At 48.5% G+C, this 92,446-nt stretch carries 85 protein-coding genes; 57 read left to right on the top strand and 28 right to left on the bottom strand.

Annotation, left to right across the window (positions count from 1 at the left end; all coding sequences use genetic code 11):
* The first annotated feature begins 600 nt into the window (after window positions 1-600).
* From AC6R0L_RS09105 to AC6R0L_RS09025, 17 genes are all read left to right on the top strand, one after another.
* The gene (locus AC6R0L_RS09105) at window positions 601-948 is read left to right on the top strand and encodes a DUF3024 domain-containing protein (protein WP_500628931.1); all 348 of its coding nucleotides are present in this window, start codon (window positions 601-603) and stop codon (window positions 946-948) included.
* Between the two features lie 153 nt (window positions 949-1,101).
* Window positions 1,102-1,626: a hypothetical protein gene (locus tag AC6R0L_RS09100; protein ID WP_308384792.1), complete on the top strand. Its 525-nt coding sequence runs from the start codon at window positions 1,102-1,104 to the stop codon at window positions 1,624-1,626.
* Between the two features lie 136 nt (window positions 1,627-1,762).
* Window positions 1,763-2,536, top strand: a complete 774-nt coding sequence (locus tag AC6R0L_RS09095; RefSeq protein WP_500628930.1) for an NERD domain-containing protein — start codon at window positions 1,763-1,765, stop codon at window positions 2,534-2,536.
* Between the two features lie 134 nt (window positions 2,537-2,670).
* Window positions 2,671-3,126 (top strand): hypothetical protein, encoded by a 456-nt coding sequence (locus AC6R0L_RS09090; RefSeq protein ID WP_500628929.1) that lies wholly within the window; start codon window positions 2,671-2,673, stop codon window positions 3,124-3,126.
* Between the two features lie 238 nt (window positions 3,127-3,364).
* Window positions 3,365-3,763 (top strand): hypothetical protein, encoded by a 399-nt coding sequence (locus tag AC6R0L_RS09085; protein ID WP_500628928.1) that lies wholly within the window; start codon window positions 3,365-3,367, stop codon window positions 3,761-3,763.
* A 241-nt stretch (window positions 3,764-4,004) separates the two neighbouring features.
* Complete coding sequence (locus AC6R0L_RS09080) at window positions 4,005-4,337, top strand: type II toxin-antitoxin system RelE/ParE family toxin (protein ID WP_012600340.1); 333 nt, start codon at window positions 4,005-4,007, stop codon at window positions 4,335-4,337.
* On the top strand, window positions 4,324-4,638 hold the full coding sequence (locus tag AC6R0L_RS09075; RefSeq protein WP_500628924.1) for a helix-turn-helix domain-containing protein: 315 nt from the start codon (window positions 4,324-4,326) through the stop codon (window positions 4,636-4,638). Before AC6R0L_RS09080 ends, AC6R0L_RS09075 begins: the two co-directional genes overlap by 14 nt.
* 134 nt (window positions 4,639-4,772) lie before the next feature.
* Window positions 4,773-5,159: a hypothetical protein gene (locus tag AC6R0L_RS09070; protein ID WP_500628927.1), complete on the top strand. Its 387-nt coding sequence runs from the start codon at window positions 4,773-4,775 to the stop codon at window positions 5,157-5,159.
* 647 nt (window positions 5,160-5,806) lie between these two features.
* Window positions 5,807-6,439, top strand: a complete 633-nt coding sequence (locus tag AC6R0L_RS09065; protein ID WP_038883037.1) for a hypothetical protein — start codon at window positions 5,807-5,809, stop codon at window positions 6,437-6,439.
* Between the two features lie 135 nt (window positions 6,440-6,574).
* Window positions 6,575-7,375 (top strand): HNH endonuclease, encoded by an 801-nt coding sequence (locus AC6R0L_RS09060; RefSeq protein WP_500628926.1) that lies wholly within the window; start codon window positions 6,575-6,577, stop codon window positions 7,373-7,375.
* A 1,251-nt stretch (window positions 7,376-8,626) separates the two neighbouring features.
* Window positions 8,627-8,959 carry a type II toxin-antitoxin system RelE/ParE family toxin gene (locus tag AC6R0L_RS09055; protein WP_500628925.1) on the top strand — a complete coding sequence of 111 codons (333 nt, stop codon included), beginning with the start codon at window positions 8,627-8,629 and terminating at the stop codon, window positions 8,957-8,959.
* The gene (locus tag AC6R0L_RS09050) at window positions 8,946-9,260 is read left to right on the top strand and encodes a helix-turn-helix domain-containing protein (RefSeq protein ID WP_500628924.1); all 315 of its coding nucleotides are present in this window, start codon (window positions 8,946-8,948) and stop codon (window positions 9,258-9,260) included. The genes AC6R0L_RS09055 and AC6R0L_RS09050 overlap by 14 nt, the downstream gene beginning before the upstream one ends.
* A gap of 136 nt (window positions 9,261-9,396) precedes the next feature.
* Complete coding sequence (locus AC6R0L_RS09045; protein WP_500628923.1) at window positions 9,397-9,702, top strand: HNH endonuclease; 306 nt, start codon at window positions 9,397-9,399, stop codon at window positions 9,700-9,702.
* 140 nt (window positions 9,703-9,842) lie between these two features.
* Window positions 9,843-10,187, top strand: coding sequence for a hypothetical protein (locus AC6R0L_RS09040; protein ID WP_500628922.1), 345 nt, complete (start codon window positions 9,843-9,845; stop codon window positions 10,185-10,187).
* A gap of 122 nt (window positions 10,188-10,309) precedes the next feature.
* Window positions 10,310-10,915 carry a hypothetical protein gene (locus AC6R0L_RS09035; RefSeq protein ID WP_500628921.1) on the top strand — a complete coding sequence of 202 codons (606 nt, stop codon included), beginning with the start codon at window positions 10,310-10,312 and terminating at the stop codon, window positions 10,913-10,915.
* A gap of 144 nt (window positions 10,916-11,059) precedes the next feature.
* Window positions 11,060-11,548 (top strand): P-loop nucleotide/nucleoside kinase family protein, encoded by a 489-nt coding sequence (locus AC6R0L_RS09030; RefSeq protein WP_500628920.1) that lies wholly within the window; start codon window positions 11,060-11,062, stop codon window positions 11,546-11,548.
* A 162-nt stretch (window positions 11,549-11,710) separates the two neighbouring features.
* Entirely contained in the window at window positions 11,711-12,592 is an 882-nt protein-coding gene (locus AC6R0L_RS09025) for an NAD-dependent epimerase/dehydratase family protein (protein ID WP_500620103.1), read from the top strand.
* A gap of 917 nt (window positions 12,593-13,509) precedes the next feature.
* Here AC6R0L_RS09025 and AC6R0L_RS09020 read toward each other — a convergent pair.
* Window positions 13,510-14,585, bottom strand: a protein-coding gene (locus tag AC6R0L_RS09020; protein WP_500628919.1) for an IS3 family transposase whose coding sequence is annotated in 2 segments (ribosomal slippage) — window positions 13,510-14,336 and window positions 14,336-14,585 — 1,077 coding nt in all. Because the reading frame shifts where the segments join, the coding sequence is not laid out codon by codon here.
* A 227-nt stretch (window positions 14,586-14,812) separates the two neighbouring features.
* Between AC6R0L_RS09020 and AC6R0L_RS09015 the strand changes: the two genes are divergently transcribed.
* Window positions 14,813-15,145, top strand: a complete 333-nt coding sequence (locus AC6R0L_RS09015) for a zinc ribbon domain-containing protein YjdM (RefSeq protein WP_487903822.1) — start codon at window positions 14,813-14,815, stop codon at window positions 15,143-15,145.
* Between the two features lie 68 nt (window positions 15,146-15,213).
* On the opposite strand, the gene AC6R0L_RS09010 is transcribed toward AC6R0L_RS09015, so the two are convergent.
* Genes AC6R0L_RS09010 through AC6R0L_RS09000 form a run of 3 tightly spaced genes read right to left on the bottom strand, consistent with a single transcriptional unit; the run spans window position 15,214 to window position 18,520 of the window.
* Window positions 15,214-16,131, bottom strand: coding sequence for a siderophore ABC transporter substrate-binding protein (locus tag AC6R0L_RS09010; protein ID WP_500628918.1), 918 nt, complete (start codon window positions 16,129-16,131; stop codon window positions 15,214-15,216).
* A 5-nt stretch (window positions 16,132-16,136) separates the two neighbouring features.
* Window positions 16,137-16,463 carry a DUF2218 domain-containing protein gene (locus AC6R0L_RS09005; protein WP_500628917.1) on the bottom strand — a complete coding sequence of 109 codons (327 nt, stop codon included), beginning with the start codon at window positions 16,461-16,463 and terminating at the stop codon, window positions 16,137-16,139.
* A 47-nt stretch (window positions 16,464-16,510) separates the two neighbouring features.
* Window positions 16,511-18,520, bottom strand: a complete 2,010-nt coding sequence (locus tag AC6R0L_RS09000; protein WP_500628916.1) for a TonB-dependent siderophore receptor — start codon at window positions 18,518-18,520, stop codon at window positions 16,511-16,513.
* Between the two features lie 117 nt (window positions 18,521-18,637).
* Between AC6R0L_RS09000 and AC6R0L_RS08995 the strand changes: the two genes are divergently transcribed.
* The gene (locus tag AC6R0L_RS08995; RefSeq protein ID WP_500628915.1) at window positions 18,638-19,564 is read left to right on the top strand and encodes an AraC family transcriptional regulator; all 927 of its coding nucleotides are present in this window, start codon (window positions 18,638-18,640) and stop codon (window positions 19,562-19,564) included.
* A 33-nt stretch (window positions 19,565-19,597) separates the two neighbouring features.
* On the opposite strand, the gene AC6R0L_RS08990 is transcribed toward AC6R0L_RS08995, so the two are convergent.
* From AC6R0L_RS08990 to AC6R0L_RS08980, 3 genes are all read right to left on the bottom strand, one after another.
* A complete protein-coding gene (locus tag AC6R0L_RS08990) occupies window positions 19,598-21,553 on the bottom strand; it encodes a tripartite tricarboxylate transporter permease (protein ID WP_500628914.1) in 1,956 nt (651 codons plus the stop codon).
* A 9-nt stretch (window positions 21,554-21,562) separates the two neighbouring features.
* A complete protein-coding gene (locus tag AC6R0L_RS08985) occupies window positions 21,563-22,540 on the bottom strand; it encodes a Bug family tripartite tricarboxylate transporter substrate binding protein (RefSeq protein ID WP_500628913.1) in 978 nt (325 codons plus the stop codon).
* Between the two features lie 118 nt (window positions 22,541-22,658).
* Entirely contained in the window at window positions 22,659-23,726 is a 1,068-nt protein-coding gene (locus tag AC6R0L_RS08980; RefSeq protein WP_500628912.1) for a tartrate dehydrogenase, read from the bottom strand.
* A gap of 102 nt (window positions 23,727-23,828) precedes the next feature.
* On the opposite strand from AC6R0L_RS08980, the gene AC6R0L_RS08975 reads away from it, so the two are divergent.
* From AC6R0L_RS08975 to AC6R0L_RS08965, 3 genes are all read left to right on the top strand, one after another.
* On the top strand, window positions 23,829-24,728 hold the full coding sequence (locus tag AC6R0L_RS08975; protein WP_500628911.1) for a LysR family transcriptional regulator: 900 nt from the start codon (window positions 23,829-23,831) through the stop codon (window positions 24,726-24,728).
* Between the two features lie 197 nt (window positions 24,729-24,925).
* Complete coding sequence (locus AC6R0L_RS08970; RefSeq protein ID WP_500628910.1) at window positions 24,926-26,764, top strand: CHASE domain-containing protein; 1,839 nt, start codon at window positions 24,926-24,928, stop codon at window positions 26,762-26,764.
* Window positions 26,765-26,780: 16 nt separating this feature from the next.
* A complete protein-coding gene (locus AC6R0L_RS08965; protein WP_500628909.1) occupies window positions 26,781-28,478 on the top strand; it encodes an EAL domain-containing protein in 1,698 nt (565 codons plus the stop codon).
* 44 nt (window positions 28,479-28,522) lie between these two features.
* Here AC6R0L_RS08965 and AC6R0L_RS08960 read toward each other — a convergent pair whose 3' ends face one another.
* Entirely contained in the window at window positions 28,523-29,275 is a 753-nt protein-coding gene (locus tag AC6R0L_RS08960) for an SDR family NAD(P)-dependent oxidoreductase (RefSeq protein ID WP_487903052.1), read from the bottom strand.
* Between the two features lie 389 nt (window positions 29,276-29,664).
* Between AC6R0L_RS08960 and urtA the strand changes: the two genes are divergently transcribed.
* From urtA to AC6R0L_RS08890, 14 genes are all read left to right on the top strand, one after another.
* On the top strand, window positions 29,665-30,948 hold the full coding sequence (gene urtA, locus AC6R0L_RS08955) for an urea ABC transporter substrate-binding protein (protein ID WP_334552934.1): 1,284 nt from the start codon (window positions 29,665-29,667) through the stop codon (window positions 30,946-30,948).
* Between the two features lie 125 nt (window positions 30,949-31,073).
* Entirely contained in the window at window positions 31,074-32,657 is a 1,584-nt protein-coding gene (urtB, locus tag AC6R0L_RS08950) for an urea ABC transporter permease subunit UrtB (RefSeq protein WP_500628934.1), read from the top strand.
* 21 nt (window positions 32,658-32,678) lie between these two features.
* The gene (gene urtC / locus AC6R0L_RS08945) at window positions 32,679-33,842 is read left to right on the top strand and encodes an urea ABC transporter permease subunit UrtC (protein ID WP_500628933.1); all 1,164 of its coding nucleotides are present in this window, start codon (window positions 32,679-32,681) and stop codon (window positions 33,840-33,842) included.
* A 2-nt stretch (window positions 33,843-33,844) separates the two neighbouring features.
* Window positions 33,845-34,684, top strand: coding sequence for an urea ABC transporter ATP-binding protein UrtD (gene urtD / locus AC6R0L_RS08940; RefSeq protein ID WP_334553423.1), 840 nt, complete (start codon window positions 33,845-33,847; stop codon window positions 34,682-34,684).
* Between the two features lies 1 nt (window position 34,685).
* The gene (gene urtE, locus AC6R0L_RS08935; protein ID WP_500628908.1) at window positions 34,686-35,381 is read left to right on the top strand and encodes an urea ABC transporter ATP-binding subunit UrtE; all 696 of its coding nucleotides are present in this window, start codon (window positions 34,686-34,688) and stop codon (window positions 35,379-35,381) included.
* The gene (locus AC6R0L_RS08930; protein WP_500628907.1) at window positions 35,378-36,298 is read left to right on the top strand and encodes an urease accessory protein UreD; all 921 of its coding nucleotides are present in this window, start codon (window positions 35,378-35,380) and stop codon (window positions 36,296-36,298) included. The genes urtE and AC6R0L_RS08930 overlap by 4 nt, the downstream gene beginning before the upstream one ends.
* A gap of 112 nt (window positions 36,299-36,410) precedes the next feature.
* Window positions 36,411-36,713: an urease subunit gamma gene (gene ureA / locus AC6R0L_RS08925; protein WP_500628906.1), complete on the top strand. Its 303-nt coding sequence runs from the start codon at window positions 36,411-36,413 to the stop codon at window positions 36,711-36,713.
* A 46-nt stretch (window positions 36,714-36,759) separates the two neighbouring features.
* Window positions 36,760-37,092 carry an urease subunit beta gene (locus AC6R0L_RS08920; protein WP_500628905.1) on the top strand — a complete coding sequence of 111 codons (333 nt, stop codon included), beginning with the start codon at window positions 36,760-36,762 and terminating at the stop codon, window positions 37,090-37,092.
* 94 nt (window positions 37,093-37,186) lie between these two features.
* Window positions 37,187-38,890, top strand: a complete 1,704-nt coding sequence (gene ureC / locus AC6R0L_RS08915; RefSeq protein WP_500628904.1) for an urease subunit alpha — start codon at window positions 37,187-37,189, stop codon at window positions 38,888-38,890.
* A 10-nt stretch (window positions 38,891-38,900) separates the two neighbouring features.
* A complete protein-coding gene (gene ureE / locus AC6R0L_RS08910; protein ID WP_334552921.1) occupies window positions 38,901-39,356 on the top strand; it encodes an urease accessory protein UreE in 456 nt (151 codons plus the stop codon).
* 103 nt (window positions 39,357-39,459) lie between these two features.
* Window positions 39,460-40,029, top strand: a complete 570-nt coding sequence (locus AC6R0L_RS08905; protein ID WP_500626230.1) for a HupE/UreJ family protein — start codon at window positions 39,460-39,462, stop codon at window positions 40,027-40,029.
* A gap of 12 nt (window positions 40,030-40,041) precedes the next feature.
* Window positions 40,042-40,719, top strand: coding sequence for an urease accessory protein UreF (locus AC6R0L_RS08900; protein WP_500628903.1), 678 nt, complete (start codon window positions 40,042-40,044; stop codon window positions 40,717-40,719).
* 41 nt (window positions 40,720-40,760) lie between these two features.
* Window positions 40,761-41,393 (top strand): urease accessory protein UreG, encoded by a 633-nt coding sequence (gene ureG / locus AC6R0L_RS08895; protein ID WP_500628902.1) that lies wholly within the window; start codon window positions 40,761-40,763, stop codon window positions 41,391-41,393.
* Between the two features lie 98 nt (window positions 41,394-41,491).
* Window positions 41,492-42,226, top strand: a complete 735-nt coding sequence (locus AC6R0L_RS08890; RefSeq protein ID WP_500626227.1) for a TrmH family RNA methyltransferase — start codon at window positions 41,492-41,494, stop codon at window positions 42,224-42,226.
* 13 nt (window positions 42,227-42,239) lie between these two features.
* Here AC6R0L_RS08890 and fdxA read toward each other — a convergent pair whose 3' ends face one another.
* Entirely contained in the window at window positions 42,240-42,563 is a 324-nt protein-coding gene (gene fdxA, locus AC6R0L_RS08885; protein ID WP_334553421.1) for a ferredoxin FdxA, read from the bottom strand.
* Between the two features lie 190 nt (window positions 42,564-42,753).
* On the opposite strand from fdxA, the gene AC6R0L_RS08880 reads away from it, so the two are divergent.
* Window positions 42,754-44,367 carry an NAD(P)/FAD-dependent oxidoreductase gene (locus AC6R0L_RS08880; RefSeq protein WP_500628901.1) on the top strand — a complete coding sequence of 538 codons (1,614 nt, stop codon included), beginning with the start codon at window positions 42,754-42,756 and terminating at the stop codon, window positions 44,365-44,367.
* An 82-nt stretch (window positions 44,368-44,449) separates the two neighbouring features.
* Here the strand turns inward: AC6R0L_RS08880 and AC6R0L_RS08875 are convergent, their stop codons facing one another.
* Complete coding sequence (locus AC6R0L_RS08875) at window positions 44,450-46,111, bottom strand: methyl-accepting chemotaxis protein (protein WP_500628900.1); 1,662 nt, start codon at window positions 46,109-46,111, stop codon at window positions 44,450-44,452.
* 370 nt (window positions 46,112-46,481) lie between these two features.
* On the opposite strand from AC6R0L_RS08875, the gene AC6R0L_RS08870 reads away from it, so the two are divergent.
* Window positions 46,482-46,838 (top strand): YibL family ribosome-associated protein, encoded by a 357-nt coding sequence (locus AC6R0L_RS08870; RefSeq protein WP_334552909.1) that lies wholly within the window; start codon window positions 46,482-46,484, stop codon window positions 46,836-46,838.
* 120 nt (window positions 46,839-46,958) lie between these two features.
* On the opposite strand, the gene malT is transcribed toward AC6R0L_RS08870, so the two are convergent.
* On the bottom strand, window positions 46,959-49,667 hold the full coding sequence (malT, locus tag AC6R0L_RS08865; protein ID WP_500628899.1) for an HTH-type transcriptional regulator MalT: 2,709 nt from the start codon (window positions 49,665-49,667) through the stop codon (window positions 46,959-46,961).
* Between the two features lie 557 nt (window positions 49,668-50,224).
* On the opposite strand from malT, the gene AC6R0L_RS08860 reads away from it, so the two are divergent.
* The 3 genes from AC6R0L_RS08860 to glgB all read left to right on the top strand — a co-directional run bounded on the left by AC6R0L_RS08860 (window position 50,225) and on the right by glgB (window position 57,342).
* Window positions 50,225-52,678, top strand: a complete 2,454-nt coding sequence (locus tag AC6R0L_RS08860) for a glycogen/starch/alpha-glucan phosphorylase (RefSeq protein ID WP_500628898.1) — start codon at window positions 50,225-50,227, stop codon at window positions 52,676-52,678.
* 100 nt (window positions 52,679-52,778) lie between these two features.
* Window positions 52,779-54,959: a 4-alpha-glucanotransferase gene (malQ, locus tag AC6R0L_RS08855; protein ID WP_500628897.1), complete on the top strand. Its 2,181-nt coding sequence runs from the start codon at window positions 52,779-52,781 to the stop codon at window positions 54,957-54,959.
* A 199-nt stretch (window positions 54,960-55,158) separates the two neighbouring features.
* Window positions 55,159-57,342: a 1,4-alpha-glucan branching protein GlgB gene (glgB, locus tag AC6R0L_RS08850; protein WP_500628896.1), complete on the top strand. Its 2,184-nt coding sequence runs from the start codon at window positions 55,159-55,161 to the stop codon at window positions 57,340-57,342.
* Between the two features lie 81 nt (window positions 57,343-57,423).
* On the opposite strand, the gene AC6R0L_RS08845 is transcribed toward glgB, so the two are convergent.
* On the bottom strand, window positions 57,424-57,864 hold the full coding sequence (locus tag AC6R0L_RS08845; protein ID WP_500626221.1) for an acyl-CoA thioesterase: 441 nt from the start codon (window positions 57,862-57,864) through the stop codon (window positions 57,424-57,426).
* Window positions 57,865-58,037: 173 nt separating this feature from the next.
* Here AC6R0L_RS08845 and AC6R0L_RS08840 point away from each other — a divergent pair, with 173 nt between their 5' ends.
* Window positions 58,038-58,802: a ferredoxin--NADP reductase gene (locus AC6R0L_RS08840; protein WP_500628895.1), complete on the top strand. Its 765-nt coding sequence runs from the start codon at window positions 58,038-58,040 to the stop codon at window positions 58,800-58,802.
* A gap of 99 nt (window positions 58,803-58,901) precedes the next feature.
* On the opposite strand, the gene AC6R0L_RS08835 is transcribed toward AC6R0L_RS08840, so the two are convergent.
* Complete coding sequence (locus tag AC6R0L_RS08835; protein ID WP_500628894.1) at window positions 58,902-60,335, bottom strand: methyl-accepting chemotaxis protein; 1,434 nt, start codon at window positions 60,333-60,335, stop codon at window positions 58,902-58,904.
* 346 nt (window positions 60,336-60,681) lie between these two features.
* Between AC6R0L_RS08835 and AC6R0L_RS08830 the strand changes: the two genes are divergently transcribed.
* Window positions 60,682-61,137 (top strand): GNAT family N-acetyltransferase, encoded by a 456-nt coding sequence (locus AC6R0L_RS08830; RefSeq protein WP_500628893.1) that lies wholly within the window; start codon window positions 60,682-60,684, stop codon window positions 61,135-61,137.
* 45 nt (window positions 61,138-61,182) lie between these two features.
* Here the strand turns inward: AC6R0L_RS08830 and AC6R0L_RS08825 are convergent, their stop codons facing one another.
* A complete protein-coding gene (locus tag AC6R0L_RS08825; protein WP_500628892.1) occupies window positions 61,183-62,088 on the bottom strand; it encodes a DMT family transporter in 906 nt (301 codons plus the stop codon).
* Between the two features lie 183 nt (window positions 62,089-62,271).
* On the opposite strand from AC6R0L_RS08825, the gene AC6R0L_RS08820 reads away from it, so the two are divergent.
* Entirely contained in the window at window positions 62,272-62,628 is a 357-nt protein-coding gene (locus AC6R0L_RS08820) for an acyl-CoA synthetase (RefSeq protein ID WP_334552893.1), read from the top strand.
* Window positions 62,629-62,707: 79 nt separating this feature from the next.
* On the opposite strand, the gene AC6R0L_RS08815 is transcribed toward AC6R0L_RS08820, so the two are convergent.
* From AC6R0L_RS08815 to deoD, 6 genes are all read right to left on the bottom strand, one after another.
* Window positions 62,708-63,838 (bottom strand): HlyD family secretion protein, encoded by a 1,131-nt coding sequence (locus AC6R0L_RS08815; RefSeq protein WP_334552891.1) that lies wholly within the window; start codon window positions 63,836-63,838, stop codon window positions 62,708-62,710.
* Window positions 63,838-64,212: a DUF3302 domain-containing protein gene (locus AC6R0L_RS08810; protein WP_500628891.1), complete on the bottom strand. Its 375-nt coding sequence runs from the start codon at window positions 64,210-64,212 to the stop codon at window positions 63,838-63,840. The genes AC6R0L_RS08815 and AC6R0L_RS08810 overlap by 1 nt, the downstream gene beginning before the upstream one ends.
* Window positions 64,213-64,417: 205 nt before the next feature.
* Window positions 64,418-65,998, bottom strand: coding sequence for a diguanylate cyclase (locus AC6R0L_RS08805; RefSeq protein WP_500628890.1), 1,581 nt, complete (start codon window positions 65,996-65,998; stop codon window positions 64,418-64,420).
* A gap of 12 nt (window positions 65,999-66,010) precedes the next feature.
* Complete coding sequence (locus AC6R0L_RS08800; protein WP_500628889.1) at window positions 66,011-67,465, bottom strand: hypothetical protein; 1,455 nt, start codon at window positions 67,463-67,465, stop codon at window positions 66,011-66,013.
* A 139-nt stretch (window positions 67,466-67,604) separates the two neighbouring features.
* Window positions 67,605-69,074, bottom strand: coding sequence for a transposase (locus tag AC6R0L_RS08795; protein WP_500628888.1), 1,470 nt, complete (start codon window positions 69,072-69,074; stop codon window positions 67,605-67,607).
* Window positions 69,075-69,129: 55 nt separating this feature from the next.
* On the bottom strand, window positions 69,130-69,840 hold the full coding sequence (deoD, locus tag AC6R0L_RS08790) for a purine-nucleoside phosphorylase (RefSeq protein ID WP_334552881.1): 711 nt from the start codon (window positions 69,838-69,840) through the stop codon (window positions 69,130-69,132).
* 355 nt (window positions 69,841-70,195) lie between these two features.
* On the opposite strand from deoD, the gene AC6R0L_RS08785 reads away from it, so the two are divergent.
* Genes AC6R0L_RS08785 through AC6R0L_RS08770 form a run of 4 tightly spaced genes read left to right on the top strand, consistent with a single transcriptional unit; the run spans window position 70,196 to window position 74,245 of the window.
* Window positions 70,196-71,146, top strand: a complete 951-nt coding sequence (locus AC6R0L_RS08785) for a YbgA family protein (RefSeq protein ID WP_487903027.1) — start codon at window positions 70,196-70,198, stop codon at window positions 71,144-71,146.
* Window positions 71,136-71,927, top strand: coding sequence for a MerR family transcriptional regulator (locus AC6R0L_RS08780; RefSeq protein WP_500628887.1), 792 nt, complete (start codon window positions 71,136-71,138; stop codon window positions 71,925-71,927). The genes AC6R0L_RS08785 and AC6R0L_RS08780 overlap by 11 nt, the downstream gene beginning before the upstream one ends.
* Window positions 71,924-73,339 carry a deoxyribodipyrimidine photo-lyase gene (gene phrB, locus AC6R0L_RS08775; RefSeq protein WP_500628886.1) on the top strand — a complete coding sequence of 472 codons (1,416 nt, stop codon included), beginning with the start codon at window positions 71,924-71,926 and terminating at the stop codon, window positions 73,337-73,339. The genes AC6R0L_RS08780 and phrB overlap by 4 nt, the downstream gene beginning before the upstream one ends.
* The gene (locus AC6R0L_RS08770; protein WP_500628885.1) at window positions 73,340-74,245 is read left to right on the top strand and encodes a L,D-transpeptidase family protein; all 906 of its coding nucleotides are present in this window, start codon (window positions 73,340-73,342) and stop codon (window positions 74,243-74,245) included.
* A 140-nt stretch (window positions 74,246-74,385) separates the two neighbouring features.
* Here AC6R0L_RS08770 and AC6R0L_RS08765 read toward each other — a convergent pair whose 3' ends face one another.
* Window positions 74,386-74,634, bottom strand: a complete 249-nt coding sequence (locus AC6R0L_RS08765) for an Lpp/OprI family alanine-zipper lipoprotein (protein ID WP_334552872.1) — start codon at window positions 74,632-74,634, stop codon at window positions 74,386-74,388.
* 394 nt (window positions 74,635-75,028) lie between these two features.
* Between AC6R0L_RS08765 and AC6R0L_RS08760 the strand changes: the two genes are divergently transcribed.
* On the top strand, window positions 75,029-76,372 hold the full coding sequence (locus tag AC6R0L_RS08760) for a DEAD/DEAH box helicase (protein WP_487903023.1): 1,344 nt from the start codon (window positions 75,029-75,031) through the stop codon (window positions 76,370-76,372).
* A 64-nt stretch (window positions 76,373-76,436) separates the two neighbouring features.
* Here AC6R0L_RS08760 and AC6R0L_RS08755 read toward each other — a convergent pair whose 3' ends face one another.
* Window positions 76,437-78,080, bottom strand: coding sequence for a methyl-accepting chemotaxis protein (locus tag AC6R0L_RS08755; RefSeq protein WP_500628884.1), 1,644 nt, complete (start codon window positions 78,078-78,080; stop codon window positions 76,437-76,439).
* 375 nt (window positions 78,081-78,455) lie between these two features.
* On the opposite strand from AC6R0L_RS08755, the gene AC6R0L_RS08750 reads away from it, so the two are divergent.
* The 4 genes from AC6R0L_RS08750 to pstB all read left to right on the top strand — a co-directional run bounded on the left by AC6R0L_RS08750 (window position 78,456) and on the right by pstB (window position 81,965).
* Window positions 78,456-79,277, top strand: a complete 822-nt coding sequence (locus tag AC6R0L_RS08750; protein WP_487902909.1) for a phosphate ABC transporter substrate-binding protein — start codon at window positions 78,456-78,458, stop codon at window positions 79,275-79,277.
* A 92-nt stretch (window positions 79,278-79,369) separates the two neighbouring features.
* Window positions 79,370-80,302 carry a phosphate ABC transporter permease subunit PstC gene (gene pstC, locus AC6R0L_RS08745; protein ID WP_487902910.1) on the top strand — a complete coding sequence of 311 codons (933 nt, stop codon included), beginning with the start codon at window positions 79,370-79,372 and terminating at the stop codon, window positions 80,300-80,302.
* Between the two features lie 16 nt (window positions 80,303-80,318).
* The gene (gene pstA / locus AC6R0L_RS08740; RefSeq protein WP_487902911.1) at window positions 80,319-81,182 is read left to right on the top strand and encodes a phosphate ABC transporter permease PstA; all 864 of its coding nucleotides are present in this window, start codon (window positions 80,319-80,321) and stop codon (window positions 81,180-81,182) included.
* 33 nt (window positions 81,183-81,215) lie between these two features.
* On the top strand, window positions 81,216-81,965 hold the full coding sequence (gene pstB / locus AC6R0L_RS08735) for a phosphate ABC transporter ATP-binding protein PstB (protein ID WP_334552864.1): 750 nt from the start codon (window positions 81,216-81,218) through the stop codon (window positions 81,963-81,965).
* 515 nt (window positions 81,966-82,480) lie between these two features.
* On the opposite strand, the gene AC6R0L_RS08730 is transcribed toward pstB, so the two are convergent.
* Complete coding sequence (locus AC6R0L_RS08730) at window positions 82,481-83,239, bottom strand: hypothetical protein (RefSeq protein WP_500628883.1); 759 nt, start codon at window positions 83,237-83,239, stop codon at window positions 82,481-82,483.
* A gap of 54 nt (window positions 83,240-83,293) precedes the next feature.
* Window positions 83,294-83,911, bottom strand: coding sequence for a curlin subunit CsgB (locus tag AC6R0L_RS08725; RefSeq protein ID WP_500628882.1), 618 nt, complete (start codon window positions 83,909-83,911; stop codon window positions 83,294-83,296).
* 409 nt (window positions 83,912-84,320) lie between these two features.
* Here AC6R0L_RS08725 and AC6R0L_RS08720 point away from each other — a divergent pair, with 409 nt between their 5' ends.
* Genes AC6R0L_RS08720 through AC6R0L_RS08710 form a run of 3 tightly spaced genes read left to right on the top strand, consistent with a single transcriptional unit; the run spans window position 84,321 to window position 86,064 of the window.
* On the top strand, window positions 84,321-84,785 hold the full coding sequence (locus AC6R0L_RS08720) for a curli production assembly/transport protein CsgE (RefSeq protein ID WP_500626205.1): 465 nt from the start codon (window positions 84,321-84,323) through the stop codon (window positions 84,783-84,785).
* A gap of 23 nt (window positions 84,786-84,808) precedes the next feature.
* Window positions 84,809-85,213: a curli assembly protein CsgF gene (locus AC6R0L_RS08715; protein ID WP_500628932.1), complete on the top strand. Its 405-nt coding sequence runs from the start codon at window positions 84,809-84,811 to the stop codon at window positions 85,211-85,213.
* 14 nt (window positions 85,214-85,227) lie between these two features.
* Window positions 85,228-86,064, top strand: a complete 837-nt coding sequence (locus tag AC6R0L_RS08710) for a CsgG/HfaB family protein (protein ID WP_500628881.1) — start codon at window positions 85,228-85,230, stop codon at window positions 86,062-86,064.
* A 132-nt stretch (window positions 86,065-86,196) separates the two neighbouring features.
* Here AC6R0L_RS08710 and AC6R0L_RS08705 read toward each other — a convergent pair whose 3' ends face one another.
* The 4 genes from AC6R0L_RS08705 to AC6R0L_RS08690 all read right to left on the bottom strand — a co-directional run bounded on the left by AC6R0L_RS08705 (window position 86,197) and on the right by AC6R0L_RS08690 (window position 91,328).
* Window positions 86,197-87,429: a quaternary amine ABC transporter ATP-binding protein gene (locus AC6R0L_RS08705; RefSeq protein ID WP_500628880.1), complete on the bottom strand. Its 1,233-nt coding sequence runs from the start codon at window positions 87,427-87,429 to the stop codon at window positions 86,197-86,199.
* Entirely contained in the window at window positions 87,422-88,321 is a 900-nt protein-coding gene (locus tag AC6R0L_RS08700) for an ABC transporter permease (protein ID WP_500628879.1), read from the bottom strand. The genes AC6R0L_RS08705 and AC6R0L_RS08700 overlap by 8 nt, the downstream gene beginning before the upstream one ends.
* Window positions 88,322-88,400: 79 nt before the next feature.
* Window positions 88,401-89,390 (bottom strand): ABC transporter substrate-binding protein, encoded by a 990-nt coding sequence (locus tag AC6R0L_RS08695; protein WP_500628878.1) that lies wholly within the window; start codon window positions 89,388-89,390, stop codon window positions 88,401-88,403.
* 192 nt (window positions 89,391-89,582) lie between these two features.
* Window positions 89,583-91,328, bottom strand: a complete 1,746-nt coding sequence (locus AC6R0L_RS08690; protein WP_500628877.1) for an SgrR family transcriptional regulator — start codon at window positions 91,326-91,328, stop codon at window positions 89,583-89,585.
* Between the two features lie 536 nt (window positions 91,329-91,864).
* On the opposite strand from AC6R0L_RS08690, the gene AC6R0L_RS08685 reads away from it, so the two are divergent.
* Window positions 91,865-92,446: tetratricopeptide repeat protein (locus AC6R0L_RS08685; RefSeq protein WP_500628876.1), on the top strand; the 582-nt coding region annotated here is incomplete at its 3' end.

Genomic DNA, 92,446 nt, shown 5'->3' with positions numbered 1-92,446 from the left:
TTAGTTGGCGGGTGATTTTTTAGGGCTAGTTCAGCGTCATCTCTGGCCATTCGTCTGGTGTTATCGGCAATTTGGCATTGTCGGTATCAGTTCTTGAATCACTCGAACCAAGTGCTTTTTAATGTTCGAGGGTTTGCCTTATTTTGGTTTCGTGCAGGTTGGTGGTTAGAATCGTGGTCGTAAAGTTGCGTTGAGTTTTGGTGTTTCAGATGCAGGTTTACGTGTTGTTCATTTGCTCGTCAGTACTGCCGCTTCAATAGTTCCAACTGGTGTTTTGTGTCCGCTTTCTTTGTCGGAGTGTAGTGGCTCACATTACTTTGCGTAAATCGTGGGTAACTTTGGGTGTGATGTTGTGCGCTTGGGTTCGGTAGTTTACTTTTTCGTACGGTGGCGTTTCTGGCAGAGCAACGAACTAGCCAACTAACCAGTTACTCAAGTGGACGCCAAACGCTCGGCGGTTTTGGCTTGGAGTTCAGTGGGTTTTGCGGGTTCATCGCTGGCGCCACTTAGTAAGGCGTTATGCGCTTTCATGAAAGTTGAACTAGCCAGTTTCGAGAATGAGTCGTAAACTTAGCCTAAACATAAGCTTAGGTGATATAAATGGCATTTTCTGAAATTGAGCACAAACGGTACGAAAAGGCAGTCGAGAAATACCTCGATTCTTGTCGACCACCTGTAGAAATTCGTAATGAACTTGATTTTGGCTTTCGTATCCAAGATCAAGCAATCGAAATTTTTGAAATTAGGCCTAAATGGAATGACCCATCCGACAAAATAGAAAGCTCGGTAGTTAAGGCTAAATACTATAAGTCTCGAGATGAATGGAAAGTTTACTGGATGAAATCAGACCTAAAGTGGCACTCTTACGAACCAGTGCCTGAGGTTAAGACTCTAGAAGTACTCTTTGAAGTCTTAGAAGCTGATGCATATGGTTGTTTTTGGGGTTAAACCCAACCACGCGCATAACAAACTGTTTAAGAGTGATTCGCAACGCGTGGCATTTTTACTATGCGTTAGGTTTAGTGGTTAAGGTGGTATGCGGGAGCTTCAGTATTGCGTTGCTCACACCTTAACAGGGCGTTAAATGTATCAGAGGTGGCTATGGTAATTATTGGTTCATATGACAATCCATATGCTCGGGCAAGTAGGTATCTCGAGCGTGTAAAAATGATTTATGAAGGGGTTGATTGCTATTTTCCTTCGACAGAATATTTTCACGATGATGTTTACTCATTTTTTATCTTCTGCTTCCATATTAAAGATTGGCTTAAGTCTGACACCAGACTAAACATCTCAAGCTCGGATGTTGAAGCTTACATAAAGGACCATATTGAACTTCAGTTGTGTGCAGACATTTGTAATGGAACTAAACACTTTATCCAAACGCCTGGGCGCGTAAGGACTGGTGAGCAACCGACGGTGTATAGATCTAATGCCACAATTACAACCTATCCTTTGGGTAGTGGAATTACACCTTCTGGTGCAGTTTTTAAGTCATCGTTTGGTATAAATACCAGCGGCGAAGTTGTTGATGTCTTAGCGTTGGGCAATAAATGTATGGAACTTTGGAGCTTTTTCTTAGAAGAGTACGGTGTTGTTGTCGGTAGCCGTGAGTCATACATTTAACAAACTGTTTAAGAGTGATTCGCAACGCGTGGCATTTTTACTATGCGCTGGTTTAAGTGATTAAGGTGGTATGCGGCGGCTTCTGTATAGCGTTGCTCACACCTTAACAGGGCGTTAGTTGAACAAGGAGAGTTCAGTGGATATTTTCGGAATATTAATAGGTGCATTAGCTCAAGTTTGGTACATCATACCTTTGTTGATTGTCGTCTCAATATTCAAGAGTCGGTGGTTTAAAGGTGTATTTGGCGAGTTTTTGGTAAACAAACTATTATCTCAGTTGTCTGATTCCGATTACACATTGGTGAGGAATGTAACTCTACCTACAGATGATGGTACAACTCAAATCGACCATATTGTTGTCTCAAGATTTGGTATTTTCGTTGTGGAAACCAAAAACATGAAAGGTTGGATCTTTGGCTCTAAAAGCCAAAAGCAATGGACTCAGAAAATCTATCGCCACTCATCAAAATTTCAGAATCCACTTCACCAAAATTACAAACATGTTAAGACCCTTGAGTCTTTGCTGGCTGTAGACAGTGAAAAACTACACTCAGTAGTTGTTTTCATTGGTGATAGTACCTTTAAAACCGATATGCCCGAAAATGTGACTTATGCTCGTGGTTGCTTGGAATACATCAAAAAGTTTGAGCAACCAGTGTTCTCCGAATCAGAATATAGCCATTTTGTGCACTCGATAAACGAAGTTAAGCTCAAACAGGGCATTGTTACAGATATTAAGCATCGTCAACATGTGAAAGAAATCGTAGAAGCGAAAGAAGCTATAAAGCAGTGTTCACGTTGTGGTTCAGAAATGGTTATTCGCGAATCTAAGCGTGGTGAAAATAAAGGTAAGCAGTTCTGGGGATGTTCGGCATTTCCTAAATGTAGGTCGGTCGAACAGTTCAACTAACAAAGCGTTTAAGACGGATTCCCAACGCTCGGCATTTTCGGTTTGCTTCAGGTTAAGCGTTTACGGCACAATGGTTTAGGTAGGGTGGTAGCGTTGCTCACCACTTAACGCGGCGTTAAATGCACGAGGAAGTTATGGATAAACCGTTTCAGAGAATAGGCTCAAAATCTAATTCTCATGTAGGTCGTGAGTTCGAATCTGCGGCATCAAAATTTTTTCTGAGCCAAGGCATAGAACTTGTTCCCAATTTGAAAGTTGAAGTCGGCATTTCAAACTTGAAGAAACAACATGCGTTCGATCTCGGTTGTATTGATCAAAAGATCATTGTCGAGTGTAAGGCTCATAAATGGACAACAGGTGGTAACGTTCCTAGTGCGAAATTGACTGTTTGGAATGAAGCAATGTATTACTTTTATACAGCTCCAGTCGGTTTCAGAAAAATTATGTTTGTCCTTCATGATTTCAGTACAAAGAGGAACGAGACTTTAGCTCAATATTATGTCCGTACTTATAAGCACTTAATCCCAAATGATGTCGAGCTTTGGGAGTACGATGAGAACACTGAAAGTGCATCGAAACTGTGCATTTAACAAAGCGTTTAAGACGGATTCCCAACGCTTGGCATTTTCGGTTTGAATCGGCTTTAGTGTTTACGGCACAATAGGTTAGGTCTGATGGTAGCGTTGCTCACCACTTAACGCGGCGTTATGTGAAAAACCAAATCACTTCAAGTGATTAACGTCGTTTGTTATTGGTCATATACTATCGAGATTCTCTAATAGATAGACATTTTCAGTAAAATTTAGTGCAAGTGTGAGAACTAAAACTATGAAAAAATTTAACACAGTTTCAGCTTTTTTGGCCGAAATCGGCTTTCAATGTAAAGGCAGACAAGGGCAGTATTCATATGTTGACCATGACAAGAAACAAGTGTTTTTCGGAATAGATACCCACAATCCAAACCACGATAAAGGACTGATTCTGTCTAGTGACTGGGAATATGACGACTCACGTAAAACAAAAAGTGGCAGAAGTTACAAACGAGGTAACTATACGACTAGTTTAAACAACATTCGCCTCATCCAAGATAGTGGTTATGAACTCATAGCATGCAAGATCAAAACAGAGCAAACGGATGGTAAAGTGACTAAGTCCAAGTTGCTCGATATTGAAAACTTACGTTCATACTCGTTGAACTATGATAATGGTGACTATTTCGCGGTTTGATTTATGAATCTTGTGCAAAATTTCACATAACAAAGCATTTAAGAGTGATTCTCAACGCTTGGCATTTTTCATTCCATCGTTGGGTTTCGTGTTTACGGTGGTATGGTTAAGTTTTGTGGTAGCGTTGCTCACACCTTAATGCGGCGTTATAGCTTAGGTCAGATTTACTGCTCCAAAAATTATAGCTACGTTAATCACGTATAGTTTTGCTATCTGTACGTTACTTGCGTATACTTTGCGTATAAAAAGTGTATTTGTCGAATCAACCATATTTGAAAAGTACCGTAATGAATATCTCAGCGATGATGAGTTTAGGCTTTTTCAAGCTGAGTTAATGTCTAACCCGAAGCAGGGTGACGTGATTCAAGGTACAGGTGGTTTGCGAAAGATTCGAGTTGCAAGTAAAGGTAAGGGCAAGCGTGGTGGTTCTCGCGTTATCTATTACTTCCTCGATGAAAAACGTCGTTTCTACTTGCTGACGATTTACGGCAAGAATGAAATGTCCGACTTAACCGCAGACCAAAAGAAACAACTAAAGGCTTTTATGGAGGCATGGCGTAATGAGCAATCGTGATCTATTTGCGGAGTTAAGTTCAGCACTTGTTGAGGCTAAAGAACATTCAGAGGGCAAGCTTACCCTTAAAACTCATCAAGTTAACTACATCAGTGAGTTAAATATCTCACCTGATGAAATCGTGAGTATTCGAGAGCAGTTTAATATGTCTCGTGGTGTTTTTGCTCGTTTGTTGCACACATCATCCCGTACGTTAGAAAACTGGGAGCAAGGGCGTAGCGCACCAAATGGACAAGCTGTAACTCTTCTAAAGTTGGTTCAGCGTCACCCAGAAACCCTGTCGCACATCGCTGAGCTATAACAAACGCTTCAAGACGGATTCGCAACGCGTGGCATTTTTACCATGCTTTATTTTTGGTGATTTAGGTGGTATGTGGAAGCATCGTATTGCGTTGCTCACCGCTTAAGCGAGCGTTATATGCTTAGAGGAAATAAATGAAAACTCATAAAGGTGACATAGCTCTTGATATGCTTGAAGATGCTATAGATCTATATAAATCTGGTCGGTTTTCTTCGAGTTTACATCTTGCAGCAGCGGCGTCAGAGTTGCTTTCGGGCTTGTGCGAAATTAATGGGCTAGAGAGTGCTCATGGTAATTTGAAGCAAATGCTTAAAGATTTTTATGACTCAAACCCAAGCTTTTTTGCAAAGCCAAAAGATGCACTCAAGAGGTTCAATTATTCGAAGAATACCATCAAGCATATTAATGGTGAAAATGACCAGTTCGCTTATGTTTCTCTAGATATGCATGCAGAAATGTACATTAAGCAATGCCAGAGAATGCTGGAAAGCTTCGGAATGTGCCTGATAAAACGCATATAACAAACAATTTAAGCTGATTCGCAACGCTCGGCGCTTTCGGTTTCAATTGGTTTAGTGATTACGGTGAAGTATTTCAGTGCGGTGGCAGCATTGCTCACAACTTAATTGGGCGTTAGTTGGCGGGTGAATTTTTGGGGCTAGTTCAACGTAATCTCTGGCCATTCGTCTGGTGTTATCGGCAATTTGGCATTGTTGGTATCAGTTCTTGAATCACTCGAACCAGGCGCTTTTCAATGTTCGTGGATTTGCCTCATTTTGGTTTTGAGCAGGTTGGTGGCTAGCATCGTGGGCGTAAAGTTGTGTTGAGTTTTGGTGTTTCAGGTGCAGGTTTATGCGCTGTTCATCTGCTCGTCAGAATTGCGCCTCAATAACTTCAACGGGTATTTTGTGTCCGCTTTCTTTGTCGGAGTGTAGTGGCTCACATTCCTTTGAGTAAATCGTGGGTAACTTTAGTTTCGGTGTTGTGCGCTTAGTTGCGTTGGTTTACTTTTTCGTACGGTGGCGTTTCTGGCGCAGCAACGAACTAGCCAACTAACCAGTTACTCAAGTGGACGCCAAACGCTCGGCGGTTTTGGCTTAGAGTTCAGTGGGTTTTGTGGGTTTATCGCAGGCGCCACTTAGCAAGGCGTTAGGCATCAGGAGGTAAAATGCAGAAATCCGATCAAGTGTCGTTGTATTTTTTGTCTGACTTAGAGAAATTTAGGATCTTTGTCGAGCTATCAGAACGCCATTGGCATGAAGAATTAACTACGTACAACGAATCTGATATGGAAATGAACGAGTCTGTTTGTTGGGATAGGTACAAGTATCGCAATGATTTAGGTGCGCATTTCCAAGAAGTATTTCCTCAATACCAGAAACAATCGTTTTTGCTCATGTTGGTATCGCTTTTTGAAGATTATCTTAATCAACTGTGCCACAGCTTTCATTTTGAAAAAGGTTTAAATTGTACTTTAAAAGATTGCAGTGGCTCAGGTATTGAGCGAGCAAAAAACTATCTACGTAAAGTCGCCAAAATTGAAGTCCCTACTGGCACTGCCTCTTGGGGTAAAGTCGTCGAAGCAAGAGATATCAGGAACATCATTGCTCACAATGCTGGGCACTTAGACGAGGAGCTGCATAGTAAGCAATTTAGAATTGTTGCCAAAAACCTCAATTTAAATTCGCATCAATTTGCTAGAGTCCACCTTGAAGTTACACAGGTGTATATCTTTGAAATTATTGACGCTATGACTAGTGTCGTTAATGAGCTCTGGCGTGAAACGACGGAAAATGCCTAACAAACAATTTAAGAGTGATTCAGCACGCTTGGCATTTTCGGTTTGGGTCAAGTTTAGTGATTAAGGTGTTTAAATTGAGTTTCGTGGTCGCGTGCTTCACACCTTAATTGGGCGTTATGTTTATCGGTGAAAATTATGATATCTGTGTATAAAAAAGGCGACGAGACGATCTGGATCCCAGTTGCTAAACCATCTAATGCTACTCCACCTAGAGCGTTTCTTCCTATCAATGGATTAACCGCAAAGTATAGGCACGGGTATAAAGCAAGAATTGAAGAAAGCGAGTACTTTTCGGCATTAGCTTCTGTCCAGCAATCTTATATAAACAATGACTATGAAGATTTTTGGGTTGAAGGTGGGGAAAAGCAAGAACGACAGTACAAGTTTAAATGGAGGCATCGAGGGGCACTTATTGGTCCAACATTAGGTTGGGCAGAGATCAACTTCTCGGATCTAGGTACAATCACTTGTGAAGAAGTCGCTGAAAAAATAACACGATCAGGTAGTAGCATAGCGAAAATGACAACAAAAACTGTTAAACCAGTTTTTGTGTCAAGTGAAGAGGAGTTAGATAGCTGCATTGGGGAGCTCTTAGAAAAAATTGGCAGCGATATTCCACAGGGGCAAAGTTCACCAAAGAAAATTGAGTCTTCATCTGCACAATATGTACGAGACGCAATGGTTGTTGCATATGTCCTTAAACAGGCAAATGGTTATTGTGAATGCTGTGGTTCGAGTAGCCCTTTTATAAAGGCTTCAGGGCAACCATATTTAGAAGTTCATCATGTTAAACATTTATCTAATAATGGCTCTGATAAAGTAACCAATACTGTTGCTCTATGTCCAAATTGCCATAGAGAGCTACATCATGGCGTTAACCGAGAGGCATTAGTTGAGTTGTTGTATGGTAAAATTTCTCGCCTCATTCGAGAATAAACATAACAAACTGTTTAAGTGGGATTCGCAACGCGTGGCATTTTTACTATGCGTTGGTTTAAGTGATTAAGGTGGTATGCGACGGCTTCGGTATTGCGTTGCTCACCCCTTAACAGGGCGTTAGTTGGCGGGTGAATTTTTGGGGCTAGTTCATCGTCATCTCCGGCCATTCGTTCGATGCTATCGGCAATTTAATATTGTCGGTATCAGCTCTTGAATTACTCGAACCAAAGCACGTTTCAATGTTCGCGGGTTTACCTCATTTTGGTTTCGTGCAGGTTGGTGGCGAGTTTCGTGGGCGTAAAGTTGTGTGGAGTTTTGGTGTTTCAGGGGCAGGTTTATGCGCTGTTCATCTGCTCGTCAGAATTGCCGCCTCAATAACTTCAACGGGTATTTTGTGTCCGCTTTCTTTGCCGTGTTGTAGTGGGTCACATTACTTTGAGTAAATCGTGGGTAACTTTGGGTGCGGTGTTGTGCGCTTGGCTGTGGTGGTTTACTTTTTCGTACGGTGGCGTTTCTGGTAGAGCAACGCACTAGCCAACTAACAAGTTACTCAAGTGGACGCTAAACGCTCGGCGGTGTTGGCTTGGAGTTCAGTGGGTTTTGCGGGTTCATCGCAGGCGCCACTTAGTAAAGCGTTAGTTGGCGGGTGATTTTTTAAGGCTAGTTCAGCGTCATCTCTGGGCATTCGTCTGGTGTTATCGGCAATTTGGCATTGTCGGTATCAGTTCTTGAATCACTCGAAACAAAGCACGTTTCAATTTTCGTGGGTTTGCCTCATTGTTGTTTTGAGCAGGTTGGTGGCAAGTTTTGTAGGCGTAAAGTCGCGTTGAGTTTTGGTGTTTCAGGGGCAGGTTTATGCGCTTTTCATTTACTCGTCAGCATTACCGTTTCAATAACTCGAACCGGTGTTTTGTGTGCGCTTTCTTTGCCGTATTGCAGTGGCTCACATTACTTTGCGTAAATCGTGGGTAACTTTGGTTGCGGTCTTGTGCGCTTGGGTTCGGTGGTTTACTTTTTCGTACGGTGGCGTTTCTGGCAGAGCAACGAACTAGCCAACTAACAAGTTACTCAAGTGGACGCCAAACGCTCGGCGGTTTTGGTTTGGAGTGCAGTGGGTTTTGCGGGTTGGTCGCAGGCGCCACTTAGCAAGGCGTTATAGCTTAGGTCAGATTTACTGCTCCAAAAATTATAGCTACGTTAATCACGTATAGTTTTGCTATCTGTACGTTACTTGCGTATACTTCGCGTATGAAAAGTGTATTTGTCGAATCAACCATATTTGAAAAGTACCGTAATGAATATCTCAGCGATGATGAGTTTAGGCTTTTTCAAGCTGAGTTAATGTCTAACCCGAAGCAGGGTGACGTGATTCAAGGTACAGGTGGTTTGCGAAAGATTCGAGTTGCAAGTAAAGGTAAGGGCAAGCGTGGTGGTTCTCGCGTTATCTATTGCTTCCTCGATGAAAAACGTCGTTTCTACTTGCTGACGATTTACGGCAAGAATGAAATGTCCGACTTAACCGCAGACCAAAAGAAACAACTAAAGGCTTTTATGGAGGCATGGCGTAATGAGCAATCGTGATCTATTTGCGGAGTTAAGTTCAGCACTTGTTGAGGCTAAAGAACATTCAGAGGGCAAGCTTACCCTTAAAACTCATCAAGTTAACTACATCAGTGAGTTAAATATCTCACCTGATGAAATCGTGAGTATTCGAGAGCAGTTTAATATGTCTCGTGGTGTTTTTGCTCGTTTGTTGCACACATCATCCCGTACGTTAGAAAACTGGGAGCAAGGGCGTAGCGCACCAAATGGACAAGCTGTAACTCTTCTAAAGTTGGTTCAGCGTCACCCAGAAACCCTGTCGCACATCGCTGAGCTATAACAAACGCTTCAAGACGGATTCGCAACGCGTGGCATTTTTACCATGCGTTGATTTTGGTGATTTAGGTGGTATACGGAAGCATCGTATTGCGTTGCTCACCGCTTAAGCGAGCGTTAGGTGTATAAGGAAATAATCTATGAAAAAAGACCCACGTCATCACATATATGTAAGAGACAATTGGACTTGCCAGTATTGTGGCCGAACAGGAGCTTCGGATTTTAACGCTTGGAATGAAGCATGGTTTGCAATTGATCATATCAAGCCTAAAAAGCATGGTGGTAGCGATGATGATTCAAACTTAGTGGTAGCCTGTCATACTTGTAATAGCGTAAAAGCCGCTGATATGTGTAGTTCAATTGAAGAAGGCAAGGCTATTATTGCTCGAAAGAATGAGGGACGGAAAGAGTGGTTCAATAAATTTGTGCTGGGAGTCGGCGAATAACACCTAATAAACAATTCAAGCAGACCCTCAACGCTCGGCGATTTTTGTTTGCGTCGGGTTTGGCGTTGCCGAGCAATGCGGAAAGTGAGCCAGTGCGTTTCGGGCTACTTAATTGGGCGTTATGTTTACGGAGACTAAACATGATTTTACGTAAGTTAATGATAATGTTATTGGTTTTGCTCTCATCGAATGCTTTTGCTGTAGAGCAAAGCTCAGATGTCAGTGAATTGCGCAAGAATGTAGAGATCAAAAAGCAAGAATATGAACGAGCCAAAAAAGCGTACGAGGAAGCGAAAGTTAGTTTAGAAAGCGCTCTCAAATCCGCTGATAAAGATGAAGTTCCATGCACTTGCGTATTTAACAAAAATAGAGCCTGGAATCCTGAAAAAATCATCTGGAGAGATGTTTTTTGGGAGTGTGCTCATTATAGAGATGACGGAACTTGCTCCAAGGTAAGGAAAGTGGAAGGGGCCGTCGTAGAGTAAACATAACAAACAATTCAAGCAGACCCTCAACGCTCGCCGATTTTGGTTTGCGTCGGGTTTTGTGTTGCCGAGGAATGCGGAAGGTTAGCCAGTGCGTTTCGGGCTACTTAATTGGGCGTTAAATGGCAGGGAGTATGATCGAAAATAGAGGTGATATCACCAATGCACTTGTTCATCTTACAAAAGAGAGAACAGGTCGAAGACCGCAAGACGGAAAAGGGCAGGATAAGCAGTATTCTGCTTTAGATGTTCTGTGTGAAATTTTGAGTGATGGTGAGATATTAGGAAGTACAAAATCTGGGTTTATCAAGGGCAACAATCCAGCAGTTTGCTTTTCGGAAACTCCATTATCTGCACTTAAACACTTTGCTTCTAATGATCCAAAGAACAAAGAGTTTCGCTACAGGTATTATGGCGTTGCAATTAGTAAGCATGCAGCTTTTGGTGAGGACGCTAGACCTGTTATTTATCTACCTGATAGCGAAGCTAAATGGATACCAGATTCTGAAAAATGGCGTCATGTTCGCTATGAATATGGTTCAGTGGACTGGACATTTGAACGAGAGTGGAGGAAGAAAGGAAATTTTAACCTTAAAAATTTACCCGGTATTTATGTTATTTGTTGGAATGCAACTGAAGTCGAGCGATTGCAAAATAGCCTGCATAAAGATTTAGTTGGTAAGGTTCGTGGCTTTCTACCAATGCTTCATTTAAACCAGATGCTGTAAGCCATTTAACAAACAATTTAAGAGTGATTCAGCACGCTTGGCATTTTGGGTTTCGGTTTAGTTCAGTGATTATGGTGGTCAAATTAAGTTTAGTGGTAGCGTGCTTCACACCTTAATTGGGCGTTATGCGTAAATGGAGGAAACATGAAAAATCAGGGCAAGCTGTTCTTCTTCTGTGGCAAGATGGGAGCAGGAAAATCGACTAAATCTAAGGTTGTAGCTGCTGAAAATAATGCAGTCCTAATTTCAGAAGACGACTGGTTGTCAGCTCATTATCCTTCACAAATTCAAACGTTTGACGACTACATTAAATACTCAAATCTCATAAAGCCTTTCGTTAAAAGTCATGTTCAACGTTTGTTGAATGTTGGGGCTAACGTTGTCATGGACTTTCCAGCGAATACTATTAAGCAAAGAGCTTGGTTCGTATCACTGTGTGTCGAAGTAGGTAGTGAACATGAGCTTTGGTATTTAGACTTAACAGATGAGCAATGTTTATCCCAAGTTGCTAAGCGCCGAGTAGAACAACCTGAAAGAGCTATGTTTGACACAGAGGCTGTATTTCATCATGTGACCCAGTATTTTGAAGCTCCAGCAGCGAGTGAAAAACTCAGTCTGGTACGTGTGGGATAATACGCATAACAAAGCGTTTAAGACGGATTCCCAACGCTTGGCATTTTCGGTTTGCTTTGAATTTAGTGTTTACGGCACAATGATTTAGGTAGGGTGGTAGCGTTGCTCACCACTTAACGCGGCGTTAGCTGCTTTGAGGTCAATCATTAGTAAGGTGTCATAATGAGAATTTTGGTAACAGGCTCTTCGGGTAGGGTCGGGCGTGCAATCTATATTAAATTAATGCGAACACATGACGTTGTTGGCATTGATAAAACACCTTGCTCAACAGCCGATTACATTGGTGATATCCGTGATAGTGCTCTGATTGATGGGATTCTTGAAAATATTGATGTCATCGTTCATACAGCGGCTCTTCATGCTCCTCATGTTAGTTTAGTACCTGATTCAGAGTTTCAATCTATCAACGTAGACGCGACCGAAAAATTGGCTTTGGCTGGGGTGAAAGCAGGTGTTAAACACTTTATTTTTACCAGTACAACTGCGTTGTACGGCTATGCTTCGACACCTAGAGGTGTTGCTGGTTGGGTTAATGAAGAAGTCACCCCGCAACCCAAGTCGATTTATCATAAAAGTAAAATTGCAGCTGAAGCCAAATTAGAAGAAATTTCAAATCTGTTTCAGCTTCCTGTTACTGTGCTGCAAATGTCGAGATGCTTTCCTGAGCCTGCAGATTTAATGGCAGTATTTCGCCTGACTCGTGGTATTGATGCTCGCGATGTAGCCAATGCTCATTTATGTGCTGTGGAAAAACACTTGAGCGGCTTTAATCGTTTTATAATCTCAGGTGCAACACCTTTTCATTTTTCTGATTGCGAAGCTCTATATTCTGAAGCTGGAGCTGTTATCGAACGTAAGTGTCCAGAAATCGCGCTAGCATTTAAACAAAGAAATTGGCAGTTACCTCAAAGCTTAGATCGTGTATATGATTCATCGTCTGCACGTGAGAAATTAGGTTGGTCGCCTATACATGGTTTTGAAAGTGTTTTAGAAATGCTCGATACTGAAACCGCGGAAGTATTACCAGTTGTGAAACGCAGCTAACAAAGCGTTTAAGACGGATTCCCAACGCTTGGCATTTTGGGTTTTAGTCAGCTTTGGTGCTTACGGCACAATGGTTTAGGTAAGGTGGTAGCGTTGCTCACCACTTAACGTGGCGTTATGTTGCCGAGCAAGGCGTTATGTTGCCGAGCACGCCACGTTTAGTAGATATATTAACCAGTTTTGCTCAGCCGTCTATTTTAGATAGTACTTGTGGTATAATTTTTACTATCGATTTTATGATTTACAGGTTCGTAATGAAAAAAACCATAATCTTTAATATTTTACTGTTACATTCTTTTACTGCCAATGCATTGTCATCAGATTTTTGGTCAGGAAATTCAAGTAGCAGCAGAATTTTATCCACAGACAACAAAACTATAGCGACCTTATTCAGTGGCAATGGAAATCCACACATAGCGTTCAATTCTCAGTTGGAACAGTGTAAGGGGCAAGACGCAGGCTATATAATATCGTCAGAACGTCCCATTTCTATCTTTTATACGAAAACAACGATGGATAAAAGCTCACATCAGCTTGTCAACTTTAAAGTGTCTTGTATGGGGAGTGGGTACGGTAATGGTGCGGAAGCATTTTTTTACCTGCAAGTGAGGCAGGGAGCTCGTTTATAAATTCAGCTTTTCAGACTTCGACTTTTGTTAGCTTTAGTAAATCAGTCTTTTCAACACATAATTTTATGACAGAGTTTAATCGCCTTTCTAAGAACGTTGCGCTGTAGATAAAAACATAACAAACAATTCAAGCAGACCCTCAACGCTCAGCACTTTTGGTTTGCGTCAGGTGTTGTGTCGACGAGCAATGCAGAAAGTTAGCCAGTGCGTTTCGGGCTACTTAATTGGGCGTTAAGTTTTGACCTTTCCCCGAGATTAATACCACCGCCTCGATGAAGTTTCCCATGTTTACGCCACTTGATTGGCATAATCAATTGGCGACATATAATTTAGAGAGCTATGTGGTCGAATATGGTTGTAGTGCTCTCTCCATAGATTTATTTCGTAACGTGCTTCATCCAGAGTGCGGAACCAGTGTTGATTGAGACACTCATTTCTGAACTTGCCATTTAGGCTCTCCACAAAGGCATTTTGAGTCGGTTTACCTGGTTGAATAAAGGCGAGTGTTACCGACGTTGTCTTTGACCAAAAGAACATGGCTTTGCTGGTAAATTCCGTCCCGTTGTCGCAAACAATGTTATCTGGCTTGCTGCGCACCTCGGTTAGTTGAGTTAAAAAACGGGCAACTTGTTGGCCACTGATTGATAGGGACACCAGCTGCCCAATGAGTTCTCGTGAAAAATCGTCAACGACATTGAGCACACGAAAACGTCTACCATTGCTCAATTGGTCAGAGACAAAGTCCATCGACCAGCGTTGATTGGCTCTTGTGGGTGAATTCATAACTAGTCTCGGGCGCTGTAGCTTTTTGCGCTTCTTCGTTCTGACTTGCAGTCCCTCCTCAGTGTAAATACGATACGTGTGCTTCTTATTCACAACTAAGCCCTCTGCTTTTAGTAAACTGTGCAGCACCAGATAGCCATAACGGGAATATTGAACGGCTAACGCTTTTAAACGTTCTCGTAAGGCCCTATCTACAGGGCTTTTAGCTTTGTATCGAAACGCCGTTCGACTCAAACACGCAAGCTTACAGGCCGCTCTTTCACTCAGTCGGTGAGTGTCAATGAGGTATCGAGCAATAAGCTTTCGAGAAGATGGCGTTACCACTTTTTTGACACAACATCCTTCATTGCTTCGACTTCGAGCAACTTCTCCGCGAGGAGCCGCTTAAGCTTATTGTTCTCAGATTCAAGCTCTCTCAGCCTTTTGGCCTCATTCACTTCTAGCCCTGCATACTTGCTGCGCCAGTTATAAAAAGTGCCCGATGATATCCCCATGTCGCGACAGATGTCGTCAACCTTAGCGCCAGCTTCATGCTGTTTAATCGCCTTGATGATTTGCTCTTCCGTGTATCGCTTTTTCATTTTGAGATCTCCATTAGTTCTAGTGTATTAGAAATCTCATCAAAGTCATGGTGTTAATTTAGGGGGAAAGGTCAGGGGTAGCGTCCACACGAAAATACGAACTACAAATAGAATTTCAACACGCTGATGAAACTGGCGTGCAATGGATTTCAGTGGCGAAAACATTGCTTTCGCTCTCAAGACGTTGAACACTATCCGTGTGTTTCCTCGCTAAAAGAATGATGAGTATGTCCTTACCTCCTTGCCCGAATTGTCAATCTGAATACGTTTATCAAGACCAATCCCATTTAGTGTGTCCGGAATGCGCTTATGAGTGGAATCCTGATGAGGTTCAGGGTGAGCCACAAGTCAAAGATGCGAACGGAACGCTGCTCAGTGAGGGCGATAAAGTGACGTTGGCAAAAGATCTTAAGGTGAAAGGCAGTTCGCTAGTATTGAAAATTGGCACTAAAGCGCTCATTCGTCGCATCACAGAAGGTAAAGATCACCAGTTGGACTGCAAAGTCGATGGGGCCGGTGACATGGTGATTACGGCGCAGTTTGTGAAAAAGGTGCAGTAGCACACCCTTTGGCATTGCCATTGAGTGTGCGTTTTACTCGCGTTTCTAATGTGCGTTGCCTAAGTCCACTACTGAGGTGAGCTGTCGAGGCTACTGGCGACATCATCCAGCATGATCTCGGTCGCATGAACGCCTCCATAAGTGAGATACCACGCAACAGGATCGATGTAGACAATGCGCTTCGCTTTGGCTGCGGGAGTGTGCGCGATAAGCGGATTGTCAAAGAGTTGCTGCGCGGCGCCGTGGGCCTTGCCAGTCGCTTGCTCTCGGTCGAGCACAAACAGCGTTGATGGTTTGGCGTCGGCGATGTATTCAAACGAAATCAGTTTACCGTGCGGGCCTGTCTCGCTAGCCACTGTTTGGCTCGATGCGGGCAAAAATCCGAACTCTTCAAAGATGATGGAAAAGCGACTTTGTGGCTCGAAGGTCGAGATTTTTTTGCCACTGCTCATGACCATCATCGCGTCACGTTTCTCAGCGCGAACCGCAGACTGGATTGCGTTAATGCGCTGCTCGGTCTCTTCAATCTTCGGTGCCATTTTATCTTCTTTGCCGACCAACGTCGCGATATCACGCCAGTTCAGTTGGGTATCGTGCCAATATTGTCCATTGGTCGTGGACAGCATGAGCGTCGGTGCGACCTCGTTGAGATCATCATAAATGCGCATCATGCGTTCATCGGCAATGATCAAGTCGGGTTTTAAGGTAAAGAGGGTTTCAAAATCGGGCTCAAACAGAGAGCCAACGTTGGTGACCGTCTCACCGTAGTGGGCCAAGTAGCTCGGCATCAGCATATGCACAGCGCCGACTGGCGTGACTTCGAGGAAGTCGAGCGTGTCGAGGGCGCTATGTGTCAACACGACAACCCGTTGTGCCGGCTTATCGAGTTCGATGTGGCCTTTGATATGCGAGACATCAATTGAGGCCGCATGTGCCGTGCAGGCCATCACGGCCAGCGTGAATTGAAATAATAGACGTGTAAACATGTGCATTACTCCGAAGTAGGTTGAGTCCATTGAATAGCAAACTGATCGCCGCGATAGGCAAACATCTCCAGGTGCGAGGTGAGCACTTGCTTGACGGCGCTGAGCGCCTCGGGGGTTTGTGCTGCGCAGTGAATATCTAAACCGTCGGGTTTGCTGAGGGTGAGTGTGCACACCCCATAGGGAAAATAAGCGACGCCTTGGCGCTCGTTATACTCAACCTCAATCTTGCGACTGAAATGTCGACATAAAGTGGTGAGGTAGCGCGCGCAGTGCTCAGAATGAATCTGAGTATGAACCTGGCAATCGTTAGGGGAGGGTTGGTTGGATTCCATAGCAATGTGCGCCTTAGGCTAAAGGCCCAAGGCGCGTCTCCTTATCATTAGAATTCGTAAGAGGCGGACAGTTTGTAGTTGCGCCCGGGTTCTAGATCATCCAAGGTAGCGCCACGTGCAGCACCAGAGCGTGAGGCGTGCGAGGTGTAGGCTTCATCGAAAATGTTGTCGATACCAAAGGTGACCTGCAAGCGATCCAGTTGGCTAGGGCGCCATTGAGCATAGAGATCGTGCGTGTTATACGCTTCTTTAACCGGCTGATCCTCTTGAACATTATCTTCTTCCAGCACGATGATGGATGTCCAACCGACGGTGGTATCAATCGCTGCAAACTCATAGTCGATACCGAGCGAAATTGAGTCACCGACGTCCATACTGCGTCCGTTCGCTGCAATCAGTGGGCCGCCTGTGGATTGGTTGGTGGTGTCACTGCGAGCGTAGGATGCTCGCGCACTCAGAGCCTGATAGCTGTAGGCTGCGCTGAGCTCAAAGCCTTTGATCTCCGCATCGCCAATGTTCTCAATCAAGTAACTGCCATCATCTTGGTAGGATTCACCGATGTAGTCGTCAATCTCGTTTTGGAACAGCGTTAGGTTCGCACTGATGGCATGCTGGTCAAAGCGTTGGAAGTAGCGAGCGCCCACTTCGCTTGAGAGGCCAGTTTCTGCGTTAATATCGTCAGCGAGATAGGCGACATCTTGATAGGCGATAAAGGTTTCAAGCAGCTCCGGGCCCTTAAATAGAGTGCGAGTGCTGGCAAAGAGCGTCCATTGCTCGGTGATATCCCAATCGGCGCCAAGCGCCCAAGTCCACTCGTTAAATGTGTCCTTACTGGTTTCGGCATCACGGATGTAGTGGTCATAACGCAGGCCCGCTGTCAGTGCGAAACTTGGCGAGAGCTGAATTCTGTCTTCGAGATAGCCCGCGCTGCTTTTCGCATGCTCTTGCATAAATGGCGTACCCCCATAGGCGCTTTCACTGGTTTTATCCATGTATTCAAGCCCATAGGTGAAGCGATGCGCACGCTCAGCCAACATCAAGTCAGATTGGAACTGAGCGGTGGCGCCCAAGTTTTGGTTTTTCGCGGTGTTCTGGGCGTGTCGGTTGGCTGGCCAGCGACCAGTAATTGCTGACTCGTCACGATCGATTTGTGTGGTACTGGAATAGAGCGTGACTTTACCTTGATGATTGTCACCCCGCAGTTCATAGGAGCCCGTAAAGGTGTCGCGGTCATACTGAGTCGGGATTAAGTCTTCACCAGAGAGCTCGGTGTTGGCACTGCCACCCATATCTGGTCTTGGGCTGTAGTCGCCCTCATCACGGTAGAGGTCATAGCTGAGCTGAAAACGATGCAGATAAGAAGGCTCATAACCCAGTTTGAACAGCATATTGCCGACATCGCCGGCTGCGCCATAGGTGGTGTCACCATTGCCGTCTTTAAAGTCATCACGTTCGACGTAGTTCGCGTACACCATCGCATCAACATTATCGTTCAAGAGACCATATGCGGTGACAGAGCCTTGACGACTGTCGTTGCTCGCGACACCACCATACACACGGACGCCAAAGCTTTCGTTGTAACGCAGCAGGTCTCGAGCGTCTTTCGTCTCAAAATAGACCGCACCACCAAGGCCTGATTGGGTGACGGAGTTGTTGCCCACTTGGATGTCGACCGCTTTAAGGATATCTGGGTTGAGTGTGAGGTTGCCGATATGGTGGAACATATTGGCGTGCTGCGATGCGCCATCGAGGCGGATGTCTAAGTCCGTTTCCCCGAGGCTACGAATGGTAATGCGTTGGTTAACGGAATGAGTACCGCCGACATCGACGCCGGGTACACTGCGCAGTAGATCCGACATGTGATCCGCTTGCTTAATGGAGATGTCTTGATCGCCCAAGAACTCAGAGCTGCTCGAAACTTGAGTGCCCCAGACTGTGAGCGTTTCATCGCTCGTGTTGTCGCTTTGGGTCTTGGCATAGGCACCGCCGCTGAGTGTGACCGCAATGGTCAAGGCTAGAGTCGATACCGAAACGATCGGTTGGTGATGTGAGTTCATGAACTCCCTCTTATGTATTGTAAATGATAATTAATATCATTAATGTTATGCTACACCGCTAGTACATGAACAGCTTTTATGATTATGCAAAATCGCCAACTTGTTATGAGGAAAGTTATGCATTCAAAACAGATCACCCCGTCACTGTTTCGCATGGAAATGGCGGACGGGATTAACGTCTTTGGCGGCGGGCAGAGGAGTCAGCAAGAGAGCCTAGTGATCGCCCCTGCGACGCCATCGGTGATCTTTACCGTGCTGTTAGATGGAGATTTAGAGTTTGGTTATGACCAGCTTGAATGTACGCTTAGTGCGCAACCCCAGGCGCAAGTGATGGCCGTCAATCTCGTTCACCCTGCCAGTTTTTGGCGAAGTGTAGAGAAAGATCAGTGGGTCGAGAAAATTCACCTTGTGTTGCCGCGAACTTGGTTTGAAACAAAACCGCTTGAAGGCGGCGCTTTTCGTACTTTTCACTCCGCTCACCTCGCCAGTGCTTGTTTTGATTTGCCGAGTGAGGCCGCTAAGGAAATACAGAGACTGCTTCGCACGCCGCCCCCCGAGACGATTGCCAAACGCATCGAACTGGAAAGCAACATCCATCAGCTGCTTCTCCAATTGATGAACCAGCTGTGTGCGTGCGAGGTGACTCATGCGCCTCATCCTAGCGCGCGCCAAGACGTCGAGATGGCGGAGATTGTTGCCTTTATTGAAACCCATTTAACGCAGGCGCTGACTTTAGAGGCCATCGCTGAGTTTGCGCACATGAGCGTTTCGTCGCTGCAGCGGCTGTTCAAAGATCACATGAACATGACCGCTGCTCACTATGTACGGCGCAGAAAGCTGAATGATGCCAGAGTGAAACTGGCGACCGGTTGCATGACGGTCAGCGAAGCCGCTTACAGTTATGGTTATCGTCACCCCTCCAACTTCTCTCTCGCGTTCAAAAAACAGTTTGGTTACTCACCAAATCGAGTGGGTGAAAACGCAAGTCTTGAGCACAAGGAGCCAAGGGCAAAGCGAGTGTTTACTTCTGAATGCCCAACGTAGCCCATTGTTTGAACGGGCTACGTTGGATCAGTGTTAAAACCATAACCCAGTGGGCAGTCTGAGTAAAAGTACATCGCGCATCAGCAGATAAAACATCACCACGATAACAAATGAAGCGGTGAGGTGTTTACTCATAGAGCAGGTTTCTATTTTATCGAAGTTCGCGATCAACATAATGGCAACAAAAGCGAGTAACGAGGATAGCCCAAAACCAAGCGTGGTCATCAAGAGCGTCCAGAGGGCCATAATGGCAATCAGAGCGCTTTGTCGCATAGTCGGGCTTATATTTAGCGAAGACCAATTGACCGTATCGCTAGCGCGCCATACTTTACCGATGAGTAATACTGCCAAGACCATCATGGCGACCACAATATAAGTGGGAAATACTGCGCCTAGTTTAGACATGCTCTGCGTTTGATTGAGCAGCAGGCTACCTATGACGATGAGCAGTGCACCGATCGCTATGGTCGAGCCTTTGTGATCTCTTGGCGTGTCAGAGGGAGCAAAGTTGTGCTTTTTTGCTGCCCAGAGCGGGAACACAAGCGCAATGATTGCACATATAATGATGCCAATAGAGATGGGGCGAGCAAAAAACATCTCGAAGACTTTACCTTGCGCCGAGCCTATCAAATAGGCCTGAACAAACCCTTGTTCTGCGATCTTTCCTAGCACTAAGCCAAGTACAATTGGCGAAGCACTGAAGCCAAATTTACCTAAGAACCACGCAAACACACCCAGTATGAACATCATAAAGGTGTCATGAGGGTTGCTGTGAATCGCATAACTCCCAATAACGGTTAAGAACGCGACGGTGGGGACCAACAACTGTTTTGGCGTTTTGGCAATCGAACGATAGGCATATTTTCCAAGAATTAAACCGACGGGCAGCATCAATAGCGTTGCGATGATCAAACCGTAGATAAAGGTGTAGACAATGCTGCCTTGTTCAGTGAACAGTGATGGACCGGTCTTAATGCCTTGGACGAGCAAAGCCCCAAGTATGATCGCATCAGGTGGCGTACCAGGAATGCCAAGCACCAATGTCGGGATAAAACCACCGCCAACGGTCGCGTTATTGGCAGATTCGGTCGCGACGATACCATCTGATGCGCCTTCCCCAAATTTTTGATCTTTCTTCGCATTGCGGCGAGCTTCTGTATACGCCACTAATCCCGCAATAGAACCACCTGCACCGGGTAGGATTCCGACGACGGTGCCGATAATGGAGCTTCGCATCAGATTGAATTTACTATTTTTGATCAGAGAAAAGGCGCGTGACAGCGACGATTTCCCTGATACCTCAGCAAAATCTAGATGAGGGGTTTTGCTCGCGACTAGGTCGATGATCACGGGAACACAATACAATCCAATGATTGCAGAGGTAATATCAATTCCGCCGAGCAGTGAGACCTGATCAAAGGTATAGCGGACGTCACCACCGACTACCGCCACGCCAACCGTGGAAAGCAATAAACCGATGCAAGCGCCGATCAAGCCTTTGAGAGTGTTGCCCACCGAAAGAGACGATATGAGTGTCAGACCAAAAACCGCCATCCAGAAATATTCTGATGGACCAAAGGCCAAGGCAACTTGAGCGAGTGGTGGTGCCAGCATCAATAAGGCAAGACCCCCCACGATACCACCTCCTACTGAAGCGAACGTTGCCAGAGAAATGGCAAGGGCCCCTTCACCTTTCTTCGCCATTGGATAGCCATCGAACGTCGTCGCGATGGCAGAAGGGGTGCCTGGAGTATTAACCAAAATTGCTGCAAACGCCCCACCATAGATAGCCCCGGTGTAAATTGCACCGAGGACAATCAAGCCCGAAGCGGGGCCCATCACATAGGTAAAAGGGACGAGAACTGCCACCGCCATGGTGGCAGACAATCCTGGCATTGCTCCGATTACTGTGCCGGCTACGACACCAACCAGTGCGAGTAATAGGTTGATCGGTGTGAGTGCATCAAGTAAATAACTAAGCAATTCCATCGTGAACCCCTATTTCACTAGCCCAAGCAGTTTTGCTACTTCTTGGTTTTCAGCTTTGTTTTTTTCAATAAATGCCTCCATCTCTTGATAAGGGATGTCGGTGAGCACAAATCCGTTGCTCTCCATTTTTTCCACAAAATCAGGATCTTTATTGATATCGCCGATAATTCGAGAGAGCTCCACACGAATGGCCTCCGGGGTCGATTTCGGTACAGCGACGCCGCGGTATGCCCCTCCCACTAGATCGATGCCTAGCTCCTTGAACGTTGGGACATCTGGAAACGCCGCGAGACGCTCTTCTGCGGAGACTGCGAGCATGCGCAGTTTGTCACCAGCATTTGCCCCGGATGTGGCGTAGTTGAAACCTGCGGTCACCTGACTACCCATTAGCGCTGTCATGGCAGGACCAATACCGCTAAATGGAACGTAGGTTGTTTTCACACCCACCTGCTTATCAAACGATACCTGACCAATATGATTGGCTGAGTTGGATCCTGAGCCTGCAAACGTGACCAGTCCTGGATTGGCTTTTGCGTAGTCGATCAGTTCAGGTAGGCTCTTGAATTGACTGTTTGCAGGGACGAAAATCGCGTTCGGAGTGTAATGAAAATAATAAATGGGCGTGAGGTCATCGGTCGTGTAGCCAGACTCCTTAACAATCGGCTGCATGATGGTGTGAGGGATATTTATCCCCATCACGGTATAGCCATCACCTTCCATACTGTTGAGCTGTGACCAAGCTACTGCGCCGCCCGCACCGGGTTGATATTGAATGACGGTTTTCACACCTGCGTGTTTTTCAAACACGGTCTGTTGAAAGCGTGCAGAAAGATCAGATTCGCCACCGGCGTTAAAGGGCAGAATATAATTAATGGGTTTGCTGGGGTAGTCATCGGCTGCAAACAAAGTGCCAGACAGCGATAGAGCACCGGCAGCTAGTGTTGTGAGCAATGGTTTAGTGATATAGCTTAACTTACTTGTTTTCATTGTTTCGTCCTCGTTATTGGTTCACTTAAGCGCGAAGTGGGTGACGATTTTTTATCGTTCTTATTTCGCGCCTTGATATTCTTTGTTCGATGAGCTCCTCTAAATGTGTGACGAGTTTTTAATGGTTTTGGATGTAGTCAATGACCGCATCGGTCACTTGCTTAGTGGTTGCTTTCCCACCAATGTCGGGTGTGCAAATCCCTTCGGAAGACACCGACTCTATGGCACTCATCACTAGGCGAGCGGCTTGATGTTCGCCTAAATGCTCGAGCATTTGGACTGCAGTCCAAAAGGTCGCGATAGGATTGGCAATTCCTTGTCCAGTGATGTCGAACGCAGAGCCATGGATCGGCTCAAACATTGAGGGATAAGGGCTATTTGGTGCGATGTTTGCTGTCGGAGCCACTCCTAAACTGCCTGCTAAGGCACCGGCAAGATCGGAAAGGATATCGGCGTGAAGGTTGGTGGCGACGATAGTATCGAGTGATTCAGGGTTAAGCGTCATTCTTACCGTCATTGCGTCCACTAGCATCTTGTCCCACGTGACATCAGGGAACTCTTTCGACACTTCCTCTGCAATTTCGTCCCACATCACCATCCCGTGGCGTTGAGCATTAGACTTGGTGACCACGGTCAGGAGCTTACGTGGACGTTGCTGCGCAATCTCAAATGCATATCGCATGATTCTGGTTACGCCTGCACGGGTAAAGATCGACACTTCCGTTCCTACTTCTTCTGGAAAACCTTTGTGCGCGCGTCCGCCGTGACCTGAGTATTCGCCTTCCGAGTTCTCTCGGACGATGACCCAATCTAGGTCGCCTTTGGTTCTTCCCTTGAGGGGGGATGGGATTCCTGGGATGATTTTGGTTGGGCGAACATTGGCGTATTGGTCAAAACCTTGGCAAATCTGCAGTCTTAAGCCCCACAAGGTAATGTGATCGGGGATGTCAGGATCGCCCACCGCGCCAAAGTAAATCGCATCGAACCCTTTTAGTGTGTCTAAGCCATCTTTGGGCATCATTTCGCCGTGTTGGCGGTAGTAGTCCGAGCCCCAGTCAAAGTGTTTGAACTCAAATTTGAGCTCCGGGAATCTGTTCGCTAGTGACTTAAGTACTTGAACCCCTGCTGAAATGACCTCCATTCCAATGCCATCAGCCGGAATGGTCGCGATTTTGTATGTTGACATAATGGTTACCTTCTTACTTGTTAGATTTTGATTATGAGATGTAAATAAATTGTTATCACTGGCGTTCTATTATATAAATTAACGATATAATCAGGAGGTAAGATGAAGACGGAACAGCTTAGGTGTTTTATCGCCGCCGCCGACACTCTACATTTTGGGCGCGCTGCACAAAGTTTGAACATGCTACCCGCCGCGTTTGGGCGACAGATTAAGTTGCTCGAACAATCTCTGGGGCTCGTACTGTTTAATCGTTCGACGAGAAGCGTGGAGCTGACGTTGATTGGTCAGCAGTTCTATTTTGATGCGTGTCATCTCATTGATCAGATAGATGCGGTAGAAAATCGGTACAAAAACTTGCGGATTGGTTCGCCTCACACATTGCGCGTCGGGGCAATTGACAGCGCCGCGATTGGGTTGCTGCCGAAATTGATTCTTAAATACAAGCGCTCTCATACGAACGCATCGATTCGTATCATCGAGGATAAAACTAAGCGCCTGATTCCAAAACTACTCTCAGGCGCGATTGATTTGGCGCTCATCCGACCGCCGGACAGTCTGAGTGAACGCATTGAAATCGAGCCTATTTGCCATGAATCACTGCGCTTGGCACTGCCAGACTCTCATCCATTAGCGACGCTCGATCGTGTCACCATCGACTTGATCGCGGATTTTCCGATGATCGTACCGAACCGCAAAGACAGACCTCATAGCTACGACCTGACTTTTAAGTTGTTTCAGGCCGCAGGCTTTCAGCCAAGGATTTCACAAGTGGCCAATGAAAAGCAGACGATTTTGAATTTGGTTGCTCAGGAAATGGGGTTAGCCATTGTGCCTTCTTGGTCAACCGGTGTCGCCCCATCGAATGTGTGTTTTAGGGAGATAGAGGGACACAGCCATATCGGTTTACCTTTGGCCGCAGCTTGGCTTAAAGGGTGCTCCGATTCTGTTAGGCAGGGATTGGTGGAAATGTTGAAACACTCACCAGAGCTGATCGACCAGTAGCGTGTTTCTCTCGCGAAAAGAGCTCTTGATGGCTTATCGCAGTATATTGAACTGTAACTATTGTCGTTTTTAATATTATTGAGACAAATTAGAGCGGGAGTTCACAAATTGACCAGTTAGTGCTTTTGACCGAGTTAGGGCGGAAAAAAATAGACTAGAGTGATTACTAAATACCTCACAAAAATAGGCTAGGTTGAATGCTGAAAAGCTCGTTGTTCCGTTCTGCTGTCCGGGCGCCTCGCGCTCTGCATTGGTATCACTGGGTCGTGATTGTGTTTTCGCTTGCGTTGACGCTGACCGCTTGGCAAGTGACGCTCAAACAGAGTCATCAGAAATCAAAGGTTCAATTTCAACATCAAGCCAAACAATTGGTCGCCTTGGTCCAAGAGCGGATGGAGAAGTATGAGGAAGCGCTATGGGCCGGCGTCTCTGCACTGCACATGCTTGATAGACCGGCGAGCCGCGCGGATTGGAAAGTGTTTGCCGATGAGCTGCGCATCGAATCTCGGTTCCCGGGCATCAACGGGATTGGTGTGATTCATTACGTGCCAGAAGAGAAAGTACCGACGTATTTGTCTTGGCAGCGTGAGACGATGGCGACCTATGCCATGCATCCCACGCGCTCTGGCAAGGAGTATTGGCCTATCACTTACATCGAGCCTCAGCAAGACAATCTCAAAGCGGTGGGTCTAGACATGGCGCATGAAACCAATCGTTACAGTGCGGCTCAGCGGGCAAAATCTAGCGGTCAGGCCAGCATCACCGGGCCGATTGTTTTGGTACAAGATTCTCAGCGCACGCCAGGCTTTCTTTTTTATGCCCCGTGGTATCGCCAAGGTATGGAAAACAATCAATATGGTGAAAGTGGCGGCGATTTTCAGGGTTTAGTCTACGCGCCTTTTGTGGTCTACAAATTGATGGATGGTACGCTCGACAGAAGTACACGTTTAGTGAATTTCAGCATCTATGATGGCGACACGGAGCTCTACAGTGAACTCAATGATAGCAACCGTCATTACGATGCTGATCCGACGTTTTCTGAGCAAATCAGTTTGGATTTGTATGGGCGTACTTGGGTGTTTCATGTTCAGTCCTCGCTGCTATTTAAAGAGCAGCAAAGCCTGAGTCAACCCGCGCTGATCTTAGTGTTTGGTCTATTGGTTGATGTTCTGCTACTGGTCATTTTCTTGATGCTCAGTCGTGAGAAAGAGCGTGCTCAGCAGTACGCGGATCAAGTCACCCATGATTTGCAGCGGCGCACTCAAACCTTAGAGCAAGTGACGGCCGATTTAGAGAAGCGCAACCACGCGCTCGAAGAGGCCAACCACGAACTGGATCAGTTCGCTTACGTCGCCTCCCATGATTTAAAAGCGCCTTTGCGTGGCATATCCCAGTTGGTTACTTGGACCATTGATGACCTGAAACCCCATCTCACTGAGCAAACAGAGCAGTATGCCGCCTTATTGCAAAATCGAGTCAGTCGTTTGGAGCGCTTGCTGGATGATCTGCTGCTTTATTCGCGTGTAGGCAGGAAACAGTGGAGCTTAGATCTGTTTCATGTTGGGAATAAGATTGAAGAGATTTTTGAGCTGCTTAGCCCACCGCCAGGGATCACCTTAGAGTATGACGATCAGTTGGGTGAGATCTCCACCTTAGTCACGCCGCTTGAAATGGTACTGAGAAACCTGATTGGTAATGCGATTAAGCATCATGACAAGGAGAATGGTTTGATTCGCGTGACCGCTACGGAAATTGATGACCGTTATGTGTTTACCGTGCAAGACGACGGGCCAGGCATCCCTGAGGCCTATCAAGAGAAAGTGTTTGAACTTTTCCACACTCTGCAACCAAGAGACAAAGTAGAAGGCAGTGGCCTTGGCCTGTCGATTATTAAGAAAACGCTGGATCTTTATGGTTGCGACTATCGATTAGAAAACAACCTTGAACAGGGCTGCACGTTCCGTTTTAGTTGGCCTAAACAGCCGTACTTTGCCGCGCTAACCATCGAGCGCGCCAATCCAACCGTTACTCCATAAGGATGGGATTTAACTGATGAAAATCTTGATTATTGACGACGATACCATCGATAGAATTGCCGCGATTCGGACTTTGCGCGATACCGATTTACTTATCCAGGTGATCGACGAAGCAACGACGGCCCATGAAGGGCTCAAGATGGCGCTCGCCAATAAATATGATGTGATTTTGCTCGACTATCAGCTTCCACCTTCAAATGGCATTGAAGTGCTGATGCAATTGAGGAGCGTGAGCGATTTTTCTACCTCGATTGTGATGCTCAGCCACAGCAATGATGAGGAGTTGGCGCTGTCGTGCATTGAAGTGGGTGCGCAAGACTTCATCATGAAAAAAGAGATCACCGCGTCGCGATTACGTCGCGCTATCGTGATTGCCACCGAACGCTACTACCTCGAGCAGCAGATTCAAGCCAAACACACCGAGCTCAAACGTATGGCAGAAGAGGACAGTTTGACTGGGCTGAGTAATCGTTACTTTTTTGATGAAACCTTAAAAAAAGCACTATTGATTGCTTCTCGCTCGAAAAAGCCATTAATGCTCCTGTTGATTGATCTCGATAAGTTCAAAGACATCAATGATAGCCTTGGCCACGTTGTCGGTGATGCGGTCCTTAGGCATGTGGCTCAGCGTCTCTCCCATTGCTCACGAAAAAGTGATTACTTGTGCCGCATCGGTGGCGACGAGTTTGCCATTATTATCCAAAACCTTGAGATGAAAAATCACGTCCACTTATTGGTCCAGCGCCTGCTTAAAGCGTTTGAAGAGCCGATCATAGTGGAGAGCCATAGCATTGATATGACCATCAGTATTGGCATCGCTTCCGCGCCAGAGTGTGCCACTAACTCCGTAGAATTAACCAAGTGTGCCGACATCGCCTTGTACCGAGCCAAAGATCAAGGTCGAAATCAAGCGCAGTATTACTCGAAAGCGTTTCACAACTTGATTGAAAAGCGCATACGCATTGAAAACGATCTTAAACGCGCGATTCAAAATGATGAGTTTGAACTCTACTTTCAGCCTCAGTTTGACCGCAACGCCAACTTAGTGGGAGCAGAGGCACTGCTGCGCTGGAATCACAAAAAGCTGGGTATTGTGTCACCTACCGACTTCATTCCGATCGCGGAGGAGTCTCATTTGATGATCGAAATTGGTCATTGGGTATTTCGCGCTGCGTTTGATCAACTCAAAATTTGGAAAGAGCAATTTGCACGCTTTAGCGCCTCGTTTGTTGTGGCCATTAATGTCTCACCCAAGCAGTTGACGGAGCTGAGTTTAAAAACGCAGCTTGAAGAGTACCTTTCATTTTATGAAGTCTCTCCGAGTCAGGTGGAGTTGGAGATCACTGAAAACTGCTTGGTCGCAGAAGGCGCCTCAACTGAGATGCTGCAACAGCTGAGTGGGCTGGGGTTCAAAATAGCGGTGGACGATTTTGGTACTGGCTACTCGTCGCTCTCACATCTCAAAGAGTACCCGATTGACATCATTAAGATCGACAAATCGTTTATGGCGAACGTTGAAGAGAAAAGCGCTCAGCAACTCTTTACGGCCATCTGTCTGTTTGCGACCAGTCTAGAGTACGATACCGTGGCTGAAGGTATAGAAACCGAGTACCAAAGCACCCTTTGTCAGGGAGTCGGGGTGGCGCGTCATCAGGGCTATTTTTACTCGCAGCCATTGCCTGTTGACGAGTTTGAGAAGAAGTATTTTGGCTAGAGCGCAGCGCTGATTAGTTCACCACGCTCTAGTTGAATCATCGCTTAATCGCGGTCAACCGCAAACGGAGACCATGCTTGACGTGTCGGCATCACTTCAAGGCGGTTAATGTTGATGTGATCGGGCAGCGTCGCCACGTAGAACATCTGTTCGGCAATGTCTTGCGCGGTGAGTGGGGTAGTGCTGTTGTAGAGCTTATCGGACGCCGCTTGATCGCCTTTGGTGCGTACCAAAGTGAACTCGGTTTCTGCCATGCCTGGCGCAATGTCAGTCACACGTACACCGGTGCCGAGCAAATCACAGCGCAAGTTGTAGCTAAATTGTTGAACAAACGCCTTGGTTGCCCCATAGACGTGGCTACCTGGGTAGGGCCATTGTCCGGCGATAGATCCCACATTAATGATGGTGCTGCCGGCGCCAGATTGGATCAAAGTCGGCAGTAGTGCGTGCGTCACATTCACCAATCCTGTGACGTTGGTGTCAATCATGGTTTTCCAGTCATCAAGCTCGACGTCTTGCGCCGCTTGCGGAGCCAAGGCCAGACCGGCATTGTTGATGAGCAGTCGCACGGCGGCAAATTCGCTTGGCAGTTCTGCCACGGCTTGTTTCACCGCGTCTGAATCACGAACGTCAAGTTGAATGATGTGCACAGGCACATTGAGTTCGGCTTTCAGTGCCTCTAAACGCTCGAGGCGGCGACCAGAGAGCACCAATGACCAACCCGCTTGTGCAAAACGCTCTGCCGCGGCTCGGCCAAATCCAGATGTCGCACCAGTGATAAACGCCACTTTTTTCATTCTTTATTCCTTTTGATTGCCAGACTGAACTCGGAGCATAGCATGTTTTCGTTACTGAGGATGAATGCACAATCTTATCCTGCTTGCCGTTACGGTTTTGGTCTGGATGGGTGCGTTCGGCTGAACTACCTGACTGATATGCATCAAGTTTTCTTTTTTTGGGGTTAAGGTCAGGCCAAAATGGTGAGAGGAGAGAATCGATTGCACTAATATACAGCGCAAAAAATGACCACTCTTGCACAATTAAGAAGCGGATTATAATAAAATTAATATAATTCAATGAGTTAAAATTAAATTGTTGAACGAGTTTTATTGGCACCCTTTTTGGATTGGTTGGATATAGATACCGACAGGTTGAATAACCATTCATCTATAAGGAGATAGCCACTATGAACATGACGTTCAAACTGAAACTGGCCGCTTTGGGCACCACACTCGCACTGAGCTCGTCTTTGGCATACGCAGAAGAGACGATCAAAGTCGGTGTGCTCCACTCGTTGTCCGGGACGATGGCGATCAGTGAAACCACACTGAAAGATACCGTGCTGATGTTGGTCGATGAGCAGAACAAAAAAGGCGGTTTGCTAGGTAAAAAACTCGAAGCCGTGGTGGTGGACCCTGCGTCCAACTGGCCATTGTTTGCAGAGAAAGCGCGCGAATTGATCGAGAAAGAAAAAGTCGACGTGGTGTTTGGTGGTTGGACGTCGGTATCACGCAAATCCATGTTGCCTGTGTTTGAAGAGCTCAACAGTATCTTGTTCTACCCGGTTCAATATGAAGGGGAAGAGTCGTCGAAAAACGTCTTCTACACTGGCGCTGCGCCAAATCAGCAGGCGATCCCTGCGGTTGATTACCTCATGAATGAACTCGGCGTTGAACGCTGGGTATTGGCGGGCACTGACTACGTCTATCCGCGCACTACCAATAAGATCTTGGAAGCGTACCTCAAAGCCAAAGGGGTGGGTGAGTCTGACATCATGATCAACTACACGCCGTTTGGTCACTCTGACTGGCAGTCAATTGTCTCTGACATCAAGAAATTTGGCGCAGAAGGGAAGAAAACCGCGGTGGTCTCGACCATCAATGGTGATGCGAACGTGCCTTTCTACAAAGAGCTTGGGGCGCAAGGCGTCTCATCGGAAGACATTCCCGTGGTGGCGTTCTCTGTGGGTGAAGAAGAGCTTTCGGGTATGGATACCTCACCACTGGTGGGCCACCTTGCCGCTTGGAACTACTTTATGAGTGTCGATACAGACAGCAACGCAGAGTTTGTCGAAACATGGCAAGCGTTCATCGGCAGTGAAGAGCGTGTCACGAATGACCCAATGGAAGCGCACTACATCGGCTTTAACATGTGGGCGCAAGCGGTGACGAACGCAGGTACGACCGACGCACAAGCCGTTCAAGATGCATTGATTGGTGTCTCTGTACCTAACCTCTCAGGGGGGTACTCGACCATGATGCCTAACCACCACATCACCAAACCGGTTTTAATTGGTGAAATCCAAGATGACGGTCAGTTCGATGTGGTGTGGGAAACAACAGGTTTAGTCGCTGGTGATGCTTGGTCTGACTACCTTCCTGAGTCGGCGAAACTGTTCTCAAGCTGGTCGAAACCTTTCTCTTGCGGCGCGTTTAACGTCGAAACCAAGCAGTGTTCAGGTTCTAATTAATCTCCACGATTGGCGCCCGGCTTTTACGTGGAAGCTGGGCGTCTTTTTTCTGTTGAGACCCTTTCCTTTTCACCCACGCAAGGACAGACATCATGAGGCCAAGGAGTGCGCCGATTATCAAGTTTATGTGGATCAGTCTATTGAGCCTGATCGGGTTGAATCTCGCCAATGCACAAAGTCAGGAAGACTTTGCCAGCATACTCAATGGCAAGAACAATCAAGCGAAAGAGCAAGCCATGACTTGGCTGGTGGAGACGCAACCAGTGGAGGTAGCGAAGCCTATTTTGACCGCCTGGCTAGAAGGCGATCTCTACAGCTTAAAAGCCAACAAGCAAGATCTTTACATCGCGCCTGAGCTCAAAGCACAACAAACCGCCACTCAGGTTTGGACGGGCGAGACACTCATTATTGAAAGTAAACGTCAGTTTAGCAAAGTGCGGGTGAATAACGCGTTGCGTGGTCTGATTCGCGCTGAAATCGCCTCACTGGGCCTAAGTAGTGATGATGAAGCGGTGCGACTTGCGGCGGTGACGGCGCTGGTGGGCAATACAGAGCCCAGCGTGGTAGCTAAGTTTCAAAAGCGTCTGGTGAGCGAAACCTCGCCCGCTGTGATTGAGCAATTGCATCTGGCGTTGGCGGTGGACAGTGCCCTCAATGCGAGTGATCCGGGCCAAGTGGCGGCGATTGCGCTGCTGTCGGATTACAAACAGCCAGTGGTGGTGCAAACCCTCAATGCAGTGTTAAGCCGTGAGCAAGATGAGGAAGTGATTGAGGCGGCGCAAAAGGCCCTCGACCGCTACCAACAGAGCCAGCGTTTGTATTCGGGGGTGGAGACCCTTTTCTTTGGTCTTAGTTTAGGTTCGGTATTGGTGTTGGCCGGCATTGGCTTGGCGATCACCTTTGGTGTGATGGGCGTGATCAACATGGCGCACGGTGAGCTTATCATGCTTGGCGCTTACACCACTTACGTTATGCAGCAATTGATGCCCAATCACATTGGGTTGGCGTTGATACTTTCTATCCCGGCGGCGTTTGTCGTCTCTGGGTTGGTGGGCGTTGCGATTGAACGCAGTGTGATTCGCCATTTGTACGGACGACCGCTGGAAACCTTACTGGCGACGTTTGGTCTCAGCCTGATTCTGCAACAAGCGGTGCGCTCGGTATTTTCGCCGCTTAACCGCTCAGTCAGCACGCCGGATTGGATGTCCGGTGCACTCAGCATCAACCCCATGCTCTCTCTCACCTATAACCGCTTGTACATCATCCTATTTTGCGCATGCGTGTTCATTGGTTTGGTGATGGTCTTGAAAAAAACACCTTTGGGTCTGCAAGTGCGCGCGGTGTCGCAAAATCGAGCGATGGCTCGTGCGATGGGGATCCGCTCAGAGCGTGTCGATGCCATGACGTTCGGCTTAGGTTCCGGGGTTGCCGGTATTGCAGGTGTTGCGCTGTCTCAACTCACCAACGTGGGGCCCAATATGGGACAAGCCTACATCATCGACTCCTTCATGGTGGTGGTATTTGGCGGCGTTGGCAATCTGTGGGGCACCTTAGTGGCGGGGCTCGGCCTTGGGCTGTTTAACAAAATATTGGAGCCTTGGGCTGGCGCGGTACTGGCGAAGATCTTGGTGCTGGTGTTTATCATCCTATTTATTCAAAAACGTCCTCGTGGGCTCTTCCCACAACGTGGCCGAGCGGCAGAAGGTTAAGGAGTTCACATGAGTCAATCTATTCAGTCACGCTCGGTAGTGCTGTCGGCGATGCGAGGCGACAAAGGTGGCCAAGTGACCGTGGCGCTCATTCTGTTGGCGGTGGTGTTAGTGCCCTTGGCCAATACCTTGCTGCCCGTCGGTCATCTCTTTCATGTCGAGACATTCACGCTCTCTCTGATGGGTAAGTATCTCAGCTATGCCATGCTCGCCTTAGCGGTGGATCTGGTGTGGGGCTACCTCGGCATTTTGAGTTTGGGCCACGGCGCCTTTTTTGCTCTTGGCGGCTATGCGATGGGCATGTATTTGATGCGTCAAATTGGCGATCGTGGTGTGTACGGGAATCCGATTCTGCCGGATTTTATGGTGTTTCTAAATTGGCAAGAGCTGCCGTGGTTCTGGCTTGGTTTTGATCAGTTTTGGTTCGCGTGTGTGATGGTGGTGTTAGTGCCGGGGGCGCTGGCTTACCTGTTTGGTTATTTGGCGTTTCGGTCTCGCGTGTCGGGGGTCTATTTGTCGATCATCACCCAAGCGCTGACCTATGCCCTGATGTTGGCATTTTTTCGCAACGAAATGGGCTTTGGCGGCAACAACGGCCTCACGGATTTTAAAGACATACTTGGTTACAGCTTGCAGCAAGACAGCACGCGCATCGTGTTGTTTATGGCCACCGGTCTGATGCTGGCCCTGAGCTACTGGGTGTGCCGCACTGTGGTGGCCAGCCGCCTTGGTCGCGTGGCGTTGGCGATTCGCGACACCGAATCCCGCACTCGATTTATGGGTTATGACGTCGATGGTATCAAGCTGTGGGTGTTTGTCCTTTCTGCGGTGATCGCGGGCATTGCGGGGGCGCTTTATGTCCCGCAAGTGGGCATCATTAATCCCGGGGAATTTGCGCCGCTCAACTCGATTGAAGTGGTGGTCTGGGTAGCGTTAGGCGGCCGCGCTACCTTGTTCGGCGCGATTGTTGGTGCTTTGGTGATCAACTATGCCAAAAGCTGGTTCACCGTTGAGTTCCCAGAGGTGTGGCTCTTCGCCCTCGGGGGCATGTTCGTGCTCTCGACTATGTACTTCCCGAAAGGGTTGATGGGGTTTGTCAGCGACAAGCTCGCGAGGGGCGACACGCCCAAGCGTCGTAGTGCAAGCGATGAGGAAAGAGATAAGAGCAAAGAGGTGACGGCATGAACATGACCCAAACAACATTGACCGATTCGGTCAAGCAACTGACCCGTCGTGATGAAGTTTTTTCGTTTCTCAAGCCCGATACCCACCCGTTGATTGATACGCGGCACAACATTTTGCTCTATGTTGAAGGCGTCAACAAAAGCTTTGACGGCTTTAAAGCCATCAACGACTTGAACTTGTACATCAAAGAGGGCGAGCTACGCTGCATCATCGGCCCCAATGGTGCGGGAAAAACCACCATGATGGACATCATCACGGGCAAAACCAAACCCGACAGTGGGTCGGTGTGGCTTGGCTCTAACATCAACCTCCTGAAGATGAATGAGGCGCAAATTGCCAATGCCGGCATCGGACGTAAGTTCCAAAAGCCGACGGTGATTGAATGCTTAAGCGTGTGGGAGAACCTTGAGCTGGCGATGGCGGGCGTACGCTCTGTGTGGGGTACGTACATCGCGCAGCTATCAGGCGAGCAGAAAGACAAATTGGAGTCAGTGCTCACGCTGATTGATTTGCAAGACAGTGCAAGGCGACTCGCCGGTAACCTGTCGCATGGTCAAAAGCAGTGGCTTGAGATCGGTATGCTCTTGATGCAAAACCCGAAGCTGTTGCTCATCGATGAGCCGGTCGCGGGGATGACGCACCAAGAGATGGATCGCACCTCTGAGCTGCTTAACTCGCTCGCCGGGAAACACTCGGTCGTGGTCGTTGAGCACGATATGGATTTCGTCCGTTCAATTGCCAGCCATGTCACTGTGCTCCACCAGGGGCATGTGCTGGCAGAAGGGACGATGGACCACGTCCAGGCCCATCCGCAAGTCAAACAGGTCTATCTGGGAGAGTAGTATGTTGACCATCAATGGATTGAACCAATTCTATGGCGAAAGCCACACCCTGTGGGACTTGAATATGACGATCCCCAAAGGCAAATGTACCGTACTCATGGGGCGCAATGGGGTGGGGAAAACCACCTTATTGCAGTGCATTATGGGGCTGGTGAAGGTACAAAGTGGCGACATCAAACTGGGTGATCAGTCATTAATTAAACGTGACGCCGAAGACCGCCCGCGACTCGGTATCGGTTATGTGCCGCAAGGACGGCAAATCTTTCCGATGCTCACCGTGCAAGAGAACCTTGAAGTGGGATTGCCGATTCGCGCCAAAGGCGATCGCCAGATCCCAGAATTCATTTTCGAGCTGTTCCCGGTGCTTAAAGAGATGCTTCATCGCCGCGGTGGCGATCTGTCGGGAGGGCAGCAGCAGCAACTGGCGATTGGCCGTGCTCTGGTGGTCAACCCGAGTCTACTGATTTTGGATGAGCCCACGGAAGGCATCCAGCCCAATATAGTGCAAGAGATTGGCGACATCATCCGCATGCTCAATCAGCAATATGGTCTGACGGTATTGCTGGTGGAGCAAAAACTGCCTTTCGCCCGCAAAGTGGGTGATGAGTTTTGCATTTTGGATCGCGGCCGGCCGGTGGCCAATGGCCCCATGGAGGCGCTCAATGACGCGCTGATTAAGGAGTATCTCACCGTATGATGTGTGACCCTGCTGTGGCATTTGCCTTGAAGGATGCCAATGACAACGACAAACCCAGCCTTGAACAAAAACTCGATTCTGATACTCGCTCTGGCTGGAAAGCAAAACTGGCGCTGCTGTTTACCGACCGAGGAGATAAAACGGTGATCAAAGAGCGCCGGCAGCAAGGCCCGCTGGCGATACAGCGCCCGCTTTATCCTGAGGGGCCGGTGTGCCATACCTATTTGTTGCACCCGCCTGGCGGTGTGGTCGGCGGCGACACGTTAGCCATCGAGGCACAGGTGCGAGAGGGGGGGCATGCACTGGTCACGACCCCCGGCGCTACCAAGTTTTATCGTTCATCGGCGCGTTTTGCTCGCCAGACGCAAATACTGCGTGTGGCGTCAAACGCCACCTTAGAGTGGCTACCGCAAGAGAACATCTTTTTCCCCGATGCCCACGCGCGATTAGATACACAGATCCACCTAGAGCGTGATGCACAATTTATGGGCTGGGAGATGCACTGTTTTGGGAGACCCGCACTAAATGAGGGCTTTTCAAGTGGGCATTTGGTAGGAAAAACAGAGATTTACTACCAAGGGAGCAAAATACTCAGCGAAGGGCTCAATATGAAAGGTGGTGATAAAGCTCTGATAAATAAGGGCTTACTTGGTTTTCCAATGATGGGCACTTTTTATATCTCCTCACAGGACGAGGACTTAATCAAGCTGGTACAGAGCTTGCTCTGCTCTATACAAGATGATGTGGGTAAGGCGTCGCTGGTCATTGGTGCCACTCAGCTGGAAAACCTGATAGTCGTCAGGGCATTAGGGCAATGGAGTGAAGTGATTCTGGCCAGTTTTGAGCGTATTTGGCAACAGATCAGGTTGCACTGGTTTGGCGAGAAGCCACAGCCTCCGAGGATCTGGGCTACCTAATAAGGTGGACTGAGAGTGTGGATGCAAGCTGACTTACTCATCTACAGCACACTCAACCATAAGCATGAGAGTGCAGGCGGCGGAACAAAGCGATGAATTGCGAGGGATAGCAATGGAACTCACCCCGAGAGAGAAAGACAAATTACTCATTTTTTGCGCGGGCCTGTTGGCGCAAAGTCGCAAAGATAAAGGGCTAAAACTCAACTACCCAGAGTCGATTGCGCTGATCAGTAGCGCCATTTTAGAAGGCGCTCGGGAAGGAAAAAGCGTCGCCGAATTGATGGATTACGGGCGTACGTTGCTTACGGTAGAGGATGTCATGGAAGGGGTCGCCAGTATGATTCCGGACGTGCAAGTTGAGGCAACGTTCCCAGACGGCACCAAACTCGTCACCGTGCACGAGCCGATTGTGTAGTCAGTGAGGGGTAAAGGCAAAGTCAATAGGACGAGGAGAAACAAGGATGGCAGGGACGACAATCGGTAAGGGTTGGGCGCCGGGTCAAATCGACACCGCCGCCGGTGAGATTGCGCTCAATGTGGGCCGCCGCACCGTCAAAGTGAGCGTTGAGAATGTCGGTGACCGCCCGGTTCAAATCGGATCGCATTACCATTTTTTCGAAGTGAATGAAGCCTTGGTGTTTGACAGAGAGCTGGCGCGCGGGTTTCGACTCAATATCCCCGCCGGTACGGCGACGCGATTTGAACCCGGCCAATCACGCAGCGTTGAGCTAGTGGAATACGCCGGAAAAGGCGAAGTGTACGGATTTCAAGGCAAGGTGATGGGCAAGTTATAGCTCGATAGCGTTACACCACCCAGTTACAGACATGTTTACTGACAAGTTGATAGACGAATGGGTAATGCGCACACGCAACAGACAAGGATAAGTCATGGCAAACATCTCTCGACGGGCATACGCCGAAATGTTTGGGCCAACAGTCGGAGACAGAGTTCGCCTCGCGGATACCGAATTGTGGCTTGAGGTAGAAAAAGATTACACCGTCTACGGTGATGAAGTGAAATTTGGTGGCGGGAAGGTGATTCGCGATGGCATGGGCCAGAGCCAAAGACCAAGCCAAGAAACCCCAGATTTGGTGATCACCAATGCCGTTGTGCTCGACTATTGGGGCATTGTCAAAGCCGACGTGGCGGTCAAAGATGGTCGCATTCACGCGATTGGCAAAGCAGGCAACCCCGATGTTCAGCCCGGTGTCACCATAGTGATTGGCCCGGGTACTGAGGTCTTGGCCGGCGAAGGAGCGATTCTCACGGCCGGCGGCATCGACTCGCACATCCATTTTATCTGCCCACAACAAATTGAAGAGGCGCTCGCCTCGGGTGTTACCACCATGATTGGCGGCGGCACTGGCCCGAACACCGGCACCAATGCGACCACCTGTACGCCAGGCCCGTGGAATATGCATCGCATGCTCGAATCCCTAGATGGCTTTCCAATGAATTTTGGCTTGCTTGGTAAAGGCAATGCCAGCCAACCAGACGCACTGCGAGAGCAAGTTACGGCAGGCGCGGTGGGGTTGAAACTGCATGAAGACTGGGGGACGACCCCAGCTTCTATTGATACCTGCTTGACGGTAGCGGATGAGATGGACGTGCAGGTGGCGATACACACCGATACCCTCAATGAATCCGGCTTTGTCGAATCGACATTGAATGCGATCGGCGATCGCGTCATTCACACCTATCACACCGAAGGGGCAGGGGGCGGTCACGCGCCAGATATTATTCGCGCCGCCGGCGAAGCCAATGTGCTGCCGTCGTCGACCAATCCGACACGCCCGTACACCGTTAACACGGTCGATGAGCATTTGGACATGTTGATGGTGTGCCATCACCTCTCACCATCCATTGCAGAAGATGTGGCGTTTGCGGAGTCTCGCATCCGTCGAGAAACCATCGCCGCCGAGGATATTCTTCACGACTTAGGCGCTTTCTCGATGATCGCTTCCGATTCACAGGCCATGGGGCGAGTGGGTGAAGTGATCACACGCACTTGGCAAACCGCGCACAAAATGAAAGTGCAGCGCGGCAGTTTGAAACAAGATTCTAGCTACAGCGATAATTTTCGTTTGAAGCGTTACATTGCTAAATACACCATCAACCCGGCGATCACTCACGGGATGGCCCATGAAATTGGTTCGATTGAAGTGGGGAAATTGGCGGATTTGGTGTTGTGGAAACCGGCTTTTTTCGGCGTCAAACCGAGCGTGATTTTGAAAGGCGGCATGATAGCCATGGCGCCGATGGGCGATCCGAACGCATCTATTCCGACTCCGCAGCCGGTCCATTACCGTGGCATGTTTGGCAGCTACGGCAAAGCGGCGCAAAAGACCTCGATGCTGTTTGTCTCGCAAGCCGCTCACCAAGCCGGGATTGCCGCTGAACTTGGCTTAGGCAGTCAAATCGGTGTGGTGAGCCACTGCCGTGACATCCGTAAAGCCGATATGAAGTTAAACGACTGGCAGCCGTACATCGAAGTGGACTCGCAAACTTATCAAGTTCGCGCGGATGGCGAGTTGCTGGTGTGTGAACCTGCAGACGTGCTGCCGATGGCGCAGCGCTATTTCTTATTCTAGGAGAACAACCATGATCGAACTGACGGAAATTGCTCAGGAGATAACCATTCAACCCCACACATTTCTCAGTTTGCCGATCGACAGCCGTATCAAAAGCCGCTTGAAGGTCAAATTGGATGATGGCCGTGACGCGGGACTATTTCTTCCTCGCGGACACATTTTACGCGGGGGAGAGCAGCTCAAAAGCCCATGCGGATTGGTGGTTGAGGTGATTGCAGCGCCAGAAAGTGTCTCGACCGTCTACTGCAGTGACCTGCATTTATTGACGCGCGTTGCTTACCACTTAGGAAACCGCCATGTGCCGTTGCAAGTGGCGTTTGGTTGGGTACGTTACCAGCATGATCACGTACTCGATGACATGGTTACAGGGCTCGGCGCGAAAGTGACGGTCGAGCAAGCGGCCTTTGAGCCAGAAAGTGGTGCTTATGGCGGGCGTTCTGCTGGGGGCCATCATCACCATCACTAAATGGCTATTTGATAGGGCGCGCGCGTTGTCAACGTTGACGACAGCGTGGCCAGTTTCTCTTTCAACCTATTTCAACGGATAGATGACTTACAAGGACAGTGTTATGCGAATCTCTTTTATTCCCTCCGTCGGCGCATTTGCCGCCACCACGATGGCAAGCCCAGTATTTGCTCACCCCGGCCATGAGGGCGGATCTTTTTCGGCTGGATTGACGCACCCTGTGACCGGGTTGGATCACCTCGTCATGCTGATTGCGTTCGGCATGCTGACTGCGTGTCTATCGGTCAGTTGGCGCGGCAAAGTAACGCTGATGCTAGCGGCACTCGCGACGTTATTACTGGGGCTGAGCGCAGGCAAAGTGTTTGGCGGATTTGGTGGTGTCGAGCTGGCGATTGGAGCCTCACTGTTTGTGGTCAGCGGCGCCATATGGCAGTCATTCAATCGCTCCAAGCCGCTATTGAATTTGGCGGTTGGCCTCAGCGTTGGGCTGATGTTCTTTCATGGTTACGCGCATGGCGTTGAATCAACGGGCAGTGTTCTTCCCTTTGCCAGTGGCATGTTGACCGCCGCCGCCGGTTTGATGGTGCTGGGCTTACAGTTTGGCCGAGCGTTGTCGAGCCCTTGGCTATCGGTTGGCGTCGCGTCTGCTAGTGCTTTGATTCTGCTGCCGTAACGGATGTAGCCAATGATGAGCGAACCTCGCGCGGTGTATCGACTGTTCCAGCTGATCAGTCCCTCTTTGCCTATCGGCGGGTTCACCTACTCGCAAGGGCTAGAGTGGGCGGTCGAAGCACAATGGGTGACCGACAAAGAGAGCATGCACCAATGGTTGAGCAACATGCTGTTCAATAGCGTGGCGACCTTAGAACTGCCGTTGATTGACAGATACTGCGAGGCGCTGGCGAATGCGGACATCGCGCGCATTCAATCACTCAGTGACACCCTGTACGCCAGCCGTGAAACCAAGGAGTTGCGCGCTGAAGAGTCTCAGAGAGGACTTGCCCTCAAAACGCTTTTGGTGCAACTGGGGGTGGATCACGACGCGTTTCATCACCCTGAGGTGAAAATCAATCAACTGCTCGGTTTGTGTGTCGCCGCCGAGCAGTGGCAGATCGAACCTGAATCACTCAAACAAGGCTATCTTTGGAGCTGGGCGGAAAATCTTATTATGGCTGGGGTGAAATTGGTGCCCCTTGGTCAAACGGATGGCCAGCGAGCGCTGATCGCTCTTAGTGACGAATTTGAGCACGCCATCGCGCACGCTCGGCAGATTGAAGAGTGGATGATGGGCAGCTTTACCCCCAGCGTCTCCATCGCCAGCAGCTTACACGAGACACAATACACGCGACTATTTCGCTCATAACGTCTGTGCAGTTTTGTACATAGAATTGGAGAAGAAGGACAATGGAGAGTTACAAACAGCCATTAAGGGTCGGCATTGGCGGCCCGGTAGGTTCAGGCAAAACCGCGCTATTGGAAGTGCTGTGCAAAGCGATCCGCGATAAGCTCAACATCGCGGTGGTCACCAACGATATCTATACCCAAGAAGACGCGAAGATCCTTACTCGCGCCGAGGCGCTTGAGCCCGATCGCATCATCGGTGTCGAAACCGGCGGCTGTCCTCACACGGCGATCCGCGAAGACGCCTCTATGAACCTCGCCGCAGTGGAAGAGCTGGCCAAACGCCATCAAAATCTCGATGTGGTGTTCATTGAAAGTGGTGGTGACAACCTCAGTGCGACCTTTAGCCCTGAGCTCGCCGACCTGACCATCTACGTCATTGATGTAGCGGAAGGGGAAAAAATACCGCGTAAAGGCGGACCGGGCATCACACGCTCGGACTTACTGGTGATCAACAAAATCGATCTTGCGCCGTATGTTGGAGCGTCTCTTGAAGTGATGGAGTCGGATACCCAGCGCATGCGCCCGACCAAACCGTTTGTGTTTACCAACTTAAAAGAGAGCCAAGGGCTGAGCACCATCATTGATTTCATCGTGACGCAAGGGATGTTGACTATGAAAAGCACGTCAGTTTGACGTGCTTGAAAGGCTAGGTGCCAACACTCGCATCTCGGCGCGGTTTAGGGTTATACTCCCCGAGTTTTTTACTGGGTTAACGCACGTCGGGGCGATGAATGATATCGAAAAACCAACTCAAATTACTGCGCGCATTGGGACAAAAGAAGCAGCGTAAAGCCAATGGACTGTTTTTAGTTCAAGGTGAAAAGAACGTCCTAGAGCTCATCGTGAGTGATCTTGAGGTCAAACAGATTTTCGCCACCCGAGATTTTCTCGACAAGCATCAAGAGGCGCTGAGCGATTACGATTGTGTTGAAGCGAGTTTGGATGAGTTGACGAAAGCCAGCACATTGGTGAGTAATAATTCGGCCATCGCCGTGGTGGCGATCCCTAACTTGCCAGTGCCAAAAGCGCAGGGTTGGCTCATCGCGTTAGATGGCGTCAGCGACCCCGGTAATCTCGGGACCATCATTCGTGTCGCCGACTGGTACGGCATCAAACACATCATCGCCAGTCAAGATTGCGCCGACCCCTATAACCCGAAAACCATCAGTGCGACCATGGGCAGTTTTGGTCGCGTCAGCGTGACGCAGTGCGATCTGCCGGCCTATCTTGCCAGTGCCAATTTACCCGTTTATGGCGCATTTCTAGAGGGCGAGAGTGTGCACACGACGCAGTTTGCACCGCAAGGCATCATCTTGATGGGCAGTGAATCGCACGGTATTCGAGAGCATGCCGCTCAACATGTGAGTGACAAAATCACCATTCCGGCGTTTGGCGGGGCAGAATCACTGAATGTCGCTATGGCAACGGGCATTATTTTGGACAACCTGCGCAGGCAGCATCAGTAGGTCGAGCGTCGGTCTATTTCTCCAGCATGCCGAGCTTATTGGGCACGCCATTCCACTTTTCAGCCTCGTCCATGGCGGGTTTGACTTCAGTGAGATTGGGCCACAGTTCGGCAAGTTCGGCATTCAACTCAATGAAGACTTGCTGATCTTCCGCGAGTTCTTCTTCTTGGAAGATGGCGTTGGCGTCGCATTCAGGTACACACAAGCCGCAGTCAATGCAATCTACAGGGCTTATCACCATGAAGTTCGGGCCTTCATAGAAGGCATCGGCAGGGCAGACCGCGACACAGTCTGTGTATTTGCATTGGATACAGTTATCAGTCACGACAAAGGCCATGGTGTGCACTCATCTTGGTTCATTTTCGAATCGGCGATAATACCCATCCCGCTGCGTTTGAGCAATCCTCCGCCGAGACAAAAAGTGGTTTTCGTATGACAGGCCAATCGAGTTGACGTAAAATGCGCGCCATTGTGAGCGGTGTGGGTAGACTGCGCCGCTAAGACACCATCCTAACTGAGATACTCGTATGATACGTTTAACTGAAATTAAACTTCCTTTGGATCACGAGGAAGGCGCTATTTTCGCGGCGATCGTGAAAAAACTGGCGATTCCCGCTGATCAGATCCTTTCCTTTAATGTCTTTAAACGTGGCTACGATGCTCGCAAAAAAACGCAAATCTTGCTGATTTATACGCTGGATGTTGAAGTGGCGGATCAAGCCGCGGTGCTTGAGGCGTTTGTCAGCGATCCGCACGTCAAAGAAACGCCGGATATGGAATACAAATTTGTCGCCAACGCACCGGCGGATCTGACCGAGCGCCCAGTGGTGATCGGTTTTGGCCCTTGCGGTTTATTTGCGGGTTTGATTCTGGCGCAAATGGGTTTCAAACCTATCATTGTTGAGCGAGGTAAAGAGGTGCGTGAGCGCACCAAAGATACCTTCGGTTTTTGGCGTAAACGCGCGCTGAACCCTGAATCGAACGTGCAGTTTGGTGAGGGCGGCGCAGGCACCTTCTCTGACGGTAAACTCTACAGTCAAATCAAAGATCCCAAACACTATGGTCGCAAAGTGATCAAAGAGTTTGTGGAAGCGGGCGCGCCAGAAGAGATCGCCTACGTGAGTAAGCCGCACATTGGCACGTTTAAGCTAGTAACCATGATTGAAAAGATGCGCGCGAAAATCATCGAACTCGGCGGTGAGATTCGTTTTAGCACGCGCGTTGATGATATCCACATTGATAATGGCCAGATCACCGGGTTAACGCTCTCCAATGGCGAACAAATTCAGTCTCGCTACGTGGTACTGGCCGTTGGTCACAGTGCCCGCGATACGTTTGAAATGCTCTATAAGCGCGGTGTGGAGATGGTGGCGAAACCTTTCTCGGTCGGTTTTCGTATCGAACACAAGCAATCGATGATCGATGAAGCACGTTTTGGTCCAAATGCCGGCAACCCTATTTTAGGCGCGGCAGATTACAAGTTGGTGCACCACTGTAAAAATGGTCGCACCGTTTACAGCTTCTGTATGTGTCCGGGTGGCACGGTGGTGGCCGCGACCTCAGAAGAGGGTCGCGTGGTCACCAACGGCATGAGCCAATATTCTCGTGCAGAGCGCAACGCCAACAGTGCGATTGTGGTAGGGATTACCCCAGAGCAAGACTATCCAGGCCACCCTTTAGCGGGGATTGAGTTCCAGCGTCAATTAGAGTCGGCGGCTTATGAGCTTGGCGGCGCGACCTATGATGCGCCGGCGCAAAAGATCGGTGATTTCCTTAAAGGCCGCGATCCGAGCGCACTGGGTGAGGTAGAACCCTCGTTCACTCCGGGCATTAAATTGACCGACTTGGCCAAAGCGCTACCGGATTTCGCGATTGAAGCGATTCGTGAAGCAATCCCTGCGTTTGACAAGAAAATCAAAGGCTTTGCGACGGAAGATGGGCTACTTACTGGTGTAGAAACTCGAACGTCGTCGCCGGTGTGTATCACACGGGGTAAAGATTACCAAAGTGTGAACCTAAAAGGTTTCTTCCCAGCTGGGGAAGGCGCGGGTTATGCGGGCGGAATTTTGTCTGCGGGCATTGATGGCATTAAGGTTGCGGAAGCGCTCGCCATTGCGATGACGCAGTCAGAGGCTTACTAAGCGCTCATCAAATGTGTCTACCTCACAACGGCATCCAATAAAAACGGCCCATCTTGCGATGGGCCGTTTTTTTGAGGGCAATTTACACCGTAAATCGGCTCACTAGCTGGTACAACTCGTTGGCGCGGCCATTGAGTTCATTACTGCCTTGGCGGTTTTCATTGGCCAGATCCGCAGATTGCGAGCTTTGGTCCGAAATCACCACGATGCGCTGCGATATCTCTTGACCGACAATGCTCTGCTCTTCGGTCGCGGTCGCAATCAGCGAGTTCATGTCCATAATGGTATCGATTGATTCCTGAATTTGGATCAACGCTTTGGTGGCCGCATTGGCTTCCTCAACAGTGGCTGAACCACGTTTTTGGCTCGATTCCATCGCGCGTACGGCGTCATCGGAAGCGGCTTTCAGTTTTTCAATCATACTGTGGATTTCACCGGTGCTGTCTTGGGTACGACTGGCCAGTTTACGTACTTCGTCGGCTACCACGGCGAAGCCTCGACCTTGTTCACCCGCACGCGCAGCCTCGATGGCGGCGTTCAAGGCCAACAAGTTGGTCTGCTCAGCGATGTCTTGAATCACTTCCAGCGATGAAGAGATATTCTGCACGTCGGCTTCTAGACGCGAAATCACCGACGCCGCTTGCATCACCTCTTCAGCCAGCGCTTCCACTGAGTTGGCGGCAGAGTTGACGATTTGACGCGCTTCTTTCGCGTTGTCGTCGGCTTCCTTGGCCGAGTTCGCCGCTTGGCTTGCGTTGTTGGAAATTTCAGACGCGGTTGTGGTCATTTCCGTCATTGCTGTTGCCACTTGTTCGGTCTCTTCACGTTGACCTGAAGCCAGTTCATCGACCTGCGTCGCTCGCTGAGTCATGTTATTGGTTTCAGCCAATACTTGCTGACCGACGTCGCTCACGCTGCGAATGATCTGTTGTAAGCTGGCAACGAACGCATTGAAGTTGGTACTGAGTTTTGCAAACTCAGGTACTTTGAATGCTTCCATACGTGCGGTCAGATCCGCTTCACCGCTGGCAAATGAGCTGATAGAGGCATCAAATTGTTCGATGGGTGACATGATGGTGCGGTTCACTGTGACAGCAAAAATCGCCACCAAAATGGCAATCACCAAGCAGAACAGGGCGATGGCAGACAAGGTGGTTTCAAGTGCTGAGGTGGTCGCCATCTCCATTTCAGCGACAATCGCATCGATGTCATCGGTGTAGAAACCCGTCCCGAGCATCAAATCCCACTGTGGGATAAAAATGGAAAAACTTAACTTCGGCAGTGCGACGGTGCCGCCTGGTTTAGGGAAGTAGTAGGTGGTGTAATCCCCGGTTTTGGCGTTTTTCAGCAAGTCTTGAACCAAGTAGTTGCCTTGCTGATCTTGTAGATTGTAAAAGTTGTCGCCAATGCCTTTATCGCTTTTCCCGACCACAACACGGATACCTTTGGAGTCATAACCAAAGATATAGCCTGAATCACCAAATTCGAGCTGTTTCAAGGTTGGGATCGCTTCTTCAAGCGAAGCGCCTTGGTCAAGAAACGGCTGGATCGCAGATTGCGCCATCTGCACGTAGTTTTTCAGCTCGGCTTTTTTCATGTTCATCATGTTCTCACGAGTAACCTCAATCTGTGTTTGATTGAGTTCTGTGGTTTTGATGTACGTAAAGCTAAGCATGCCCAGTGCTATAACGATAAGGGGTACAAGCGCTAATATGTATAGGCGGCTTTTGATTGTTAGACTCATACAAAACTTCCTGTTTATTATCATGCGGTTATCTAATGTAACCTAGCCGTTGTCATACCTTGGTTGTTATGAAAGTAGTGGTAGTCAACCAAAGGTTTATGAGTTAAGAGTAGCCTATATATCGACAGCACAATGTGACGCTGAATAGTTGTGTTACTGTTTTTTGAACAAATTGTGTGGAATATCACCGATTCTATCGCTGGTAGGAGCAGTTCTATCTTGTTGTAAATGCTTGTGATTTCATATGAAATCACAGTGACAGTACAGAGGTGGTTCGGGGTGAAAAAGTCGTGATTGAACGATAGCACTAGGTCGGGCTGTCTCACTATGCTACACTCGCCGCCCCCAAGTGCCAGCAGAGAACCACACCATGAGCTTAAAGCAAGAGATCCAGCAACTTCACAACCGTTTAGACAGCGCCAATCGTAAACTTGATGCAGCAAAAAGCCGTCAAGACGATGAGATGATCAGTAAATTTACTGATGACGTGGAGTCTTTGACCAAGAAGTTGAACTCTCTAAAAGGTAAGCAGAAGTACGACATGAACAAAGAGCGCAAAAGCTTGCTCGACATGCCGTTTTCTCGTGAAATTACCAAGGCTGAGCAAGCGGATCTCGGTAAGCTGAAAAAATCCGTTCGTGGCTTAGTGGTGGTGCACCCGATGACAAAACTCGGCAAAGAGCTGCGTTTGGAAGTGATGACAGGCTTCGCACCGAAATCATTCTAGCACATGGACAATGCCACAGTGCGCAATCCTGAGCTTCTGTGATATGAGGCTAGGCAGTGACAAGATGAAATGAAAAAGAGGTCGCCAATGTGGGCGACCTCTTTGCATTGGACGATAGGATCAGTAGCCCATCAATTGCAGCAGATTCTCTGCGGTTTTGACCGCTTCTTTGCGGTTGGCAATATTGAGCTTCTGATACAAGTTACGGATGTGGGTTTTGATGGTGGTGCCCGCCACATCGAGTTCTTGTGCAATTTGCTCATTACTAAAGCCCGAATAGATAAGCCCGAGCACTTGCCATTCACGTTGCGTCAATGGACTGGTGCGCACCAATTCAGGAATGTTCGGGTGATTGACCAACTTCTCGACAAACTCCTCATCAAAATGAACTGAACGGCTGCGCTGCGTGGTGGAAATATCTTTCAGCAGTTGCTGCGCGCGGTGACGTTCAAGGTCACCAAGCTCTTGCTTGGTGTTGAGTTTATTAAGGATGTGACCAATTTTGGCGCCATCCACCAAGAAGTTACCCAGCATTCCCGTTTGATTGGTGAGTTTTAGGGCTTCTTTGAGCAATTGACGCGCTTTCTCTTCATCTTGTTTGGAAATCGCCAATACCGCTTGGACAATCAGATTACGGTTGGTGTCGGTCAGTAAGTGCTTGTCTGCCGCTTCTTGCTGAATGAACTCGAGCGTTTGCTGCGCGTCTTCGTATTGCTCCAAATTGATCTGCGCTCGTGCAATATTACGCCATTGCAACTGAGTAAAGTGGTTGCTGGCGGTTTCTGGTCTCACGGCGGTATCGAGCCACTGCTTCATTGAGTCAAGATCGCCGCGTGCTTGCCAAAACAGAATCAACGACAGTGATGCGTTTGCGGTCCAATCGACGTGATAGGTTGATTGTTTGAGTAGATGCAAAATATGGTCGATGTATTTCGCGGCTCGGTCGAGCTCGCCACGGCCAATTGCAATGCGAGCCAACATCGAGTAGCTATGTAAGTGCTTACTTGGGCTCTGTTTGCCCAGTACATCGATGCCTTTGAACGCGCAGTCTTCGGCTTCGTCCAAACGGTTCCAACACCAGAGGATTTGCGCGCGTACTCGCAGCAAAAATTCATGCATCGGCACTTGATGCAGTTGTTGCTCTTCAATCAGTTTGAAGGCGTTGTCTTGCACTTCGTATGCTGCTTGCACATAGCCTTGTGCGATCAAAATCTCGCTTTGTTGTAACATCGCCCACAGCGCCTGATGATAGACCTGATACTGGCGAGCCAGTTTCTCTGTTTGCTGCATCATAGGCAACGCGCGGCTGAGACGGCCAAGGACGTGATTGACCTCGCCGACGACCGAGGTCGCAACAATGCGGCTTCGATAGACCGTGCTGTCAACTTGGCTCAGTGCCAGCTCAGCCAGTTCCAGCGCTTTTTCTGGTTGGTTCTGGTTGATGGCGACTTGCGCGCGCAGGGCGTTGAACTCGCCTTGCTCTTTGCTGCTGAGTACCACGTTGAACTGGCGCATTTGCTCATCGGCTTTGGCAAGCAAGTCACCGACATCGTTGTAGCGGTGCTGACTCTGAGCAAGCCACGCTTGCAACATACACAATTTCGGTTCGCTGTAGAGCTGCTCCGGCGATAACGAATCAATGGCCTGCTCTAGGGCTTTAAGTTCACCACCATTGAACATTTTCCAGCCAAACTGGCTCAAAATATCGGCGATCAGTTGGCTGTCTTTGGCTTCTTGCGCGTGTTTGAGTGCCTCATGGGGCGAGGATTGTTTGAGCCAAGCGCGCGCGGCGACTTGGTGCAGCTCTTGCTCTTTTTGCGGCATACGCGCTGAGCGCTCATGTGCAAGAAACTCGGCAAATAGATTGTGGAAGCGATACCAGTTTTGCTCACCTTCAAGCGGGTGGATAAACAACCCATAGCGGTTGAGCGACTCAATCATACTGAGGGCGTCATCACGCTGAGTCAGCGCCGCCACCATGCTGTCGTTGAAGTGATCCAGCACCGAGCATTGCAGTAAGAACTGACGTGTCTCTTGGTCGAGCAGATCAAACACTTCTTCAACCAAATAATCCCACAGATGCGCGTGATTAAATTGCGAAAAAGACTCAGCCGATTGCGCCAACGTGCGATTTTGACCTTGCGCTTGAAGGGCGATCAACTGCAGGGCCGATGGCCAACCTTCGACGTAGTTGCGCAGGTTGTCTGCCGTGGCATCATCAATGCCATCGGCGATGCGCTGGTTGAAGAAACGGGTGGTCTCTTCCGTATCGAACGCCAGTAACTCGTCACCGATCTCAATCATCAGATCGCGCACACGTAAGTTGGCCGTGCCCAGTGGCGGCGCGGCGCGACTGGTGACGACTAATGTCAGGTTGTCGGGCATGTGCTTGAGGAAAAAGCGCATCGCCTCGTGGATCTCATCGTCAGAAATGAGGTGGTAGTCATCAAGGACCACATAACACTCGTTAAAATACTCGGACATCTCCGCAAATACTTCACTGAACAAGGAGTGAAGTGAGGAAAATTGACGCTTTTCGGCCAATTTTTGTGAATTCGGGCAAGCCTGGTTGGTCGCTTTGTTTAGGGCTTGCAGCAGGTAGTTCATGAAGCGGAACGGGTCATTATCGCTTTCATCGATGCTGTACCAGCCGACATTAGGTTTGTCGGCGAGCCACTGGGCGGCCATGGTGGTTTTGCCGTATCCGGCAGGCGAGCGAAAAAGCACCAGTTTGTAGCAGGGTGCTTGCTGAAGTAAATCAAGAACTCTTGGGCGTACGATGGCGTTGTGTAAACGGCCAGGACGCGTGAGTTTCGAAGGAATCCACATCTTCTCATCCTTATCTTATTGTCAGTGAACGTGTCAGCGAGCACGACGTCAAGATGGGTTGTTTCTTGTTCGATTTTTTGTTGTTGAGTGGGATGTTACTTAAGAGTTGGGGGGATTGTTATGTGAGGAGAGCGACTTTTTCGCATATTTCACATTTTGCGCGTGTCTACGCCCCTATTTTGTGATTTGAGTCACGTTAATCTGTTCGGTAAAACTTGTCTCAACTCATGCTTTGCACGAGAAATCGTGTAATTTGCACTCAGGATGAAAACATTCTGTGATTCACGCTGCATATTTTTCATTTGCCAGTTTTTGATTTCGACGAAGTTTCATACACCTTAGGTAAGGTCGTTTAGGGTCATGGTGTGATCTTAATCAACAGAGTCCAGTTCACTCATCGGTTTATTGCGAGTTGGATCACTGCTTGTTGTGAATTACGCCCTCTACGCCCTGACTCCTCCTCCTAAATCGCTACCGAAGTAGGAGGATGTTTTGCAAGACAGAGCATTGCACGATATGTCTCAGATGGATTGAAACCGATAAGTGAGATTTCTCTAATGAAACCTACTCAACAGAAAAAATTTGATAAAGCCAGCTTTCAAGCTGACGTTAAAATGCACCTTTCTGCGACCTACGCGAAAACCGTAGACACCGCAACTCCGCGTGAATGGTACCTTGCTATGGGTAAAGCCCTGGCAGAGATCACAACGCTGGATCTTTTGAAAACCGAGCAAGACCCACGCATCAAGAACGCGAAAAGCGTCAACTATTTATCTCTTGAATTTCTTATCGGTCGTTTGACCGGTAACAACCTAATCAGCTTAGGTCTCTACGAGCAGATCACAGATGCAATGGCCGAACTGGGCCAAAACCTGACCGACTTGTTGGAAGAAGAGCGCGACCCGTCTCTGGGTAACGGTGGTCTAGGTCGTTTGGCGGCGTGTTTTATGGATTCTTGTGCAGCGCAAGAGTTCCCAACCGTTGGTTACGGTTTGCACTACGAATACGGTCTGTTCAAGCAATCTTTTGTTGACGGACGTCAACAAGAAGCGCCGGATGCTTGGCGTGGTGTCGAAGGCTACCCGTGGGAAGTCGCGCGCCCAGAATTAGCGCAAGAAATTGGCTTCTACGGCAGCGTTGAAGTGAATTACGAGAACGGCAAAGAAGTACGCAAATGGGTACCGGGCATGAGCGTGAAAGCGATGCCTTGGGACTTACCGATTGTCGGTTATGAATCTGACACGGTATACCCGCTGCGTTTGTGGGAATGTCAGGCGATTGCGCCATTCTCATTGGCAAGTTTCAACAACGGCGATTACTTCGAAGCGCAGCACGCGCTGATTGACGCCGGCAACATTACTAAAGTGCTGTACCCGAATGACAACCATGAGAAAGGCAAAACACTGCGTTTGATGCAGCAGTACTTCCACTCAGCAGCATCGGTACGTGACATTTTACGTCGTCACGAAGCAGCGGGTTTTGCACTTGCGGATCTTCCAAAGCAAGAAACGATTCAGCTTAACGATACGCACCCAACGATTGCTATCCCTGAATTGATGCGCATTTTGCTCGATGAAAAAGGGCTATCTTGGGATAAAGCGTGGGAAATCAGTTCGCAAACCTTCGCGTACACCAACCACACACTACTACCAGAAGCATTGGAAACGTGGCCAGAGTCTTTGATTCAACGTCTGCTACCACGTCATATGGAGATCATTTTTGAGATCAACCATCGCTTCCTACAAGAAGTGCGCGCAATGTGGCCGGGTGATGGTGAGAAACAAGCGAAGCTGTCGATCATCGAAGAAGGCTTCAACCGTATGGTTCGCATGGCAAACCTGTGTGTGATCGGTTCTTACGCGGTGAACGGTGTAGCGGCGCTGCACTCAGAGTTGGTGAAAAAAGATCTCTTCCCAGAGTTCCACGCGATGTTCCCAACGCGTCTGCACAATGTGACCAATGGTATTACGCCTCGTCGTTGGCTGAAGTTCTGTAACCCAGGTTTATCCGCGCTGATCACTGACAAAATCGGCAGTGAATGGCCAGCGAAGCTTGAGCAGCTTGAAGGTATCGCGAAATACGCTGATGACGCCGAGTTCCAACAAGCGTTTATGGCGGTGAAGAAAGAGAACAAAGAGCGCTTGGCTAAGTGGGTATCAGACAACATGGGCATCGAGCTCGATACCAACGCGATTTTCGATGTGCAAATCAAACGTCTGCACGAGTACAAGCGTCAGCACCTTGATTTGCTGCACATCTTGTCTCTCTACCACCGCATCATTAATGAGCCGGGTTTTGAGTGTACGCCGCGCGTCTGCTTCTTCGCGGCAAAAGCGGCGCCGGGTTACCACTTAGCGAAAGAGATCATCTTCGCAGTGAACAAGATTGCAGAGAAGATCAACAACGACCCACGCATTGGCAACAAGCTGAAAGTCGTCTTCATCCCTGACTACCGCGTGAGCATGGCAGAGATCATCATCCCAGCGGCGGACGTGTCTCAGCAAATCTCGTTGGCCGGTAAAGAAGCGTCCGGTACGGGTAACATGAAGATGGCACTCAACGGTGCGCTGACTATCGGTACTATGGATGGGGCAAACGTTGAAATCCGTGAAGAAGTCGGCGACGACAACATCTACATCTTTGGTCTTGAAGTCGACGAAGTGGTTGCACTGAAGAAAGCTGGCTACAACCCATACGATTACTACCACGCAGACCCACTGCTCAAAGCGTCACTGGATCTACTGGCGGGTGAAGAGTTCACGCCGGGTCAACCGGGCCTACTGCGCGCGACCTATGACAGCCTACTCGACGGCGGTGACCCGTACCTCTGTCTAGCGGACTTCGCGTCTTACGTAGAAGCGCACGAGGCGATGGGCAAACAGTACCTAGACCAAGCGGGCTGGGCGAAGAAAGCCATCTTGAACACGGCGCTGGTCGGTAAGTTTACCTCCGACCGCTCGATTCGAGATTACGTCAATAATATTTGGAAGTTGGAAGCGGTTAAACGCTAAAACGACTCAAAAAGCCAAGGCGTTCGCGCCTTGGCTCAATTCTTTATAACGATTTAATAACCCTACATTTGAAGGTATAAGCAGTCCTTCGGAGAGAGCGATGAAACATCACAATGCATTAAAACAAGTCGCTGAAATGGCTAGAATTGCCGACAGCTACGTGAGCGCGTGGGGAGATGAGGCAAAAGTGGAAGAGGCCACCATTCTCCACTTACTAAACTCTTTAGGCTATGACACAACCAACGACGAGACTCTTCTTAAGTCCGCAGAGCGTAAACACAAGAAAGATGTGTTGGACCCTGTGACTGTGGTGCGCGATGGCGACCCATTTGAAGTGGCTTTGAATCTAGGCGTGAGCGCACGTGAAAGTGAGTTCAGTTGGCGTTTGGATACTGAGCAAGGAGAGGTACTTGAAGGCTATCTTCAATCGCAAATCGTGCGAGATGAGCGCAGTGAGGGTGGCCCTTTAGTGTTTGCCTTACCGAACGATCTAGCGTGGGGTTACCATAAACTCACGATCGTTCGTAAGCGTCGTAAAGCCCCGTATGAGGCGACCTTAATTGTGACGCCAAGCGCGTGTTACAAGCAAGATTCGATTCTATCGGGCAAGAAGATGTGGGGCCCGAGTGTTCAGCTCTACACACTGCGTACCCAACACAACTGGGGAATGGGTGACTTTGGCGATCTAAAACAGCTGGTGGCCGATATTGCCTCGCGCGGTGGTGATTTTGTGGGTCTTAACCCTATTCACTCCTTGTTCCCAGCCAACCCTGAGGGGGCAAGTCCTTACAGCCCTTCATCTCGCCGCTGGTTGAACATCCTATACATCGATGTGAGCTCGGTGCCTGAGTTTGCGCTCAGTGTTGAGGCGCAGCAGCAAGTGGGCAGTGCTCAGTTCCAGCAACGCCTGCAAAAAGCGCGCGAGTCTCACTGGGTAAACTACAGCGAAGTCGCGGAGCTCAAACTGAGCGTGTTACCGCTGCTGTTTGCGGAATTTAAAAAGCGCCATCTCGATAAGAACACCGAGCGCGCTCAGCAGTTCTTATCGTTTGTCGAAGAGGGTGGAGACAGCCTACTTCACCAAGCCGCGTTTGATGCCTTGCACAGTGAACTGCACGCCAAAGACAGTAACGTCTGGGGCTGGCCGGTGTTCCCTGAGCAGTATCGCCACTTTGATAACAGCGCGGTGCAAACCTTCATCAAGCAGAATCAAGACAAAGTCCATTTGTACATGTATCTGCAGTGGGTCGCGGACACACAGATTAACGAAGCGCAGGCTCTAGCAGAAGAAAAAGGCATGTCGGTGGGGCTATACCGCGACTTGGCCGTCGGTGTGGCCGATTCAGGTGCAGAAACCTGGGCCGACAATGGCAACCTGATCTTAGATGCCAGCATTGGTGCGCCGCCGGATGTACTAGGGCCGCTTGGTCAAAACTGGGGCTTACCACCGCTCAATCCACAAGTGTTGCAAGCAACGGGGTATGACGCTTTCGTTAAGCTTCTGCGTGCCAATATGAAGCATTGTGGCGCTTTGCGTATTGACCACGTACTTGGGCTGCTGCGCCTGTGGTGGATCCCTAAGGGTGAGAACGCAACGAAAGGGGCGTACATCTACTACCCTGTCCAAGATATGTTGGCGATCCTTGCGCTCGAATCACATCGTCATCAATGCAGTGTGATTGGTGAAGACTTAGGTACGGTGCCGGACGAAATCGTTGAGTTGCTGCGCGATGCGGGCGTGCACTCATACAAAGTATTCTTCTTCGAAACTTCAGAAGAGGATGGCGGCTTTATCTCACCTAAGCACTACGCTGAGCAGTCAATGTCTGCGTTGTGTACTCATGACATGCCGACGCTTCGCGGTTTCTGGCACTGTGATGATTTGAAACTGGGTAAAGAGTTGGGTTTGTATCCGAACGAAGCGCAGCTACAAGGTCTGTTTGCGGATCGTTTGGAGTGCAAACAAGGGATTTTAGACTCGGTCGCATGGCACGGTTATCTGCCTGAAGGCGTTGGTCGAGATGCGCAGTACGTACCGATGGATTCTTACCTAGCCGAAGCGTTGCAACTGCATGTCGCTGCGGGTTCTTCGACTCTGCTCAGCGTGCAGCTGGAAGATTGGTTAGAGATGGACAAACCGGTTAACATTCCAGGAACCGTGAACGAATACCCGAACTGGCGTCGTAAATTATCAATGAATCTCGATGAAGTATTCGCCAATGATGGGGTAAACCGTATCGCTCGTAAACTTACGGAAGTACGTGCTAAGGTGAGTAAGTAAGGACTTGCTTAAGTTACGTAAAAAAGTATCGAATGCGTCACTCTATGTAAGGTAGCAATTCGGTAAACTTTCATTAAGCTATCTAAGCCCGCATTATTCCCGCGGGCTTTGTTTATATTAGTGGTACCCCCAGCTAATAATGGGATGATTGATACCAATGATACTTGCAGTCGGAAGGTTAGGTTAGGGAGAGAATAACTTGAAAAAAGTGACCAAGATTGACAAAAAAACACAAAAATATAACCAACTTTCTCACGCTCAATTTGCAGACCCATTTTCATTTCTAGGGCCGTTTATTGAGGATAAAACGTCAAGTTTGCGCGTTTGGATGCCGGGAGCCGATAAAGTCGAGTTAGTGATTGATGGTGAACCGCGCATTGAGTTGCAGCGAGAAGAAGATTCAGGCTTTGTATTAACCGAGGCTAAAGATTTGCGCTTTACCCACTACCAACTCGTGGTCGATTGGCAGGGGACAGAGCAATGGGTGGATGATCCATACCAATATCACACCATTTACGCAGAATACGAGGAACTGCATACCCCCAAGCAGATGTATCACCACATGGGCGCTCAGTTTGTCACCCTAGAGCGTGACGGCAAGTCCATCTCAGGGACGCGTTTTCTTGTTTATGCACCGCACGCATCTGCGTGCAGTTTGGTCGGTGAGTTCAACCAGTGGGATGGCCGCCGTCATCCTATGCAGCGCTTAGATTACGGTATTTGGGGCTTGTTTGTGCCTAATCTACCTGAAGGCACCAGCTACAAGTTTGAACTCAAAGGGCCCAATGGCGAAGGCTTACCGCACAAAGCCGATCCGTGGGGCGCGTACGCAGAGCAATATCCCTCTTTTGCGTCCGTCACCTACGATCACTCTCGCTATGAGTGGCAAGACAGTGAGTGGCAGCAGCGCCCTGTTACGCAAAAACGCAATGAAGCGCTGTCATTTTATGAGTTGCATGCCGGTTCTTGGCGCCGAGATGAAAACGGTGATTTCCTTAATTACCGAGAACTCGCCGATCAGCTAGTCCCTTACCTTGTTGATATGGGTTACACCCACGTTGAATTGATGCCCGTCTCCGAGCACCCATTCTATGGCTCTTGGGGTTATCAACCGGTCGGTCTGTTTGCGCCAACCAGCCGTTTTGGCTCGCCCGATGATTTCAAATATTTTGTTGAGCAGTGTCACCTTGCAGGTCTAGGTGTGGTGCTTGACTGGGTGCCCGCCCATTTCCCTTCTGACGATCATGGTCTGGCGAATTTTGATGGTACGCCTCTTTACCACGATCCAGATCCGCGTCGCGGTTGGCACCAAGATTGGAACTCGTTCATTTACGATTTGGGTCGCGAGCATGTCCGTCGTTTCTTGGTCTCCAACGCCTTGTACTGGTTTGAGCAATTCCATATTGATGGTATCCGCGTTGATGCGGTAGCCTCGATGCTTTACCTTGATTATTCGCGCAGTCACGATCAGTGGATTCCGAACGTCGATGGTGGCAACGAAAACTACGATGCTATCGCGACGCTGAAATGGATGAACGAAGAAGTCTACAAACACTTCCCGAACGCCATGACCATCGCGGAAGAGTCGACGGCGTTTCCGGGCGTCTCAGCACCGACCTTTCTGGGTGGACTCGGCTTTGGTTTTAAGTGGAACATGGGTTGGATGCACGATTCGCTCTCTTACATTCAACAAGACCCTGTGCACCGCAAATACCATCACAACACCATTACCTTCCCGTTGATTTACGCGCACAGTGAAAACTACGTGCTGTCGCTGTCTCACGACGAGGTCGTGTACGGCAAAGGTTCAATCCACAACAAAATGCCCGGTGATGAGTGGCAGCAAACCGCAAACCTCCGTGCCTACCTAGGGTACATGTACGGTCAGCCTGGTAAGAAACTCAATTTTATGGGCGCAGAGTTTGGTCAGACCGGTGAGTGGAATCATGATGATCAACTGCAATGGTTCTTGCTCGATTTTGAGCGCCATCAAGGGGTACAAGCTCTGACGCGTGACCTCAACTTGCTTTATAAGCATGAAGCGGCGATGCATGAGTGGGATTGTGAGCCAAAAGGCTTCGAATGGCGCTTGCAAGATGCGGCGGACGCCTCCATTTTGGCGCACGAACGCTTAAGTGAAAACGGCGAGCGAATCTTGGTGGTGACGAACTTTACACCAGTGCCGCATGAGCGATTCCGTTTGGGCGTGCCAATCAAGGGTGAGTATGCGTTGTTGCTCAACACCGACGATGATAAGTACCACGGAAGTGGCTTTGAGGTGAAAAGCAAATTGAAGACAGAGAAGGTCAGCAGCGAAGGGTTGGATCACTCACTTCTTCTAAGTTTGCCGCCGCTTTCGACGGTGTTCTACAAACTGCAGTAACGTCGATAAACGGTGATTCGTTGAATTCACCGTAATTGGTGTTATTGATCTTGCCCGCCTTTATGGCGGGCTTTTTGCCGTTTATGGGGCGGGATGCGATTCTTGTGTGGCGAGAATCAACTGCGCAACATGACTTGGCAAGGTAGCCTTGGTGTTGTGTTTGAAGTCGAACATTACGCAGGTGGCGCGTCCGGTGGTGGTAATTTTACCCAGTTTTTTGCTCACGATTTGGTATTCCATCGTAAAGCGGTCTTGTTGGAGGTCGATGACGCGCGAGCCTACCAACAGTGTGTCCGGGTAAGTGACGGGCAGTTTATAGCGACACTGTGTCTCACTCAGTACGGGCCCAACCTGGGTTTTTTGGATGTTCACGAGCAAGTCAATCTTGGCAAAATACTCCAATCGCGCTGTTTCAAAGTAGCGAAAATAGACCGCATTGTTGACGTGTTGCAAGGCATCCATCTCTCCCCATGCGACGGGAATTTCAGTGATGACAGGAAAATCGTTCAACAGATCACTCATAGGGTTCTCTTAATTTTTATTGTGGATGGAGTAAATATTCTAGAACTTCAGCGTCGGGTTGTTTTTATTTTGTTATTTATTTGTGATCTTAGATGGTTAAATCATGTTCCAGTTTTACTTCAAAGGTGCGAAAGAGTAAGTTAATGGAATGTTAACCAGAAGAGGTGCGTAGCATGGCGGTACTTGATGGTTTCAACTTAGCGCGATTAGAACGTCGGACTGACTGGACGCCGAACGTATTTAGCTTACGATTAACCGGCGCCCCCCTGACCTTCAAGGCTGGGCAGTTTACTAAATTGGGACTGCTTGATGACGAAGGCAACATGATTTCGCGCGCCTACTCATTGGTGAATGCACCGCTCAATACCAGTGATATGCTGGAGTTCTTAATCGTCGCGCATCCAGAAGGTAAACTGACGCCGAAACTGCAACAGCTGCAAACCGGTGATGGCGTCTACGTGGGCAAAGAGGCCTATGGCGACCTGACGTTTGACATCATACCCAAACAGACTCAAAACCTCTGGCTGCTCTCGACAGGTACCGGCATCGGACCGTTTCTCTCTCTGTTGGATGACATGAATTTTCGCCCCAATTGTGATGAGATTGTGCTGGTTCATGCGGTGCGTCATGAGAAAGAGTTGGTCTATCGCTACTTGATTGATCAATTGGTACAGCAATACGAAGGGCGTCTGCGCTACTTGCCGGTCGTATCAAGAGACCCTGACACCACACACCTTAGCGGCCGAATTCCTCAACTGCTGCAAAGTGGTGCGCTGCTCCGCAGTGCGGATGTTTCTTTGGCGCCCGAACAGAGTTTTGTGATGCTGTGTGGCAATCCTGAAATGATTAAAGATACTCAACAAACGTTGGTGGAGATGGGGCTGAATAAGTATCGACGCGCCACGGGTGGCAACATCATCTTCGAGCGGTATTGGTAGCCCCGCGCATAAGAATAAAAACACACTAAGAATAAAAAAGCCGAGCGGCAGAACACTGCGCTCGGCTTTCGATGTTTAGGCAGTGTAATACGTGAAGGTTTACTGCGTACGATACTGCTTGAGAATGCTTGCCAGTGATGACGACGCTTTGGTTAGATTCGCGACGCCCATTGAGCTTTGCTCTGCGACACTACGAATGGTATTCGATTGGGTGCGAATATCACTGAGCTCTGAGGCGATATCGTTCGCCACAGCGCTTTGCTCTTCTGCTGAGGTCGAGATCTGAATACTCATATCCATGAGAGAGCGGGCTGAGTCTGCGATGGATTGGACATCGCTGCCTAGCTCGGCAATCAAATCGCTGCTGGTTTTAGCTTGGGCAACGGTTTGCTCAGTAATATTGGCGATGCTGCGGCTTTCTGATTGCAACTTCTCTATCATTGATTGAATTTCAACGGTCGCCGCTTGAGTACGACTGGCGAGTGTACGGACTTCATCGGCCACTACCGCAAAGCCGCGACCTTGTTCACCGGCACGCGCCGCTTCGATCGCCGCGTTGAGCGCGAGGAGGTTGGTCTGCTCAGAAATGGCATTGATGGTGGTGATCACCTCATTAATCTGTGTGGTGTTCTCATTCAGGCTAGACACAGACGAAGACGCTTGCTCAATGTAGCTAGAAAGCTTGTCGATCTCTTGAATCGCAGACAAGACACGCTTGTGGCTGCCATCAATGTGTTGGGTATCGTTCTCGGTTTGCGACGTCGCCTGCTGAGAAATGTTCGATACCTCTTTCGCTGATGCCGTCATCTCTTCCATCGCGGTTGCCACCGAATCAAGTGAGGCATACTGGTTTGAAATTTGTGACTCGCTCAATTTCATCTCTTGCTCGAAGGAGGCAGAGGTTTCACTGAGAGTGGTCGCATTTTCTTTCACCGTTACCACGAGTTCAGTCAGGGTATCCATGGCTTTATCCAGCGCGCAGCCAATGGTACCGAATTCATCACGACCAGGGTGGAAGCCTAAGCGCGACGTTAAATCGCCTTCACCGATACGCTCGGTAGTGGTATAGAGCACCCAAAGTGCGCCACCAATAAACGTAGCGACCCAATAGCTAAACAGCGCAAACGGGATGACCCAAAGGTAGCTCAGTGCGAAACTGGTCAGTGCGGCAGATTTGCCTTGTTCTAGGCTTTGAGTGGCATTGACCGTCAGTTGATAGTGGCTGCCATCCGCGGCTCGCGCGGTGACCTTCACGACACCATTATTGAGGCTAGCAGGCGCCATCGAAGTCGATTTAGACACATTTGTCTGTGCACTAATGCTCTCAGGGGTACCCGCAGCGAGTATCCCGGCCAATCTTTGCTCCGCGGCGTAGATGGCGTTGTGCTCTAGCGCGTCAACCGTCGCGTAGTAACGTCCACCTGCAATCGCAGTTAAGGCAACAAGAAAAATGGCGAAAATCGTCCACATCTTGTCGTTGATAGACATTTTGATGAAGAGTCTATCAATGGTTCTAAAATCAACTTCTTTCATTCGTGACTTCCTATTCTTGTTCGTCGCACGGTTTGCTCTGCTACTACCTAGCCACCCAGTGGTGAGTGGGTTACCACTGCATCGGCAAATCCATGTAAATAATAAGCAATGAACTTATATTTATGTGAGTATCATCGCGTATTTTTGAAAAATGTTTAGTGAACTTTTCGTTTATTGAGACTTGGATCCCTATTTATCACTGCAAGCGATTCATCACTGCGAGTGTTGGTCGATTCCGAGCGATAGACGTTGTGTATCTGGCTCTAAACTTGCTTTATCTGTGCTTATGTCGATAGGTCTTCGGCATCAGGATAAAAACACGCGATTGAAGTGAGAAGGAACATCAATGAAAATAATGATAGGTCAGTTGGAGCACGAATCGGTCATCACCTTGCTTACCCAACATCTTGAGGATATGAACGCGACATCGCCGCCAGACAGCGTTCACGCTTTGGATGTGAGCCGTTTGCGGGCGCCAGAAGTGACCTTTTGGACGGCTTGGCACGGAGATGTCTTGCTCGGCTGCGCAGCATTGAAACAGCTTGATGACACACACGGTGAGCTGAAATCGATGCGCACGAGTGATCAAGCCCGCAAACAGGGCGTCGCGTCTCGTTTATTGGTGCACGTACTGGATTACTCCCGTGACATTGGGTTGCATCGCGTCAGTTTAGAGACTGGATCCATGGCGTTCTTTGAGCCCGCTCGGCGCTTATATGAGAAGTTTGGTTTTCACTATTGCGAACCGTTTGCTGAGTATACCCCCGATCCGAATAGCCGCTTTATGACATTAACCCTATGATGTTATGTCTATGAGATAGGCGTTGGGGCAACTTATGTCCCGCCGTCATTTGGCGGCGAGATCTTGAGCCAAGGTCCGTTTTTTCAGCAAGGAGAGGGGTGAAAAATGAGTCACCAACATGGTGCCGCTTAGCACTAAACCTGTGCCGAATACGGTAGACCAGCCGACAGGCTCATCGAGAATCAACGCGCCCCACAAAATCCCGAATACCGGAATAAGAAAAGTGACCGAGAGGGCAGAGGTCGCACCCTCGTCGGCAACCAGGCGAAAGTAGAGTAGGTACGCCGCCCCAGTACAGACCACGCCCAACGCCACCACCGACACCATCTCAATTTCCGTCGGTGCCCCGCGCATCGGCATGAAAGGCAGCAAAGGCAGTATCCAGATCACCGCAGCCCACATGTTGCCATGTGCATTGTCGAAGGCGGCGACTTTTGGCGCCGATTTGGTGTAGTTGGTGGCGATCCCATAGCTGAACGCTGCCATTATTGCGGCCATAATGGGTAGATGCGCTTGTGTACCAATCTGAATTGCGTCAACGCCGACCAACACGGTTACGCCAAAGATGCCAAGTACCATGCCTAGAACCACACGTTTTGTCAGTGGTGCTTTATGCCAGACCACACCAATAAGCGCGCCCCAAATGACAGCGGTTGAGTTGAGAACAGAAAGCGTCGAGGCATTGAGCGTTTGTGCTGAATAGGCAAACAGTAGAAACGGAAACGCGGTGTTGAACAGGCCAATGATCATAAAGTGATGAAAGTATTGGCGAAAGGGCAGAGAACGCTTGAGAGAATAAGAGACCAACAACAAGCTCAGCGCCGCAAAGCCGACGCGGCATTCAATCAAATAGGCAGGGCCAAACGTGTTGGCCGCAATGCGCATAAAAAGAAATGAGCCACCCCAAATAGCAGCAAGCATCATTAGACGGATAAAACTGGCATAACTCATTGTCGATTCCTTTCATTGGTCAACTCAATGTGACGCAAGTGACTGAATAAGGCAATGAAATAATGAATGCAGGTTCCGATTCTGGCCAATTCTATCGACACGGGAAGAAATACTATTAGGTGACGCGCCGCGGTTACTATATGCTCAGAGAGTGATCGCAGTATGACAAAGAGACTCCCCACTATGAACCTCATCGTAAACATTCAAAAAGGCGTAAAAAAGCAAGGCTTTGAGATGGCCACTCGCCAAGCATGGAAATGTGGCGTGAAAGCAAACTTGGTTAAGCGAGTGATTGGTATTGCGAAGGGGCAGGTGGTGTGTGTGATTGAGGGCGTAAGACCGGAACTTTCGACGCCGTTAAACAATCCACTGCATGAAGAAGAAAAACAAGGCCGCTACGTGTTTGTCGGCGGCATAGTATGGGAACCCAATGATCTGTTGGCACCAGGCTTTCCAGAGTTTATGTTCATGCATCTTAGAAACAGCGGTAGTCGACATAAATACATGACAGACGATGAGCTATTTCTCAATATTGCCTAGCGATGTCTACACGTCGCTTTTAATGACGGACAGAGCAAAAAATTCAGGGGCCAATTGGCCCCTGAGTCGTTATTGACGGTTAATGATCGAGATAGAGGTAGTTTTGCCAGCTCTTCATGCGAATCAAAACCTTACGCATAATAGACACGTGCTCAAATCGATCCGAGTAGACCGCAACTTCGACAGCGGTGCCCAGTGGCAGATGGTAATCCGATAAATCATCGGTGATACGCAGGGTGACAAACACACGGCCGCTGGTGCGCAGTGCATCTGTCCCTAGTAGGGCGCCACGCGCTTGGAACTGGCTTTCACCAATCGCTGGTAGCACATCCACCACTTCCCCTTTAAACACTTTGCCCGGTAAGGCGCGGAAGAGAAACTCGGCTTCGTATCCAGGCTCTAAACGTTGCAACGAGTTCTGGCGAAATGCCGCGGTGTAGATGATCTCTTCGGTATGGACAAACGTCATCACGGGCGCCAGCGGAAGCGGCACAGCCATGACCCCAGGGCGCAGAGCCAATTGAGTGGCAAAACCATCAGTTGGAGCACGCACGACCGTTTGCTCTAAGTTAAATTCAGCTTGGCGAAGTTCGGCCAACAAGCGCGCAACTGTGGTGTTCTCACCACCGATCTCTGAATCGAGCGAGATTTGAGCTTGCTGAACGTTTGCTTCGGCGGCAGCGACAGCAGCTTGTGCGGCTTTAAATGCTTGGCGACGGGTATCGAGTTGTTGCTCGGTGAAGGCACCTCTGTCAAACCCACGTTGATAACGGCTAAACTCGCGCTCCGCTTTATCTCGATCAGCAATGGCTCGTTCTCTGTCTGCCACGGCTTCTTGTAGATTGGATTCAAGACCCAATGCGTCTTGGCTCGCTTCTTTGATCTGCGCTTTGATCTTGTCGACTTCCGCTTGGTAAGGGATGGGATCAATGCGGAACAGGACATCCCCTTGTTTCAATGGCTCGTTTGGCTCTACTGGAACGTCAATGACTCGACCGCGGACACCGGAAACAATCGGCGTGCTAGAGAAAACTTGGTTACCAATTTGGGTAAACGGGTGGTTGTAGTTCATCAACAAGATCAAAGTGCCAATCAGTACTACGCCGCCTAATACCGCTGTCGGTACGGTCCACTTGTTCAACGGAATCTTGAAGACTTTGAAGATGGTAATACAAATAGCCGCGTAGGTTAATATCAGTAAGAGATCCATTAGCTACGCTCCTCATCCGTTGATGCGACTGGGTCAGATTGTTGTTTTTTCAGCTCAGCCACTTCTTTTTGCAGTTGAGTGACTTGGTCGATCAGCGCATCGACGCGGTGGTGCATATCATGCTGTTCGGCTTCCAATTTCTGAAAACCCCAACCACGTTCTTTGCGCCACAGCGTGGCCCAAATCCATAGAAATGGCCACAACGCATGGAGTGTGAATAGGCTCACCCAACCCGCGTAGTGAATCGCATCTTGATGGGGATGTTCGCGCTCTTTGGCGATTTCGTAGGGAATGTCATGAATGACGATGATGCCGTAGAAAATCACTAAGGCAACAAAGACGAGTAGACCAAGTGCGAAGTAGTCTAAAAACATGGCAACGTCCTTATCTCTTTATTAATGAAAACAATCCATACAGGGTACTGTCAGTTATCTACAAAGTATAGAAATAAAAACAACAAATTAGATGCAAACTCGCTCACGATTATTAACATCAGAATATTCAGACAAAAAGAGCAGAGCAAGAGGATGGACTGCGCGAACAAGGCCGGGGTAGTGCCGCTATTCGCGCTGAAGAGAGTTATTCGGTGCAGACTTGGTTTCGGCCGTTGGCTTTAGCGCGGTAGAGCGCTTTATCTGCTCGGTAGAAGGTACGCTGCGTGTTTTCCCCTTCGCGGTGTAGAGTAATGCCGATACTGACGGTGAGGCCACGCTCTCCGAGAATTTCATGCCAGCCAAACTGGTAGATTTTTTCGCGGTAATTTTCGGCATGCAAGGCAGCTTGTTCAAGGGAGGCGTTTTCCAGAATCACCAAAAACTCCTCGCCACCAAATCGCACGCAGGAGGCGCCACGAAACTTAAAGTAGGCGGCCAGTTCGTGAGACACATTGACGATCGCTTTGTCGCCGACTAGGTGACTGAGCTCATCATTGATGGACTTAAAGTGATCAATATCGACGACTAACAGGGCAAACGGCGTTTCGTGTAAAAGCAGATCTTTCAGCTTAACGTCGAGCCAGCGACGGTTGTGCAAGGAGGTGAGCGGATCGGTAAACACGTCTTGCTGAAGCTGAGCCACAGTGTGTTTTTGGCTCTCAGTGGTCTCTTTGAGCTCTCGATTCTCAAGCTCAGAGAGGATCAGTTTGAGCTGCAATTCAAAGCGTGACAATTTGCGCAGCTGACTCGCGCCCAACTCACCAATAGGGATTTTTTTCATCAAATCGCTTTCGATGCGATACGCGCGTTTTTGAAATTCGAGGGCGCGTTTAAAGTCACCTTGCTGCTCGGAAACATGAGCCATCGAGTTGGATAGCTTAAGGTTTAATAACGGTGAGGGTTGACGCTCGATACGGCGATGCGCTTGGTGCAGTACCCAACTGGCCAAGTAGCCTTTGCCAAAGTCATTGAGGCAACAAGCAAGCTCGATTTTGATCATGGTAGAGAGCCAGGCGGAGTGAATGTTGCCTGCGGAGTATTGCACGTTGCCCAGTGATTTAAGCGCCAATTCTGCTTCGTCGCTTTGTCTATACAGCTTAGCTTGATAGAGCAAAATCTGCCCCGCCAACACTTTGTCGCTGACCAAGATACTGAGCTCTTCACACTCTTTGATCAAATCGGTGGCCGCGGTGAGACGGTTGAGCTCGATATAGCAAGCCAGCATATAGAGCTTATAGCGCAATCGTAGCGAGCGACTTTGGATCGCATGGTCAATACTGTCGATTTTTTGGTAGTAGCGCAGCGCGCGATTGTGATCGCCATAGGCATCACACAGATTGCCCATCCCCAATACCGCGAGTACGTACGCATCAATATTACTGCTTTCTACTGCGATTGTTGTGGCACTGGCGTATTGGCTTAACGCGCCGTAGTAATCGCCGTTTTCCACCAAACGCTCGGCCAAATTATTGCGCACTTCGAGCACCATTTCGGCGTCTTTGGGCAGAGCGAGAAACTTCAGCGAGGTTTGCAGCTCATCAATACTCGCCTGCAATTGCTTGAGCTCGCTGCGGTATTCGGCGCTAATGAATAAGGCCTGGGCTTTTTCTTGCGGTGTGGTAGCGATATGTCGGCGAACGTGGTCCCAAAAAATCAGCGCTTCTTCGCCAGAGACGGAGGAGGGATCAAGGCCAGAATCTGAAATTTTATTGAGGAGTCTTTCCATGCTGTTTTCCTCCTACACGTTTTCTTCGAGTTGTTCTAGTGTGAACGGGAAGGAGAGAATGTCGCTGAACACAACTTTTGGCAGCGATTGGCTCAATCCGCGTCGATGCCAAGGGTACATTTCTATCATTTTGGTGAGAACCTGAAAAACGCTGATGGCGTCACTGCCTTTTTCGGCAATCAATAAGCCAAGGCGTTGACTGCTCAAGCGAGACAACAAATCGCGGTTATTACACAGTGAATGAGCAATTTCGGCGCACACATCTAAATAGAGCGGATCGTCGTGCTGGATCATAATCACCGCGTGATTGGCGTGCTTTAACTCTGTCTTAAACAGCACCAATTGCTCCCACCAAAACGTCTCAGACACCATTTGTGTGAGGTGTTTTTCAGGGTCGTATTCGTGTTGACGTCTGATGCGGTTGATCAGTTTGCGCGCTCGTTGCTCTAGCTGACGTTTCGATGCGCGCGCTTTATCGCTTGATACTCGTGCGGTTTGCTCGCGCAGCATGTTAATGGAGTGGTCACGGTATTTTTTGAATGATGCGAGTGCCGCTTGGTATTGACCGCTCTCTTCCGCCACGCGCGACTGCTGAAAACAGATTTGTGATAACAGCTCGCCATTATCAAACGACTTGGCGGATTGCTCTGCTTGAATCAGTAACTCTGTCGCTTTTTGTGGATTTTTCCTTAGTAGTTCGAGTCTCGCTCGGCTGATGTAGGAGTGAGACTTCATCCACACCAAATCGTGTTTCACCGCAAGATCGTGCGCTTTTCGCGTGGCTTCTTCTGCATCTTCAATACGCTCTAGCCCAAGCAGCGCCAGGCCGCGGAAATCCCAAATTTCTGCCAGCCAAGTTTTGTCTTCGTGGTCATAGAGCAAGTCCGAAGCACCATCCAAAACAGAGAGCATTTCGACGTAGTTGTTGAGTAGGTAGAGATCCCAAGCGAGCAAAATACGCGATTTGCCCTCAAGCCAAGCGATGCGATTGTGGTTGGCTACCATGACCGCCAATTCGTGAGTACTTTGGGCAAGGCCGTACTCTTGGGTAATGCGCCAAATGTTGCCCAACCCAATCAAAGATTCGATTTGATACTCAATTTCATCCACCAGTGCGGACTGCTCAAGGCAGTTAATCCAGTATTGTTGAGCAGAGTAGTATTTGGCTTGGCCCCAATATTGGAGCGCATAGACGTGCAGAATTTCAGGAAGCAGGTCATCGGTATCGAGGGCGTTGTGTTTAGTGTGCGCCTCTTTGATGTAGCGAAGTCCTTTGCGGTAGTCCATCGATGCCCACGCGCATCGCGCCATTACGATGAGGCTTTTCACCTCGGCGGGTGGGTAGAGGATTTGGGCGGCGCGCGCTAAGCACTGCTCAGCGGCAGCGAAGACTTTGTCCGGATCGGATTCAATCTTACTTTTTAGCTGTTCAAGCTCAGTGTCGAGTAGGCGTTGGCTTTTTTCCAATGAGTCAATCCCTTACCGCTAAGTAAACCTATCAAACTTTAGTACTAAACCTCAGTATAATATGAACATTGACGGGTTTACGACTATCAAAAGCATCAAACATTCCACCTTTTACAGGGATGCGTCACACTTCTATTTATTATGAGAGCAGCTCACGCAGTGTCAAAGGGGATTGAGTCAATTCAAGCCGTTGCGCTGCGGTCATGCCTTGTTTGTCTTGGTAGCACAAATTATGCCACGCTCTAAAAATATCCAACATAGGCAGTAGGCCACCCGGTCTGAGTTTGCGACGCGGCTCATTGATAAAACCGCTAAAGAGCGTTTGAAAACGAGACTGGAAAAACGCCGTTTGACGAATGGAAGCCCTGCGCAGCCAGTAGTTAGGTCGATTATCTTGTCCTGCGAGATAGCAGATGCCCTTGGCGTATTGACCATCGGAAGTAATCGCCCAGCGATCGCGCCACCAACCCATATGCACGATGTCGATTTTGTCCAAACTGTGGTTCAGAGACCACTGTGGATCTTCTTCGACATACATAAGGTCGATATTTTGACGCTGAATTCTAGGCAGGCATATGCTTAATGCTGCAGAGCGAAGCACCGGATCTTGCGGTAGATAGATGGAAACTTGGCGGTCGTCCTGACACAAATCCAGCACATGTAAGAAATGGGCGTACGAGGTGTACGGTGCTCTGATTAATGCCCCTTTAGAGGGGTAATGGAAGACGGTGAGGTTGCCCATGGGATCTTCCACATTGCCTCGCGCCAAAATGGTTTGGTACTGCTGATCGATGCGCTCGCGAAGATCGCTCGGTGGCGTTGGCACGGGCAGGTTGGCCTCAGAGCAGTGATCGCGTGAGACAAAACGCGCAGGCGTTTGGTACGGGTCATGATCGATGCCACCAACGGGTTCTTCATTAGCCGAGTAGTTGACGTGTTGGCACAAAATGTAGCCGCTGTGGGCTTCACCCGTCGCAAACCACAATACGCCGTTATTGCTTTTTGGTTGCAGGGTGACGTAGTGAGATGCGAGTTCGTAGTGTTTAGCGTGGTTGACCCAACGAGCGTCAATCATGGCAAGCTTGCGTCGGCAGCGGCTGGCAATATGGTCAACATGGTCATAAAAGGTTTTGGGGTTGATGGAAAGCTTGCGGCAGATTTCACGCACAGTATAACCCGTATACAGCAACCCAAGCAGGTTTTCTTGAAATTGACGTTTTTTGTTCGCCCCTGACCACTTATCGACAAAGGTCGATTGGCACGCTTTGCAACGATAGCGTTGCCTATCACCACTGTAGCCAAACGCGTGGTAGAGGTGTTTATGTGTGTGAACCGAAAGGCCCATGTTGGGACAATCAGGCTGGCGACAAGCGGGCAGCCCATCGCTGTGTAGCTGGCGTAAACGTTGCAGTTCAGTCAGCACATCTTGATTGTTAAGTAAGGGGGGGAAAGCACCGCACTCCCGGCATACCATCGCAGGTCGTTTAGGGTTAGCGTGCTGCACAACGTAACGATGCGCATCACTCAATCCAAAGTTGTCACACGCCAATGTTTTACAAAAATTGAGCTGTAACCCATCTGCTTCCTTTGGCAGTTTGCCAGTTGTCACTCTCTCCCCCTCGGGACTATCTGGGCAGCCAAGCGGTCACTTGGCTGCAATATCGTTACAGGTTGATAGCAGTTTCTAGCGCCACTTTCATCATGTCATTGAACGATTTTTGACGCTCTTCTGAGCTCAGCTTTTCACCACGGATGATGTGATCAGAGACAGTCAGAATGGTGAGCGCTTTTGCACCAAGGTCAGCGGCAACGCCGTAGATGCCTGCAGCTTCCATATCCACACCAAGGATGCCGAGTTTTTCCATCTTCTCGAAGATATCTGCTTCTGGTGTGTAGAAGAGATCTGCTGAGAATACGTTACCGACTTTGACTGGCACGTTTTGCGCGCGAGCTTGAGCAACGGCGGTTTCAAGAAGACCAAAGTCCGCAATGGCTGCGAAATCGTGATCGTTGAAACGGATTCGGTTAACTTTTGAGTCTGTGGAGGCGCCCATGCCAATCACGACGTCCATCAATTTTACGTCGTCACGTACAGCGCCACAGCTACCGACACGAATCACGTTCTTCACACCGAACTCGGCAATCAACTCATGAACGTAGATACAGCAAGATGGGATGCCCATGCCGTGACCCATCACCGACACTTTTTTGCCTTTGTAGGTGCCTGTGTAACCAAACATGTTGCGAACGTCACAAACTTGTTTGACGTCATCAAGGAATGTCTCTGCGATGTATTTAGCGCGTAGCGGATCGCCTGGCATCAATACGGTTTCTGCAAAGTCGCCTGGCTGAGCATTAATGTGTGGGGTTGCCATAGTCATTACTCCAATTGGGTCAGTAATCGCGGTGCTGATTACCAATTATGTTGAACTTCAATTCTGTGTTGAGGCAATACTAGCCTTGTCAGCCATTGTTCCTTGAGAGGTTGCTCACAAAACAGGGTGTGCCATGACGATTTTGAGATATTGATAACCAAATGTGTTGAAAGTGATTTGGCAATCGATTTGCAAAAACGTTTGCTTGGGTAGTGAACCAAAATGGTTAAGTTTGCGTAACATTGTACAAATAATTTTTTTGTACATGTTTCAAGTGCTGTGCTACTACTTATATGAGAAATTGAGTTATACAAGAAATTAAGTTGTACACATTTGATGGTGATGGGAGCTCAACATGGAAAAGCAAATTACGATCGGTATCAGTTCTTGTGTGCTGGGAGAAAAAGTCCGTTTCGACTCGGGTCATAAGATCAGCAAGTTTGTCACGAAAGAGTTGGCACCGTTTTTTGAATTTATGCCGATATGCCCTGAAGTGGGAATGGGGATGCCGGTTCCTAGGCCGACGATTCGATTGATGTCAAACGACGAGCGCATTGCGCTGGTAGAGACCAAAGATTCGAGCAAAGATCACACGGACGCTATGATTCGCTATTCCCAAGAGAAGGTTGCCAGTTTAGTCGATGAAGAGCTATGCGGTTACATCGTTTGTGCTAAATCGCCCACCTGTGGAATGGAGCGCGTTAAAGTATACCGTAAAGCTGGTGCGGAAAATATTGGGGTTGGGCTGTATACACAGCAGTTGATGGAGCAGATGCCATGGCTACCCGTTGAGGAAGATGGACGGCTCAATGATCCTGTGTTGAAAGAGAACTTCATTACCCGCGTCTATACCCTACGTGATTTTTATGACTCAATGGGTGAGACGCCGACCCGTGGCAAAATCATCGCTTTCCACTCGCGTTACAAGTTGACCTTAATGGCTCATCACCCTGAAGCGTACAAAGAGCTTGGGCGCATGGTTGCCAACATCAAAGAGTACGACATCGAAGAGTTTTACCACTTGTACCGTACCGCGCTGATGCAAGCGGTGGCCAATCGCGCCAGTCGTAAAAACAACACTAACGTGCTGATGCACATCCAAGGTTACTTTAAGCGTCATCTCGACAAAGAACAAAAGTCTGAGCTGCGCCGCGTGATCGACGAATACCGTGTGGGTTTGCTGCCTTTGTTGGCGCCGCTAACGCTCATCAAACATTATCTATCCACTCATCCCGATGAATACTTGGCGAAGCAAAAGTTTCTGCAGCCACACCCACAGGAGTTAAGACTGCGTTATGGTCTGTGAAAAAAATTGGTATGCGATTCGAGAGGTCTCGGATTTAACCGGAGTTAAGCCTGTGACGCTGCGAGCGTGGCAGCGTCGCTATAACTTGATCCAACCGGAGCGCACTGAAAAAGGCCACAGACTCTACACGGATGAGCACATTGCACTCATCAATGAGATTCAAGGCTGGCTCGCGAAAGGGATTTCGATTGGTAAAGTGAAAGCCCTGCTCGGGTCTGATTTGCCAGATGAAGCGCTAGATATCGGCAGTTTAGAGGCAGTAGAGGAGGTGCTTGAAGCGCTGACTAACCTCAACACTAAGCGTGCAGAGAGTGTGATTAATGGTGTGCTGAAAGAGTATCCTCTTGAGTTGGTTGAGCGTCAGTTCATCACGCCAACGCTCAACGCGCTCGCTCTAGTGAAACAAAGTCTGCGATCTTTACATCTTGGTCTGTTTAACACCTTGATGGTCACCAAGCTCAACCAGATCATTGAGGCGGAAAACAAGGTGGCCCATCGCGGTAAATGTTTGGCAATCAATCTCGATGCGGCGCGCGATATTCACACTCAACTGTGGGCCCTGAGTCTGGTCAGTCAAGGCTATCGAGTCTTGATGATTGATGGCGTCGAGGATCTGTCGGGCCTCTTAGAGCACACCGCCGTTCACCGCTTTGAACAACTGGCGTTTTACAGTGCTACGAAACCGAGTGAATCTCAGCTTAGTGTGATCAAAGAGTTAGAAGCGCAGCATGGGCAAGTCTCGCTGTCAGAAATGATCGAATTGGTAAGGAGAACGTTTTGAATATTGTTTGGTTTCGCCGTGATTTACGTGTTGAAGACAATCATGCCTTAGTGAGCGCCGTGAATCGAGGTCAACCGGTCGTGGCGTTATACATCGCAACGCCTGGTACCTGGCAAACCCATGATCATAGTCCAAGGCAAGCGGATCTCATCTACCGTCGCTTGCACGAGTTAAAGACGGAATTAGCCGAACTCGACATCCCGCTTTATTACGCGCAAGTCGAGACCTTCGCAGACAGCGCAGCGCTGGTGGCTGAGTTGGCACTGCAAGCCAAAGCAACGGCTCTGTATCTAAATAACGAGTATGAACTGAATGAACGTCGCCGCGATGAAGCGCTGGAGGAGGCGTTGAGTTCAAGTTCTGTGGAGGTGCATCGCTTTGATGACAAGTGTATTTTTCCGCCGGGCTCAGTGCGCAACAAGCAAGGCGACTATTTCAAAGTCTTCACCCCTTACAAGCGCGCTTATTTAAGTAAACTCTATAGTGAAGGATTCCACATCCAGACCTTCAAAGCGACGCCGTGTGCAGGGGCGCTGCAACACCAAGATGTCGCCTTGTTGGATGAGACGAGTCCGTTCAGTTACCCGCGTGAATCGAGCGAGCGATACAGTGTCAAGAGCCGAGACATCATCGCTACCTTGAGAGAGTTTGTGCAGAGCAAAGCGGATGAGTATGGTGATAAGCGGGATTTCCCGGCGTTGGATAATACCAGCCAGCTGTCGCCGTATCTGGCGATTGGAGCGCTGTCGGTGCGTCAATGCATGGCGCGCTTAATGTATCAGCAAACGCTGCCACTCAGTGGTGGGCGAGAAGTGTGGCAAAGTGAGCTCGTATGGCGAGAGTTCTATCAACACTTACTCCACTTTGAACCCAAACTGTCGAGAGGGGAGAGTTTTAATGCTTGGGGAGAGGAGCTGAGGTGGCAAAATAACCCCAAACACATTGAGGCCTGGATGCGCGGTGAGACAGGCTACCCTATTGTCGATGCGGCGATGAGGCAACTGAACGAAACGGGCTGGATGCACAATCGACTGCGCATGGTTGTGGCGAGCTTTTTGGTTAAAGATCTGCACGTCGATTGGCGTATTGGCGAGCGCTACTTTATGCGTCAACTGATTGATGGTGATTACGCTGCTAACAATGGTGGATGGCAGTGGTGCGCGTCAACGGGGTGTGATGGTCAGCCTTACTTTCGTATTTTTAACCCGACCTCTCAAGGTGAGCGCTTTGATGCTCGTGGCGCGTTTATTCGCCGCTGGGTGCCAGAGTTGAGTTCAGTGCCAGACAAATACATCCACACACCTTGGTCTGATCCGGGGTTAAATTGTCGTCAATATCCTCAACCAATAGTTGATCATAAGAGCGCAAGAGCGATAACCTTAGAGATCTACAAAGAAGCAAAGGGAAACTAAATGCTGCGTAAATGGGTGTCTTTGTGTGCACTAGTCACACCCTGGTTTGCGTTTTCTGCGACCTACGAATTACCCGGTGAAGAGAGTCGTCTTGTCGGGCGTACTCAGTATCACCAAGTGGTTGAAGGTGAAACATTGGCGGAAATTGCTAAACGTTATGATGTTGGTTTTCTCTCCTTGATGGCCGCGAATAAAGGGGTCGATCCCTTTTTGCCCGCCGCCGACCATGTGTTGACGATTCCCACGCAAGTGATCTTGCCCAATGTCGAGAGACAGGGCGTAGTGATCAATCTCGCGGAGCTCAGGTTGTACTATTTCGAACCTGAAAAAGGCTTAGTGCACATCTTCCCGGTTGGGATTGGCCGAATCGGTCGTGATACTCCCACCATGACAACCAGCATTAGCCAAAAGCGCGCCAACCCAACTTGGACGCCGCCGGCTTCCATTCGTAAAGAGTATTTGGCGAAGGGGATTGAGTTGCCGCCTGTGGTGTCCGCAGGCCCTGAAAACCCGCTCGGTGAATACGCGCTCCGCTTGGCCTATGGTGTCGGAGACTATCTGATCCACGGAACCAACAAAGACTTTGGCATCGGTCTACGTGTTAGCGCTGGTTGTATTCGAATGGAGCCCAAAGACATTGAGTGGCTTTTCTCTCAAGTCAATGTGGGCACTAAGGTGCAAGTCATCAATGACCCAGTGAAAGTGGCGTTGGAGCCAGACAGAAGCGTCTTTATTGAAGCGCATGAGCCCCTGACACGAAGTGATGGCAGCAAGACGTTGCTGACTATTCCGCAAGAGCTCACTTGGTGGCTCGATGAGTTTCAGCATTCTGATTCCAAAGCGAAAGCAGCGATCCTTGCGCAAAATGGTGTGCCGGTAGAAATCGTCGCGCCAGATTATTTGTAGGTAATGACTTGCTTATCGAGAATGAACGGTAGCTAGAATGGTCAGCGTGAGAGCAGGATTTTCAACGTGCTGATACGCTCAACGATGAGAAAAGAGAAAGGGTCTGCATATGCAGACCCTTTCTTTAAAACTTGACTGAATTACTTAGTGTAAGACTGAGCAATGTTGTCGATGCGTTCGTTTGCACGAGCGGCTTCTTCTTGCGCTGCCATTGCTGCGTCGCCTGACTTACGAACGTCTGCTTGCAGTGCTGAAACGTCTTGGCTTAGCTGGCTAACTTGATTGCTTAGCTCGTCCAGTTTCGCTGTTGTTGCTTCGTCTGGACCAGAAGCACAACCTGCTAGTAGAAGAACAGAAGAGGCTGCAGCTGCGATCAACATTTTGTTCATATTAGAACTCCTTGCTTATATGAGTATCATTTAGATTGCCCTATACATTCTTCATCATATAGTGACATTCCACAGTGTAGTGCTAAATATTAACTTCCAAAAGTAGAGAAAAGTCAAAAAAACCCAAGAATTTAGGTAATTATCGAATTTGTTGACGAATGTCTCATTCGTGAGAGTAAATAATGCAAGTGAAGTCAATAATGAGCATCTATCAATAGTAGGGCTGCTGAAACTCATCCAGTGAGAAAGTACGCTTGCGATTGAGAGTCAAGAGGCTTTGATCGATATTTTGACCATACTCTACCCATCACCGTCTATTCTAGGTATCATGTACCGTTTTGATTTCGTCGCTCGATGTAGCGGGCGTCACAGTTTACCGTTCAATGTGGATTTATTGGAGACAACATTGCAGTTCAAAGATTTAGGTTTAGATAATCGCTTATTAAAAAACTTGAACCATTTTAATTTTACCAAGGCGACTGACATTCAAAAGCAAGCGATCCCCGTGGCGATTGCTGGTAAGGATTTACTCGCCTCCTCGAAGACTGGTTCAGGAAAGACACTGGCGTTTGTTCTGCCGATTTTGCACAAGTCTCTAAAAAATAAATCGTTTTCCGCCAAAGACCCACGCGCATTGATTCTAGCGCCAACCCGTGAATTGGCGAAGCAGGTTTACGGTGAATTGCGTTCTATGTTGGGAGGTTTAACGTACGACGCCACCCTGATTTTAGGCGGTGAAAACTTTAACGACCAAGTCAAAGCGCTTAAGCGCTACCCTAAATTCATTGTGGCGACACCAGGGCGTTTAGCCGACCACTTGCAACACAAATCCTTGTTCCTTGATGGCTTGGAAACGTTGGTTCTGGATGAAGCGGATCGTATGTTGGACTTGGGTTTCGCGCCTGAGCTACGTCGTATCCACAATGCAGCCAAGCATCGTCGTCGTCAAACCTTGATGTTCTCGGCCACGTTAGACCACGCAGAGGTCAACAACATCGCTTTTGAAATGCTCAATGCGCCTAAGCGTATCGCTGTAGGCGTGGCCAATGAAGAGCACAAGGACATCACGCAGAAGTTCTACCTGTGTGATCATCTTGATCATAAAGAAGCGATTTTAGATCGCATTCTTGAAGAGGCGCAGTACAAGCAGCTGATCATTTTCACTGCAACACGTGTCGACACTGAGCGTCTGACTGATAAGTTGAACGAGCGCAAGCTCAAAGCGGTAGCGCTGAGCGGGAATCTGAATCAAACTCAACGCAACACCATCATGAGTCAGTTTGAACGTGCCGTGTTTAAGATTCTAGTGACCACCGATGTGGCTTCACGTGGTCTTGATATTGCCAACGTGACCCACGTGGTCAACTTTGATATGCCTAAGCATACTGAAGAGTATGTGCACCGTGTGGGCCGCACGGGTCGAGCGGGTAACAAGGGTGATGCCATTTCGCTAGTAGGACCAAAAGATTGGGACAGCTTTAAGCGTGTGGAAGCTTATCTGCAGCAAGACATTGCCTTTTCTGAGCTGGAAGGTTTGAAAGGCAAGTTCAAAGGTTTGAAGCCGCGTAAGCCCGATTTTCGTAACAAAGCCAAACCGAACAAGAAAGCCACCACGACTAAGAAAAAGGCGTCAACTAAGCCTGTTAAGCGTGATAAAGGATTCTACCAAAACGTGGCGGTGGGCGATTCGGTGTTTATTCCGAAGAAGAAAGTCGCGCCGAGTAGCGACGACGAATAATCTCAGCATCAACGCACAACATAATAAGGGACTGCCGAGGCAGTCCCTTTGTCTATCTCACGCTTTAGACTTTAAAGAATCCAAGCTGCTGCTTTTGATTTTCAGCCAGTGCCGAGAGCTCTTGGCTGGCGGCGGCGGCTTGAGTGATACCAGTGACGTTTTGGCTCACTAACTCATATATGTTGCTGAGGTTGTTGTTGACGTCGGAGGTAACTTGCCCTTGTTCTTCGGACGCGATAGCGACTTGAGCGTTAATGCTCGACAGGTCGGAAATCGACGTGGAAATATCACGCAGCGAGACACTGACTAACTTTGCTTGCTCTTGACTGCGAGTGATCATCTCAAGGCTTGAATTCACGCTGTCATTGGCACTGCCCGACTGTTTTTGCAACTCTTCGATAATAGTCTGGATCTCTTTTGTCGACTCCTGTGTGCGTGCAGCAAGCATGCGAACTTCATCGGCGACTACAGCAAAACCACGACCACTTTCACCTGCACGCGCCGCTTCAATCGCTGCGTTTAGGGCAAGCAAGTTGGTTTGCTCAGAAATGCTCTCAATCACTTCAATCACTTTGCCGATTTGCTCAGATTGATCTTTGAGTGAGTGAACCACTTGCGCAGCATCCGATAATTGACGCGCCATTTTCTCGCTCTCACGAGTATTCTCATCAAAGACTGCCAAACTCTCTTTTGCCAGTTTATCTGCTTTAAGCGCTGCAGAGTCGGCCAGATTGGCGTTTTGCGTCACTTCGGTTGCCGTGCCCTCCATCTGGTTGATCGCCGACGCCACTTGCTCCACTTCGTTCTTCTCTTGGTCGGAGTTGACGCTCGATTGTGTCATCACTGCCGCTAACTCCGTAGAGGCGGACGCGACATCCACACTGATTCGAACCAATGAGTCGACGGTTTGCTGGAGTTTGCTCACGGTACTGTTGAAGTCTTTAGAGAGTGCAGTGATCTCGTTGTTGCCTTCTTCTTGCACGCTAACGAGTAGATTGCCGTGCGCCAATTGTGTCATGGCTTGTTGTAGGCGCTGAATCGGCGTGACGATGATTCCGGCCAGCAACCAACTTAATATCAACGCGATGGCGAGCACAGCGACAAGACCGATGATACTGCTGTTCATCACCGAAGAGTGGGTTGCCTCACTGCGATGCAGGTCATCCAATGCCAGTTCATTGAGCTTAGTGGAGAGGTGGTCAATGGCTGATACCATCTCTTGCCCGGCCTGGCGGTAGACTGCCGAAGCTTGCTCAAAACGTTGGTCAAACGCCGCACTGGATTGGGTCTGTTGATGTTTCTGATTGAGGAGCGGCACCATAGTATTGATGGAGTAGCGAACGTAGTGCTCGATGGCCTCTTTCATAGCCGAGACTTCTTTTTGCAAGCCCTCTACAGTATTGAGTGAGTCCAGCAGACGTTGATTTTCGCTCTGTTTTTCTAACAAGGTGCTGGCGAGTCCATCAACATCTTCTGCTCGAAACAAGCTGTAGATAGCTTTGATACGCATACCGTAGGTGTTGTCGATAATGTCAGTGAGTTCTTCTTTGTGATTGACGAGATGTTCAGTGGAGCTTTTGACGGTGCCAAACGCGTGAGTCAGGCTATTTGAGCTATAAGTGATGCCTGCGATGAGCAAGATCAGAGTGAATATCACAGGTACAACAACTTGTACCTTGATAGAAAGGTTACTGAGTAACTGGCGCATTAGTGGTCCTCTACATACGAAACTGAATAAGATATGTTGTTTTTATAGTTAAGGAGAATGATTCTAATTTGTCTCTGATTTATTTCAATGATCAAATTTATCTTACATAGATAAGTTTGACCCCACGTTATGCAACTTATATTTGCATTAATATCAGATGGTTGATTCTTACCCACTAGATTGATGAGAAAGAGAAGGGCACACCAAGAGTGGTCGAGGTGGTGTAGGCGTCAGTGATGCGCTGATGTCGAGAAATAAGACTGATGTGTCATATAGGCTTCAACGAAGTGAAACACAACTGTCACATTTGAGTCCTAAAGTGAGCAGCGTTCAAGTGAAACACAACGGCAATAAAGCCAACTTAAGGAAATTGTGATGAAAAAGACAGTAATCGGTGCAATCGCACTTCTAGGCGCCATGGCAGTGACTCCTGTTTCTGCTAAAGAAACAATCTCTGCTGTAGGTTCTAGCAGCGTAACTCCACTGATGGAAGTTTTCTCTGAAACATACATGAAGTCAAACTCTGATGTGTTTATCGAAGTTCAAGGACCAGGTTCTTCTGCGGGCGTGAAAGCGGCGAAGAACGGCAGTGCTGACCTTGGCATGTCTTCTCGTAACCTGAAAGAGTCTGAGAAAGAGCCAACATTGAAAGAGCTAACAGTTGCACTCGACGGTATCGCTGTTGTGGTGAACCCTAAGAACGATCTTAAAGGTCTAACTGCTGAGCAAGTAACGGCTATCTACACAGGCGAAGTGACGAACTGGAAAGACGTGGGCGGCGCAGACAAGCCTATCGTAGCGATCACGCGCGATACTGCATCAGGTACACGTGGCGCGTTCGAAGACATCATGAGCCTTAAGAAGAAGATCTCGGGCAAAACTGTGTCAGCGATTTCTCAGCGTGCTCAAGTGGCCAACGGTAACGGTGCTCTTAAAACCATGGTTGCCTCTAACCCATACGCGATTGGTTACATCTCTCTAGGTACCGTTGACGAGTCGGTTCACGCACTAGCGATTGACGGTGTCGATGCAACGGTTGACAACGTGAAAGGCGGTTCTTACAAAGTGGCGCGTCCTTTCCTAGTTCTTTACCGTGAAGGTCAACCTACTGCGGCAACACAGAAGTTCCTAGACTGGATGGTGTCTGACGACGCACAAGCGCTTGTTGACCAAAAAGGTTACATCTCAGTTAAGTAACGCCAGTAAGATATTAATTGCTCAGCCCCCTTTGGGCTGAGCCTTTTCTCACTCTGAAACGAGTGTTTCACTCGTTATCTCGGTAAGATTTTATGACCATCGCAACAAGTAGTGAAAAGCTTATGAATACTCAAGCGACTCAAGTATCTAAGCCAAGTCTTCGTGCCAAAAAGCGCGTTGATTGGAAAGAGCGCATCTTCCATGGCTTATTCTTAACCAGTGCTATTATCGGCATTGTTTCTCTCGCCATCATTGCTTACTTCATTTTTAGAGAATCCATTCCTGCCTTTCAAGAAGCGGGGATTACCGGCATTGTTTTAGGCCAAGACTGGTTGCCACCGGCACTGTATGGTGTGGCGACCATGATTGTCGCTTCGATTGTGTCCACCTTTGGCGCAGTGATTGTGGGTGTGCCGATTGGTGTATTGACTGCCATCTTTATTGCGGAAATCGCGCCTAAACGTTTAGCGGATGTGATTCGCCCAGCGGTTGAGCTGTTAGCGGGTATCCCTTCGGTCGTCTACGGCTTCTTTGGCCTAGTCATCATCGTTCCGCTGATTCAAAACATTTTCAATGTGCCTGCGGGTAACACCATTTTGGCCGGTATCATTGTACTCGGGGTGATGATTCTTCCTACGGTCATTACTGTGTCTGAAACCTCGATTCGCGCTGTGCCTCGTTCCTACAAAGAAGGGTCGTTAGCGCTGGGGGCGTCAAAAATCTACACCATATTTAAGCTTCTCGTTCCAGCGGCGCGAAGCGGCATCATGACTGGGGTTATCTTAGGTATTGGTCGCGCATTGGGCGAAACGATGGCGATCATTATGGTCATGGGTAACGCACCAGCGATGCCACAAGGCATTTTAGATTCCGCGCGTACGTTGACCGCTAACATTGCCATTGAAATGTCCTACGCAAGCGGTGTACATGCGAACGCTCTCTACGCAACGGGCGTGGTACTGTTGGCCTTTATCATGATGTTAAACGGTGCATTGTTGTACTTAAACCGCGAAAAAGCGAAATAAGCGATAGGTGAAGATTATGGACCGCGTGAAATTAAAACAGTCTCGAGAGCGTAAGGATCAGATCCTCAATGCGTTTGTTTGGTTGTCCGCTGCGCTGACAGTTGGCTTCCTATTTTGGATTATCTGGTACATTCTTTCGAATGGCCTACAGCATGTTGATTGGAAATTTATCTCTGGCGATTACACTCGAACCGGTGATGAGCAAGGTATCTTTCCGATGATTGTATCGACCATTTACATGGTTATCGCATCAATTGCGGTTGCGGCCCCGATGGGCATCATGACCGCCATCTACCTAACAGAATACGCCAAAGTGGGCAGTAAACTGGTCAAAGTTATCCGTTTCTGTACTGAGTCACTGGCGGGTATTCCATCGATCATCTTTGGTCTGTTTGGTATGACATTCTTTGTGGCGATTTTGGGACTGGGCTTCTCTATCCTGTCGGGTGCATTGACGCTGAGTATCTTAATTCTTCCCGTGATCATCCGAACTACGGAAGAGGCGTTGATGTCCGTACCACAAACATACCGTGAAGGCTCATATGGCCTTGGCGCATCGAAAATTTACACTATCTGGCGCCTAATTTTGCCAAGCGCAATGCCAGGTATCTTAACCTCGGTCATTCTAAGTATTGGTCGTGTGATTGGTGAGTCTGCCCCTGTATTTCTCACCGCAGGTATGGTCGCGCGTATTCCTGATTCGTTATTCGATTCAGGCAGAACGCTGACGGTACACCTGTACAAGCTCACTACCGAGCTCTTCACGATAGATGAGTGGAATCAGGCCTATGGAACTGCGACAGTGCTGATTGTGGTTGTTCTATTGATCAACATGATCACTAAACTGATTGCTCGCCGCTTCAATACCGCGACTTACTGATCGCTGACTGACCAAATTTAAGAGATTAAGACCATGAACAAATTCAATATTGAAAATCTAGACCTGTTTTACGGTGAGAACCAAGCCCTTAAATCGATCAACCTTCCGATCCCAACCCGTCAGGTGACGGCGTTGATTGGGCCTTCAGGCTGTGGTAAATCGACGCTGTTGCGCTGCTTAAACCGCATGAATGACTTGATTGAAGGTGTGACTATCAAAGGCTCGCTTGAGATGGACGGCACCGACATCTACGGCAACATTGACGTGGCGGATTTGCGCATTCGTGTTGGGATGGTATTCCAAAAACCTAACCCTTTCCCTATGAGCATTTATGAAAACGTGGCTTACGGTTTGCGCGCTCAGGGTATCAAAGATAAAAAGCACATCGATGAAGTGGTAGAGCGCTCACTGCGTGGCGCAGCTCTGTGGGATGAAGTCAAAGATCGCCTGAAATCCCATGCCTTTGGTTTGTCGGGTGGTCAGCAGCAGCGTCTATGTATCGCGCGTACGATTGCGATGGAACCGGATGTGATTTTGATGGATGAACCGACGTCCGCGCTTGACCCAATCGCGACTCACAAAATCGAAGAACTGATGGAAGAGCTGAAAAAGAACTACACGATCGTGATTGTGACGCACTCCATGCAACAAGCACGTCGCATCTCGGATCGCACGGCGTTTTTCTTAATGGGTGAGTTAGTTGAGCATGACGATACACAAGTTATCTTCAGCGACCCTAAAGACGATCGCACCAAAGGTTACGTGAACGGCGACTTTGGTTAATTCTTAGCGGCTAACTAACAGAATTTACTGGCAATATCACTATAATAATATGCGATGGTACTTTGCCCCTCTTTTAGAGGGGCTTTTTTGTGCCCGTCTTTTACTCATGACAGTCTTTTGCTCATGGCATTAGTGAAGATTGAGATTTTTAAACTAACGTGATTGGTTTTCTGACAATGTGCAGTCTTGATGTAAGGACAAATGAAGCGGTGCCACTTGAGGGGCGCTCAGTAACAGTGTGACGGGAAGCGTATCGAGGGAAACCGTGACGCGCGAACCTGGGCTCAACGAGCTTTGAATCGTGTTTGTACCTTGCAGTTTAATCTTGCTGCCAGAGGGGGTTGTGGGCAGCGCAGTGATAGTGAGATGGATAGAGGTAGGACTATTGTGCTCACAGTGGAGTGTCACATATGGAGGGAGCGTCTGAAGGGTGGGAAAGGCCAGTGTTTGGAAGGAGAATAGGAAAGCGATACCCGGAGGTATCGCTTTGTTGCTATATATATTCATTCGAAACATTAGTTTTGAATGATAGTAACGTTTGATGCGTACGTAAAGCCAGCAGTAACCGTTGCCATATCGTTACTAGTTTGATCAATGATTACATCGTTCCACGAAGCATGGAACATGTCTACAGTGGCAGTAGATTCACTACCCATTTGGTCGATGTCAACCAAGTTGTGTTCACTACTTGTATCTAGGTAAACATAAGCTTCGTTGTCATCACCGCGTTGCTCTGTGAACACATCGTTATCATGGCTTGCATTCGTTATCTCAACCAAAACATCGTTGTCGTCGCCGCGACGAACTAAATTTTTGACGGTATTGCCATCGCTGTCTGAAATGTAATTTTCGATAGTATTTCGATCAGCACCGCGTAACACCTGAGCTACGGTTGTATTTCCGTCACCATTGATCTCTACATCAACAGTATTGTTTCCTGCTACGCCCGTGATATTTACGGTTGAACTGTTATCATCGCCAGTTTGTTGAATATCAATATCATTCTCGTAGGCTCGACCACCCCAGTATACGCCCGTTACATCAACGTCGGCGGCATTGCTATTTCCAGTTTGTGTAATATCGACAGTTGTGTACATGGTGTTTTGAAGATCGACTTCCGCACCATTTCCGAGGTAGGTACTCGCATGGGCGGTGTTTTGAGTAATGTTCACGTTTTCTACATAACTGGTTTGCATGTTAACAACAGCATCGTTACCTGCATAAACAGCCGATGATGCCAAAATAGCTGTGATTGTGATTGCTAACTTTTTCATGAATAGATCCTTACTTTTGTCCATTTATAGTGATGTTATCCTTTACGTTGTGCGTCATTGCTCAACGTAAATACTGCGATGCATTGAGTTCTTTATGAAGATAAAGTCATCTCCATCCTGATTAATTCCATAACTGGCATTACTTTTATCAATCACAACGGCAATGTTATTATCATTGACTTGTGAAATGCTGATATCACTGCCATAACTAGACAAACACCTGCGACCGCTGCATTGTTCTAGATAAGCCAGGTTGAAATCCCCATCTTGTTTGATATAGCCAGTGTGGTCTTGACCATTTTGTACTAGTACGGCCACATTATGTCGTCCAGATTGCTCCACCATCCCGGTGTTATCTGAGCCTGTCTGAGATACAATTGCTGTACTCGAATCAGTTTTATCTTGTATTACCTTGGCCTTATTTTTTCCGTTCCCAATGTGATGTTGGTTAATAAAAACATTTGAATCAACACTGTTATTCAGAATGACCTCTGCATAATTACCTGGAGAGGTGTTTAATTCATCAAATTCAATAAAGCTATCTGAATTATTAAACTCTCCAAAGACCTTCGACATTTCGTCGAAATCATGTCGTGTACCGCCATATGCATGAGCCATGGATAATAAAGATAAGACGACAAAACCTTTCTTGATATAGTTGAGATTTTGCACCTTAACCTCCGTTATTTAGGTGTTCAGCGAGTTGCTGTCTCCATAACTCACGATTAATTATGCTCGCACTACCACTAAATACAATGAACTTAAAATTGAAAATTAATCAGATCAATTTTCTTTTTAATGAGACGGTTTCTTGTAATGGGCAATCTAAAGTTTAATTAAACTTGTTTCATAACTAGTTATTTCGTTTACTTTCTATTTAAATTATTGATATTTAATAAATTTAATTGATGTCCAATGGGCTATGAGTTAGAGGGCTAGCGATTGTCTTCTACATAGATGGCTGGTTTAGTCTCAATATTGAGATGGGCAAGATTGTTTGAATAGTATCCTTTTATCTTTTTTAAAGATCATATAAGTTTTAACCATGATCATACTTCTCATGCAAAAGTGGACAATTAGAATGAATCGAATAAACACCTTTACGTCTATGTGTATTGGTTTTTTTCTTTGCTTAGTTAACCACTTGGGCTTTGCAGAAGAGATAGAAGGTGTGAAGAATTCGAGTGGCAGTCAACATATAGAAAGCAACGAATTTTATGCTGAGGTTGAAGGGCTGATCGTGGATAGAACAATGACGCGGCTAGGTGATGATTTTTATTTTTTCTTCACTCAGTACATGAATGATCGCCATGGTTCATTACAAGAAAACTTAGTAGTCAAGGAGCGCCCTACTGCGTTGTCTGGCAGTATTATCAGCGTTCTTCATCGCGACAAAGTTATTTATCGTACGGCGTTGTCCCCAGGAAGAAAAACAGCGCAGGACAAAGCCAAAGATGCACTTAGTGCAGTCACTAACTATTTATTGAGATGGAAAGCTCAGCGTGAGTATCAAGATACTTTTGATCTCGAACGTGATGAGTTCTGAAGGGAATAATGATGAAAATAAAGATGATGTTTCGGCAGTGTGTAACGTTAGTCTGCCTCTTTACTGGCAGTCTTTACGCAACGGAGCTGGTGTATACGCCAGTGAATCCTAGCTTTGGTGGTAACCCGCTCAACAGTTCACATTTGTTTGGTGTGGCGAATGCAATCAATGGTTATGAAGGTCCAGACAACGGGCTAGATTTTGAAGAGGAATCGGCGCTCGATCGACTAGCGAATAGCTTAGAATCACGCTTGATTAGCCAACTGTTATCAGACGTAGGGAATGGGAATACGGGTCAGTTAGAGACAGACGACTTTTATCTCAATATTGTCGACAACGGTGGCACATTGACGGTGCAAATTGTGGATAAAATCTCCGGTGAATCAACCGAGATAAAAGTTGCGGGCTTAAACCCGGATAATAATTAGAACGGAGACTACCCATGCGCCTGATTACTCTCACTTTACTCTGTGGCTTATTATCCGGTTGTGCCATTTCTATGGATATGCCTGATACCGACGAAGCACCGACTTTGATGCCACGCGGGGCAACTTACCAAGACTTGGTCAACCTACCTGAACCTCGAGGTAAGATTTTGGTTTCTGTCTACGACTTCCGCGATCAAACCGGTCAATATAAACCTCAACCTAACAGTAACTTCTCGACCGCGGTCCCCCAAGGTGGTACGGCGCTGTTGACTGCGTCTTTGCTTGACTCCAAATGGTTTGTGCCGCTTGAGCGTGAAGGCCTACAAAACTTGTTGACCGAGAGAAAGATCATTCGAGCAGCACAAAATAAGGGCTCAGGTGCAGAAAACCACGGTGATGATTTGAGTGCACTGAGCTCTGCTAATGTCGTGATTGAGGGCGGTATTGTCGCCTATGACTCAAACATTAAAACCGGCGGTGCCGGGGCGCGTTATCTTGGCATCGGCTCATCGGGGACATACCGAACAGACCAAGTCACAGTGAACTTGCGTGCGGTGAATGTTCGTACGGGGCAGATTCTGCTTAGTGTCACCACGAGCAAGACGATATTTTCCCATGAACTGACGGCAGGAGCGTTTCGCTTTATTGACTACCAAGATTTACTTGAAGTCGAAGCGGGGTACACGAACAACGAGCCAGTGAACGTCGCTGTGATGTCTGCGATAGATGCGGCGGTCATTCACGTCATTGTTCGAGGTATCAGTCAAGGACTTTGGCAACCGGCTAACCCAGAAGACAGAAACAACGCGTTGCTAAAAAAATACGCCAAACAGACACATCAGATTTTATAAAAGCAAACCTAAGGCCAAAAGCCTGTCTATTCAGAAAAGTCACGCCTATACAGATCGTATAGGCGTTTTTCTGTCTGCTCGTATCACTTAAGTGCTGAATCGTGATTGAGGGAGAGTGGTGTTTACTATCACCTAGGAGGGAGTATTGGCGGGTTTATCCTTGTCATCCTGTGCCGCGTCCTCGCCCGTGTCGGCAAATATCTCCGCTACTGCGCTGCGCTCTAACTCGCCTTGCAGATTCCCTTCGTCATCAACGACGGGTAGAGAGTAGTCGTACGACATGGTATCGACCAGCACCTCTTCGATGGCAGAGTCGGCAGAGACCGTCGGCACTTCCTCATAGATTTCCTGATTGATTGCGTCTTCGCCATGTTCTTTGGCGGCATCCATCAGACCCTCTTTTGTCAACACGCCCTGATACCCCTCTTCAGTGACATGATAGGCGTAATCTTGTTTGAAGCCTTTCATCTGTTTGATGGCGTCTTGAATTGTGGTGGCGGTAATGCGATACGCGGGTGGGTTCATCACGGTTTCCACCGTGAGCGCGCGAGCACGATTGACGTCTTTGACAAACGCCTCAACGTAATCATCAGCAGGGTTCAAGAGGATATCGTCCGGTGTGCCTTGCTGAACCAACTCACCATCTTTGAGGATGGCAATTCTGTCGCCCAATCTCAGAGCTTCATCCAGATCGTGAGTAATAAACACGATGGTTTTGTGCAGCTTTTCTTGCAGCTCGATAAGCTGATCTTGCATTTCACTGCGGATCAGTGGGTCGAGCGCCGAGAACGCTTCATCCATAAGCAGGATTTCGGCATCGGTACATAGGGCACGTGCTAAACCGACACGTTGCTGCTGTCCCCCTGAGAGCTGAGAAGGGTACTGGTTTTGATAGCCTGACAGCCCAACGGTATCGAGCCACTCATTGGCTTTTTTTAAGCGCTCTGGTTTTGCGATGCCCTGAATTTCTAACCCGTACGCGACATTGTCGACAACCGTACGGTGAGGGAGCAGGCCAAAGCGCTGAAATACCATCGACATTTTGTGACGGCGGAACTCTTCAAGCTCACTTTGACTGAGCTTCATCACATCGGTCCCTTCGACCAAAATCTGGCCTTCGGTGGGGTCGATGAGTCGATTAAAGTGTCGAATCAAGGTGGATTTTCCAGAGCCTGACAGGCCCATGATGACAAAAATCTCCCCTCTATTGATTTGGAGATTGATCTCTTTAAGTCCGACAGTGTGGCCGGTTTCAGCGAGTACATCGTCTTTGCTTTGACCCTGCTTGACTTGCTCCATGACAGAGTGTGGCTTGGCGCCGAAGACCTTGTACAAGCCACTGATTTCAATAAGTGGTTTAGTCATGTTTCAGATCTCCTAGATGAGCTTGGGTGCGCTTAGCGTACGCTTGCGAGGCTCGGTCAAACAAAATAGCCAGTACGACGATGGCAAAACCATTGAGTAGGCCTAAGGTAAAGTATTGGTTGGTGATGGATTTAAGCACGGGTTGCCCAAGGCCTTTTACGCCGATCATAGAGGCAATCACCACCATCGATAGCGCCATCATGATGGTTTGGTTGATGCCAGCCATGATGGTGGGCATCGCCAGTGGTAGCTGTACGCCAAACAGCCGTTGTTTGGCGCTAGCGCCAAAGGCCGTGGCGGCTTCGAGCACCTCTTTGTCGACCAAGCGGATACCGAGGTTGGTTAGGCGGATAACCGGAGGGATCGCATAAATCACCACGGCAATGAGCCCCGGAATTTTACCGATGCCGAGTAGCATCACGACCGGAATGAGATACACAAACGCGGGCATGGTTTGCATGATGTCCAACATCGGCGTGACGACAGATTGCACTCGATTTGAACGCGCCATCGCAATACCAATAGGGATACCAAGCATAATAGATAGCATGGTGCAGACAGTGATGATACTCAGCGTTCGCATAGTATCTTCCCACATACCAAAATAGCCAATGAAAATTAGTGAGATAAAACACCCGACACCCAATTTCCAAGAGCGGCTGGCCAAATAAACAAGCGCGGTACAGACCGCAAGAACAATAACCCAAGGCGTGGAGAGGAGCAGTTTTTCAAACCAAATTAAAAATGAGAGCAGTGGGTCAAAGAAAGACTCGATCATTTCACCGTATTCGCGAGAAAACTCGCGGTAGGCACCATCGAGTGTTTTGCGAATCGCTCGCAAATCTGAGCGTTCCATTTCTGGAAAGCTGCTAAACCAACTATCACTAGACATCGTGTTTATTCCTTTTATTCTCCTTCACGCGTCGCGCGTGAAGGAGTACAACTTATAACAGAGTTAAGGGAGGAGGGGGTTAGAGCGCTTTGGTCACTTTGTCCGCAACGTCTGCAGGTACCCAAGCTTGCCAGATCTGTGGGTAGGACTCTAAGAAGTGGAACATGGCTTCCTCACTGTCTGCTTGGTTGTCTTCCATCCAAGCCAGCAACTGGTTCATGTCAGCGTTAGTAAAGCCACGCTTTGTGAAGTAGTCATACGCTTCTGGTGAGCGAGTAGCGAACTCTTCTGTCGTGATGGTGTGGACGGGGGAAGGTGGGTACATCGTCGCTTTAGGCTCCGCACAGTCCGGTTGCGAAGTACAGTTGACGAACTCATCTAAGTCAACACCACTACCAAAATCGACTTTGACCATGTTGTATTTACCTAACACGGCGGTCGGTGCCCAGTAGTAACCGAACCAACCTTGTTCACGCTCATAGGCTTTGGCGATAGAGCCAGATAGACCGGCACTTGAGCCTGGATCAATGATGGCAAATCCCGCTTCTTCTAATTTCAGTGCGCGGAATAGGTTCCCAGCGCTGATTTGACAGTTCCAGCCCGCAGGACAGCTGTAAAAACCGCCTAACTCGTCATCTTCAGGATGCTCAAAGAGTTTGGCATGCTTTTTCACCCCTTCAATGGTGGCGATTTCAGGGTATTGTTCGACTAAATAGGCAGGTACCCAAAACCCTTCTTCACCACCATCAACGAGGGATTTGCCCGCGTAGCGCAGACGCTTTTCCTCAACCCCTTTGTCTAGGGCATCCTTTAGCGCGTTACTCCATAATTCTGGGGCCACATCAGGTTGGCCTTTTTCAATCATTGATGTACCGGTGGGCATAGTGTCGCCGGGGATCAGTTCAGCATCACAGCCATAGCCGTGCTCGAGAATAAATCGATCAATGTTGGCCATCAAACTGGCGGAGTTCCAGTTCATATCAGCGATGGTGACAGAGCCACACTCACTTGCCTGTGAGTGAAAGGCAACAGAAGAGAGCGCAATTAGCGCGGCGGATTTGAGTTTCATTATTATTTCCCTTTTAAATGAATCCGTTAATAGAATAGTGAATTAATCATTAGAGTTCAAATTAACAAACGGACGAAGAGCTCGATTTTCAAGATAAAAAGCGACCTTTTAGGGATTTAATGACGAAGTTAGCACCGATTATCTGCGCACAATGCATAGTTACAGAATGATACCCGTTCGAGGTCGAATGAGTTAATCAATAGACCAGACATTTTTAATGTCTGGCCAGCCCCAGTTGGTGAGCTCGACGTCTTTGAGCACCCCCTCAAATCTGAGTGTTTGCCGATGATGGAACAGTGGCGACAGCCAAAACTGATTGATGAGAGCAGAGGCGATGGGCTCTAGCGCCTCTAAGTAGTTCGCCAGTGGTGTCGTGCTGCGTAGATCATCTAGCGTGCTCAGCAGCCAGCGTTTGGAGTCTTCGCCAATGCAAGCTTGGACAATCGGGTTGTGGTAGAGGCTGTTGAACGCTGAGGCGTGGCGATTGTCATCGAGGTTGATATTGGTGACGATCAGAGACGCTTGTAACTGACCACTTTCAGCGAGCGCAGTCAGCTCACGATAAGAATAGGAGTGAACAGTGACTTCAACGCCAAGGGTTTCGAGTAACGACTGAATAGCGAGTGCGCAGCTTTGCAGCGCGGTATAGTCGTAAACGGCAATGCTGATGTGATTGGGCAGCGGTACACGAGGCATCGTGGGTCGAATCACTTTATGCCACATCGGCAGTAAGTTTTGCGCGACCTCACAACCGAACGCACGTCCGCTCTCTTGTAACTGCTTGAGCACTCGCAGAGGGGTGATAAAGGTTGAAAGAAAACGGCGTTGAGCATCGTTGAGCGTATTGCACGCCGTTTGATTAAATAGGACAAACATACAGCCATCTTCAACCCGAGAGCGCTTGATGTCGGTGTGCGGTTCATGGCTCACCGCATGTGAGAGATAGTGGTGACAGGGATCTTGCGCACCCGGTTGGTTTGTCTCGATTTGTTTTTTGTGGGCAGTGGGCTCTTCAATTTGCCAGATGGTTACTTGGTCGGTAAGCGCGCGGCAGGCATAGAAGCGCTCGAACGCTTGCAGGTTCAGTTTGGCACTGGAATGTTCGCTTACTTCAAAGGGGCCGGACCCGACAACTTGTGATTGTTTGGTGTCGTGGACTTGGCTCGGCGGTTGAATGGAATACTTCACGCCAGAGAGCAAGCCACCAAATCCTTGGTCGGGAAGGGAGAGTTCGAACATCACTTTATTGTGCCCGGGCGAGTGCACGGATGTTAAATGGGATAATTCACTGCGGTAATGGCCAAGCTCACGCAATTGCTCAAACAGCGCCACAACACTGTTTGCGTCGATTGGCGCACCATTGTGAAACGTTAGGCCAGGGCGCAAATAAAACGTCCATGTTAGTGCGTCTTCATCATAGTGCCAATGATGAGCCAGTTGAGGAGTAAGCACTCCGTCATTGGTACAGCCAACCAGACAACAATAGAGCTGGCGAATTAGATAGCGCTCACTTGAGCGTTGCAGCTGATGGGGTACTAACCGCTCAAATGCACGTTTGTAAGTTAACTGTATATGCAGCCTTCCTTCACGTAGCGTCGCACCGGAGGTGTGTTGTAGGAGGCGGCCAAACTCTATTTGGTCGTCATCGAGGATCTGGAGTGCTTTCTCGTATTGGCCTTGACTGATACGGGCAGCGGCAAGTTGCGATTTCAAATCAAATAAGGCGTAGTGAAGTGTCAACGAGGAGCGTTGATTACGCCCCGCTTTTGGTGCCCAACTCAACCAGTTCAGTGCTTGCATCTGACCAAGCAAATTGCGAGCGTGCCGGGGTGTCGTACACAAATGTTCTGCCACCGTTGGTAGCGCAATCTTAATCGTTGTGCTTGTTCCTAGCGGCGCAAGGCGAGAATAATAGCGCTGTAAATTGAGGTCAGACACTAGGCCTCCAATAATGAGAACAGAAAGTAAATGTGATTTCCGTGTTTTGGCGAAATTCACGCTTCTTGGCCGGTATGAAGCCGATATGTCGATTATATGGGAAAGACCAAGAAAAATTTAGACTCTTTTTTCTTTCCTTATTAAGTCGCACACTGACGCTGTACTAAGGAGGCATGAATGAACAAAACAACTTACCCCATCACCAGATATTATTGTCAGCGTTTAATGATCACTCGCTCTTCGCTCGAGCGCGCCGCGATTATGGCGCTTCCTTATCTCGTAGAGGGTTAACTCGAGCCCTCGATACTCGGCGCTGTTGATTAATGCTCCTACCCCCACAGAAGATTCTTCAGCGCCACCTTTTTCAATACCAGATTTGCTGTGTATTGTGAGAGAATTTTATGTTTTTACCCAAGGGGTCTCGCTATCGTCGCCAATAATCGTCGCTGCGTTAGGAATGAATGGTATGATGGAAGCCTTAAGAAAGTGGGCTTATCGCCGATATAAGCCGCAACAGAACTGAAACTAAGACCATCATGAATATAGTGGGTATCGCGATTGGCGCGACCGGATTATTGTTACTGTGCCTGTTTCTTTGGATGCTGGCACTCTCGCTGCGTAAAAAGCGTTTAGAGAATGAGCGTAAAGCGCGCGATATGGCGCTACGAAAAGCCATCGAGAAGAATCGTAAGCAGGAAAAAGAGGAACGCTTGTATAAAGCAGAGTCTGGCCATGTCCCGACGATTCTGTATTTAGCGAAAGAAGCGGAGCGCCATAACATTCAAGAAGCCTTGTATTGGTATACCAAAGCGGCCAAACAGGACAATGTGACCGGGATGTATGGCGTGGTGCGTATCAGCAATCGCATGAAACAAGATGTGATCTTGAAGGAGCAAGCCAAGTATTGGCAAACGTGCATTGCCGCCCATGAGGGGAGTCTTCCTCATCGCTTTGAGATGGGGGTAGCGCTATTCCACGGCCGTGGCGTCGAGAAAGACATTGTGAAAGCGCTAGAGACGATAGAAAGCGCCGCCAAGCAAAACTTTGTTGATGCGATCAACTTCCTTGGCGACTGGTATATTGCACCGAATAACCCACAGACCAATCCGACAAAATCG

Source organism: Vibrio sp. R15-SG3-ISO1A (assembly GCF_059833955.1).
The sequence above is the reverse complement of the archived record's forward strand: the minus strand, read 5'-3'. Positions and strand labels throughout refer to the sequence as shown.

Coding starts and splice junctions, on each gene's coding strand:
- AC6R0L_RS09085 (WP_500628928.1), top strand. CDS start 3,365: ATGAAAAAATTTAACACAGTTTCAGCTTTTTTGGCCGAAATCGGCTTT.
- AC6R0L_RS08705 (WP_500628880.1), bottom strand. CDS start 87,429: ATGACTAAACCACTTATTGAAATCAGTGGCTTGTACAAGGTCTTCGGC.
- AC6R0L_RS08695 (WP_500628878.1), bottom strand. CDS start 89,390: ATGAAACTCAAATCCGCCGCGCTAATTGCGCTCTCTTCTGTTGCCTTT.
- AC6R0L_RS09060 (WP_500628926.1), top strand. CDS start 6,575: ATGATATCTGTGTATAAAAAAGGCGACGAGACGATCTGGATCCCAGTT.
- AC6R0L_RS09100 (WP_308384792.1), top strand. CDS start 1,102: ATGGTAATTATTGGTTCATATGACAATCCATATGCTCGGGCAAGTAGG.
- AC6R0L_RS08870 (WP_334552909.1), top strand. CDS start 46,482: ATGAGCTTAAAGCAAGAGATCCAGCAACTTCACAACCGTTTAGACAGC.
- AC6R0L_RS08765 (WP_334552872.1), bottom strand. CDS start 74,634: ATGAACAAAATGTTGATCGCAGCTGCAGCCTCTTCTGTTCTTCTACTA.
- AC6R0L_RS08715 (WP_500628932.1), top strand. CDS start 84,809: ATGATGTTTCGGCAGTGTGTAACGTTAGTCTGCCTCTTTACTGGCAGT.
- AC6R0L_RS08890 (WP_500626227.1), top strand. CDS start 41,492: ATGATATCGAAAAACCAACTCAAATTACTGCGCGCATTGGGACAAAAG.
- AC6R0L_RS08770 (WP_500628885.1), top strand. CDS start 73,340: ATGCTGCGTAAATGGGTGTCTTTGTGTGCACTAGTCACACCCTGGTTT.
- AC6R0L_RS08750 (WP_487902909.1), top strand. CDS start 78,456: ATGAAAAAGACAGTAATCGGTGCAATCGCACTTCTAGGCGCCATGGCA.
- pstA (WP_487902911.1), top strand. CDS start 80,319: ATGGACCGCGTGAAATTAAAACAGTCTCGAGAGCGTAAGGATCAGATC.
- AC6R0L_RS08825 (WP_500628892.1), bottom strand. CDS start 62,088: ATGAGTTATGCCAGTTTTATCCGTCTAATGATGCTTGCTGCTATTTGG.
- malT (WP_500628899.1), bottom strand. CDS start 49,667: ATGTGGATTCCTTCGAAACTCACGCGTCCTGGCCGTTTACACAACGCC.
- AC6R0L_RS09025 (WP_500620103.1), top strand. CDS start 11,711: ATGAGAATTTTGGTAACAGGCTCTTCGGGTAGGGTCGGGCGTGCAATC.
- AC6R0L_RS08820 (WP_334552893.1), top strand. CDS start 62,272: ATGAACCTCATCGTAAACATTCAAAAAGGCGTAAAAAAGCAAGGCTTT.
- AC6R0L_RS08710 (WP_500628881.1), top strand. CDS start 85,228: ATGCGCCTGATTACTCTCACTTTACTCTGTGGCTTATTATCCGGTTGT.
- pstC (WP_487902910.1), top strand. CDS start 79,370: ATGACCATCGCAACAAGTAGTGAAAAGCTTATGAATACTCAAGCGACT.
- AC6R0L_RS09015 (WP_487903822.1), top strand. CDS start 14,813: ATGTCCTTACCTCCTTGCCCGAATTGTCAATCTGAATACGTTTATCAA.
- urtE (WP_500628908.1), top strand. CDS start 34,686: ATGTTGACCATCAATGGATTGAACCAATTCTATGGCGAAAGCCACACC.
- AC6R0L_RS09035 (WP_500628921.1), top strand. CDS start 10,310: ATGGCAGGGAGTATGATCGAAAATAGAGGTGATATCACCAATGCACTT.
- AC6R0L_RS08900 (WP_500628903.1), top strand. CDS start 40,042: ATGATGAGCGAACCTCGCGCGGTGTATCGACTGTTCCAGCTGATCAGT.
- AC6R0L_RS08810 (WP_500628891.1), bottom strand. CDS start 64,212: ATGTTTTTAGACTACTTCGCACTTGGTCTACTCGTCTTTGTTGCCTTA.
- malQ (WP_500628897.1), top strand. CDS start 52,779: ATGAAACATCACAATGCATTAAAACAAGTCGCTGAAATGGCTAGAATT.
- AC6R0L_RS08845 (WP_500626221.1), bottom strand. CDS start 57,864: ATGAGTGATCTGTTGAACGATTTTCCTGTCATCACTGAAATTCCCGTC.
- AC6R0L_RS09050 (WP_500628924.1), top strand. CDS start 8,946: ATGAGCAATCGTGATCTATTTGCGGAGTTAAGTTCAGCACTTGTTGAG.
- AC6R0L_RS08785 (WP_487903027.1), top strand. CDS start 70,196: ATGGAAAAGCAAATTACGATCGGTATCAGTTCTTGTGTGCTGGGAGAA.
- AC6R0L_RS09055 (WP_500628925.1), top strand. CDS start 8,627: ATGAAAAGTGTATTTGTCGAATCAACCATATTTGAAAAGTACCGTAAT.
- AC6R0L_RS08990 (WP_500628914.1), bottom strand. CDS start 21,553: ATGGAATTGCTTAGTTATTTACTTGATGCACTCACACCGATCAACCTA.
- AC6R0L_RS08835 (WP_500628894.1), bottom strand. CDS start 60,335: ATGAAAGAAGTTGATTTTAGAACCATTGATAGACTCTTCATCAAAATG.
- fdxA (WP_334553421.1), bottom strand. CDS start 42,563: ATGGCCTTTGTCGTGACTGATAACTGTATCCAATGCAAATACACAGAC.
- AC6R0L_RS08965 (WP_500628909.1), top strand. CDS start 26,781: ATGAAAATCTTGATTATTGACGACGATACCATCGATAGAATTGCCGCG.
- pstB (WP_334552864.1), top strand. CDS start 81,216: ATGAACAAATTCAATATTGAAAATCTAGACCTGTTTTACGGTGAGAAC.
- AC6R0L_RS08780 (WP_500628887.1), top strand. CDS start 71,136: ATGGTCTGTGAAAAAAATTGGTATGCGATTCGAGAGGTCTCGGATTTA.
- AC6R0L_RS08960 (WP_487903052.1), bottom strand. CDS start 29,275: ATGAAAAAAGTGGCGTTTATCACTGGTGCGACATCTGGATTTGGCCGA.
- AC6R0L_RS08980 (WP_500628912.1), bottom strand. CDS start 23,726: ATGTCAACATACAAAATCGCGACCATTCCGGCTGATGGCATTGGAATG.
- AC6R0L_RS08930 (WP_500628907.1), top strand. CDS start 35,378: ATGATGTGTGACCCTGCTGTGGCATTTGCCTTGAAGGATGCCAATGAC.
- AC6R0L_RS08920 (WP_500628905.1), top strand. CDS start 36,760: ATGGCAGGGACGACAATCGGTAAGGGTTGGGCGCCGGGTCAAATCGAC.
- AC6R0L_RS09040 (WP_500628922.1), top strand. CDS start 9,843: ATGATTTTACGTAAGTTAATGATAATGTTATTGGTTTTGCTCTCATCG.
- deoD (WP_334552881.1), bottom strand. CDS start 69,840: ATGGCAACCCCACACATTAATGCTCAGCCAGGCGACTTTGCAGAAACC.
- urtD (WP_334553423.1), top strand. CDS start 33,845: ATGACCCAAACAACATTGACCGATTCGGTCAAGCAACTGACCCGTCGT.
- AC6R0L_RS09045 (WP_500628923.1), top strand. CDS start 9,397: ATGAAAAAAGACCCACGTCATCACATATATGTAAGAGACAATTGGACT.
- ureC (WP_500628904.1), top strand. CDS start 37,187: ATGGCAAACATCTCTCGACGGGCATACGCCGAAATGTTTGGGCCAACA.
- AC6R0L_RS09000 (WP_500628916.1), bottom strand. CDS start 18,520: ATGAACTCACATCACCAACCGATCGTTTCGGTATCGACTCTAGCCTTG.
- urtA (WP_334552934.1), top strand. CDS start 29,665: ATGAACATGACGTTCAAACTGAAACTGGCCGCTTTGGGCACCACACTC.
- AC6R0L_RS08875 (WP_500628900.1), bottom strand. CDS start 46,111: ATGAGTCTAACAATCAAAAGCCGCCTATACATATTAGCGCTTGTACCC.
- AC6R0L_RS08805 (WP_500628890.1), bottom strand. CDS start 65,998: ATGGAAAGACTCCTCAATAAAATTTCAGATTCTGGCCTTGATCCCTCC.
- AC6R0L_RS08830 (WP_500628893.1), top strand. CDS start 60,682: ATGAAAATAATGATAGGTCAGTTGGAGCACGAATCGGTCATCACCTTG.
- AC6R0L_RS08700 (WP_500628879.1), bottom strand. CDS start 88,321: ATGTCTAGTGATAGTTGGTTTAGCAGCTTTCCAGAAATGGAACGCTCA.
- AC6R0L_RS08970 (WP_500628910.1), top strand. CDS start 24,926: ATGCTGAAAAGCTCGTTGTTCCGTTCTGCTGTCCGGGCGCCTCGCGCT.
- urtB (WP_500628934.1), top strand. CDS start 31,074: ATGTGGATCAGTCTATTGAGCCTGATCGGGTTGAATCTCGCCAATGCA.
- AC6R0L_RS08880 (WP_500628901.1), top strand. CDS start 42,754: ATGATACGTTTAACTGAAATTAAACTTCCTTTGGATCACGAGGAAGGC.
- AC6R0L_RS08905 (WP_500626230.1), top strand. CDS start 39,460: ATGCGAATCTCTTTTATTCCCTCCGTCGGCGCATTTGCCGCCACCACG.
- AC6R0L_RS09075 (WP_500628924.1), top strand. CDS start 4,324: ATGAGCAATCGTGATCTATTTGCGGAGTTAAGTTCAGCACTTGTTGAG.
- AC6R0L_RS08860 (WP_500628898.1), top strand. CDS start 50,225: ATGAAACCTACTCAACAGAAAAAATTTGATAAAGCCAGCTTTCAAGCT.
- ureE (WP_334552921.1), top strand. CDS start 38,901: ATGATCGAACTGACGGAAATTGCTCAGGAGATAACCATTCAACCCCAC.
- AC6R0L_RS09070 (WP_500628927.1), top strand. CDS start 4,773: ATGAAAACTCATAAAGGTGACATAGCTCTTGATATGCTTGAAGATGCT.
- AC6R0L_RS09005 (WP_500628917.1), bottom strand. CDS start 16,463: ATGGAATCCAACCAACCCTCCCCTAACGATTGCCAGGTTCATACTCAG.
- AC6R0L_RS09010 (WP_500628918.1), bottom strand. CDS start 16,131: ATGTTTACACGTCTATTATTTCAATTCACGCTGGCCGTGATGGCCTGC.
- ureG (WP_500628902.1), top strand. CDS start 40,761: ATGGAGAGTTACAAACAGCCATTAAGGGTCGGCATTGGCGGCCCGGTA.
- AC6R0L_RS08975 (WP_500628911.1), top strand. CDS start 23,829: ATGAAGACGGAACAGCTTAGGTGTTTTATCGCCGCCGCCGACACTCTA.
- AC6R0L_RS08985 (WP_500628913.1), bottom strand. CDS start 22,540: ATGAAAACAAGTAAGTTAAGCTATATCACTAAACCATTGCTCACAACA.
- AC6R0L_RS08815 (WP_334552891.1), bottom strand. CDS start 63,838: ATGGATCTCTTACTGATATTAACCTACGCGGCTATTTGTATTACCATC.
- AC6R0L_RS08730 (WP_500628883.1), bottom strand. CDS start 83,239: ATGAAAAAGTTAGCAATCACAATCACAGCTATTTTGGCATCATCGGCT.
- AC6R0L_RS08995 (WP_500628915.1), top strand. CDS start 18,638: ATGCATTCAAAACAGATCACCCCGTCACTGTTTCGCATGGAAATGGCG.
- AC6R0L_RS09030 (WP_500628920.1), top strand. CDS start 11,060: ATGAAAAATCAGGGCAAGCTGTTCTTCTTCTGTGGCAAGATGGGAGCA.
- AC6R0L_RS08720 (WP_500626205.1), top strand. CDS start 84,321: ATGAATCGAATAAACACCTTTACGTCTATGTGTATTGGTTTTTTTCTT.
- AC6R0L_RS09065 (WP_038883037.1), top strand. CDS start 5,807: ATGCAGAAATCCGATCAAGTGTCGTTGTATTTTTTGTCTGACTTAGAG.
- AC6R0L_RS09105 (WP_500628931.1), top strand. CDS start 601: ATGGCATTTTCTGAAATTGAGCACAAACGGTACGAAAAGGCAGTCGAG.
- AC6R0L_RS08755 (WP_500628884.1), bottom strand. CDS start 78,080: ATGCGCCAGTTACTCAGTAACCTTTCTATCAAGGTACAAGTTGTTGTA.
- ureA (WP_500628906.1), top strand. CDS start 36,411: ATGGAACTCACCCCGAGAGAGAAAGACAAATTACTCATTTTTTGCGCG.
- AC6R0L_RS08840 (WP_500628895.1), top strand. CDS start 58,038: ATGGCGGTACTTGATGGTTTCAACTTAGCGCGATTAGAACGTCGGACT.
- AC6R0L_RS09090 (WP_500628929.1), top strand. CDS start 2,671: ATGGATAAACCGTTTCAGAGAATAGGCTCAAAATCTAATTCTCATGTA.